Below are 114,294 nucleotides of genomic sequence, written 5' to 3'. Positions count from 1 at the left end.
ACAAGGATCGTTCCCAAGCAGAGCGTGGGAACGATCAGCTAGAGACCGCCAGTTGCCTGGAAGCTGACGCCGATCACCGTCAGCACAGACAACGGCAGCAACAGCGTATCGAGCAATGCGCTGGCCGGCAGGTCGACACCGGGATAGCTCGGTGCTTCGGCGCCAAACCGGTCCTTCGCGCAGCAACCGCCGTTCATCGCATACAAATCCAGACGCGTGCCCGAGTACACCACGGGCGCCCCGGGTTTGGCCGCATCGAGGGTGCGCGCCGTGGCGCAACCCGTCAGTTGCAACACCAGCACCATGATCAGCAGCTTATTCATCGCTGCTCAAATGGTGTTCCCCCCAGCGCGGCAGCATGTCTTGCGGGATGTTCAGCAGATTGAGAATCCTCGCCACCACAAAGTCGATCAAGTCATCGATGGTCTGTGGCTGATGATAGAAGCCTGGCGAGGCCGGCAAAATCGTCACCCCCATGTTCGACAACTTGAGCATGTGCTCCAGATGAATGCTCGAATACGGTGCCTCACGCGGCACCAGAATCAGCTGGCGGCGCTCCTTCAGCGTGACGTCGGCCGCCCGCTCGATCAAGTTGTTGCAGGCGCCGGTCGCAATCGCCGACAGCGTCCCGGTCGAGCACGGCACCACCACCATCGCCGCTGGCGCACCGGAGCCCGATGCCACCGGCGACATCCAGTCTTCCTTGCCGTACACCTTGATCTGCCCGGCGGCGGCGCCGGTGTATTCGGTCAGGAAAGCCTGCATCGTCTGCGGTTTGGCGGGCAGCGTGACGTCGGTTTCGGTGGCCATCACCAGTTGCGCAGCCTTGGAGATCAGGAAATGCACCTCGCGGTCTTCGCGGATCAGGCAGTCAAGCAGGCGTAAACCGTACTGGGCGCCCGAAGCACCCGTCATCGCCAGTGTGATGCGTTCCGGGCCGCTGTTCATTTGAGTGCCTCGGCGAGCTTGCCGTGCAGGCCGCCAAAGCCGCCGTTGCTCATGATGACCACGTGGGTGCCAGGTTGGGCCTGGGACTTCACGCGTTCGATGATGCCTTCCAACGAATCGCTGACTATCGACGGCACGGTGCACAACGCAGCGGTCGCGCCCAGGTCCCAGCCGAGGTTGGCCGGGGCGTACCAGATCACCTGATCGGCATCGACCACGCTTTCCGGTAAGCCGTCGCGGTGCGCGCCAAGCTTCATGGAATTGGAGCGCGGCTCAATGATCGCAATCAACGGCGCATCACCGATGCGCTTGCGCAGGCCGTCCAGGGTCGTGGCGATGGCAGTCGGGTGGTGAGCGAAGTCGTCGTAGATGGTGATACCGCGAACTTCGGCGACTTTTTCCATCCGGCGCTTCACGCTTTTGAAGGCGCTCAACGCAGCGATGCCCATCGACGGCACGACACCGACGTGGCGGGCCGCAGCCAAGGTGGCCAAGGCATTGGCGACGTTATGCTGGCCGGTCATGTCCCACTCGACCACGCCTTGGGCGACGCCTTCGAACATCACTTCAAACTTGGAACCGTCTTCGCTGAGCAGTTTGACCTGCCACTGACCGCCGGCGCCGGTGGTTTGCACCGGTGTCCAGCAGCCCATCTCGATGACGCGCTGCAAAGCGGGCTCGGTCGTCGGGTGGATCACCAGGCCTTCGCTCGGGATGGTCCGAACCAAATGGTGGAACTGGCGCTCGATGGCCGGCAGATCGGGGAAGATGTCGGCATGATCGTATTCGAGGTTGTTCAGGATCGCCGTACGTGGGCGGTAGTGAACAAATTTCGAGCGCTTGTCGAAAAACGCGCTGTCGTACTCGTCGGCTTCGATGACGAAGAACGGCGTATCGCCCAAGCGGGCCGACACCGAGAAATTCTGCGGCACGCCGCCAATCAGGAAGCCCGGGCTCATGCCCGCGTGCTCCAGGACCCAGGCGAGCATGCTGCTGGTGGTGGTTTTGCCGTGGGTGCCGGCGACGGCCAGGACCCAGCGACCTTGCAGCACGTGATCCGCCAGCCATTGCGGGCCGGAGACGTAAGGCAGGCCTTTGTTCAACACGTATTCCACGGCCGGGTTGCCGCGGGACATTGCGTTGCCGATCACCACCAGATCCGGTGCCGGATCGAGTTGAGCGGGATCGTAGCCTTGGGTCAACTCAATGCCCTGCGCTTCAAGCTGAGTGCTCATCGGCGGATAGACGTTGGCATCGGAGCCCGTCACGTGATGACCCAGCTCTTTGGCCAGAACCGCCATCGAACCCATGAAAGTGCCGCAGATACCAAGAATATGAATGTGCATTAGTCGACCTCGTAAAACATGGCCGCAGGTTAGCGTAGGGAGTGGGAAATCGCACCCTGTGTTTCGGTCTCACGCACGCCATCGTCGGAATGCCGCCCAGACCAAGCCCGCTCCCACAGGGTCCAACGGCGCTCGGAAAATGGTGCTCACACCGCAACTCTGTGGGAGCGGGCTTGCCCGCGATTGGCCGCAACGCGGTTTACCGGGCAATACCGTGTTTACGCAGCTTGCGATAGAGGGTGTTACGGCTGACGCCGAGCTGTTCAGCGGTATTCGTCATATGCCAGCGCGTCTGCTCCAGCGCATTGAGCAAGGCCAATCGCTCGGCATCGTCCAGCGGATGCTCTGACGGCTCTTCAACGGCCACAGCCGGCAATGGCCGAACCTGACGAATCATCGCCGGCAAATCCCCCAGCCCGATCCGTCCACCGTCACACAGCGCCGCCAAGGTGCGCAGCACATTGCGCAATTGCCGCACATTCCCCGGCCACGCGAAGCCCAGCAACGCCTGCCGCGCCGGCTCATCGATCACTACCGTTTCACCGCCCGCTTCTTCAGCCAGCAAAAAGTCGAGCAGTTGCGATTTATCACTGCGATCGCGCAACGCCGGCAACGCCACCTCCAGCCCATTGAGCCGGTAATACAAATCCTCGCGGAAACTGCCGTCCTGCACGCGCTCCAGCAAATTACGGTGCGTGGCGCTGATGATCCGCACATTGACCGGCTCCGGCTCACCACCGATCGGCACCACCTGGCGATCTTCCAGCACTCTCAATAGTCGGGTCTGCAATGCCAACGGCATGTCGCCGATTTCATCGAGGAACAAGGTCCCGCCATCGGCCTGCTGCAACTTGCCGCGCATGCCTTCCTTGCGCGCGCCGGTGAAGCTGCCGCCGCGATAGCCGAACAATTCGCTCTCGATCAAGCTCTCAGGGATGGCCGCACAATTGAGGGCGACGAAGGCTTTTTCAGCCCGTTGACTGGCCTGGTGCACGGCTTTGGCGAATGCCTCTTTGCCGGAACCGGTTTCACCGTTGATCAACAGCGGCACGTCCCGTTCGAACACGCGCAGGGACTTGCGGAAATCTTCCTGTAACGCGGTATCGCCAATACAAATGCCCGACAGGCGCGCCTGCTCGGCAATCACCGGACGTTGCACCACTGGCACTGGAATGCTGCGTGGCTGCCCACGCAACAGCGCAAACAGACTCCGCCCGTCCCGGGTGCGCAGCGGCCAACTGGCGCTGGCATTTACGCTCGCGCGGCCGAGCAATTCATCCAGCGCGCAATCGAAAAACGCCTCGACCGGCTGCCCCAACAATCCGCAGCGACCATGCCCCAGCAGGTTCAGGGCACTTTGATTGACGGCACTGATCCGCCCTTCCCCGTCAAACGCCAGCAGCCCTTCGCTGAACAGCCCGACGGACTCGGCCTGCAGGTGAAAACGCAACAGCCATTGATTGTCGAAGTAGCGCAGGAAATAGCAGCTCTCAATCATCTTCGCCGACAGATTGACCAGCGCCATGGTGTGAAACTGGCTCTGACGCGAAACCTCGTGACGCGCCGAAGACACATCGAGCACCGCCAGCAGTTCGCCATGCGGATCGAACACCGGGCTCGCCGAGCAGGTCAGACCGGTGTGGCGACCGCGAAAGTGTTCGTCCTGATGGATAGTCAGCGACTGACGCTCCACCAGGCAGGTGCCGATGCCGTTGGTGCCTTCGCAGGCTTCGCTCCAGTCAGCGCCGAGCCAGAGCCCGGCACGCTCGAAAATCTTGCGCTCGGCGGGCGCGGTGACGCAATTGAGGATCACGCCACGGGCGTCGGTCAGCAGCACCGCGTGACCGGCGCCGGAAAGTTGCTGATGCAGACTGGTCATTTCGTTGCCGGCGATGTGCAGCACTTGCTGCAAGCGCTCGCGGCTTTCCAATACGCGGCCGTGCTCCAGCACCGTCGGTGCCACGGTCAGGGCCGGGTCGAGGTGATAGTCCTCAAGACACCGCAGCCAGGAACGGGCAATCGACGGATCGCTGCCCGGACCGTGCAGGTGAGATTTGCCCTGAGTGACGGTCAGGACCTGCTGGGCATGGCGACTCAAATGGTTGTCGTGCATTTCTTATTATTCTCCCCGGGGTTCGGCGACCCGTGGTTGAGGTGATGCGAGCATCCTCCAGCCTAGCCGGCATTGCAATGGTGGCAAGACCGTGCGGTCACAGGTTGTGCCACAAGCGGTACAAAGTGTCACGGCGACTGTACCGGAAGCGTCACAACGGCGTTCCGCCCGTCCGACAAAAACGGCGCAAGGCCTTGATTTACCTGACCTGCAAGGCAGTGGCCCGACCTTTGCTCTACGCTTATAGCAAGCGCACATGCGCTCTCTCTTATAAGTACAAAAGCCAAGGAGAAATCACTATGCGTTACGCTCACCCCGGTACTGAAGGCGCTATCGTTTCGTTCAAGAGCAAGTACGGTAACTACATCGGCGGCGAGTTCGTCGCGCCTGTCAAAGGTCAGTACTTCACCAATACCTCGCCAGTGAATGGCCAACCGATTGCCGAATTTCCGCGCTCCACGGCCGAAGACATCGACAAAGCCCTGGACGCCGCCCACGCTGCAGCCGATGCCTGGGGCGCCACGTCCGCCCAGGCGCGCTCGCTGGTGCTGCTGAAAATCGCCGACCGCATCGAACAGAACCTGGAACTGCTGGCAATCACCGAATCCTGGGACAACGGCAAAGCCGTGCGTGAAACGCTCAATGCCGACATCCCGCTGGCCGCGGACCATTTCCGCTACTTCGCCGGCTGCATCCGTGCCCAGGAAGGCAGCGCCGCCGAGATCGACGGCAACACCGTGGCTTATCACATCCATGAACCGCTGGGCGTGGTCGGGCAGATCATCCCGTGGAACTTCCCGATCCTGATGGCTGCCTGGAAACTCGCCCCGGCCCTGGCCGCCGGTAACTGCGTAGTGCTCAAGCCTGCCGAGCAAACGCCACTGGGCATTACCGTGCTGATGGAGCTGATCGGCGACTTGCTGCCGCCAGGCGTGCTGAACGTCGTGCAAGGTTTCGGTAAAGAAGCCGGCGAAGCGCTCGCCACCAGCAAACGCATCGCCAAGATCGCCTTCACCGGCTCGACCCCGGTCGGCTCGCACATCATGAAATGCGCAGCTGAAAACATCATTCCGTCCACCGTGGAGCTGGGTGGCAAGTCGCCGAACATCTTCTTCGAAGACATCATGAAAGCCGAACCGTCTTTCATCGAGAAAGCCGCCGAAGGCTTGGTGCTGGCGTTCTTCAACCAAGGCGAAGTCTGCACCTGCCCATCCCGTGCACTGGTCCAAGAGTCGATCTACGACGACTTCATGAAAGTCGTGATGAAGAAAGTGCTGTCGATCAAACGTGGTGACCCGCTGGACACCGACACCATGGTCGGCGCCCAGGCATCCGAGCAGCAATTCGACAAAATCCTTTCGTACCTGGAAATCGCCAAGGGCGAAGGCGCCGAACTGCTGACTGGCGGCAAGGTGGAAAAACTCGAGGGCAACCTGGCGACCGGGTATTACATCCAGCCGACCCTGCTCAAGGGCACCAACAAAATGCGCGTGTTCCAGGAAGAAATCTTTGGCCCGGTGGTGAGCATCACCACCTTCAAGGACGAAGCCGAAGCCCTGGCCATCGCCAACGACACCGAGTTCGGCCTGGGTGCCGGCCTCTGGACCCGCGACATCAACCGCGCCTATCGCATGGGCCGCGCCATCAAGGCCGGTCGTGTGTGGACCAACTGCTACCACCTGTACCCGGCGCATGCCGCGTTCGGTGGCTACAAAAAGTCGGGCGTCGGGCGTGAAACCCACAAAATGATGCTCGATCACTATCAGCAGACCAAAAACCTGCTGGTGAGCTACGACATCAATCCGCTGGGCTTCTTCTAAAAACCGGGGGCGACACAGGGACTTCTGTGTCGCCCTTCAAATGGCTATCGCGAGCAGGCTCGCTCCCACAGGGATTTGTGGTTATTCCCAACATTTTGGTTCACCCCAAAACCCTGTGGGAGCGGGCTTGCCCGCGATGGCGTCCTTAACGACAACATAAAAACATTGCCCTGCCGCTCTGGCACGGGCCTTGCGTGCCCGCTCCACACCCAAACGTCGTACCTGAAAGTCCAAAAGATCAAACAATAAAAAATACAGCGAGGACTTATGACTTCTTCCACACAGCTCAAACCCACACTCGGCACCCTGCATTTATGGGGCATTGCCGTCGGCCTGGTGATTTCCGGCGAGTATTTCGGCTGGAGTTACGGCTGGGGCACCGCAGGCACCCTGGGCTTTCTCGTCACCGCCCTGATGGTGGCGACGATGTACACCTGCTTCATCTTCAGTTTTACCGAATTGACCACCGCCATTCCCCACGCTGGCGGGCCGTTTGCCTATAGCCGGCGGGCCTTTGGCGAGAAAGGCGGATTGATCGCCGGCATCGCCACCCTGATCGAGTTCGTCTTTGCGCCCCCGGCCATCGCGATGGCAATTGGCGCCTACCTCAATGTGCAATACCCGGAACTTGACCCCAAGATCGCCGCAGTGGGCGCGTATTTCGTGTTCATGGGCCTGAATATCCTCGGAGTCAGTATCGCGGCGACCTTCGAACTGGTGGTCACCGTGCTGGCCGTCGCTGAGTTGCTGGTATTCATGGGCGTCGTCGCACCGGGCTTCAGCTTCAGTAACTTCGTACTCAATGGCTGGTCGGGCTCTAACGAATTCACGATCGCGTCCATTCCCGGCATATTCGCCGCCATTCCGTTCGCAATCTGGTTTTTCCTCGCGATCGAAGGCGCGGCCATGGCAGCCGAAGAAGCCAAGGACCCGAAACGCACGATTCCCAAGGCCTATGTCAGCGGCATTCTGACCCTGGTGTTCCTGGCCATTGGCGTGATGGTGATGGCCGGCGGCGTCGGCGACTGGCGCCAACTGTCTAACATCAACGATCCGCTGCCGCAGGCGATGAAAGCTGTGGTCGGCAACAATTCGAGCTGGATGCACATGCTGGTCTGGATTGGCCTGTTTGGCCTGGTGGCAAGTTTCCACGGGATCATCCTTGGCTACTCGCGGCAGTTCTTTGCCCTGGCCCGGGCCGGTTACCTGCCCCCTTCGCTGGCCAAGCTTTCGCGCTTCCAGACACCACACCGTGCCATTTTGGCCGGCGGTGTGATTGGTATCGCGGCAATCTACAGCGACGGCCTGGTCAACCTGCAAGGCATGACCCTGACGGCGGCGATGATCACCATGTCGGTGTTCGGCGCCATCGTGATGTACATCATCAGCATGCTGAGCCTGTTCAAACTGCGTAAAACCGAGCCGAACCTGGAACGCAGCTTCCGCGCGCCGGGCTATCCGATTGTGCCGGGGATTGCGCTGTTTCTGGCGGTGGTGTGCCTGGTGGCGATGGCCTGGTTCAACACGTTGATCGGCTGTGTGTTCCTCGGCTTCATGGCGGCCGGATACTTGTATTTCCAATTGACCGCCAAGCAGCGTTTCGATGCCCCGGCAGATGCGATGCTCGAAAGCGTCTGAGTTGCACCGGCGCCGGGCCAAACTCCCGGCGCCTGCCATATAGAAGTGCATGCAGTTCCCTTGTGGGAGCGAGCCTGCTCGCGATTGCGCTGTTTCATTCAGCGCATGTGACGGATGCAAACCGCAATCGCGAGCAGGCTCACTCCCACAAGGGGATAGTGGTGAATTTGAGTTATTGATTGAATCAGGAGGACACCGTGGCCACATTTGCCCATTCTGTCGGCGCCCAGACCTATCGCTTCGCCAGCCTCAAGGACGTCATGGCCAAGGCCAGTCCGGCGCGTTCCGGGGACTTTCTGGCCGGCGTCGCGGCCCTCAACGATGGCGAGCGAGTGGCCGCGCAGATGGCCCTGGCCGACATTCCGCTGACGCACTTCCTGGAGGAAATGCTGGTTCCTTACGAGGCCGATGAAGTCACCCGACTGATCATCGACACCCACGACGCACAGGCTTTTTCAGCCGTCAGTCACCTCACCGTCGGCGGTTTTCGCGATTGGCTGCTGAGCGACGCCGCTGACGAACAGAGCCTGCGCGCCCTCGCCCCCGGCCTGACCCCGGAAATGGCCGCCGCCGTGTCGAAAATCATGCGCGTGCAGGATCTGGTGCTGGTGGCGCAGAAAATCCGCGTCGTCACAAAATTTCGCGGCACGATGGGCTTGCGTGGACGTTTATCCACCCGCCTGCAACCCAATCACCCCACCGACGAACCGGCCGGCATCGCAGCGAGCATTCTCGATGGCCTGCTGTACGGCAACGGCGACGCGATGATCGGCATCAACCCGGCCACCGACAGCATCGCCTCGATCTGCGCCATGCTGGAAATGCTCGACGCGATCATCCAGCGTTACGAAATTCCGACCCAGGCCTGCGTGCTGACCCACGTCACGACCTCCATCGAGGCGATCAATCGCGGCGTTCCGCTGGACCTGGTGTTCCAGTCGATCGCCGGCACTGAAGCGGCCAATGCCAGCTTCGGCATCAACCTGAATGTCCTGCAGGAAGGTTACGACGCCGGTCTGAGCCTGAATCGCGGAACGCTGGGCCGCAACCTGATGTATTTCGAGACTGGCCAGGGCAGTGCCCTGTCAGCCAACGCCCACCACGGCATGGATCAGCAGACCTGCGAAACCCGGGCCTACGCCGTGGCACGCCATTTCAAGCCGTTCCTGGTCAATACGGTTGTAGGATTCATTGGCCCGGAATACCTCTACAACGGCAAACAGATCATTCGCGCCGGCCTCGAAGACCACTTCTGCGGCAAACTGCTGGGCGTACCAATGGGCTGCGACATTTGCTACACCAACCACGCCGAAGCCGATCAGGACGACATGGACACCCTGCTGACCCTGTTGGGCGTGGCCGGGATCAACTTCATCATGGGCATCCCCGGCTCCGACGACATCATGCTCAACTACCAGACCACCTCGTTCCACGACGCCCTGTATGCCCGCCAGACGCTGGGGCTGAAACCGGCGCCGGAGTTCGAACAGTGGCTGGCGAAAATGGGCATCCTCACCCAGGCGGATGGCAAGATTCACTTCGGTGACAGGCTACCGCCGGCTTTCCGCCAAGCGATGGCGCAACTGGGATGAGTGTTGAAATGGATAAACCGCCTGTAGATGCAGAAAATCCGCTGCTGGAATTGCGTCGCCTGACACCGGCACGCATTGCTCTGGGCCGCACCGGCACCAGCATGCCAACCAGCGCGCAGCTGGATTTTCAGTACGCCCACGCCCAGGCTCGGGATGCCGTGCATTTGCCGTTCGATCATGCCGGGCTCAGCGCGCAATTGGCTGAATGCGGGCGCGACAGTCTGTTGCTGCACAGCGCCGCCGCCAACCGTGACAGTTACTTGCAGCGTCCCGATCTGGGGCGAAAGTTGAGTGATGAGTCGGCGCAGACCTTGCGCGATTACGCCTTGGCTCATCCTGGCGGCGTTGATCTGGCGATTGTCGTGGCCGATGGTCTGTCGGCGCTGGCGGTTCATCGTCATACACTGCCGTTCCTGACGCGAATGGAAGAACAGATCAAGGCGGAAGGCTGGTCGGTGTCGCCGGTCATGCTGGTCGCCCAGGGCCGGGTCGCCGTGGCCGACGAGATTGGCGAGCTGTTGGGCGCAAAAATGGTGGTCATCCTGATTGGCGAGCGTCCGGGCCTCAGTTCGCCGGACAGCCTGGGTTTGTATTTCACCTACGGTCCCAAGGTCGGGCTGACGGACGCCTACCGCAATTGCATCTCCAATGTTCGACTTGAGGGCCTGAGTTACGGCATGGCGGCACACCGTTTGCTGTACTTGATGCGTGAGGCTTGCCGGCGCCAACTGTCGGGCGTCAACTTGAAGGACGAAGCGCAGATTCACACGCTGGAGTCGGACGCAGGTGCGGACATGAAAGGTAACTTCCTGCTCAGCCCACCCGATGCCTGAACCGTTTCCGCATTGCGTTTGTGCTTTGATTTCAGGCAGGATCGATGCACGGCTGCCCGAGTGAAGAACCGTTCGCCGTCAGAGCACGTGATGACAGCCACTTGAAGACGAGACCTACCGATGCGGATTATTCAAGCGACCCTCGAACACCTGGACCTGCTGACCCCGTTGTTCGTCAAATATCGCGAGTTTTATGGCGCCCTGGCCTATCCAGACTCGTCCCGGGCGTTCCTTGAGAAACGCCTGCGACGCAAGGAATCGGTGATCTACCTGGCACTGGCCGATGACGACAGCAACAAACTGATGGGTTTTTGTCAGTTGTATCCGAGCTTTTCGTCCCTTTCGCTTAAACGCGTGTGGATCCTCAACGACATCTACGTCGCCGAAGAAGCCCGCCGCCAACTGGTGGCCGACAACCTCATCCGCACCGCGAAGAAAATGGCCAAGGAAACCAATGCCGTGCGCATGCGTGTTTCCACCAGCAGCAACAATGAAGTGGCGCAGAAAACCTACGAGTCCATCGGCTTCAAGGAAGACACCGAATTCAAGAACTACGTATTGCCGATCAGCGACGAACTTTAAGGTCGCTCCAATGTGGCGAAGGGCTTGCCCCCGCTCGCCACAGGGTTAGTGTGCAGCCTGTCGGACCACGGACATTCCCCGCTACAAACTCGACAGGTTTTTCACGAATCAAATCGTATAATGCCGCACTTTCCGGCTTGTACGAAAAACTACACTCGTCTGTAGGCTTTCGCGAAGTCATCCGCACAGGCCTGCAGAGTTGGGCCATCACGACAGGTGCCCTACATGGATTTCAACCCGATCGACCTTATTCTGCATCTCGATGTTTACCTCGACTTGCTGGTAAAAAACTACGGGTTATGGATCTACGCCATCCTGTTTCTGGTGATTTTCTGCGAAACCGGTCTGGTGGTGATGCCGTTCCTGCCGGGCGACTCCCTGTTGTTCATCGCCGGCGCTGTAGCCGCTGGCGGCGGCATGGACCCGGTATTGCTGGGCGGCCTGTTGATGCTGGCGGCGATCCTCGGCGACAGTACCAACTACATCGTTGGCCGAACGGCCGGCGAGAAGCTGTTCAGCAATCCAAACTCGAAAATCTTCCGCCGCGACTACCTGCAGCAAACCCACGATTTCTATGACAAGCACGGTGGCAAGACCGTCACCCTGGCGCGCTTCCTGCCGATCATCCGTACGTTTGCACCGTTCGTCGCCGGTGTCGGCAAAATGCCTTACCTGCGTTTCTTTTCCTTCAGCGTCCTCGGCACCGTTTTGTGGGTGGGCGGCCTGGTGACCCTCGGTTACTTCTTCGGCAACGTACCGTTCATCAAGAAAAACCTCTCGCTGCTGGTCGTGGGCATCATTGTGCTGTCGCTGCTTCCGATGATCATCGGCTTCATCCGCAGCCGTTACGGCAACGCCGCGTCCAAAGCGCAATAGCGCTGATCCACGATGTGGTCGCTTAGTGCCTGGCGTCGCCAGCGCACCTTGGCTAAACACCCGATTGCCGACGACCTGTGGCAACGGGTGCGTCACCATCTGAGTTTTCTCGACGGCATCAGCGCCGCCGAAGACCAGTGGCTGCGTGAAGCCTGCGTCTTGTTCCTGCAGGACAAACACCTGACCGCCTTGCAGGGCGTCGAACTCCACCAGGAACAGCGCCTGCTGCTTGCCGCTCAGGCGCAATTGCCGCTGCTGCACCTGGGCGATCTGAACTGGTATCAGGGCTTCCACGAAATCGTCCTCTACCCCGACGACTTCCTCAGCCCCCAGCGTCATCGTGACGCCAGCGGCGTTGAACACGAGTGGGACGGTGAACACAGCGGCGAAGCCTGGCAGCAAGGCCCAATCATCCTCGCCTGGCCCGGGGTGATGGCCAGTGGCGGCTGGGAAGGCTACAACCTGGTGATCCACGAACTCGCGCACAAGCTCGACATGCTCAACGGCGACGCCAACGGCCTGCCGCCATTGCACCCCGACATGCGCGTCAGCGACTGGGCCAAGGTCATGCAAAAAGCCTACGACGACCTCAATCGGCAACTTGACCGCAATCCGGATGCCGAAACGGCCATCGACCCCTATGCGGCGGAAAACCCCGCCGAGTTCTTCGCTGTGACCAGTGAATACTTCTTCAGCGCTCCGGATCTGCTGGACGAGGCTTATCCGCAGGTCTATGAGCAGTTGAAGCTGTTTTACCGCCAGGACCCATTGGCCCGTCTGCGGCAACTTCTGGCCGAAGACCCGGTCTATCAGGCACGCGACTAAGGTCTACACGACCTCTGATCCATAGCAACGGTGGCGGAATATGCCTATAATCGCCGCCACTTTTTGGTCAATCCGGCCAAGTGTTTTTGGTCAACTAACGGGGGCACCGCCCAATGAGCTACAGCAAGATTCCGGCTGGCAAAGACCTGCCGAACGACATCTACGTCGCGATCGAGATTCCGGCCAACCACGCGCCGATCAAATACGAAATCGACAAAGACAGCGATTGCCTGTTCGTTGACCGTTTCATGGCCACCCCGATGTTCTACCCGGCCAACTACGGTTACATCCCGAACACCCTGGCTGACGACGGTGATCCCCTCGACGTGCTGGTCGTGACCCCTTACCCGGTTGCTCCAGGTTCGGTGATCCGCGCTCGTCCAGTCGGCATCCTGAACATGACCGACGACGGCGGCGGCGATGCCAAAGTCATCGCAGTCCCACACGACAAGCTGTCCCAGCTGTACGTCGACGTGAAGGAATACACCGACCTGCCACCACTGCTGATCCAGCAGATCGAGCACTTCTTCGCGAACTACAAAGATCTCGAAAAAGGCAAATGGGTGAAGATCGAAGGCTGGGCAGGTGCAGATGCCGCTCGCGAAGCGATCACCAAGTCGGCTGCGGCCTATAAAGGCTGAGACGCCATTGGCCTCGCGCCACTGACGACTTGAAAAAAACCCCGGTTGATCCGGGGTTTTTTGTGGCCGCTCATAAAGCGCATTAAACAGCGTGTTTATCGTTCAGCTGTCGCAGTTTTTTCTGTTTAATTTGTTCCAAATACGTCTTACATCCGGTCGTAAATTTCCCGCCAAATTTGAACGGTTCGTTTATTCAAAGCCCCGCCCTGCGCCCGTAGACTCGTGTTTATGAAAAAGAACACTAGCGGCCCACGGTTCAAGGCGCTCCTCGAAAAAGCGAAGATCACAACGACAGGATTCGCTGCTTTTTTCGACACGGAAGCTCAAAACATCCACAACTGGTACACCCGCGGTGTGCCCGCCTACCGCATGGAAGAGGTCTCCAGATTACTCTCGGTCAACAGCGACTGGCTCAAAACCGGCGAAGGCCCACAGGACTCCAAACACCTGCGCCTGCTCGACGAGTCAGGCAACACCTTCGACGCCCAGGCGATTCGTGGCATCTACACGGTCATCGAACCCACTGACGTCGAATTACCCGTCTACAAGGAAACACCCATCCGCCCGGGGTCCAGCAAAACCCACGTCGTCGAAGACCCAGGCCAATTCATCCGCCTGCCAAAAAGCCACCTCGACACCCTGGAAATCAACCATACGGATGTATTTTGCGTCCAGATGGTCGGTAACGGCATGGGGGCAAGGATTGAGGATGGCTCCACCCTCGCCGTCGACCGGGGGCTGACCAAGGTGATCGACGGAGAGATTTACGCGCTCGAGCACGACGGAATGCTGCGAATCAAATACCTGCACCGGATGCCGGGCAATGCATTGCGGCTGCGCAGCTACAACAAAGCCGAGCATCCCGACGAGATCTTCAATGCCGAGCAGATTGATAAGCAGAACATCCGGGTATTGGGTTGGGTGTTCTGGTGGTCGACACTGAACAAGCGGCGGCCGGTGGTGCCGTTTCTGTGACCTCTACACCCTCACGGGCCTGCCCACACCCACAGGCATCACACGATCCTTGTGGGAGCGGGCTCGCCCGCGAAGGCGATGCAACATTCACCCTGATCATCCGGACGGGCCACCCGCCGCCCCCAAGCCACGACAGCTCTAATACGCACATCGCACTGGGAATTCCCCAAAAAAATCAGTATGCTGCGCCCCACATTTGCGCATCGACCCGCCCCGCGGCCCGATCGCACCGACAAGGCAGATGATTTTCTCGCCAAGTCCCACAGCCGGACGCAAGATCCGGGTGTACGTTTTGAAGGCTGGCGCGGTTTACCAAAAATGAACCAAGCCAGTCCCCGAGAAGCCGGCCACAAGCCGGCTTTTTAATGCCCGGAGGAAAGTAAATCCTGCAGCAAGCCTCACGGATAACTAAACCCCTTAACCAACGTCAACTCCCCCACCGCCCGCATCGGCACCAGAAAAGTCTCCATCTTCTCATTCGGCGTCCCCTCCTCCGTAATCACCGTCACCTGCGCCGTGGTCAGCGGCTGAACCGCCTCTTCCTGCCCTTCTTCATCACTGCGATACCCACCGCCGAAGTAGTTCACGTACACCAGATACTGCCCCTTGATCGGCGCCGGCATGGCGAAGATCTCCGGGCCGTACCCTGTCGTCACGTCGACATCCAGCGCTGCGCCGTTCGGAGCGACACGATCGCCGTACCAGATGTGCGCACCATCAGGCGTAATCAGGTGCAAATCCAGATCCGTGTTGTCGCTGTCCCAGGACAACAAAACCCGCAACTTGGCCGGGGTTGCGCCGCCGCTGGCGTTGAGAAACTGCGTGCGATGGCGCTGCTGGCCATCGGGGCTGCGGACTTCGACGCTGTTGCTGCCATTGGGAAACGAGAACGGGCGATCAAAGCGTCCGGCGGGGTCAATCTTCAGCGGCATGCTGACGCCGTTGACGATTAACCGGCCGGGTTCGCCGGACTTGGGCGTGGCTTTGATCTGGCCGGTGATGCGCGCGGTGTTGGCCTGCCCCACTGGCGTATTCACTGATGAAGCCGGGTAGTTGACGGTCTGACGGAAATTTTCACCTTCCCCCTCAACAGCGCCCGTACGCCAACCGCCGACAGGCGTATCAAGTTTTACCGCGCTATCGGAGGCGAACACCGTCGGCAATACGCAAAAAGAGCAAAGGAACAGGAAGACCTGTGGGTAACGGAGTTTCATGGCCTATTCCAGCAAGAGGTGGCGGGCAAGCCCTTCGATGTAGGTTTCATCCTGGCCGTTGGGGTGTGCTTCGAAGGCCAGGTGCAGGTATTCGTGGGTCAGGTCGAGGCGGTCTTGCAGCGTTAGCACGCCGCGCACGTAGATGCGCTGGCGTTCGCGGTCGACATAGGGGCGGCCGAAGGCCAGGCGGCAGACGGCGAAGGTGCTGACTTCGTTGTAGCCGACTTCGCTTTCCAGACGTTGGCGCCAGCCGCGACGTTGGGTTTGTAGCCAGTCCTGGGCGGCGGGGAGCGCTTCGCAGGAGGCGACGGGGTTGTCCCAGCGGCTGAGGCTGGCGCGCGGGTAGGCGTGCAGCAGGATCGCGTCGTAGCGTTGGCCGGCGTTGGCTTGTTCGACGGCTTGCTGCCAGGAGAGTTTGTCCGGGCCCGGTTGGTCGGAGTGGTAGGTGACGGTGCTGCCGGCGAGAACCAGGTCGCTGGTCCAGGCTGCGATGTAGCGTGACTCGGCAGTGGCTGGACGTGGGGCAACACGTTGTCGGCTGCTGCTGTCGTCGATGCTCAGGCAGTCGCCGTGGCGGGTGGCGTTTTGCAGCAGGTAGGTGCGGATGGCGATGGCCAGGGCTTTGGCGGCCTCGGCAGGTTCGGGCTTGGCTTCTCGTTGCAGAACACGGGCGACGTATTCTTCGCGGTCCAGACGGGCGATGAGCTTGTCCTTGAGCAAAAACAGTTCGCCGTCGCTGTGGATATCGAGTTGATTGCCGTTGGTGAATTCAACGCGGTAATCGCCTTGCAACGGCCCGGCAGCAACAACCCGATCCCCGGCCAGTACACGCCCGACCGGATAACGGGAAAATAGCCCGACCTCGACGCAGCGTCCTGCATCCGAGGGCCAATCCACCGGCAACACCGAAGCCAACGCCGCTCCGTAGTGACGCAGCACCATCTGGCTGGTTCCGCGCCCTCCAGCCCAGACGGGCGTGCCATCCACCGTCCAACCGGCAAACCCGCCCTGACGCGACGACGGATCCTGATCTCCCAACCAGCTCCAGGTTTTCACCCGCAACCGACCACCGAGTTCACCCACGACGTTGCCGTCAGCGGCGTTCAATACCACATCCAGCAACACCCGCCGCGCCTGATCCTGCGCGGGTATAACCGTCAGCGCTTTGAGCAATTCAGCCACCGGCACTCGTGTCGAAGGCTGCAGCGACGGCAAGTTCAGCAGCCACTCCGGCGCCTGTCGCGACTGCCAGTACGTGCGCCAGTCAGCGGCAGCGATGCCCAAGCGTGCCGGCTCGAAATACAACCCGCACGACTTCACCAACGCCTGATCGCGTTCAATCTTGCCGCCCGCGGAACAGCAATAAACCTCTTCCTTCGACTGGCCGCGACATTCATAGGGCGATTCATGCGCGCCGTTATCCACCAGCCAGCCGTACACAAACAACTTCCACACACTGCCCAACGGGGTCTGTAGATCAGCAGGCATTGGCTGGTGTGAGATCACCTGAGTGCGGCTCAACGAGATCAACTCGCCCTTGAAGCCCAGGCGCAGCGGCTCGTCCTGCGCTGTCGCTAGCGCAGGGATCAAACACAACAGCCACCAGACCAGGGGGCGGATCACATCAGTTGACCGTGATCTGGCCAAGCGCCGGTTGCTGTTCCTGGGCCTGATGCTGTGGCGCATAGACCTGCGTGAAACGCACCGGCGGCAGGTTGAACTGGCCTTTTTGCGAGAAGCGCACCAGATGACGCAGGCGCAATTCGCCACTCAACGCATCCACAGGAATCGCGTAAGCCATCTGCCCCGGCTCGAAGCGCGCCTTCTCCAGCGCCGTCGGTTCGGTGCCCGCCTTGCCCATCAACTTGATGCCCCAGGTGGTGCGCTCGACATCGGCGCCCGGTGGCAGCGGCACTTCGATCATGCCGTAACGCAGCGGTTTCGCGGCTTTGCTGGTGATGATCACTTCGTCCAGATAAAGGCTGTCGCTGGACAACGGTTTGCCACCTACCGCTTCAAGTTTGAAGTTGAAGGCTTCGTCGCCCGGCACCAGGCGCGACAGGCGACGGGTGATGGTCACCGCCATCGGGTCAACTGGCGGTTGTTTGGTCTGGAAGCTCAATGCCGCCCGCAGCGGACGCTCTTGCGCTCCCGCCAACGCTAGCACCGCAGGCACAGGCGTAGCACCCTGCCACGTCCAATACATCTCACCGGTAGCGCCGTACTGTTTCTTCCAGCCCTCGCCGGGGGCCAGTGCGATGGTCGGCGAAGCCTGTTCGATACCGCGTTGCAACCAGGTCAGCGCCAACGCACGTTCGAGTGTCGATTGCTGCGGCAGCAAACGTTGCAACAGCGCTTTCGCGTGAGCTTGATCAAAGGTTTGCAGCGACAGGTTCAGCGCCTCGGCAAACGGTTGAGAACTGACGGCCAGACGCTGCTGCGCATCAGGCAGTTGACGGTTGAAAGCATCAGGCAACGTCACCTTGGACTGACGCGCCAGAGAGGCCGTCAACGCACGCGCCGCCGCCAACCCCAGCGCCGAATCCGGATCGCTCATGACAATGCTGTCTTCGCCGTCCTCCATCAGGTTCGCCGCATTACCCTCGCCGGCTTTCGACAGGTCATCCATCAACCCGCTGAGCAACGTGTTGACCGGCAATTGCATCTGCTTGGCGAACGACAGAATCAGTGCACGCTGCAACAGCGGGGTATTTTTCGCCTGCTTGGCATACACCTCCAGCACCCGCTGCCAATGCTCCGGCGGCAGGCTCAACTCCAGCGCTTTGCTGGCGTGCCAGTCGGCGTAATAGGCGTACGCGGTGAGGAACGCATCCGGCTCACCGTCCATGCCCCACCAGGTGAAACTCGCCGACGGCCCGGCCATTTGCACCAGACGCAGACGACTGTTTTGCATGATCAGGCGCAAGCGATCACGGATCTGCGGGTTCGAGGACAAGACCGGATACGCGATGCTCAATGGGAGCAAACGGCTGGCCGTCTGCTCGACGCCGCCATACGGATAGCTCAGCAAATCATCGAGCGCCGAGCGGAACAGCGCTTGCGGACTGTCATCCAGGCGCAGGCGAATATCCGTAGCATCCGCCGGCAGCGTCAGCGGCGTATCACCGCTGGCCACGTCCAGGCTTTGGCTTTGCGTGACCTGCCAGCCTTCACCGGTCGCGGTCAGACGCACGGCCAGCGCATCGGCGGTTTTGCCGTCCTGCACCAGTTCAGCGGTCCACTCACCCGAGGCCAATACAAATGCTGGCAGTGGGATGTAGTTGATGCCGTTGTTCAGGGTCACCGGCACACGTTGATCGGCGCCGCCGTAATGGATGACCAGCTCGGCCTTGACCGGTTTTTCAGACTGGCTAAACGCGAACACACCCAGATCCGGCTTGTCGCCCGTGCGGAATTTGCTTGGTCCACTCCACTTCAGGTACAGCGGTTTTTCCGAGCGCACGAATTGCTTCTTCTGCCCGACCTGACCGTCATCGGCGATGGCTCGCGCAGTGATGCGCCAGCGGGTCAGCGAGTCCGGCATCTTGAAGGTGAAACGGGTTTTGCCATTGGCATCGGTCACCAATTCAGGCTGCCACGCGGCGGTGTCGACGTCTTCGCGACGCGGCCGCTCCAGCACTTTCACGCCACGCTCGCTGCGGTTGGCTTTGCCCGGCGCGCCCGGGCTACCCGGCAATGCGACGTCGTAGCTGATGAACGACAAACTGGCACTGGTGCGCACGTTGTTGCGGCGCGGGTGGTAGAAGAACTGGTCGATGGTCGGCGCCACTTCCGGTTGCAGCGCGTAGATCATTTCGTCGACGACACTGACCGTCAGGTGCGCCGGAATCGGCTTGCCGGCGAATTGCGTGGTCAGGTCAACCGACACCGTATCGCCCGGCTGATACGTCTCTTTATCGGTGGCGATGGCCACGTCGATCTGCGGCGCAATCACCTTGATGCCGGCGTTCTGGAAGCTGTATTGGCCACCCTTGGTGTACAGCACCGAGAACGTCAGGTTCGGCGCGAAGGTATTCTTCACCGGGATGCGCGCGCGATATTGGGTGTCGCTGAGCTTTTCCATCTTCAGCCAGTCGCCGCCCTTGGACAGCAACGCCGTGGCCTCGACCTTGTCCCGCTCCAGCGACAGCAATGCATCGCTGATCGGCTCAGGGAATGTAATCAACGCGAGGGCTTCGTCGCCGGCCTTGTACTCGGGTTTATCGAGGACGATTTCCACCGTGCCCGGCACGGCTTTGACGCCGTCGCCAGTAACCGAATGGCCGGTCGCACCAACCACGCGGCCATGGTCATCCTTCAACGTCAGGTTGTAGGTGCCCGGACGTTCGAAGGCCAACGTGAAGTTTTTATCGGCTGCGGCCAGTTTGCCTTCGCCGATGCTCTGGTCTTCCAGGCGCACCCAACCGTAACTGCTTGGTTTCACTGCTTTGCTTTGTTCGCTGCCGCCTTCATTCAAATAGCTGAACGTGACCTTGTCGCCCACCGCACTGAAACGTTGCGGCGTCCGCAGACTGAAACTCGCGGCACCACGGTCGATGAGGATTTCCTTGGTGGTCTTGACCCGATACGCCGCGCCATCGCTGGCAAAAACCGTGAGCATGTAGCGGCTTGGTTTTTCAGCGGCGGGTAGCTCAAGGGTCGCGTTGCCCTTGGCGTCGGTGGTCAGTTCGGTGCTGGTCAGCTCCACCGGGAATTGCACGAGGTATTGCAGTTCGTTGTCGACCATCGACAGTTGTTGAGCGCGCAGGCTCAAGCTCAACTTGGCGTTCGCCACCGGCTTGCCGTCCGGGTACAACAGCGCCAGGCTGCCTTTCACCGGCTCGCCGGTGCGGTAATCCTGCTTGGCCAGGTTCAAGGAAACTTCGAAGTGCGGCTTGATGTATTCGGCGACACGGAAGGCGCTGCTATAGGCCTGGTCCTTGTAGCTGAAACGCAGTTCGTAACCGCCGGCCACGGCGTTGTCCGGCAATTGGAAGCGACCTTGGGTGCCGGCCTTGGAATCGAGTTTCAGCGCCAGCGATTGCAAGGCTGTGCCGGTGGCATCGAGCACGGTCACGTTGACGTCGGCAGCCGTCGGCGCCACGGAATCCCGGGCGTTCTTGAACTCGCGACCGACGATTTTCAGCGACACCCAATCCCCCGGCCGATACAGCGGTCGATCCGTGAAGGCATAGAGTTTGGTGTCGTAGATTTCGCTGTCGTAATAGAAGTTTTCGGAGACAAACACCCCGCCCTCTTCGTCCTCGCCAATGACGAACGAACGCTCGGGGCTGACGTGTTTCAGACGCAGCAAACCATCGGCATCGGTAGCGCCGCTGCTCATCACGCCCAGGCCATCGGTCCACAGCACATTGACCTTGGGCACCGAACTGCCTTCGTGTTTGCGCGCGGCCCACACCAGCAGTTCATCACCGGCAATCTTGCTCACGGCCACGGTATTGGAAACGAACACCATCGTCGTCGCGCGGTACTTGCCGATCAGCGCTTCCACCAGATACAGGCCTGGTTTGAGGTTGCCCAACGGAATGTACACGTTGCCCGGTGCGACGCTGACGAACTCGCTGGACGAACCGGCCAGGTTCACGCCCTCAGGCGGCTGGATCGGCTTGGCTTGCCACAGCGGATAACGGAACTGGCTGACCACCGGCAGGCCCGGGATCAAGGCGAATTGCGGCTGCGCATCGTAAGGCGTTGGCGCGGCAATCGCGCTGCCCATCTTCAGTTCCGGCACTTCTTCGGTGACTTGTTTACGCGATTCGTAGGAGAACGCGCGCTGCATCACCCGGCGGGATTTGCGATACCAGTTGTCCCACAGGTACGCGAGGGTGTTCGACAGGCCCTCACCCTTGAACTGGCCGTCGCTGACCACGCGGTGCAGGTTCTTTTGACGCTTGAGGAAATCCAGCGGCTTGTCGATGCGATACACGCGAATATCCGCGCCACCGTAAGGCTCCATGCGGAAACGACGATAGTCACGGCCCGGCGCTTCGAGGCGCACCATCGCCTGTTCGTCGCTGGCGAAACTGCTGTCGGCCAGCAGGAAAAAGCTTTCACCGGCCACCGGCGTGTAGCCGCTGGGCTCGACGGTGTCTTCGGCGATGGCCGCCGAAAAAGGCAGAACCAATACCAACAGTAGAGGCAGAAAACGCAGCATGCGGGCACCGATCATTGGGAGAGAAAGTTCAGTCGATAGACGCCGATGAAGTTGGGGTTGGCTGCGTCGGGTATCCATCGGGTGTCCTTCCATGTCATGAGTTGCTGCAGGCTTGCGGATCGCATGCCGTTGTCAGTGGGGGTGGTGGTGCCGGTGTGATAGGCGATGTAGCGGCCCATCCAGATCATCAGGTGCTGGTCGTCGCCCTGATCGAAAAACATCAGGTCGCCGGGCCGTGCTTGCGCCACATCCCGGCCGATCAGATGACTGTTGAACTGAATCAATTTGATTGCGTTGACGTACGGCCCGACCTTGCCGCCACCCTGTTGCCATTGCTGGGCGAGGCCGCGCTGGGCTTCGCTCAACTGCAATTCGGGCGGCAGGTAGCGATTGGACAGGCCATTGCTGCGCAGCCATTTATCGTCATGGACTTTCAGCGCTTCGTTGGCGGCGAAACGCACAAGGCCGGCGCAGTCCTGCTGATACCAGCGCGGGCTTGGGCCTTGGGTCAATTGTTCCTGGGCGATGCGCACAAACCAGGCACGGAACACCTGGGATTGCTGCGGATCCAGCGCGGGGGCGTCACCGGCAAATGCACGACTGCCCAGCAACATCGCCAGCAGGCCGAGGCCTCGGATGAGTGCGGTCACAGGGCTTTCCATTCCAGCGGCAGCCATTGCCAGTGGCCGTCGGGTTCGCTGCCTTCGGGCAAGGTCAGGGCGTATTTGCCATAACCGCCGAGCTTGCGCAATTTCGGGATCAGGTAGGTTTGCGCGGCGTTGTAGAACACCGGTTCCATGTCCTGCGGCAAGCTGTCGAGGGTTTCCTGTTGCATCAACTGCGCCATGGAGTCCGGGCCAAAGTAGACCGGCATCAGCAAATCCTTGGGCACCACGTCGGCCATCGGCGGGAAGCGTTTGTCGAGGGTGCCGAGGGCTTTGTCCACCAGCTTGTCGTCGAGTGAGAACAGCAGCGTCGAACCGTGACGGGCCAGGCTCACGCGCATGAACGCCTTGCCGGTGATCGCGTCCGGTTGCTCGGCGTCCTTGGCCGCGTAAGGGCCGAAGTTGGAGCTGACCTGACGCTGCCATTGGTGAGTGGCGCCTTCCTGCTTCTCGACCACCGGGAAAGCGTGGTCTTGAACGTTGCCCTCGTAAGCGCCGACCATCGAGCTGAACAGGTTGCCCAGGTCGCCGTCGAGCTTGGCACTGTCATCACCATTCAGGCTGGCAACCAGCAACGGCGTGTACAACCGCGAATCGGCGTACCAGCACAGGCCGGCAGAACCGGCCATGTGCTTGGTCAGCGTCTGAGCCACGGTTTCGTCGGCACCGAGTTTCACCAGCAGCGGCTTCTGTTGTTCGGCGGCCAAAGGCAACGCGACGCAGGCGCTGGCGCCCATCGGCATGGCTTTCCAGATGGGTTTGAAATCGAAGTCCGGCTGCTTGTCCAGTTCATCCATGGCGAGGAAGCTGTGCCAGCCTTTGTCGTCCATGTCGAAACGCAGACCGGCGAAGTTCGGGATGAAGCGCTGATAACCCATGGCCAACACACTGGCGTTGACCGAAAGACGTTGTTTCACCTCAGGCGCGCGGGGTGGCAGGCCAAACGCTTCGGGGAACAGTTTGTCGCCGTTGAGCAACGCGGCGATGGCCTTGGTCGAGACGCTGCCCGATTCTTCGGATGCGCCGCTTTCGGGGTCGTAGAGTTTGGTCGGATTGGACAGCACCACCAGTTTGTCGCCGTGGGAAGCGAACACCAGCGCCTTGCTGGCGTTGTAGCTGAGTTGATAAAGCGCCACGTCGTCGGTCCCGACTTTCACATCAGCGATTTTGGACAGCTGCGAATCATCCAGCGCCACTTTGGCCAGCGGCTCCAGCACCTTGGCCAGTCCGCCGCGATCCATCACCAACAAAAAGTCTTTCAGACGACCATCCGCCCCACGCCACAGCGCTACGTCCGCCGGTTGATCGAAGAGCTGCTCGATCAGGCTGTCCTGCAATTTCAGGTCATGTTCGTAAATGATCCGCCGCAGACTGCCGATCAAGCCGAGGCGATCAGCGTGCGCTTCGTAATAGAAGACGAAATCTTCGGTCAGGGTTTCCTTGAGGAACGGCACCGCCAGCAAGTCCTTGGGCAACTGGCTCAAGGAGTGGGTTTCGAGCAGGCCGTCCGGACGACTCATGCCCAGCTTGTCGCTGGCCAGCTCGGCCGGTGGTGCCTTGGGCTTGTGCATGAACCAGCCCAATCCGCCTGCCACGCCAGCGACCAGGACCAGCCCGACCAGCACGGCCGGCCAGCGGCGGGAAGGTTTGGCGGCCGGTGCGGCAGCGGCAGGATTCACAGTGTTATCGCTCATGTTCACAAAGCCCATTTCATCCGTGGAGCGGGATGCTTAATAGTTGAAAGTCTTGACCAGCAACAGGTCACCGATAGCGCGCAGGGGCACGATGAAGGTCTCGCGTTTTTCGTCGACGGTGTTTTCGTTGAGCACCAGATTGATTTGCGAGGTGATGACCTCGTTCTGGTTGCTGGTCTCATCGAAGTTATAGCCTTCGCTGCCGAAGTTGCCCCAATAGTTCACGTAAACCAGATAGGTGCCATGCAGCGGCGCGGTCATGGTGAACATCTCCGGACCGGGGCCATCGACGCCGTCCGGGTCCAGACCGCCGCCATTGGTCAACGCCGTGTGGGCGAAAAACGCGTGCTGGCCGTCGGGGGTAATGATGTGCAGGTCGAGTTCGGCTTTCGGATCGTCCCACCCCAGCACCACGCGAATCCGTGCCGGGGTGCGCAGGTTGTTGGCTTCATAGAATTGAACGCGCTTGAGCGACTTGCCTTCGGCGCTGCGCACTTCGACGCTGTTGGAACCCGCGCCGAACGCATACGGCCGGGCGAAACGCCCTTCGTCGTCGGTGTAAAGATTCAGTGGATTGCCATTCACCGCCAGAGTGTGGGGCCCGCGTTGAGTGCCGATGGCCTTGAGCTGGCCTTCGATCATCGTGCGATTGCGCTGCACGCCCCGGTCGATGGGTGGTGTGGGATAGGCGACTTGAGGATTTTCACTGCGATCGAGCAGGCCGGAATAACGCCAGCCGCCCACCGGTTCCGACAGCTCGGCCGTCGGTTCGGCCCAGGCCGCGCTCGCGCAGACCAGCCCCATTACCAGCAAAAGAAATGAACGCATGTGACGCCTCCTGCCATGCATAACGAAACCTTGCGCCCGATCCTCGGCGCGTTACAGATGTAAAAACTGCGTTTCGTCAGAAAGACCCATGACTATTGGGTCGTAGAAGGCGCGAAGGTTAGCCATTTGGCGGTTTTTTAACAATCGGATACATCTTTATTTGTGGCGAGAATCACGGTGAAAGCGAGGCGTGAGCCGAATAGCGCAGTTATTCGGCTCACCAAATGAGCCGAATAGGATTATTATTCGGCTCATTCACCCTGGAGCACCCGGTTAATGGCACCTCACTGGATCTGGCAACAGCCCGATTGGCCGAATTTCAACTGGCACCCCGAGCGCCTGACGCAGCTGTTGCGCGAGTGCGTGCAAGCCCAAGGTCAGTTAATGGGCATGGCCTGTTCTGTGGACCGCTCACTCAGTGCACAGACAGAACTGGATGCGTTGTTGCAGAACATCGTGACGTCTTCGGCTATCGAGGGGGAACAACTGAACGTTGGCTCGGTGCGCTCTTCGCTGGCGCGGCGTCTGGGCCTGGAAGCAGTCGATGGCGGTCAAGTCAGCCAACGCAGCGAAGGGCTGGCGCAGTTGCTGCTCGATGCCACTCAGCACTTCGCCTCTCCCCTGACATTGGAGCGACTTCTGGCGTGGCATGAATGGCTGTTCCCGGATCAGGACACAAACTTTGCCACTCGCTCCATCCATGTCGGTGCGTTACGCGGCGATGAGCCGATGCAAGTGGTGTCCGGGCGTATCGACAGACCCACCATTCACTTTGAAGCACCACCGCGCAAAGGACTGGAGCAGCAATTGGACGCCTTCCTCAACTGGTTTGAAGCCAGCCAGAGTCAGGTCGGGCTCGATCCTTTGTTGCGGGCCGGCATCGCACACTTCTGGTTCGTCACCCTGCACCCCTTCGATGATGGTAATGGACGACTGACGCGCACCATCACCGATCTGGCACTGGCTCAGGGCGAGGCGCAAGCGATCCGTTTCTATGCGATGTCAGCGAGCATTCTGGAGGACCGTTCCGGCTACTACCGGGTACTTGAGGCCAGCCAGAAAGCCACTGTGGATATCACGGATTGGTTGGAGTGGTTCCTGCAAACCTTGTTACGCAGCCTGCACCAGGCCATGACCCGGATTGAATCAGTGCTGGGCAAGGCGCGTTTCTGGCAGGCCCACCGCGAGTCCGTTTTGACGGCGGAGCAAACCAAAGTACTGAATCGCTTGCTGGATGGCGGAGAGCGCGGTTTCGAGGAAGGCATCAGCGCTGCGCAGTATCAGGCGGTGGCAAAGGTGTCCAAGGCCACTGCCACTCGTCATCTGGCTGAATTGCTGGAGAAAGGCTATGTGAAGCGGCTTGCCGGTGGTGGGCGTAATACTCGATACCAGATCAGCTATCCCGAAAGCAGTGGCTGAAATGCCCCGCTCATTTGCCCATAACCCCCATGTCTGCTAGTGTCGCGCCGGTTTAACGTCAACCGGAAATAGCCGCCATGGCCCGCAAAAAAGCTGCACTGGATTTCGAACAATCTCTCGCTGACCTGCAAACGCTGGTGGAGCGTCTGGAGAACGGCGAATTGTCGCTGGAAGACTCGCTGACGGCTTTCGAGCAAGGCATCGGTCTGACCCGCGATTGCCAGGCGGCGCTGGCCCAGGCCGAGCAAAAGGTTCAAGTGCTGCTCGAGCGTGATGGCGAGTTGGCCGAGGAACCCTTCGACGCGGATCAGCCAGAATGATTGCAGCGTATTCGGCGACCAGCCAGGCCCGCGTCAACGCAGCACTGGAAACCCTGTTCAACCCGCCGAGCCCCGAGCTGGCGCGGCTGTACGAAGCCATGCGCTACAGCGTGATGAACGGCGGCAAACGCGTGCGTCCGCTGCTGGCCTATGCCGCCTGCGAGGCGCTGGGCGGCAAGGCTGAGCAAGCCAATGGCGCGGCGTGTGCAGTGGAGCTGATCCACGCCTATTCCCTGGTGCACGACGATTTGCCGGCGATGGACGACGACGATCTGCGCCGCGGCCAGCCGACTACGCACAAGAAATTCGATGAAGCCTGCGCGATTCTGGCCGGTGACGGCTTGCAGAGCCTGGCGTTCACCGCGCTGCTCGACCCGCGTCTGAGCGCTTCGGATGCTGCTCTCCCCTCCGATCACCTCCAACTGCAAATGGTCAGCGCCCTGGCGTTGGCAGCAGGCCCGGCGGGCATGGTCGGCGGTCAAGCCATCGACCTTGGTTCGGTCGGCCTGAAACTCGATCAGAAAGCCCTTGAGTACATGCATCGGCACAAGACCGGCGCGCTGATCGAGGTCAGCGTCAAGCTCGGCGCCCTGGCGAGCGGTCGTGCCGAGAAAGACGAACTGAAGTCCCTGCAGACTTATGCACAGGCCATCGGTCTGGCTTTTCAGGTACAGGACGACATTCTCGACGTCGAAAGCGATACCGAAACCCTCGGCAAGCGCCAGGGCGCCGACATTGCCCGCGACAAACCGACCTACCCGGCCTTGCTCGGCCTCGACGCGGCCAAGGCCTACGCACTGGAACTGCGCGATCAGGCCCTGCACGCACTGCGACCGTTTGACGCTGCCGCCGAGCCACTGCGCGACCTGGCCCGGTACATCGTCGAGCGTCGCAGCTGACGGCGTATCCGCCAAGTTAAAACCAACGCGTGGGCAGGGGGCGATGCATCAGGTAAACTGCCGCATCTTTTATACCTATAACGATTCGCCTGATGCCCACGACGTTTCATGAGATTCCCCGCAAGCGCCCGACCACGCCCCTGCTCGACCGTGCCAACACGCCGGACGGCCTGCGCCGGTTAGGCGAAGCCGAGCTGGAAACCCTGGCCGATGAGTTGCGCCTGGAATTGCTCTACACGGTCGGTCAGACCGGTGGGCATTTCGGTGCAGGCCTGGGCGTCATCGAACTGACCATTGCGTTGCATTACGTCTTCGACACCCCGGACGACCGGCTGGTGTGGGACGTGGGTCATCAGGCCTATCCGCACAAGATCCTCACTGGCCGTCGCGAGCGCATGAGCACCCTGCGCCAGAAGGACGGCGTCGCCGCCTTCCCGCGCCGCGCCGAGAGCGAGTACGACACCTTTGGCGTCGGCCATTCCAGCACCTCGATCAGTGCAGCGCTGGGCATGGCCATTGCCGCCCGCCTGCAGAACAGTGATCGCAAGGCCATCGCCGTGATCGGCGACGGCGCGTTGACTGCCGGCATGGCCTTCGAAGCGCTGAACCATGCGCCGGAAGTGAACGCCAACATGCTGGTGATCCTCAACGACAACGACATGTCGATCTCGCGCAATGTCGGCGGCTTGTCGAATTACCTGGCGAAGATTCTTTCCAGCCGCACCTACGCAAGCATGCGCGAGGGCAGTAAAAAGGTCCTCTCACGCCTGCCCGGCGCCTGGGAAATCGCACGTCGCACCGAAGAATACGCAAAAGGCATGCTGGTCCCCGGCACGCTGTTCGAAGAGCTGGGCTGGAACTACATTGGCCCGATCGATGGCCACGACCTGCCAACCCTGATCGCCACCCTGCGCAACATGCGCGATCTCAAAGGCCCGCAGTTCCTGCACGTGGTCACCAAGAAAGGCAAAGGTTTCGCCCCGGCGGAAGTCGACCCGATCGGTTACCACGCCATCACCAAGCTCGAACCTTTGGACGCTCCGGCGGCCGCACCGAAAAAAGCCAGCGGGCCGAAGTATTCCGGTGTGTTCGGCGAATGGCTGTGCGACATGGCCGCCGCCGACCCACGCCTGGTGGGCATCACACCGGCGATGAAGGAAGGCTCCGATCTGGTGGCCTTCAGCGAGCGTTTCCCGCAGCGCTACTTCGACGTGGCGATTGCCGAGCAGCACGCGGTGACCTTCGCCGCCGGCATGGCCTGTGAAGGCGCAAAACCGGTGGTGGCGATCTACTCGACGTTCCTGCAACGCGGTTACGACCAACTGATCCATGACGTCGCCGTGCAAAACCTCGACGTATTGTTCGCCATCGACCGCGCTGGTCTGGTGGGCGAAGACGGCCCGACACACGCCGGTAGCTTCGACCTGTCGTTCCTGCGCTGCATCCCCGGCATGCTGGTGATGACCCCGAGCGACGAAAACGAACTGCGCAAAATGCTCACCACCGGCCACCTGTTCAATGGCCCGGCGGCGGTGCGTTACCCACGTGGCTCCGGCCCGAATGCAACGATCGAGAAAAACCTTGAGCCGATCGAAATCGGCAAAGGCGTGGTTCGTCGCCAGGGCAGCAAAGTCGCCCTGCTGGTGTTTGGCGTGCAGTTGGCCGAAGCGCTGAAAGTCGCCGAGACACTGGATGCAACCGTGGTCGACATGCGGTTCGTCAAACCGCTGGACGAAGCACTGGTTCGCGAAATGGCCGCCAGCCATGAGCTGCTGGTCACCGTCGAAGAGAACGCGATCATGGGCGGCGCCGGTGGCGCGGTCAGCGAGTTCCTCGCACGGGAGAACATCCTCAAGTCGATATTGCATCTGGGTCTGCCGGACAGCTACGTCGAACACGCCAAGCCTGCACAAATGCTGGCTGAGTGCGGACTGGATGAGGCAGGGATCGAAGCGTCTATTCGTCAGCGCCTGGAACTGCTCAACATCTAATCCTTTAGCTACATGCGAAACCCTGTGGGAGCGGGCTTGCCCGCGATAGCGGAATGACAGTCGACTTATTCATTGACTGACACTCCGTCATCGCGGGCAAGCCCGCTCCCACATTGCTTTTCCATGCCTTTCAAAATTTGTGTTCGCTTTAAAGCGCCAACGGACTGCCCAATGAAACTCTCCCCCCTCGCCCTGACGCTGACGCTTCTGCCGGCCGGCCCACTGCTGGCCGACACCTTCGAACGCGATGAGGCCCTGAAGCTGCCGGACATTCTGATCAGCGCCAACCGTCAGGTCGAAGCGCGCAACGACAGCAGCGCCGCCAATACCGTGTTCACCCGCGAGGACATCGACCGCCTGCAACCGGTCAGCGTCACTGACTTGCTCAGTCGCGTGCCTGGCGTGCAAGTCGCGCAAACCGGCGGTCGCGGCAGTCTGCCGGGGATTTACATTCGCGGCACAAACTCGGCGCAAAGCCTGGTGTTGGTGGATGGCCAACGGATTGGCAACTCGACGTCTGGCGACAGCAACCTGCAACACATCAACATCGAACAGGTCGAGCGCGTGGAAGTGTTGCGCGGCTCGCGCTCGGTGATCTACGGCAGCGATGCGATTGGCGGGGTGATTCAGATTTTCACCCGCCGTGGCGGCGAACCGGGCTTGCAGCCACGGATGCACGTGGGATTCGGTAGCCATCAGACCTGGGAACGCAGCCTCGGCGTGTCTGGCGGCGATGAGAAAACCCGTTTCAACCTTGGCACCAGCCTTGATGAAAGCGCCGGGATCAATCGCACTCACGAGTCGTATCCCAGCGACGGCGATCACGACGAGTACCGCAATAAATCTATCAGCCTGAGCCTGAGCCACGCCCTTGCCGACGACATCGAAATCGGCGCCAACGTCCTCGATAACCGTGGCAAAAGCGAGTTCGACAACCCGTTCGGGCGCTTCGACACGAGCACCTTCGAATCGGTCCAGCAGCAGCCTTACAGCGATTTTGACATCAGCAGCATCAGCAGTTACGTCGATGCCCGGGTTAACGACCTCTGGAAAACCCGCATCGAATTCGGCCACAGCGAAAACCGCGAAAAGACTTTCGACAAGCTCAGCGACGAGCGCAGCGTGTTCAACACCTACCGTGATTCAGTGAACTGGCAGAACGATTTGACGCTCAACGAGCGCAACAGCCTGATCCTCGGCAGCGATTGGTACGAAGACCGGATCAACAGCAGCACACCCTTCGACGAGGACAGCCGCTGGAACCGCGCGGCGTTTATCCAGCATCGCTACCGGGCGGACAGCTTCTCCACGGAACTGGGGCTGCGCCGAGACGAGAACCAGCAGTTCGGTGGCCAGAACAGCTGGAGCGGCACTTTTACCCTGCCGCTGAACCCGGACAACGACGTGCTGTTGACCTACAGCGAAGGTTTTCGCGCGCCAACCTTCAACGACCTGTATTACCCGGATTTCAGTAACCCCGACCTCAAGCCCGAAACCTCGAAAAGCTATGAGCTGCAATGGCGCAGCCAGTTGACCGACAGCAGCCGACTGGAAACCTCGCTGTACCGGACAGACCTTGAAGACGCGATTATTTTCGGCAGCAACTCTCGCCCGCAGAACGTGGCTTCCGCGCGGATCAACGGTTTTGAAGCGGCGCTGAAACAAGAGCTGTTCGGCTGGCAAAGCAACCTTGGCGTGGCGATCATCGACCCACGGGATCGCGACAGCGGTCACACCCTGGCTCGTCGTGCGCGGCGGACGTTGAGCCTGGATCTGGATCGGCAGTTTGACCGGCTCGGGCTCGGCGCCAGTTGGCAGGCGGTGAGCAGCAGTTACGACGACAAGGACAATCAGCAAGCCCTGGGCGGGTATGCATTGCTCGGGTTGCGCAGTAGCTGGGAGCTCAATCGCGGGATCAAGCTTGAGTTGAAGGTCGATAACCTGCTGGACAAGGGTTACAGCCGGGCGCTGTACAGCCATGAGGGCAGTCAGTATGGGTATCGCGAGGAAGGTCGGGCGTGGATGTTCGGGGTGACCTGGACGCCCGAAATCTGATCTGAGATTTTTGGTGTTTGGGCGGGCCTCATCGCGAGCAGGCTCGCTCCCACACTGGATCTGTGAGCGACACCCCCCCTGTGGGAGCGAGCCTGCTCGCGATGAATGCGCCTCGGTCTCAGCGGTCCGGCGCGATCACCTGGCAGAGTTTGGCGGTCGCCTCGATCATCTGACCACTCGGCCGCTCAAGGCCCTTGTCCGCGACCAACAACAATTGCCCCTGCGCCACCGCCGCGACCTGAGGCCAGGCCTTCCACGCATTGAGCTGCGCCTGGTCGCTTGCCAGAATCACCTCGGGATTGCGCTGCAACACCGCCTCGACACTGACCTGCGGCGCAGGCAACGTCAGGTCCGCGAACACATTACGTGCGCCACACACGTCAAGCGCATCGCTGATGATCTGCTCACCGCCAACGGTGTACAGCGGCCGGTCCCACACCTGATAAAACACCCGTAACGGCTCATCCCGACGATAGCGCTGGCGCAGGGTAGCCAGTCGCTGACGCAACGCTGTGGCCAATGAAACGCCACGCCCAGGCCGGCCGAGCTGCGCAGCAATTGCTTCAATCTGCGTGGTCAGCTGGCCGAGGTTGTGCGGTTCGGCGACGTAGGTGGAAATGTTCAGTCGCTTGAGCTGGTCACGCTGGGCCGGACCTACACTGCCCGGCCATAGCAGCAATAAATCGGGCTTGAGGCTGAGCAACCGTTCCATGTCCAACTGGCCGTAGCGGCCAACGGATGGAAGACCGTCGAGTTCGGCAGGACGCTCACCGGCATCCAGCACGCCGACCAGTAGGTCCGCCGAGTTCAACTCGACAACGATTTCAGAAAGTGACGGCGCGAGGCTGACAACCCGCAAGGCCGCGAACGCCGAGCCGCTGACGGCCAGCAGCATCACCGCCAGCCAGACACGAACCATCAGCCGAGTTGACGCGGGATACGGTAGAGGTAGAACAGCACCGTGGTCGACAGCGCAAGCAGAACCAATGGCACCGCTTCAAGGCCGACAAACACCGCCAGCGCGCCGATCCAGGCCGGCAGTGCTGCCGCCAGGAACGCGATGCGGCGCTTGGCCGCCAGGGCGATCCAGGCTGCGGGTTCTTCAGGGGTGTCGAGGGCTTTCTGGGTGGCGATCAGCGCGTGCTTGTAGCCACCGAAAAACTTCAGGCTGACAAACATCGAGGCCACGCCAGCAATGAACAACGGCATCGCCAGCACCGGCAGAATCGCCTCGCTTTGACCGAATACGCCATTGATCACGAACAGCGGCAGCAAGGCCAGGGCCAAATACTGCCACCAGTTGAAAGACAGCCGCCGCCGAACCTGACCGCGCGTCACGCCCGGTCTGCCTCGCCCTGATGCTCGTTGCCCATCATGTGGTCGAGCTTGCTGGCCTTGGTGGCCAGATAGAGTTTGTTGTGCGGATTATGGCCGGTGTGCAGCGGCACGCGCTCGGCGACCACGATACCCATGTCGGTCAGGGCTTTGACCTTGCGTGGGTTGTTGGTCATCAGGCGCAGGGATTTCACGCCCAAGTGCTCCAGCATTGGCAGGCACATGGCGTAATCGCGCTGGTCGGCGGCAAAGCCCAGACGCTCGTTGGCTTCAACGGTGTCGGCGCCGCCGTCCTGCAATTCATAGGCACGGATCTTGTTCAACAGGCCAATGCCCCGGCCTTCCTGACGCAGGTAAAGCAGCACGCCGCGCCCTTCGCGGGCGATGGCCTGCAACGCGGCCTCAAGTTGCGAGCCGCAGTCGCAACGCTGGCTGAACAAGGCATCGCCCGTCAGGCATTCGGAGTGCAACCGGCCGAGTACCGGGGCACCATCGTCGAACTCACCCAGGCTCAACACAACGTGCTCGCGCCCGTTTTCTTCATCGAGAAAGCCGTGCATGGTGAATTGCGCAAAAGGCGTTGGCAGCTTGGAAGCGGCGACAAAAACGACAGGCACCGGTGTGCTCCTGATCAATAAGTACTGGAGATTCGCAGACGCGGCATTGTAACAGCACGCTCCCGTGGACGCTTAGGCTGAATTATGGGGCATAACGATCAAAAAGTTCGATCCCAGGCCCACCAAAGCCTCCTTGTGGGAGCGAGCTTGCTCGCGATGGCGTGTGTCTGTCTGCATATTTGTATCTGACAGACCGCCATCGCGAGCAAGCTCGCTCCCACAGGGGTTCAGCATCAACCAATAGATCCGTGTTCAGTTCGAATCGAATGGATACGGCTGTTTCCAGCGTTCGAAGATCGGTTTCAGCCGACCGCTTTTCACCAGCAGCTCCATGCGCTCGTCGAACAGTGCCATCAACGTGCGAGCCTTTGGCGTATCCGCGAAACACAGGTACAGCGGCAAATCTGCGATGTGTGTGCGACTAAACTGCGCCCGATCCTTGGCGCTCTTGAGGATAAAGTCGACCTCGGCGAGTGCGTCGATGTAGTAGTCGGCTCGATTGTGGATCAGCATCGACAGAATGCCGGTGCGCCGAATGACTTCGTTATAGCGACTCACGTTGGGCAGGTAATCCTGGAAGCTGTAGCCACGGACCCAGGCCAGCCGATAGTTGCCCAGCGTTTCCGGGGTCGGCGCCGGATTGCTCGCCAGCCCCAAGGCATAGATGTGGTCGGTATCGAAACTCCAGCGCGGATAGAGCAGATCGTGAGTCTCATCACGATAGGAACCGACACAGGCGTCTACTTCACCCCGCTGTGCCAGGCCGATGGCGCGGATGTAGGGTTCTGTGCGGATATCCAGTTTGACGCCGGCCGGCTCGAACACCTCCCGCAGCACGTCCCAACCCAGGCCATGACCGTCAGCGGCGGTGTAGTCTTCCCAGTCTTCGCTGGCCAGATGAATCACCGACGGTGTCGTCGCGGCATCGCCCGCGCTGGCAAGCGAGCAAAACGTGGTGAAAACCATCATAGCCAACCAGCGCAGAGCCATCCTTAGTCCCCTGTTTCGCCTGTCAGGCGAAAATCCATACCAACCCCTGCATCGCCAGCCACGCAAATACGCCTGCCAATACATCGTCGAGCATGATCCCGACGCCACCGTGCACATGCCGGTCGATCCAGCGAATCGGCCAGGGCTTGAGAATGTCGAAGAAGCGGAACATCAGGAATCCCGCCAGTAACCAGTACCAACCGTCCGGCACCAGCCACAGGGTGATCCACATCCCGACCATTTCGTCCCAGACGATGCCTTCGTGGTCGTGTACCCGCAAATCGTCGGCAACCTTGCCGCACAGCCAGAAGCCGAACAGCATGGTGACGCCCAGCATCAGCCAGTAGCCCCAATCGGGCAGCATCTGCCATAACGGGATAAAGGGTAGCGCAACTAACGACCCCCAGGTGCCCGGTGCTTTTGGCAAGGTGCCCGAGCCGAAGCCGAACGCCAGGAAGTGCCAGGGATTGCGCCAGACCGACGGCGGTACGAATTCCGCCGGGACCTGTTTGGGATGATCTGTCACGGTGTCTCCCGAAAATGTTGATAGCCGCGGGTTTGCGGGGTGATGTCTTGTCCATCGGCATCCAGCAGCACGACGCCCTGCCCAGCTACAACACGCCCGACCACATGGATCGGCCAGCCGTCGACCAGCAACGCGGGTAACTCGACGGACGGCAGGGTGAAGGCCAGCACGTAATCGTCACCACCACTCAAGGCTGCGCTTTCGGCACCCGATTGGCCAAGGAAAGCCACCAAAGCGTTGGACAGCGGCAATCGGTCCCGTTCAACCTGAATGCCGACTCTCGACGCCAGGGCGATATGCCCGCAGTCAGCCAGCAGACCGTCGGAGATATCCAGCGCGGAGGTGGCTTTGCCACGTAGCGCCTGACCTAGAGCCAGTTGCGGTTGCGGTGACCAGTAATGGCGCAGCAGGGGGTCGGCGATGGCCACATCGGCGGTTCGCTGCCCGAGTACCAGCGGCAAGGCGCCAGCGCCATTTCCCAACTCGCCGCCCACACAGAGCAAATCGCCTGGCTGCGCCCCGCTGCGAGTCAACGCCTGACCTGTCGGCACGCGCCCAAACACCGTCATCGTCAGGCTCAACGGTCCGCGGGTGGTATCACCGCCCACCAATGCCACACCGCAGCCCTGCGCCATGACGGTCAAACCAAGGGCGTAGGCCTGCAGCCAATCGGCGGTCACCGTCGGCAAGGTCAGGGCAAGGGTAAAGGCAATCGGGGTGGCGCCCATGGCGGCCAGATCGCTGACCGCGACGGCCAGCGAGCGCTGACCTAGCAGAAACGGATCGCAGGGATCTGCGAAATGCACGCCGGCAACCAGCGTGTCGGTGGAAATGGCCAACTGCTCCCCGGGAGGAACCGTCAGCAAGGCGCAGTCATCGCCGATCCCGAGAGCAACGCCCTCGCCGCCCTGCGCACAAGGCGCGGCGGCGAAGAAATTGCGGATCAGCTCAAACTCACCCATAGCGATAACAAGCGCCGATTAGCGCTTGAACGCCTTCACTTCAGCTTCACGCAGACGCGGGGCCAGCTTGTCGAGCACGCCGTTGACGAACTTGTGGCCGTCGGTGGAACCGAAGACCTTGGCCAGTTCGATACCTTCGTTGATCACAACGCGGTATGGCACGTCGACACGCTTGAGCAGTTCCCAGGTCGACAGACGCAGAACCGCCAGTTCAACCGGGTCCAGCTCTTCGATGGTCAAATCCAGGCAAGGCTTGAGCGCGGTGTCGATCTCGGTCTTGAACTGCGGAACCCCGTGCAGGATTTCGCGGAAGTAGGCACCGTCGACATCGCTGAAATCGTTATCGACCCGAAACTGCGCTTCGATCTCGTTCAGCGACTGCTTGGCCATGTGCCATTGATACAGCGCCTGAGTCGCGAGCTGACGGGCTTCGCGACGCTTGACGCTTTTCGATGGCTTGCCGGCATCCGCAGGCTTTGGATCGCGCGGGTTGAAACGATCGCTTTCGTCGCTAATCACTTGGCCTCCAACTGCGCCAGCAGGCTGACCATTTCCAGAGCGGACAGGGCAGCTTCAGCACCTTTGTTACCGGCCTTGGTGCCGGAACGTTCGATGGCTTGTTCGATGGAATCAACGGTCAGGACGCCGAAAGCGACCGGAACGCCGAACTCCATGGACACCTGGGCCAGGCCCTTGGTGCATTCGCCCGCCACGTATTCGAAGTGCGGAGTACCGCCACGAATGACCGCGCCCAAGGCGATGATTGCCGCGTATTCACCCTTTTGAGCGACTTTCTGCGCAACCAGGGGAATTTCGAAGGCGCCAGGCGCACGGATGATGGTGATGTCGCTTTCGCTCACGCCATGGCGAACCAGGGCATCAACTGCACCGCTGACCAGGCTTTCAACGACGAAGCTGTTGAAACGGCCCACTACCAAAGCGTAGCGGCCTTTAGGGGCGATGAAGGTACCTTCGATGGTCTTCAGGGTCATTCGTTAGATCTCTTAAAGAGCCGGGACGCGTTTTCTACGCATCCCTCAGTGATATTTGAACCGCGAATACAGGGCCGGGAACAACCGGTCATTATTCGGAGGGCACGTATTCTACAACTTCCAGATCAAAACCGGATATCGCATTAAATTTCATTGGCGCGCTCATCAACCGCATTTTGCGTACGCCCAGGTCCCGAAGGATCTGCGAACCGGCACCGACAATGCTGTAGGTGGTCGGTTTTTTCACTGCGCTTTGATCCGCGGTTTCGCGGATATGCGCCAGCAACACGTCGCCATCGAGCGGGTGACCCAGCAACAACACCACACCGCTGCCAGCCTCGGCCACCGCAGCCATCGCGGCGCGCAGGCTCCAGCGCCCCGGTTGCTTGACCATCAACAGGTCGCGCAGCGGGTCCATGTTATGCACCCGAACCAGGGTCGGTTCATCAGCGCACACGGTGCCCAGGGTCAGGGCCATGTGTACGTCGCCTTCCACGGAATCACGATAGGTCACCAGGTTGAACTGGCCCAGTTCGCTGTCCAAAGGCTGCTCGGCAATCCGCTGAACGGTACGTTCGTGGATCATCCGGTAGTGAATCAGGTCGGCGATGGTGCCGATCTTGATGTTGTGTTCAGCCGCGAAGGCTTCGAGTTCGGTGCGGCGGGACATGGTGCCGTCGTCGTTCATCACTTCGCAGATCACGCCGCTCGGCTCGAAACCGGCCATGCGCGCAAGATCGCAAGCCGCTTCGGTGTGACCGGCGCGAGCGAGTGTGCCGCCGGCCTGGGCCATCAGCGGAAAAATGTGGCCTGGGCTGACGATGTCTTCAGCCTTGGCGTCTTTCGCGGCAGCCGCTTGCACGGTGCGCGCACGGTCGGCAGCGGAGATGCCGGTGGTCACGCCTTCGGCCGCTTCGATGGAGACGGTGAACTTGGTGCCGAAACCGGAACCGTTGCGTGGCGCCATCAGGGGCAGCTTGAGCAGTTCGCAGCGCTCACGGCTCATCGGCATGCAGATCAGGCCACGGGCGTGCTTGGCCATGAAGTTGATGTGTTCGGCCTTGCAGCACTCGGCGGCCATGATCAGGTCGCCTTCGTTCTCGCGATCTTCGTCATCCATGAGGATGACCATCTTGCCTTGGCGGATGTCTTCAACCAGTTCTTCGATGCTATTGAGCGCCACAAGGCACCCCCTTGGGTCAGGATTTGAGGTAGCCGTTCTCGGCCAGAAAGCTTTCGGTAATGTTTCCGGATTTTGTAGGCTCTGCAGCCTTGTCGCCCAACAACAGGCGCTCCAGATAACGTGCCAGCAAGTCAACTTCAAGGTTCACCCGGCGACCTGGCTGGTACGAGGCCATGATGGTTTCGCTCAGGGTGTGGGGAATGATGGTCAGCAGGAACTCGGCGCCATCGACCGCGTTCACGGTCAGGCTGGTGCCGTCGACGGTGATCGAGCCTTTATGGGCGATGTACTTGGCCAGTTCCTTGGGCGCGCGGATGCGGAACTCCACGGCGCGTGCGTTCTCGGTGCGGGCAACCACTTCGCCCACGCCGTCGACGTGACCGCTGACCAGATGTCCGCCGAGGCGAGTGGTCGGGGTCAGGGCTTTTTCCAGGTTCACCGGGCTGCCGCTCTTCAGGTCATTCATTGCCGTGCAGTCGAGGGTTTCGCGGCTCACGTCCGCCGCAAAGCCGTTGCCTGGCAATTCGACGGCAGTCAGGCACACACCATTGACCGCGATGCTGTCGCCCAGTTTGACGTCGCTCAAGTCGAGCTTGCCGGTTTCTACATGTACCCGCACATCTCCGCCTTTTGGGGTCAATGCACGAATACTGCCGATGGATTCGATGATGCCGGTAAACATGGAGTCCTCCTCGAGAACAGGGCCGACGCGTGACGCAGGCCGGGAATTATACGCTCGCCGCTGGCACAGGAATGGCGATGACTCGCCAATCATCGCCAACCGCGCGGATTTCGGTAATTTTCAGTTCGGGTGCGTCTTTCATTTGCGCCAGCGGCCAGTCGAGCAGCGGCCGTGCCGATGAGCCGAGGAACTTGCCGGCGATGAAAATCTGGAACTCATCCACCAGACCTTGCTGGGCAAAAGCCCCTGCCAGGCGCGGGCCGGCCTCGACCAACACTTCGTTGACGTCGCGATGGGCCAGCTCAACCAGCAACTTGCGCAGGTCGACCAAACCATCCTCGCCCGTCACGATCAGGCATTCCGGGCCGTTGGCGTATTGTTCTTCGACCGCCATGCAGGTCGCGACCAGGGCCGGGCCGGCCTTGAAGAACGGCGCGTCCAGCGGCACTCGCAAACGGCCATCGATCAACACCCGCAATGGCGGGCGGCTCATGGCGAGTGCGGTCTGCTCGGCGTCCAGCCCCAGTTCATCGGCGCGTACGGTCAACCGGGCATTATCTGCCAGCACCGTGTCAGCGCCGGTCAGTACCACACTGGCTTGCGCGCGCAGGCGTTGAACCGCCGAACGTGCAGCCGGGCCGGTGATCCATTGGCTTTCGCCACTTTCCATCGCCGTGCGACCGTCCAGGCTCATGGCCAACTTCACTCGCACGAACGGCAAGCCGTGTTCCATGCGTTTGAGGAAGCCTTCGTTGAGCTTGCGTGCCTCACCTTCCAGCACGCCACTTTCAATGGCGATACCGGCCTGGGCCAAACGCTGCATGCCGCGACCGGCGACTGCAGGATTAGGGTCCTGCATCCCGGCCACCACCCGCGCGACACCGGCGTTCACCAGCGCATCGGCGCAGGGCGGCGTGCGGCCGTGGTGGCTGCATGGTTCGAGGGTCACGTAAGCCGTAGCGCCTCGGGCCTTGTCACCGGCGGCGCGCAAGGCGTGGACTTCGGCATGCGGTTCGCCGGCGCGTACATGCCAGCCTTCGCCGACGATTTGGCCGTCACGCACGATCACGCAGCCGACCCGAGGGTTGGGGTGCGTCGTGTAATGACCTTTGCGTGCCAATTCCAGGGCGCGGGCCATGTAATGGGCGTCGAGGATGGCTTGTTCGGGGGAGGTGGTCATTCTTTCACCGGCTCACGGGCCAGGCGATCGATCTCTTCACGGAACTCATTGAGGTCCTGGAAGCGGCGATACACGGAGGCGAAACGAATGTAGGCGACTTCGTCGAGCTTCTGCAGCTCGGCCATCACCAGCTCACCGACCACGAGGGATTTGACCTCGCGCTCACCGGTGGCGCGCAGCTTGTGTTTGATGTGCACCAGCGACGATTCGAGGCGTTCGACACTCACCGGGCGCTTCTCGAGCGCTCGCTGCATGCCGGCACGAAGTTTTTCTTCGTCGAACGGCTGGCGGCTGCCGTCGGTTTTTATCAGGCGCGGCAACACCAGTTCAGCCGTCTCGAACGTCGTGAAACGCTCGCCGCAGGCCAGGCATTCACGCCGGCGGCGCACCTGTTCGCCCTCGGCGACCAGACGCGAGTCGATGACCTTGGTGTCGTTGGCACCGCAGAAGGGACAGTGCATGGTGGCAGGCAACAAAAAAAGGGAGGGCCATGGTAGCGCATCCCCGTGGCAAGACAAGCCATAGGCTTTGCGGTATACAGACGGGTTATAGAGCTTGATCCATGGATTTCACCTCGCTGGAGCCGCAAATGTCCCTAAGACCGCTCGTTATGCTCAGTCTTTTCAGCCTGCTGGTGGCCTGCAGCAGCGATGCGCCCAAGCCCCAGCCGCCAACGCCGGGGCCTGCCCCGCAGGCGGCGCAGAAGAAAGCCCAAGAGTCCGCCAACCTCGGTCCACTGCCCGCCTATCAGCGCGAATTGAGTGGCACCCTGTTAGGCGTGCCGGCCGGTGCCGAAGTCGAATTGGCGTTGCTGGTGATCGATGACAAGGCCCGTCCGCAACAATTGCTCGCCAGCTCCAGCCTGATCGGCACCAATCAAGTGTTGCCGTTTCACCTGCGTTTCAACCCGGACTCGTTTCCGGTGGGTGCCCGCGTTGAACTGCGCGGCCGCGCCAGCCAGTCCGGCCAGCTGATTTTGCATCTGCCGTCGCAGATCATTACCCAGCCAACGACGCAAACACTGGGCCAGCTGCAATTCGTCAAAGCGCCATGATTGCACCGTTCGACCTGCAACAGGCGTTGGGGCAATTGCTCGGTGATGCGCAGCTTGTGCCTGTCGCCTTGCCGGACTGCGAGCTGAAACTCTGGCTGATCGACGGCGACAACATGGACCGCGCTTTCAGCCCGGAAGAAACCCGGCGAATTCTGCACGAACCACCGTACTGGAGTTTCTGCTGGGCCAGCGGCCTGGCGGTTGCCCGTTATCTCGCCGAATTTCCGGAGTGGGTCAAAGGCAAACGCGTGCTGGATTTCGGCGCCGGCTCCGGGGTCGCGGGGATTGCTGCAGTCAAGGCTGGCGCACTGGAAGTGGTGGCCTGTGACCTGGACCCGCTGGCGCTCGCGGCGTGTCGGGCGAATGCTGAACTCAATGATGTACAGCTCAATTACTCGACGGATTTTTTCGCCGAGGCGGATCGCTTCGATCTGATTCTGGTGGCCGATGTGCTCTATGACCGGGCGAACCTGCCGTTGCTCGATGAGTTTTTGAGCCGTGGCCAGCAGGCGCTAGTGGCGGATTCGCGGGTGAGGGATTTTCGTCATCCGCTGTATCAACGCATCGAGATGCTGGAGGCGATGACCCTGCCGGACCTGGCCGAGCCTGAAGAGTTTCGCTATGTAAGCCTCTACCACGCGCGGCGCTAGCTAAAAGCTTCGCCAGCAGGCTGGCTCCCACACGGGATCTACTTCTCTCCCGAAACCCCTGTGGGAGCGAGCTTGCTCGCGATAGCGGCTCAAGATTCACCCGATGACTGATTGCCAACCCGCTTCCGGCCGCCCACCACCAAGCCGTATAGTGGCCTTATTCACGCTTCCAAGAGATCCCCCATGAGTCAGGAAACGCCGTATATCTTCGACGCCACGACTGCCGATTTCGACCAGTCGGTGATCGAGAACTCCTTCCACAAACCGGTGCTGGTGGATTTCTGGGCCGAATGGTGTGCGCCCTGCAAAGTGCTGATGCCAATGCTGCAGACCATCGCCGAGAGCTATCAGGGCGAGTTGCTGCTGGCCAAGGTCAATTGCGACCTAGAACAGGACATCGTCGCCCGTTTCGGCATTCGCAGCCTGCCAACCGTGGTGCTGTTCAAGGACGGTCAACCGGTGGATGGCTTTGCCGGCGCGCAACCGGAATCGGCGGTGCGGGCAATGCTCGAGCCTCATGTTCAGATGCCACCACCGGCAGCGACCGACCCCATCGAGCAGGCTCAGGCCTTGTTCGACGACAGCCGCTTCGCCGACGCCGAAGCCGTGCTCAAAGTGCTGCTGGGCGAAGACAACACCAACGCTCGTGCACTGATTCTCTATGCCCGCTGCCTGACTGAACGTGGCGAGTTGGGCGAAGCACAAACCGTGCTGGATGCGGTGAAAAGCGATGAGCACAAAGCGGCGCTGGCCGGCGCCAAGGCGCAGATCCAGTTCCTCGGCCAGGCCAAGGACTTGCCGGATGCGGCCGACCTGAAAGCGCGCCTGGCGAAAAATCCGCTGGACGATGAGGCGGTGTATCAACTGGCGATCCAGCAGTTGGCCCGCCAGCAATACGACGCGGCGCTGGATGCGTTGCTCAAACTGTTCATCCGCAATCGCAGCTACAGCGAAGGCCTGCCGCACAAGACCTTGCTGCAGGTGTTCGAACTGCTGGGCAACGATCACCCGTTGGTGACCACCTACCGCCGCAAACTGTTTGCCGCGCTTTATTAAGCCTCGTTGATCCAGCTGTAGAGCGGCGTATCGCCGCCGCTCGTCACCTTCACATCGGCGCAGTGACGCAGGCGCACCAACAGGCGTTTGCCCGAGGCTGCGCTGCCGGTCAGCCCTTCCAGTTGATCAAGCAAGTCCGGCCCGCTCAATTGCCCGGCCTTGCGCAGCAGGTCTTTGGCAATCTGCCACAGCGCATCATCCTGATTCACCGGCTTGGCCGACGCCGCAACGGCCTCAGGCTGGGTCACTTGCAGCTGCGCGCCGAGTCGCGCCCAGTCGCTGTCATCCATCTCCAGCGTCAAATCCACCGGCCAGTCGCCGATGCTTCCGCGAATTCGCAACATGAGTCTGCTCCCGCACATTTCTGACGTGCATGCTCCCATGTGACTTGCGCAACGCCAAGCAGACGGTCAAACTCGCCGCACTTACGTTATAAGATTACATAACAAATTATTCATTTTGCTTTCCGGAGACCCGTCATGCGCCGTCTGCTTCTCGCTTTGCCGTTTGCCCTGCTGCCGCTGGCCGTAGCCCATGCTGCGGATGAACACGACCATGAGCATGGCAGTCTCGGTGCACACGAACATGGCGTCGGTCGCCTGAACGCGGCGCTGGATGGCCAGACTCTGGAACTGGAGCTGGAAAGCCCGGCGATGAACCTGGTGGGCTTCGAACACGCCGCCACCACCGATGCCGATAAAGCCAAGGTCGCCGCCGTCCGTGCGCAGCTGGAAAAACCGCTGGCGCTGTTCAACCTGCCCAAAGCCGCCGGCTGCACAGTGGCGACCCAGGAACTGGAAAGCCCGCTGTTCGGTGACAAACCAGAGGCCGATCACGATGAAGACGCCAAGGACGAACACCACCACGACCACAGCGAAATCCACGCGCACTATCAATTCACCTGCGCGGCCCCGGGTGCTTTGAAAAACCTGGATCTGGCGAATATTTTCAACACGTTCCCGGCGACCCAGAAGATTCAGGTACAACTGATCAGCCCGAGCGGCCAGCAAGGGGTTGAAGTGACCGCCAAGGCTGCTGCCCTCAAATTCTAAATCCACCGCAAATCCAATGTGGGAGCGGGCTTGCTCGCGAAGGGGCCGTCACATTCAACGGAGACGTTGACTGACATGACGCTTTCGCGAGCAAGCCCGCTCCCACAAGGTTCACCACCAACCTGACCGGTTTCACATGACCCAAGCACTCATCGAACTGTCCGACCTGGGCTTCAGTTGGCCCGGTCACCCGCCGCTGCTGGATATCCCGGCGTTTCGCCTGGAGCCCGGTGAAACCCTGTTCCTCAAAGGCCCCAGCGGCAGTGGTAAAACCACCCTGCTCGGCCTGCTCGGCGGTGTGCAGAAGCCCGATCGCGGCAGCATCCGCCTGCTGGGCCAGGAACTGACCGAACTCGGTGCTGGCGCACGTGACCGTTTTCGCGTCGATCACACCGGCTACATTTTCCAGCAGTTCAACTTGCTGCCGTTTCTCTCGGTACGCGAAAACGTCGAGCTGCCTTGCCACTTCTCCAGACTGCGCGCCGAACGGGCGAAACAGCGTCACGGCAGTGTCGATCAGGCCGCAGCCACCCTGCTCGCCCATTTGGGCCTGAAGGATGAAAGCCTGCTCAGCCGCCGCGCCGATTCGCTGTCCATCGGCCAACAGCAACGGGTCGCCGCTGCTCGCGCATTGATCGGTCAGCCCGAACTGGTGATTGCCGACGAACCGACCTCAGCCCTTGATTACGACGCGCGCGAAAACTTTATTCGCCTGCTGTTCGCCGAGTGCCGCGAAGCCGGATCGAGCCTGTTGTTTGTCAGCCATGACCAGAGCCTCGCGCCACTGTTCGATCGTCATTTGTCGCTGGCCGATCTCAATCGCGCCGCCACCCCGTCCGAGGTTTGAGATGTATTTGTTTCGTCTAGCCCTGGCCAGCCTGGCTAACCGCCGTTTCACCGCGATTCTTACCGCGTTCGCCATCGCCCTGTCGGTCTGCCTGTTGTTGGCCGTGGAGCGGGTGCGCACCGAAGCCAAGGCCAGTTTCGCCAGCACCATCAGCGGCACTGACTTGATTGTCGGTGCGCGGTCCGGTTCGGTGAACCTGTTGCTGTACTCGGTGTTTCGCATTGGTAACGCCACCAACAACATTCGTTGGGACAGTTTCGAGCACTTCGCCAACGACCCGAAAGTGAAATGGGCGATCCCGATGTCCCTCGGTGATTCCCATCGCGGTTATCGCGTGATGGGCACCACCGAGGCGTACTTCGAGCATTACCAGTACGGCCATCAACAGCACCTGGAACTGGCCGATGGCCGCGCCTTCGCCACCGATCCGTTCGAGGTGGTGCTCGGCGCCGAAGTGGCTGATGCGTTGCACTACAAGCTCGGCGACAAACTGGTGCTGTCACACGGTGTGGCAGCGATCAGCCTGGTCAAGCACGACGACAAGCCATTCACCGTGGTCGGCATTCTCAAACGCACCGGCACCCCGGTGGATCGCACGCTGCACATCAGCCTCGGTGGCATGGAAGCCATTCACATCGACTGGCACAACGGTGTGCCCGCGCGCGGCAACGGTCGGATCAGCGCCGATCAGGCGCGCAACATGGACCTGACGCCACAAGCGATCACCGCGTTCATGCTCGGCCTCAACAACAAGATTTCCACCTTCGCCGTGCAGCGTGAAATCAACGAGTTTCGCGGCGAACCAATGCTGGCGATCCTGCCGGGCGTGGCGCTGCAAGAACTCTGGAGTCTGATGAGCACGGCGGAAAAAGCCTTGTTCGTGGTCTCGCTGTTTGTGGTGCTGACCGGGCTGATCGGCATGCTCACGGCAATTCTCACCAGCCTCAATGAACGTCGCCGCGAGATGGCGATTCTGCGTTCGGTGGGCGCGCGGCCGTGGCACATCGCGACCTTGCTGGTGCTGGAAGCGTTCGCTCTGGCACTGTCGGGAGTGATTGCCGGCGTGGCGCTGCTGTACGTATGCATCGCCGCGGCGCAGGGGTATGTGCAAGCCAATTATGGTTTGTATTTGCCGCTGGCCTGGCCCAGCGAATATGAATGGACGCTGCTCGGTGGCATCCTGATCGCCGCACTGCTGATGGGCAGCGTGCCGGCTTGGCGCGCGTATCGCCAATCTCTGGCCGATGGCCTGTCGATCCGACTATGAGGACGTTAACGATGCCCCGCGCCCTGCTTGCGCTGTTGATGCTGGTTGCCCTGCCGCTATGGGCAGCCGAGCCGAAAGAACTGACTTGGTCGGAAATGATTCCACCGGACGCCATGCCGGAAGTGCCGAACATGACGCCGCTGCACGACCTGTCGCAGATGGGCAATGCGCTGGCCGCTGAATCGGCGCCTGCCGCCAAACAAGACATGCCCAACGCGCCAGTGGTGAAGAGTCTTGATGGTCAGAACATTCGCTTGCCGGGCTACATCGTGCCGCTGGAAGTGAGTGAAGAAGGTCGCACCACGGAGTTCCTGCTCGTGCCGTATTTCGGTGCCTGCATCCATGTGCCGCCACCGCCGTCGAATCAGATCGTGCATGTGAAAAGCGCCGTCGGCGTGAAGCTCGATGAGCTGTATCAGCCGTACTGGATCGAGGGTGCGTTGCAGGTGAAAGCCTCGACCAGCGAGTTGGCCGATGCGGGGTATCAGATGGAGGCTGACAAGATTTTTGTGTATGAGCTGCCGGAGTGAATCCGGTCGTGATGTGGTGTTTGATAGATAGCCTTCGCGAGCAAGCCCGCTCCCACAGGGATTAGGCGATCCCTTGCTCGCGAAGAGGCAATCCGCCGCACCCTAAAAAAAGGGCCATCACTGTTTCATTGAGCTGCATCAAAAGACCGGATCAGACGCCTCCGTACCATTGGACATCGAATATTTTTAACGTCCTTTGGAGCCCTCCATGCACAAGTCCAAGCTCTGCGCGTCGCTACTTGCCCTCGCGCTCGCAGCCCCGCTCGCCTACGCCCACGAAGCGGGCGACATCATCGTTCGTGCCGGTGCAATCACCGTCAACCCCAAAGCCGACAGCTCCAGCGTCAAGGTCGACCAAGGCCCGCTGGCCGGCACCAATCTGGGTGGCAAGGCCACCATGAACAGCGACACGCAACTGGGCTTGAACTTCGCTTACATGATTGACAGCCACTGGGGGGTCGAGCTGCTGGCGGCCTCGCCATTCGAGCATGACGTGAAGCTCAAAGGCACTGCCCTGGGCGCAGCCAACGGCAAACTCGGCACCCTCAAACACCTGCCGCCCACCTTGAGCGTGGTGTACTACCCGCTGGCTGCGAAGTCCCCGTTCCAGCCGTATGTCGGTGCAGGTATCAACTACACCTGGATCTACGACGAACACGTCAGCAGCGAAGCCCAGGCCAACGGCTTCAGCAATTTCAAGGCGGATAACTCTTGGGGCATGGCGTTTCAGGTCGGTGCTGACTACATGATCACCGACAACATCATGCTCAACGCCCAGGTGCGCTACATCGACATCGACACCACGGCGACCGTGGAAAACAACGCCGTGGCACCGGGCACTCGGGCCAAGGTCGATGTGGATGTCGACCCGTTCATCTACATGGTCGGCCTGGGTTACAAATTCTAAGGCACCTTCGTGATCGTTCCCACGCTCCGCGTGGGAATGCAGCCGGAGACGCTCTGTGTCTCAAGAGCGGACGCGGAGCGTCCATTGAGGCATTCCCACGCAGAGCGTAAGAACGATCGTCAGCGCCCCAACAACCGCGCCAGCCCGACACTCATCGGTGTCTGCTGCGGGTAGGTAAAGCGCTCGAGTAAACGCTGGTTGTTCGCGCGAGAATGGCGGATATCGCCGGAGCGCGCCGGACCGTACGTCACCGGCGGCAATTCACCAACCACCGCCTCCAGCGCTTCAAGCATCTGCTTGAGCGAGGTCGCCTGGTTCCAGCCGACATTGACCGCCCCGACTTCGACCTGCGGTTTCTCGATGCCTTGCACCAGCAGGTCGACCAGATCCTCGACGTACACAAAATCGCGCGTCTGTTCACCATCGCCGAACACGGTGATCGGTAGGCCTTTCTGCGCACGCTCGCTGAAAATACTGATCACGCCGGAATACGGCGAAGACGGGTCCTGGCGTGGACCGAAAATATTGAAGAAGCGGAAAATCACCGGCTCAAGGCCATGCTGACGGCGGTAGAAATCGAAGTAATGCTCGCCGGCCAATTTGTCCGAAGCGTAAGGCGTCAGAGGCGCTTTGGGTGTGTCCTCATCGATTGACTGACCTTCGCCATTATTGCCGTAGACCGCCGCACTGGACGCGTACAACACCCGTTTGACCCCGGTCTGGCGCATCGCTTCGCAGACATTCAGCGTGCCGATGAAATTGCTTTGGTGCGTCTTCACCGGATCATCCACCGAAGCCTGCACCGACGCCACCGCAGCCAGGTGCACCACCGCGCTGCAACCGACCATGGCCTGAGCCACCAGCGCCGCATTGGCGACATCCCCCACGATCAGCTCGACCTTCGGATTGTCCAGCGGCAGGTTGCTGCGTTTGCCCGTGGACAGGTCATCGAGAATACGCACCGAATGTCCCTTGGCAAGCAAGGCATCGGTCAAGTGCGAGCCAATGAATCCGGCGCCGCCGGTGATCAGAACAGGGTCGTCAGCCATGGCGATAAAACCTATCCAGTAAGCCCGGAAGCGCTGCGCGCCAGGCGCGAGGCTTGATCCCGAACGTGTGCAGAATTTTCTTGCAGGCCAGCACCGCGTGTTGCGGCTCTTCGGCGGCATCCGGGCGCGCGGCGTGAGCCTGGGCGGTTGGCGCTTCGATGGCCAGCGGGTGCAGGCCGCGCGCTTCGGTCAGGATGGCCTGTCCCAATGCCAGTGGCGTCGTCGCCTCATGTCCAGCGTAATGATAGGTGCCCCACAGCGGCGCCGCGCAATCGAGTTGCTTGAGCACTGAAATGATCACCCGCGCCGCGTCGTCGACCGGTGTCGGGTTACCCCGGCGGTCATCGGCCATGAGCAACTCTTCAGGCAATTCCGCCCGAGCGAGGAATCGGCCGAGGGTGCCTTCGGGACTGTCATCGAGCAACCAGCCGAATCGCAGCAGCACGTGCTGCGGGCAAGTGGCGCGCACGCTTTGTTCGATCCGCCACAGCGCTTGCCCTCGCAGTCCCAAGGGAACCGGTTCGTCTTTTTCGCTGTAAGCGGTCGCCCGGGAGCCGTCGAACACGCGATAGCTCGAAGGTTGCAGCAGCACGATGTTGTGGTGCTGGCACAGTTCGGCCAAGCGCTCGATCGCCCGCTCCTGCCCGGCAAGACGCTGTTCGCTGACTGTCTCCGCCTGGAACCAGTCGAAATAGTAGGCGAGGTTGATCAGCGCGTCTGGACGGGTGTCGTCGAGCAGCTGCGTCAGGCTCGCGGCGTCCCAGCCGTCTTGCGGTGGGCGGGGGGCGAGGAAACCGATGTCTTCCTCTGCACCGAGGCGAATCAGCGCCTGCCCAAGGGCATTTCCGCCGCCCAGTAACATAAGGCGCATTCGCATAGAGTCAGCAGGCCCAGTCTGATTGGAACAAATGGTTTATCGACACCACCCGCAGGCAATGCCATCGATAGTTACCGGAATCGTTGCATTTTGCGGGTTTAGTGCGCAACCGTCATCCGTAAAGTGTAGATCCCGGGGATTTGTGCTGCTGCCAATGACCTCATCGCGGGCAAGCCCGCTCCCACAGGGAATTGGTGTACACCGCAGAACCTTGTGGGAGCGGGCTTGCCCGCGATGAGGCCCTAACGGCCAGCGAAGATCTTGAGCGGTACTTGCATCTTCGCCAACTCACCCGCATAAATCAGACATGAACCTGCCCATCCCCGCAGACAGCGCCCTGAACGGCTTTCACCCCGCCGTCAGCGCCTGGTTCAGCAAAACCTTCCCGACGGCCACCGCCGCCCAGGCCCGGGCGTGGCCGATCATTCGCCAGCACCGCTCAACGCTGATCGCCGCGCCCACCGGCTCCGGCAAAACCCTCACCGCGTTTCTCGCCGTTATCGATGATCTGGTTCACCGTGGCCTGGAGAGCGAAGACGGGCTGCCGAATGAAACCCTCGTGGTCTACGTCTCGCCGCTCAAAGCCCTGTCCAACGACATTCAGATCAACCTGCAAACCCCGCTGGCGGGGATCACCGAGCAATTGCGGGTCATGGGCTTGCCCGAACTGCAGATCAACACCGCCGTGCGCACCGGCGACACACCGCAAAAAGACCGCTCGGCGATGCGCAAAACCGCGCCGCACATTCTGGTGACCACCCCCGAATCCCTTTACGTGCTGCTCGGCTCCGACTCCGGCCGCAAAATGCTCGGCACCACGCGCACGGTGATCGTCGATGAGATCCACGCCATTGCCGCCAGCAAACGCGGCAGCCATCTGGCCCTGAGCCTCGAACGCTTGCAGGCCTTGTGTGCAGAACCGTTGATGCGCATCGGCTTGTCAGCCACGCAAAAACCCATCGAAGCGGTCTCGCGCTTTCTCGTTGGCCGTGATCGCGAGTGCGAAATCATCGACATCGGCCATGCCCGTCCACGGGACCTGGGCATCGAAGTGCCGCCCGTGCCCCTGTCGGCGGTGATGGCCAATGATGTCTGGGAACGGGTGTACGACCGGCTCGCCGCCCTGGCCCGGGAGCACCGCACCACCCTGATTTTCGTCAACACCCGGCGCCTGGCCGAACGCCTGAGCCGGCACTTGAGCGAGCGCCTGGGCAAAGACGCCGTCGCTGCGCACCACGGCAGCCTGGCCAAGGAATTTCGCCTGGACGCCGAGCAACGGCTCAAGCGCGGCGACTTGCAAGTGCTGATCGCCACGGCATCGCTGGAATTGGGGATCGACATTGGCGACGTCGACCTGGTGTGCCAGATCGCTTCGCCGCGCTCGATCTCCGGGTTTCTGCAACGGGTTGGCCGCTCCGGGCACCAGGTCGGTGGCACGCCCAAGGGCCGGTTGTTTGCCATCACCCGCGATGACTTGATCGAATGCGCCGCCCTGCTCGACTGCGTGCGCCGTGGCGAACTCGACACCTTGCAGATCCCCAAGGCACCGCTGGATGTCCTGGCCCAGCAGATCATCGCCGAGGTCAGTTGCCAGGAATGGCAGGAGCAGGCCTTGCTGGAGATGTTCCGCAAGGCTTCGCCCTACGCCGAACTCGACGAAAAACATTACCAGGCGCTGCTGCAGATGCTCGCCGAGGGCTACAACGGTCGCCAGGGTTTGCGCAGCGCTTATCTGCATCGCGATGCCCTGACCCGAACCCTGCGCGGTCGCCGGGGTGCCAAACTGACGGCTGTCACCAGCGGCGGGACCATTCCGGATAACGCCGATTACAGTGTGCTGCTGGAGCCTCAAGGCCTGAACATCGGCAGCGTCAACGAAGACTTTGCCGTGGAAAGCATCGCCGGAGATGTCTTCCAGCTGGGCAATACCTCGTATCGAATCCTGCGCGTCGAAACCGGCAAGGTTCGGGTCGAGGATGCTCAGGGCCAGCCGCCGACCATTCCGTTCTGGCTCGGTGAAGCGCCGGGGCGCAGCGCGGAACTGTCGTTTGCCGTGGCGCGCCTGCAAGCGCAACTCGATGAATTGCTCGGCACCACGCCCGGTGATTTGCAGCCCGCCATCGACTGGCTGACCGACACCCTCGGCCTGAACCTCGCCAGCGCCGAACAACTGGTCGATTACCTGGCCCGTGCGCGCCTGACCCTGGGCGCGCTGCCGTCACAAGACACGCTGCTGATGGAGCGGTTTTTCGACGAGACCGGCGGCACGCAACTGATCATCCACACGCCGTTTGGCAGTCGCATCAACCGCGCCTGGGGTCTGGCCCTGCGCAAGCGTTTTTGCCGCACCTTCAATTTCGAACTACAAGCCGCCGCCAGCGAAGACGCCATCGTGCTGTCGCTGTCCACCAGCCACAGTTTCGAACTCAATGATGTCTGGCGCTACCTGCACAGCAACACCGCCGAACACCTGCTGATTCAAGCGGTGCTCGATGCGCCGCTGTTCGGCGTGCGCTGGCGCTGGAATGCCGGTGTCGCGCTGGCATTGCCGCGCTATACCGGCGGGCGCAAAGTCGCGCCGCAGATCCAGCGCATGAAGAGTGAAGACCTGATCGCCAGCGTGTTCCCCGATCAGATTGCCTGTGTGGAAAACCTCGCCGGCGAACGTGAAATCCCCGAGCATCCACTGATCGAACAAACCCTCGACGATTGCCTGCACGAGGCTATGGACAGCGAAGGCTGGCTCGCATTATTACGACGCATGGAACGTGGCGAGGTGCGGTTGATCAGCCGCGATTTGCCGGCGCCCTCGCCACTGGCGGCAGAAATCCTCAGCGCCCGTCCCTACACCTTTCTCGACGATGCGCCGCTGGAAGAACGCCGCACTCAAGCGGTGCTCAACCGGCGCTGGACCGACCCGCAGTCCACTGACGACCTCGGTGCGCTGGATGGCGAAGCGATCCAGGCCGTACGCGACGAAGCCTGGCCAACGCCCACCAGCGTCGATGAAATGCATGAAGCGTTGATGAGCCTGGCGTGCATTACCGAGACCGAGGCGCAGGCCAATGCGCATTGGCTCGATTGGCTGAACGCACTTGCGAACAGTGGGCGCGCCAGCCGTTTGCAGATCGACGCCGGGCAATCTCTTTGGCTGGCACTGGAGCGACTGACTTGCCTGCGGGCGATTTATCCACAGGCCGATTTGCTGCCACCGATTGAGGCGTTGCCGGGGTTCGATGAAGCCTGGGAGCCGGATGAAGCGGTGCTGGAAATGATCCGCGCGCGGCTCAGCGCCTTTGGCCCACTGCCGCTCGAAGCGATTGCCGAACCGTTGGGACTGCCCACGTCGCAAGTCACCCAAGCGCTCGCGCGCCTGGAGCGCGAAGGTTATGTATTGCGCGGCCAATTCACACAGGGAGCCGCTGGGGAAGAATGGTGCGAACGGCATTTGCTGGCGCGGATTCATCGCTACACGGTCAAGCGTCTGCGGCGGGAAATCGAGCCGGTGGCGTTGCAGGACTTCATGCGATTTCTGTTCGACTGGCAGCACCTGTCCACCGCCACCCAAGGCCAGGGCAACGCGGTATTGCCCGCCATCGTTGCTCAGTTCGAAGGTTACCCCGCCGCCGCGTCTGCCTGGGACAGCGACATCCTGCCGACGCGGATCAAAGGTTATTCGGCGAGTTGGCTGGATGACCTGTGCCGCAGCGGCAAACTGGTCTGGACGCGCCTGACCGCGCGCAATAAGTCCGCCAGCACGGCGCTGCGCAGCACGCCGATTGTGTTGCTGCCACGCAGCCAGGTCGGGCTCTGGAGCAGCCTGACCGAGCAGACGCCGATCAGCGAACTCTCGGCCAAGACACAAAAAGTCCATGAGGCGCTGAGCCAACATGGCGCGCTGTTTTTCGATGAGCTGATTCACGAGGCGCACCTGCTGCGCGCGGAGCTGGAAATTGCCTTGCAGGAACTGGTCGGCGCCGGGCTGGTGAATGCCGACAGTTTCGCCGGCCTGCGTGCGCTGATTACCCCGGCCAGCAAACGGCAGAATCGCAGCAGCCGACGCGGACGCGGGGCGTTTGTCGGCGGGATGGACGACGCCGGGCGCTGGGCCTTGTTGCGTCGCGGGCCGATGGCGTCGGTTGTGGATAACAAACGTGCGGCGGCGACGCCGAACGACACGCTGGAACATATCGCCATGACCTTGCTGCGCCGCTACGGCGTAGTGTTCTGGCGTTTGCTTGAGCGTGAAGCGGACTGGCTGCCGAGCTGGCGGGAGTTGCTGCGCACGTTCCATCGGCTGGAGGCTCGCGGCGAGATTCGGGGTGGGCGCTTCGTCAGTGGCTTGGCCGGAGAACAGTTTGCGTTGCCAGAGGCCATTCCCCTGCTGCGTGAAGTGCGGCGACGGCCGCTGGACGGGAGTTTGATCGCGGTGTGCGGGGTTGATCCACTGAACCTTGCCGGGACGCTTTTACCCGGCGTGAAAGTGCCGGCGTTGGCGAGTAATCGGTTGGTGTATCGCGACGGGTTGCCGGCGGCTGCGGAGATTGCCGGCAAGCAGGTGTTCTGGCTGGAGCTGGATCAGCAATCGACTGCCGAGCTTCACAACAAGCTGATCCGGCATTGAGGTTTTCTTCGCCGGCCCCATCGCGAGCAGGCTCGCTCCCACATTGAATTTGTGTAACGCCGCAGATCCCCTGTGAGAGCGGGCTTGCCCGCGATGAGGCCAGCAGCAACAACTCAAAATCACTGGCTACGCGGCTGATCCGGCAACAACACCGGCGAATTCTCCGCAACAGGCCCGCCCTCTTCTTCCATCACCCGATGTGGCATCAAAACCTGCTGTGGATAAGTCTGCGCGAAATGCACCCACGGGCTGTTATCCACAAGCTTTTTCAAACGCTGGTTAAACGCCCGGCTCACTGCATATTGCCCGCCCGACACCGTGCGGAACTGCGCGGTCAGCACTACGCCGTTGAGGTCCATCTTGTCGACGCCGAAGACATCAAGCGGCCCTTGCAGGTTGTACTTGAGAAAGGCGTCATCACGGATCGAATCCCCTGCCTCGCGGATCAACTCGATGGCCTTGTCGACATCAGTGTCATAGGTGAACTGCACCGAGAAAAACGCATACGCAAATTGCCGCGATTGGTTGGTCACGGCCTTGATCTGGCCGAACGGCACCGAGTGCACAAAGCCCTTGCCGTCACGCAAGCGCAAGGTGCGAATGGTCAGGCCTTCGACCGTGCCTGCGTGACCAGAGTCGAGCACGACCCAGTCGCCAATCGACAAGGTGTCTTCGATGATGATGAACAGCCCGGTGATCACGTCCTGCACCAATTGCTGCGAGCCGAAACCGATGGCCAGGCCGACGACCCCGGCACCGGCCAGCAGCGGCGCAACGTTGATCCCAAGGTTGGCCATGGTGGTGATCGCGCAGATCACCACCAGGATGATTTTGATCGCATTGCGCAGCAGCGGCAGGATGGTTTTGACTCGCGTACTGGGCTGCGTCGTGCGTTTGTTGACTGGCGGTTTCAGCGCTTCCTGAATCGCCGTATCGAGCACCACCCACAGCAACCAGGTCACAAGAAAGATCAACCCCATGCTGCTCAATGAATCACTGATCGCCCGGCCCACCGAGTTTTGCTCGGCGAATTTGAACAGCGACACGCCCCAGATCCGCCCGAGGATTTCGATGAAGGCCACGGCCATGACGATCCGCAGCAAGGCGTGCAGCAAACTGAGGAAACGTTCCTTGTAAGCGCTGCTGTGCTGGATCGCTTCGATCTGACGCGACTTGAACATGTGCTGGAAAATCGTGCTGAGAAACACCGTGGCGATCAGCAAGATGGTGGTGAACAGCGCACAGCGCAGGGCCTTCTGATTGTCATCGCCAACGCCGATCAGGTTGATCGCCGAGACCATGACCATCAGCAGGATCGGCCAGTACCAGAGCCCGGAAAAAATCCGCAGGGACTCTTGCAGCGAAGGCTGTTTGAGGCGTTGGGCCAACGGCCGGTTGCGGATCAGATGCGCCACCGGGCGCCTTAGACGAATCACCAAGAGTCCGAAGATGATCGAGACAAAAAAACCGCTGAGCACGGCAGCGCTGCTGGTGATGTTGCCGCCCAGTTGACGGGCGATTTGCGGGCTGGTCAACGCATCGCTGAGCGCCGCGAGGAAGCCGATCAGGAACAACGGTTTTGGGCAGTAATTGCGGATAATCCGCACCGCTGTGCGTTTGTGGCCGGTGTTGAACATGACGATCACACACAGCAACACCGAGGTCGAAAAAATACCGCTGCTGGTGGCGTAGGCAAAACACAACGCCAGCGCCCGGCCCACCGAGGCGGGCAGGAAATGGCTGACGTAGAGGGTCAACGGCAGGCAGATCACGGCCGGTAGCGTGTAAGGCGTCACATAATTGAGCAGGTCCTGGCTGCGTTGGCGGGTACGCAACCAGCGGCCCTGGTTCAGGCGCTTGGCCAGGATCCCACCGAGTACGGTAAGCAAGGCAAAGCTGCCGAGCCATACCCCGGACAACATCAGGAAGTCGCCGATCACGCTCCACCCTGAGCGACTTGAGGGGCGATTGACCAGTTTGTCGACTTCATCGGCGGCTCGATCAGCCCGCAGGCGCCAGGCGTCGATGAGGTTTTCGTTGAGATCGAGCTTTTCCTGGACATCGTCGATGCTGGAACTGATAGCTCCGAGCAGACCGCCCTGGACCAACGGTTCAGGCGTTGCCGGTTCCTCGGCAACCGCAGCGGGAACACCCGGCAGCGTGACGGCTTCCAGCTCGTTGCTGCCAAGGAACAGCAACGCCCCCAGTAGTATCGCGGTCTTGAACTTGAGCAAAACGGGGAGCTCCTTCGAAAGGGTCTGTAAGGAACTGATCGGGAAATGCCGGGCAAGTTCGGTTTTGCCCGCGAGATAACAGTCAGCATGCTCCCCAGCCTGATCGTTCCCACGCTCCGCGTGGGAATGCAGCCAGGGACGCTCTGCGTCCCAAGAGCGGACGCAGAGCGTCCGGTGAGGCATTCCCACGCGGAGCGTGGGAACGATCATTACCGGCAGGACAATCTTTGCGCACAAGGCAAATATCAAATGCCCGCCCCTGTATTTTTCCGCACAACCCAAACCCCGACACTGCGCTCCATCAATCAAACCCACCGGAGTTGCAGTCATGCCCATTGCCTTGCTCGCGCTGACCCTCAGCGCCTTCGCCATCGGGACGACCGAGTTCGTCATCGTTGGCCTGTTACCCACCATTGGCGCCGACCTCGGCGTCAGCCTGCCGTCCGCCGGCCTGCTGGTCAGCCTTTACGCCCTTGGCGTTGCAGTCGGCGCCCCGGTGCTGACCGCCCTCACCGGCAAAGTCCCGCGCAAATTGCTGCTGTTGTCGCTGATGGTGTTGTTCACCCTCGGCAACCTGCTGGCGTGGAAAGCGCCGAGCTACGAATCGCTGATCATTGCGCGGATCGTCACCGGCCTGGCCCACGGGGTGTTTTTCTCGATTGGCTCGACCATCGCCACCAGCCTGGTGCCGAAGGAAAAAGCCGCCAGCGCGATTGCCATCATGTTCACCGGTCTGACGGTGGCGCTGGTCACCGGCGTGCCACTGGGGACCTTCATCGGGCAGCATTTCGGCTGGCGTGAAACCTTCCTCGCCGTGTCCGCGCTGGGTGTGATCGCCTTTATCGGCAGCCTGCTCTACGTGCCGAAAAATATCGCCCACAGCAAACCGGCTTCGCTGTTGCAGCAATTGCAGGTGCTCAAGCAACCGCGCCTGCTGCTGGTGTACGCCATGACCGCGATCGGTTACGGCGGCTCGTTCATTGCCTTCACGTTCCTGGCGCCGATTCTTCAGGACATTTCGGGTTTCAGCGCCAGCACCGTCAGCCTGGTGTTGCTGGTCTACGGCGTGTCAGTGGCGGTGGGGAATATCTGGGGCGGCAAACTGGCGGACAAACGCGGTCCGATCAGCGCGCTGAAAATCATCTTCGCCTTGCTGGCGGCTGTGTTGTTCGTGCTGACCTTCACCGCTGGCAATCCCTGGCTGGCGCTGGCCACGGTGCTGGTCTGGGGCGCGGTCGCCTTCGGTAACGTGCCGGGGCTGCAAGTGTATGTGGTGCGCCAGGCCGAGCATCACACCCCGCACGCGGTCGACGTGGCGTCGGGGCTGAACATCGCCGCGTTCAACCTCGGCATTGCCGGTGGTGCGTGGGGCGGTGGTCTGATCGTTGCTCACATGGGCCTGATTCACACGGCGTGGATTGGTGGTCTGGTGGTGTTGGTGGCGCTGGCGTTGACAGCCTGGAGTGGTCGCCTGGATCGTCTCGGTCCGGTGTATGCCGAGCCGGTTGAAGGTTCAACCCGCGTCGTCGTCAGCCACTAACCCCTTGTGGGAGCGGGCTTGCCCGCGAATGCGGTCTATCAGCCGACATCAATGCTGAATGACAAACCGCTTTCGCGGGCAAGCCCGCTCCCACAGTTGATTGTGGTGTTCGGCAAAGTACAAGCCATCCGTAAACCCGTCGAAACTTTCTCGACTGCCCCGAAGTCATCAAAAGACAGCGGGGCGGCCCAAAGACCATTAGACGGAGGCGACATGGCGGCGATTCATATCGGTATTTCAGGCTGGCGCTACACACCTTGGCGAGGAGGTTTCTACCCAAAGGGACTGACCCAGAAACGTGAATTGCAATTTGCGTCACGGGCGGTCAACAGCATTGAAATCAATGGATCGTTTTACGCCCTGCAACGGCCAGAACGCTACGCCCAGTGGTACGCCGAAACCCCGGCCGATTTCGTCTTCAGTGTCAAAGCGCCACGCTTCATTACCCACATCAAACGTCTGCGCGACATTCATAAGCCACTGGCGAATTTCTTTGCTTCCGGGATCCTGGAACTCAAGGAAAAACTCGGCCCGATCCTCTGGCAGTTCCCCCCCAATTTCAAATTCGACGCCGAACTGTTCGAAAGCTTTTTGAAGCAATTGCCCCAGGACACGCAACAGGCTGCCGCCCTCGCCCGCCAACACGATTCGCACTTGCACGGTCACGCCAGCACGAAGACTTACAAGAAAAAGCCGTTGCGCCACGCCGTCGAAATCAGGAACGAGACCTTTGTCGATCCGGCGTTCGTGCACCTGCTCAAGCGCTACAACGTTGCCTTGGTCATCGCCGACACCGCCGGTAAATGGCCGTACCGCGAAGACCTCACCAGTGATTTCGTTTACTTGCGCCTGCACGGGGCCGAGGAGCTCTACGCCAGCGGTTACACCCCCGAGGCGCTGGAGCGCTGGGGTGAGCGGATCGATGCCTGGAACCACGGCCAGCAACCGAAAGATCCGCAGCTGATCGCGCCAAAGCAAAAACCCAAGGCGCGCAAGTCACGCGAAGTGTTCTGTTATTTCGACAACGACATCAAAGTCCGCGCGCCCTTCGATGCGCGGCGCTTGCTTGAGCATTTCCACCTCGATAAAGGCCTCGCCACCGCCCCCGGTGAACCGGTTGCCGAAGGAGTGCTGCCATGAACATTTCCGAGCCGCTAGGCCATGCCGATGATCAGCCGGAAATCCTCACCGCCGTGCGGCGATTTACCGTGCTGACGGTCAACACGCACAAGGGATTCACTGCGCTCAACCGGCGTTTCATCCTGCCCGAATTGCGCGAAGCGGTGCGCAGCGTCTCAGCCGATGTGGTGTTTTTGCAGGAAGTGCATGGCACTCACGAGCATCATCCGCAGCGCTATAGCAACTGGCCGACAATGCCTCAGTACGAATTCCTCGCCGACACGTTGTGGCCGCAGTTTGCCTATGGCCGCAACGCGGTCTACCCGGAGGGCGATCACGGTAATGCGCTGCTGTCGAAATTCCAGATCGTGCGTCACGACAACCTCGACGTGTCCATCAGCGGCCATGAGAACCGTGGCCTCCTGCATTGTGTGTTGCGCCTGCCGGGCGACGGGGCTGAGGTGCATGCGATTTGCGTCCACCTGGGACTGCGCGAAACCCACCGAACGGCACAACTCAAATTGCTGGCGCAACGCCTCGAAGAGCTTGCGGCCGATGCGCCGGTGATCGTAGCCGGTGACTTCAACGATTGGCGTCAGCAGGCCGATGCGCTGCTCAAACCCTGTGGGCTGCGAGAAGTTTTCGCCGAGCACCACGGCAAACCGGCGCGCAGTTTTCCGGCGCGGCTGCCAGCGTTACGTCTGGACCGCATCTATGTGCGCAACCTCAAGGCCAGCCGCCCGCAAGTCCTGACAGCGCGCCCCTGGTCACACCTTTCCGACCACGCACCGCTATCGGTGGAGATCGAGTTATGAGCAGCGCGCCAATAGAGCCAGCCACCATTGAACACGTACCCAGCACCCCGCCGGTGCGTGAGCCCGGCGTGGTTGACGTTGAATACGGCTGGCAGGGCAACAATCGGGTGCAACTGCTGGAGAACGGCGAAGCGTATTTCCCCCGGGTGTTCGAGGCCATGCGCCAGGCCAAGAGCGAAATCCTCCTGGAAACCTTCATTGTGTTCGAGGACAAGGTCGGCAAAGAGCTGCAGGACGTGTTGATCGACGCAGCTCAACGCGGGGTGCGGGTCACTGCCAGTCTCGACGGCTTCGGCTCTGGCGAATTGAGCACCGAATATCTGGCGGCGTTGAGCCAGGCCGGTGTGCACCTGCAAATATTCGATCCGGCGCCCAAACGCCTGGGCATTCGCACTAACTGGTTCCGCCGCCTGCACCGCAAGATTGTGGTGGTGGACGGCACGATTGCGTTCATCGGCGGGATCAACTTTTCCGCCGACCACCTGGCCGACTTCGGCCCCGAGGCGAAGCAGGATTACTCCGTTGAAGTGCAAGGCCCGGCGGTGACCGATATTCATCATTTCGCCCTGATGCAGAGTGGCCGCCCGGGGCGCGCCAAATACTGGTGGCAGCGGCGCCGTCAACGACGCTCGGAACTGGCGTTCAGCGAGCACGACGGCCAGGTCAGGCTGGTGTACCGCGACAATGGTGACCATCGGACCGACATCGAAGAGGTTTATCGCCTGGCGTTACGTAGCGCCCAGCGCCGCGTGGTGATCGCCAACGCCTACTTCTTTCCGGGTTATCGCCTGCTGCGCGAAATCCGCAACACCGCGCGCCGTGGTGTTGATGTGCGGCTGATCCTGCAAGGCCAGCCGGACATGTTGGTGGCCAAAATAGCGGCGCGCATGACCTACGACTATCTGCTCAAATCCGGAGTGCAGATTCACGAATATTGCGAGCGCCCCCTGCACGGCAAGGTCGCGCTGGTCGACGAAGACTGGAGCACGGTTGGCTCCAGCAACCTCGACCCGTTGAGCCTGTCGATGAACCTTGAGGCCAACGTGTTGATCCGCGATCGCGCCTTCAACCGCGAACTGTTCGAACGCCTCGACACCCTCAGCAATCACCACTGCAAAGCCATGTCGCCGGACAAGGCGCCGCGTGGACGGGTCTGGCACATGACCGTCGGCTTCCTGGTGTTCCACTTTTTGCGCCACTTCCCTGCGTGGGCCGGTTGGCTGCCAGCACATAAGCCGCGCTTGAAGCGTTTTACCCATTCAGGGAGCGACCACCATGAGCCGCGCTGAAGCCTCCTCGACCGGCCACGCCACCGCGCCAACGAAATCACGCTTGAGCCGCTGGAAAAAGCCGCTGACGATGCTGTTTTTCCTGGCGCTGATTGTGCTGTTCACGATGCTCGCCCAGCGCATCGAATGGAACGAAGTATTCGACGCCCTGGCCGATTTCAAGGTGCGCACACTGATCATCGCGTCCGGCCTGACGCTGGTGAGTTTTCTGGTCTACGCCTGCTTCGACCTGATCGGCCGCACCTACATCCGCCAGGACCTGACCTGGAAGCAGATCCTGCCGGTGGGCATTATCAGCTACGCCTTCAACCTCAACCTGAGCGCGTGGGTCGGCGGCATTGCCATGCGCTATCGGCTGTATTCGCGGCTTGGCGTGAGCAAGGGCAACATCGCGAAAATCCTCGGGTTGAGTCTGGCGACGAACTGGTTCGGCTACATGCTGATTGCCGGCGCGGTGTTCAGCAGTGGGCTGGTCCGCATGCCTCCTGGCTGGAAGCTGAGCAGCGACGCGTTGCAGGGTGTGGGCGTGTTGTTGCTGCTGGTGAGCGCGGGGTATCTGGCGGCGTGCCGGTTTTCCAAACGTCGGGAATGGGCGATACGCGGGGTGGAAATCAACCTGCCGTCGCTGCGCATGGCGGTGCTGCAACTGGCACTCGGGGCGCTGAACTGGTCGTTGATGGCTGCGGTGATTTTCACGCTGCTGCCGAGCAAGCTCGATTATCCGCTGGTGCTGGGGGTTTTGTTGATCAGCGCCATTGCCGGGGTGATCACGCACATTCCTGCCGGGCTCGGGGTGCTGGAGGCGGTGTTTGTGGCGTTGCTGCAACATGAGGCTTCGCGGGGAAGTCTGGTGGCGGGATTGCTGGCGTATCGGGCGATTTATTTTATTTTGCCGCTGCTGATTACGCTGGTGATGTACCTGATTGTGGAAGCCAAGGCGAAGTCGTTGCGGATCTCGAAAAAACCCTCTTGAGCTTTGCATTGAAGCGCATGCCGCTATCGCGAGCAGGCTCGCTCCCACAGGTGATCGCTGCCTGAATGTGGGAGCGGGCTTGCCCGCGATGGCGTCAGCATCAACACTGCAAATCTCAGCTGGATTGAATAATGCTCAACCGCTCACCCACCACCATCTCGGTAATCCAGTCCACCAGGATCGAGGTGTATGCCTGCTGCGAAACCGGTTCGCTCAAGGCGTGATCCGCGCCATCGATGATCCGGTGGGTCAGCGAATGCGTCTGCTGACACGCAGCGCGGTAGCTCATGATGGTCGCGTGAGGCACATAGTCGTCCGTCTCTGATTCGACCAGCAGCACATCCCCGGTGAATTGCGAGCAGGCGTGCAGCGCACGGTTGCTGTCGGCACGCACCAGCGTGTTGCGGTAATCGCGCAAATCAGCCTTGTCCAGATCACGTTTGGGCGTGTGCCAGTGATCGTCGCGATACAGGGCCGGCACCCGCAGCGCTAGCCAGCGCACCGGTCGCAACGAGGTCAGGATCGATGCCAGATAACCGCCATAACTGGTGCCGACCACCGCGATGGCGGACGTGTCGAGCGCCGGATGGGCGAGTAGGCGATCGTAGGCCGCCAACAGGTCTCGCAGGTTGTCTTCACGCGTCACCCGGGACAGCGCAATGCCGGTGCCGCCGGTGTGACCGCGCAGGTCGAATGTCAGGCATACGCAACCCAGGCCGGCGATGCCTTTGGCCCGCTCAAGGTCGCGCTCCTGACTGCCGCCCCAACCGTGGACGAACAACACACCGGGCACTTTCGATTTGGGGCTCAGAAACGTCCCGCTCATCTGTTCATCGTCGATGTCGATCTGAATGGTTTCACTTCTAGCCGTCATAGGATTTGACCGTCACGTACTTGAGAAGAAAGTCAGTGGTTTGCGCCGGGCCGCGGTACACCTCGATGGCGTCCGCCGGCAGCGGTTGATCGATGTAGGTTTCCACCGAAGAGACGTGGATCGCACGCATCCCCGGGTCGTTGATGAAGCTCTGCAGCGCGGCCACTTCGGCGCTGCTGGCACCGCCCATGCGCCAGGATTGTTCCAGCACGCCGCTGCGTTGTATGCCGGCATTGTCCTGGCCTTGGGCAATGTCGTAATTGCGTCGCGAGGCAAAGAAACCGGGATAGGCTTCATTCGCGGCGCGGTCAAAAACTTGGGCCTGGTGGATTGCCAGTTGCACATCGTCCGGCAGAGGCAGCGCCAGCAGATCGTCGTAATCGCCTTGCACCACCAGCAGGTTGGAACCTCCATAAACCTGCTCGCCCTGACCGTCTTCGGTCAAGTATTGATCACCGCAGTAAGTCAGCACTTTGTCGCCGATAAAACTCTGGCCGACGCTGTGGGTGACCACATTGTCGAGGTCCTGCTCAAGCACCACACCCTGGCTGAACAGCGCTTCGGCATCGGGACGAGCCAGCACGGCATCGAACTGATCGAGACTTTTGATTACTTCCTGGCCACGTCCGGCGCAGGCATGAACCGGTTTGATGCGGATGGGGCCGCTGTCGAGCAAGTGCTCCGCCGCCGGGCGCGCATCGTCGAGGGCGAACACGCTGAGGCCATCGAGCACCACGCTGCGTACGCGTTCGCAAAACAGCGATGACCAGCCTTGCGGGGCGTGGGCCTTGTTGTTGAGCAAGCCGTGGCTGATGGCTTTGGTGCAGATGAAATCATGGTCGACATAACCGCCCCACAAATCCTCCGGCCCCATGACGCCCAGTTGCCGGGCGACAGCAACGCCCACCAGCGTCTGGGTTGGCAACAGGTAAAGGTCTCGGCCTTTATGACGTTCGGGATCGTAGCTGCCGCCGTACTTGAGCCCCAGGATCTGCGCCAGCCAGCGGGCCAGCGCGCGATTGGTCTCGACCTCATGCCGGGGCGCTTCAGGGCGGATCGAATGGGCGACCACCAGTTTTTTGCGGTTTGTTGGGGTCATGCATCCCCCTTCAATCTGCGTTTGATGAATGTAGTTTGAGGGGTGCAGGGATCAGGCCATGGGGGGGCTGAGAGAGACGGTTTTAAAATCAGTCAGTTGCGAAAAGAGTGATAGCGCAAGGCCTGCTTTATTCTGCACGACAAAGGATCTGACTCCTGCATTTTGCACGACCAAGGCTAACCACAATCCCGGTGGGAGCGAGCTTGCTCGCGATGAGGCCAGCACACGCAACATGGATACCGCCTGACACGCCGCCATCGCGAGCAGGCTCACTCCCACATTAGATTTGGGGTGTTGCGCCTACCGGATTGCGGCAGTCGGCGTAACCCCAAACCGCGCCCGGTAATCACTTGGCGCCAGCCCGGTAATTTTCTTGAAGGTCGCGCGAAACGCACTGGGGTCCTGATACCCCACCGTCCAGGCAATGTGATCGATGGTGCCGTTGGTGAACTCAAGCATTTCCCGGGCCTTGCCCACCCGCAGGTGCTGGCAGTATTCGGTCGGTTTGAGCCCGGTCGCCGAACGAAAACGCCGAAGGAAGGTGCGCTCTTCCAGCCCCGCCCGCTCCGCCATCGCCGTCAGCGAAACATCGGTGGCCCCGGTGCTTTGCAGCCAATGCTGAACCTTGAGAATCGAGGCATCGCCATGGCTCAGGATTGGTGAAAAATTGCTGCCGCATTCACTGGCGCTGTCGCTGTGTTCCACCACCAGGAAACGCGCAGTGCCGGTGGCGATGCTCGGGCCGAGCAGTCGGTCAACCAGGCGCAAACCCAACTCGGACCAGGCCATCAGCCCGGCGGTGGTGATCAGGTCGCCATCGTCGACAATGGGTGTGTCGGCCTTGAGCTTGATCGCCGGGTAACGCTCGGCGAAAGACTTGGCCGAGGTCCAATGAGTGGTCGCACTGCGGCCATCGAGCAAGCCACTTTCGGCCAACAGGATCGAGCCTACGCACACCCCGCCCAAGGTTGCGCCGCCAGCATGTTGCTGACGAAGCCAGTGAATCAGCGCCTGCGATGCCAAGCCTTTGGAAAATCCGCCAATCGACGGCGGAATCAACACCGCCACCAAGGCGTTGTCGGGCCCCGGATGGCTGTCGTAAACACGCGCGGGCGGCTGATCGCCCTCGACCTGCCAATGGCTGACCCGCAGCAACGGCAACTGCGCCGTCTGATGCTCGGCGGCAATCCGGTTCGCGACCCCGAACAAGTCTGTCAGCCCATGCACCGCCGCCATCTGCGCTCCGGGGTACATCAACACGCCCAGTTCGACGATTGCCCTTTGTGCATCCATTGTCAGTTTTACCCCTTCTATTGTCGGTGCGGCCAATCCCCGGACGGCCTGCCAGCCCCAATACTCCATTCCACACCAACCTACACGCCGAGGAAACAGTCATGGCCAAGCAAGCACTCATCCTAGTCGATATCCAAAACGACTACTTCCCCCAGGGCAAGTGGCCGCTGGTCGGAGCCGACACCGCAGCGGACAACGCCGTCCGGTTGCTCAAGGCCTTTCGCGAAGCCGGTGATTCGGTGGTGTACATCCGCCACGAATTCACCTCCAGCGAGGCGCCATTTTTTACCCCGGGCTCCGAAGGCGCGAAGTTGCATCCCAAGATTCTCAACCGCGCCGATGAGCCGGTGGTGCTCAAGCACTTCGTCAACGCGTTCCGCGAAACCGAGCTCAAATCGATCCTCGACGAGCAAGGCATCAAGGAACTGGTGATCGTTGGCAGCATGAGCCACATGTGCGTCGACGGCATTACCCGCGCCGCTGCCGATTTCGGCTACAGCGTCACTGTGATCCATGACGCCTGCGCCTCGCGCGACCTCGAATTCAACGGCATCACCGTGCCAGCCGCCCAGGTTCACGCCGCGTTCATGTCGGCCCTGGGTTTCGCCTACGCCAGCGTGATCTCCACTGACGAATTCCTGGCGGCCAGCCACTAACGCCTCAACTGATTGATCGAATTGCGAAATGGACCCGCCGCGCTTGAGCGCTGCGGGTCTTTTGTTTGCCCGGAAAAAAAGTGAGACAAAAAATCTCACGCGTGAGCTATTGAGAGCGTCGGAATTTGCCTGTAGTGTTTCTCACGCGTGAGATTTTCACAACGGAGTCACCAGTATGAAAAGTCGCTCTCCATCAGGTCCGCCTGCCGTGCCTGTAACCGATTCAGCGAGCCAGAAGGAAGAGCGCTCGAAACCGTCCGCGAAAAAACCATCGAGCTTTTATATGAAGCAGATGCGAGCGGGCCTGGCTGGCGCCGGTTATGTGAAACACGAGACTTGGGTGCTTCCCGAAAACCGAAGCCTGCTCAAGCAGATGGAGAAACAGCTACGCCAACCGATTCTGGCTGGCTCATTCATGTCGGAGAATTACATGAGCGCAGGTACTAACTGGAACATCGATCGTCTGTTCAGCGCCCTTCAGGCACTGGACGAAGTGGTTTCTAAGGACATCACGCTTTCTCTGATTCAAGGCTCCGAGTCCAGCATCAAGCTGGAAATGAACGATTTCGGTGGCCTGCCGATTTACATCGCGGTGGTGGGCGAGCAGATCATCGTCGACACGGTTCTGGTAGACGTCGAGTCGATCAAGGATGTGCCGGCTTTCAACGATGCCGTACTGCGCAGCCGCGAACTGTTCCCGCTGTCCTCGATCGGTATCGAGTCGATGCCGAACGGCCAGATCGTCTACAACATGTTCGGCGCGCTGAGCTCCGATTCCAGCCTGACCAACGTCGTGACCGAGGTCAAAACCCTGGTCGACAATGTGCAACGCGCCAGCGAAGCCTTTGAACGTTTCTTCCATTAATTTTTCAGGAATAGGGATTATCCAATGACTCAGTCCATCTGGAGCAAATTGTTCACCGCGCTGCGCGGCGGTGCCAATGAAGTCGGCGAATCGATCGTCGACCAACAGGCCCTGCGTATCCTCGATCAGGAAATTCGTGATGCTGACAGCGCCCTGGCCAACGCCAAGCGTGAGCTGGTCACCATCATGGCCAAGCACAAACTGTCGGCTGATCGCGTGAGCGAATACAACGCCAAGATCAAGGACCTGGAATCCAAGGCCCTGGCCGCCATCCAGGCCAACCGTGAAGACCTGGCAATGGAAGTGGCCGAAGCCATTTCGACCCTGACCAACGAGCTGGACGTCGAGCAAAAGCAGGCCACCGAGTTCGGTGGTTACGCGGACAACATGCGCAAAGACATCACCAAGGCCGAAAACCGCATCAAAAGCCTGCGCCAGCAAGTGGACATGGCCAAGGCGCGTGAAAGCGTACAAAAGGCCCAGGTCAGCGCGTCCATCGCCAGTGGCGGCGCCAACGGCAAGCTGGAAACGGCCGTCGGTACACTGAACCGTCTGCAAGCCAAGCAGCAGCAACGTGCCGCTGAACTGCAAGCTCAGGACGAACTGGCGGATGCGTCGACCGGTACTGACCTGGAGCGCAAATTGCGCGAAGCCGGCATCACACCGGATTCGGGCAGCGCCAATGCGATCCTGGAACGCCTGAAGCAGAAGTCGGCCGAGTAACTTTGCCGGACGCATAACCTGTGGGAGCGAGCTTGCTCGCGATTGCGGTTTGCCAGTCGACATTAATGCTGACAGACACATCGCCATCGCGAGCAAGCTCGCTCCCACATGGATCGGTGCTGATTCATTGCCCTTCTTTTTACGTCGAGGTCAAGGATGGATGCCCTGAAGGGTTTCAAGACAATCGCCGGCGTGGCAGTTTTCATGGTCGCGCTGCAGGTGCTCAACGCCGTAACCGACTACAGCCTTTTGTCATTTGGCCTGGTCCCGAGAACGCTCTTCGGGCTGCCCGGCATCCTCACCTCGCCTTTTCTCCACGCCTCATTTGCGCACCTGAGCGCCAACCTGATCCCGTTTTTGATTCTGGGCACGCTGGTCATTATCGAAGGGCTCAACCGGTTTATGGCGGTCAGCGCCATCATCATTGTGCTGGGCGGCTCGCTGGTCTGGCTGTTCGGTTTCAAAGGCGTACACATCGGCGCCAGCGGCTGGGTGTTCGGGCTGTGGGCATACCTTCTGGCACGTGCCTGGTTCCAGAGAAGCTGGGGCAATCTGATTACAGCCAGTGTCGTGGCGCTGCTCTATGGCGGTTTGATTTTTGGCTTCCTGCCTCGTCAGGGTGTTTCCTTCGAAGGTCACCTCTTTGGTGCGTTCGCCGGATATATTGCGGCCAAGGTACTTTTTTCTGCGCCGCGCAGCAGGTTTAATGCCGCCCGGTAACCGCTATCAGGCTTTCATATGCCGAGGCGATTACGTCGCCAGGAATAAGCCCCCACGGAGTCAGGGACGAAATGTCGATTTACCTTTTAATGCGCCTGTACGCCTCGTCCCTCTTCCACCGATTCGGCTGGGCAGGCCCGTTGCAACCCTCGTCAGACGATCTGACCCTGACCACCGTGCTGGCGGTCAATCAATTAAGCCCGGTCGGGCAAGTCCTCGCCCACTTCAATGACAGTGAAATCGCCTCCACTCGCCTCAAGGAAATCTCCAATGGGATGGTTTAAACAATTGATGGGGCTTGAGGCCCCGAACGCGAATACCGATTCGAAATGGACGGCCAGCGAAACCGCATCACCCGCCACCGGTCCGTTGGGACTGGCCTTGGGCAAGGGCGTGATGTTCGACACGTCCCTGAGATTGTTGCTCGACGGCAACACCACGGTGACCATCCCGGGCTCCCAGCAGATCTGGAGCAACGGCACCATTGACCTCGGGCAGTCGACCTGGCTGTCGCGCTATTACATGAACGACGAAGACTACTGGCTGCAGGTGCATACCACCGGAGACATCGCCGGGCAGGTCGAGTCGGTGATCCTGTTCAATTACCTCAGCTACATCACCATCAGCAGTGAAGCGGAACTGCGTCGGCTGGCCGGTCCGCAAAGCCTGATCGGGCTGCCGACCTACACCCACAACGGCGTGGAATACACCCGCGAATGGGGCACCGAGAATGGCCAGACAGAATTGGTGGCGTTAAGCGAACAGCTGAAAAATCCGGACGAGTCCTACAGCATCGAGCACCGTTCGATGCTGTACGCCCGCGAAACCGGCCTGACCGATCGCCGGGAATTCCTGCTGTTTTCCGTTGAAGAAGACGCTGAAGGCACCATCAGCTTGAGCACGTCCTTGGGCGTCTCGCTGTACACAACCGACCTGAACACGTTCTAAAAAGGAACAAGTCCATGCTAGAAGCGCTCTCCATCTCCCTGAACAAAGCCGCCGTGCTCGGATTTGTTTCCTACCTGCTCGGCGCCGCGGTGTTGTTCGCCCTGTTCCAGTTCATCTACACCCGCATCACTCCGCACAAGGAATTCGAGCTGATCCGTTCGGGCAACGTGGCCGCCGCAATCGCCTTGGGCGGTGCAATCATCGGCTTCGCCATTCCGGCCAGCAACGTGATTGCCTACTCGATCAGCATTCTGGACTTCGCTGTCTGGGCGGTGATTGCAGCCCTCGTTCAATTGCTGGCATTCCTGGTGACCAGCCTGGTGCTCAAAGGCACCTCTGAACGCATCAGGAAAGGTGAAATCGCGGCCGGCATCTACGTCGCAGCAGTGGCCATCAGCGTCGGCATGCTTAACGCCGCCTGCATGACCCCTACCCAGAACTGATTGCGCAACGGAGATCCCGATGAAACGAAGCAAGTACGTTCAGCTCTCGCTGGCCGCATCGGTCGCCATGGCGATATCCGGTTGCGGGCCGACGGAAAAAACCTACGCAGTGCAGAAGAAGTACAACTTCCAGTCCGTGCAGCAGTGCGCCGATGAAAAATTGCCGGTGGATGTCTGCTCTGACGCCTACATGACCGCCATGGCCGAGCATCGCCGTATTGCGCCGGTGTACGACAACCAGGCCGATTGTGATGCCGACTTTGTCGCCGACTGGTGCCAACAGGATTCCGCTGGCAAGTTCATCCCCAAGCTGGGTGGTTTCGAACTGACCGCCGACGGCCAGGTCACGCAATCCCAGGTCGACGCCGCCAAGGCTCAATTACCCGCCTCGGAAACGGCGAACACAGGTGGCTCGGGTTTCTCCACCAGCAGCCTGCTGACCGGCCTGCTGATCGGCAACATGCTGAGCAGCAACCGCAACAGCTACTACTCCGAGCCGGTGTACCGTTATCGCGATGATCGCGGTAATTACGGTTCTTCAACGCTCAACCAGCGGATTTCCAAAGGCTCGACGTTTACCAAGTCCAACCAGGCCAGGTACGGCAGCAGCAACTACGCCGACTCGGTCCGTTCTTCCACCAGCAAGCCGGTTTCCGTTGCCTCGTCCACCTCACGTGGCGGCTTTGGCAGCAAGGCCAGCGCACGCAGCGGCTGGGGCGGCGGCGGTTCAAGCAGTTAAGGAAACCGGACCATGAAGAAAATCCTCTGCGCAGAGCGTCATGACTGGAAACAAACGGCCGAGCGTCTCGGCTTTCTGTTCCATACCATCGACGACGAACCCTATTGGGACGAGCGCGCGTATTACCAATTCACGCTCAAGCAGATCGAAAACGATCTCGAAGACCCGACCACCGAGATCCATGAAATGTGCATGGACCTGGTGGCCCGCGTAGTGCAAAGCGAGGAGCTGCTGGAGCGCCTGAGCATTCCCGCGCCGTTCTTCGAACTGATTCGCACCTCTTGGCTCGAAGGCCACCCGCACCTGTACGGGCGCATGGATTTTTCCTACAACGGCAACGGCCCCGCAAAGTTGCTGGAACTCAACTACGACACGCCGACCAGCCTGTATGAGGCCGCAGCGTTTCAATGGGGCTGGCTGGAGCAATGCATCGAGCGCGGTTTGCTGCCCAAGCATGCCGACCAGTTCAACAGTATCGACACCAAACTGCATCAGGCTCTCGCTCAACTACAGCTCAAACAGCCTTTCTATTTCGCCTCGATGAAAGACTCGGTCGAAGACAAAGGCACCACCGATTACTTGCGCCTGATCGCGGAAAAGGTGGGCATCGAATCCCGCCACATCGACATCGAAGACATCGGCCTGACCAGTGACGGTCGTTTCGTCGACCTCGAAGATCGCTGGATCCCGCATCTGTTCAAGCTGCATGCCTGGGAGTTCATCTTCCACGAGCCCTTCGGCGCAGCCATCGCCCAGAGCGACACGCAGTTTTTCGAGCCGGCCTGGAAATCCATCATTTCCAACAAAGGCATCCTGCCGCTGCTGTGGGAATTCAACAAAGGTCACCCGAACCTGCTGGCAGCGCATCTGGATACCGAGCCGAACAAAGCGGTGCCCAAGGGCTGGGTGCGCAAGCCGTTCTTCTCTCGGGAAGGTGCCAACATCGAACTGCAAACTGCCGAAGGTCTGATCGTAAAAGCGGACGGCCCCTACACCGACGCGCCGTTTATCCTTCAGGAGTTTGCTCCGCTGCCGCAGTTTGGTGACAGCTTTACGTTGATCGGTTCCTGGGTGATCGGGGATCAGGCGGCCGGCATCGGCGTGCGCGAGGACAACAGTTTGATTACCAAGGATTCAAGCCGGTTCTTGCCGCATCTGATACTCGACTGACCCACACAGCGCCCACTAAAAAGACCAGGAACGGACAGATAGTCAGACGCCCACAAGACTTATGGCTGAAATGCCGGATAATGGCGGCCATTCGTTTAGCCGTTATTCTGGTAATCCCCCATGGAAATCAAGGTCAACTTTCTCGACAACCTTCGACTTGAAGCCAAGTTCGACGACTTCACGGTGGTGGCCGACCAACCTATCCGCTACAAGGGCGATGGCTCGGCACCAGGCCCGTTCGACTATTTCCTGGCCTCGTCGGCGCTGTGTGCGGCGTATTTTGTGAAGTTGTACTGCAGCACGCGCAACATCCCCACGGACAACATCCGCCTGTCGCAGAACAATATTGTTGACCCGGAAAACCGCTACAACCAGATTTTCAAGATCCAGGTCGAGTTGCCGGCGGACATCTCCGACAAGGACCGCCAGGGCATTCTGCGCTCCATCGACCGTTGCACCGTGAAGAAAGTGGTGCAGGCCGGGCCTGAGTTTGTGATCGAAGAAGTGGAAAACCTCGACGCCGATGCCCAGGCGTTGCTGATGCCCGCTTCTAACTCGACTTCCGAGGCGGGCACTTACATTGCCGGCAAGGATCTGCCGCTGGAGCAAACCATCGCCAACATGTCGGCCATTCTGGCGGACCTGGGCATGAAGATCGAAATCGCTTCGTGGCGCAATATCGTGCCCAACGTATGGTCGCTGCATATCCGCGATGCGCACTCGCCGATGTGCTTTACCAACGGCAAGGGTGCAACCAAGGAAGGCGCGTTGGCGTCGGCGTTGGGCGAGTTTATCGAGCGACTCAACTGCAACTTCTTCTACAACGACCAGTTCTGGGGTGAGGACATCGCCAATGCCGCGTTTGTGCACTACCCGGACGAACGCTGGTTCAAGCCTGGCCGTAAAGACGCACTGCCGACCGAAATCCTCGATGAGCACTGCCTGAAGATTTACAACCGCGACGGCGAGCTGCGTGGTTCCCATCTGATCGATACCAACTCGGGCAATGAAGAGCGCGGCATCTGCTCGCTGCCGTTCGTGCGTCAGTCGGACGGCGAAGTGGTGTATTTCCCGTCCAACCTGATTGAAAACCTTTTCCTGAGCAACGGCATGAGCGCCGGCAATACCTTGGCCGAAGCCCAGGTGCAGTGCCTGTCGGAAATCTTCGAGCGCGCGGTAAAACGCGAAATCATCGAAGGTGAATTCGCCCTGCCGGATGTGCCGGCCAGCGTGTTGGCCAAGTACCCTGGGATACTGGCCGGCATTCAGGCGCTGGAAGAGCAAGGGTTCCCGGTGTTGGTCAAGGATGCGTCCCTGGGGGGTGAATTCCCGGTGATGTGCGTCACGCTGATGAATCCGCGTACCGGCGGTGTGTTCGCCTCGTTCGGCGCGCACCCGAGCCTGGAAGTGGCATTGGAACGCAGCCTGACCGAGCTACTCCAGGGCCGCAGTTTTGAAGGTCTCAACGACTTGCCGCAGCCAACATTTGAAGGGCATGCGGTGACCGAGCCGAATAACTTCGTCGAGCACTTTATCGACTCCAGCGGTGTGGTGTCGTGGCGCTTCTTCAGCTCGAAGTCCGATTACGAATTCGTGGAGTGGGATTTCTCCGGCCAGGGTGAAAACTCGAATGCCGAGGAAGCCGCGACCTTGTTCGGCATTCTCAAAGGCATGGGCAAAGAAGCGTACATGGCCGTCTACGAGCATATCGGCGCCACGGCGTGCCGAATCCTGGTACCGGACTATTCGGAAATCTATCCCGCGGACGATCTGATCTGGGATAACACCAACAAAGCGCTGTTCTTCCGCGCCGACATCCTGAACCTGCATCGCCTGGACGAAGAAGAGCTGCAGGCGCTGGCTGAGCGCCTGGTGGAAAGTGAGCTGGACGACTACACCGACATCACCTCCTTGATCGGCATCGAATTTGACGACAATACCGCTTGGGGTCAGCTGACGATCCTGGAGTTGAAGCTGCTGATTTATCTCGCCTTGCAGCAATTCGAAGAGGCGAAAGAGGCGGTAGAACAGTTCCTGCAGTACAACGACAACACCGTTGAGCGCGGCTTGTTCTATCAGGCGATCAATGCCGTGCTGGAGATGAAGCTGGACGAAGACCTGGAACTGGAAGACTACGAAGCCAACTTCCGCCGGATGTTTGGCAACGAACGGATGGATGCCGCAATCGGATCGGTAGACGGCACCGTACGGTTCCACGGCTTGACGCCGACCAGCATGAAACTGGAGGGGCTCGACAGGCACTTGCGCTTGATCGAGAGCTACAAAAAACTGCATACCGCGCGGACCAACGTGACGACGCTATCCCGTTAATAGCGCCCACAAAAAAAGCGAAGCCAGATGGCTTCGCTTTTTTTTACTGACTGGATCGCAGCTTTTTAGAACGGGATATCGTCATCAAAGCTGTCGAAATCCGGAGCCGGTTGCGGCGCTGCCTGCTGTGGAGGCGGAGCCTGACGCGACTGTTGCGGTGCCGACTGCTGCGGACGTGGAGCCTGCTGGCGTGGGGCCGGAGCGGATTGCTGGTAGTTATTGCCCCCGCCTTGTTGGTCGCCCTGTTGTGGACGGCCGCCCAGCAGCTGCATGGTGCCTTGCATGTCGACCACGATTTCAGTGGTGTAACGCTTGATACCGTCTTTTTCCCACTCACGGGTCTGCAGCTTGCCTTCGATGTACACCTGCGAACCTTTACGCAGGTATTCGCCGGCGATCTCGGCCACTTTGCCGAACATCGACACACGGTGCCATTCGGTCTTCTCGACCTTCTGACCGGTTTGCTTGTCGGTCCACTGTTCGCTGGTCGCCAGACTCAGGTTGGTCACGGCGTTACCGTTAGGCAAGTAGCGAACTTCGGGATCCTGGCCGCAAGTGCCGACCAATATGACTTTGTTAACCCCACGGGCCATAACGTTCTCCTAGGCTACGCACGCTGCCTCGGCCGGGTTGTTCACCAGGCGCTCAAGGGTCGTGCGATCCAATAGTTCTGTGTCCAATTTGATGTAAATCGCCGCTTCATCAGCAACGATCACCGCATCTGTTACCCCTACGACGGCCTTCAGGCGCTCAACCAGACCCGCTTCGCGGATCGCCTCGGGCGACAACGGCAAGCGCAGGCTCGTGACATAAGGTGGTTCGCGCATGGTAACAGCAAAGGCCAGCCAGAGGGCAGCCAGGCCGGCGCATCCAAGGAATACAACCGACAAACCGCCATGCTGGAACAACCAGCCGCCGAGGATCCCGCCCAGCGCCGAACCGAGGAACTGGCTGGTGGAATAAACCCCCATCGCCGTGCCTTTGCCGCCTGCTGGTGAAACCTTGCTGATCAGCGATGGCAACGAAGCTTCCAGCAGATTGAACGCGGTGAAGAACACCACCGTACCAATCACCAGAGCTCGCAGGCTGTCACCGAACTGCCAGAAGAATAGCTCAGTGAGCATCAGCGTCAGCACTGCGCCCAATAAAACTCGTTTCATTTTGCGTTTCTTCTCGCCGTAGATAATGAACGGGATCATGGCGAAGAAAGAGATCAACAGCGCGGTAAGGTAGACCCACCAGTGCTGCTCTTTAGGCAGCCCGGCTTTTTCGACCAGCGCCAGGGGCAGTGCAACGAAGCTCGACATCAACATCGCGTGCAACACAAAAATGCCCAGGTCCAGGCGCAACAGGTCCGGATGCTTGAGCGTCGGGATCAGCGCCTGGCGCGCGACGCCGGACTCGCGGTGCTGCAACGGCCCGGTGGAACGCGGCACCATGAACATCACGATCACGATGCCGAACAGGGCCATGCCGCCCGTGGCGAGGAACAAGCCGGACAAGCCGAACGCACGGGTCAGCAACGGTCCTACAACCATGGCGACAGCGAACGACAGACCAATCGTCATGCCGATCATGGCCATGGCTTTGGTCCGATGCTGTTCCCGGGTCAGGTCTGACAGCAGCGCCATCACGGCGGCGGAAATCGCCCCGGCACCTTGCAGGATTCGTCCGGCGATCACGCCCCAGATCGAATCGGCATTGGCTGCCAGCACGCTGCCCAAGGCAAAGACGATCAATCCCAGGTAAATCACTGGACGTCGCCCGATGCGATCGGAAATAAAGCCGAAAGGAATCTGGAAAATCGCCTGGGTCAGGCCGTAAGCGCCAATCGCCAGCCCGATGAGGGCCGGGGTCGCGCCTGCCAGATCCATCCCATAGGTCGCCAGTACCGGCAACACCATGAACATGCCAAGCATACGGAAGGCGAACACCAGGGCCAGACCGCTTGCTGCGCGGGTCTCACTGCCACTCATGCGTTCGCTGTGGGGATCGTGCATGGAAAAACCTCATGTGAACCGGCGGCGATTCTACCAGTCCCATCGATTGACAGGGTATATCGCGACGCTTTGACGCGCTCTGCTGACAGACTCTTCATCTAAGACATCAACCCGCTCGTTTGATAGTGTGCATCCATCCAGTATTTGGCCGTATACTCCTACGTTTTCGACGCCCGCCAAGCGAGGCCACTTTGGACAAGATCCTGATTCGTGGGGCCCGAACCCACAACCTGAAGAACATCGACCTGACCCTGCCACGGGACAAACTGATCGTCATCACCGGCCTGTCCGGATCCGGCAAATCGTCCCTGGCGTTCGACACGCTGTACGCCGAAGGCCAACGCCGCTACGTCGAATCGCTGTCGGCCTATGCCCGGCAGTTTTTGTCGATGATGGAAAAACCTGACGTCGACACCATCGAAGGTTTGTCGCCAGCCATTTCCATCGAACAGAAATCGACCTCGCACAACCCGCGTTCGACGGTCGGCACCATCACCGAAATCTACGACTACCTGCGCCTGCTTTACGCTCGCGTGGGTATTCCGCGTTGCCCGGACCACGACATTCCACTGGAAGCGCAGACCGTCAGCCAGATGGTCGACCTGGTCCTCGCGCAACCGGAGGGCAGCAAGCTCATGCTGCTGGCCCCGGTGATTCGCGAGCGCAAAGGCGAACACCTGTCGGTCTTCGAAGAACTGCGCGCCCAGGGTTTTGTGCGCGCGCGAGTCAACGGACGGCTTTGCGAACTCGACGAACTGCCCAAGCTCGATAAACAGAAGAAGCACTCGATCGATGTCGTGGTCGACCGCTTCAAGGTTCGCGCCGATCTGCAACAGCGTCTGGCCGAGTCGTTCGAGACCGCCTTGAAGCTGGCGGATGGCATCGCTCTGGTTGCACCAATGGACGACGAGCCCGGCGAAGAGATCATCTTCTCCGCACGCTTCGCCTGCCCGATCTGCGGTCATGCCATCAGCGAGCTGGAACCCAAGCTGTTCTCCTTCAACAACCCGGCCGGCGCCTGCCCGACATGCGATGGCCTGGGCGTGAAGCAGTTCTTCGACATCAAGCGACTGGTGAATGGCGAGTTGACGCTGGCCGAAGGGGCGATTCGCGGCTGGGACAGGCGTAACGTCTATTACTTCCAGATGCTTGGCTCGCTAGCCTCGCACTACAAGTTCAGCCTGGAAGTGCCGTTCAACGACCTGTCGGCCGATCAGCAGAAATTCATACTGCACGGCAGCGGTTCGCAGAACGTCGACTTCAAATACCTGAACGACCGTGGCGATATCGTCAAACGCTCGCACCCGTTCGAAGGCATCGTGCCGAACCTGGAACGCCGCTACCGCGAAACCGAGTCGGCATCGGTGCGTGAAGAGCTGGCCAAGTTCCTCAGCACCCAGCCTTGCCCGGATTGCCGCGGGACTCGCCTGCGTCGCGAAGCGCGACACGTGTGGGTGGGTGAGAAGACGCTTCCAGCGGTTACGAATCTGCCGATTGGCGACGCCTGTGAATACTTTGGCGTGCTCAAACTCACGGGCCGTCGTGGTGAGATTGCCGACAAGATTCTCAAGGAAATCCGCGAGCGCCTGCAGTTTCTGGTCAACGTCGGCCTGGACTATCTGTCCCTGGATCGCAGCGCGGACACGTTGTCTGGCGGTGAGGCTCAGCGGATTCGCCTCGCCAGCCAGATTGGCGCCGGTCTGGTGGGCGTCCTGTACATCCTCGACGAACCGTCCATCGGTCTGCACCAACGAGACAATGATCGATTGCTGGGAACGCTCAAGCACCTGCGCGACATCGGCAACACGGTGATTGTGGTCGAGCACGATGAAGATGCCATTCGCCTGGCGGACTATGTCGTGGATATTGGTCCGGGCGCGGGCGTCCACGGTGGACACATCGTCGCCGAAGGAACGCCGGCCGAGGTCATGGCTCACCCCGACTCGTTGACTGGCAAGTATCTGTCGGGTCGAGTAAAGATCGCCGTTCCGGCCAAGCGCACACCGCGTAACAAAAAGCTGTCGCTGTCCCTCAAGGGCGCGCGCGGCAACAACTTGCGCAATGTCGACCTGGATATTCCGATCGGACTGTTGACCTGTGTGACCGGCGTGTCCGGTTCGGGCAAGTCGACACTGATCAACAACACGCTGTTTCCCTTGAGCGCTACTGCACTCAACGGCGCAACCACGCTTGAGGCCGCCGCTCACGACAGCATCAAGGGCCTGGAGCATCTGGATAAGGTGGTCGACATCGACCAGAGCCCGATCGGGCGCACGCCGCGCTCCAACCCGGCGACCTATACCGGACTGTTCACGCCGATCCGCGAACTGTTCGCCGGTGTTCCGGAGTCCCGTTCACGCGGTTATGGCCCGGGACGCTTCTCCTTCAACGTGAAGGGCGGACGTTGCGAAGCGTGTCAGGGAGACGGTCTGATCAAGGTCGAGATGCACTTCCTGCCGGACATCTATGTCCCGTGCGATGTCTGCAAGAGCAAGCGCTACAACCGCGAAACCCTTGAGATCAAGTACAAAGGCAAGAGCATCCACGAAACCCTCGAGATGACGATCGAGGAAGCACGTGTGTTCTTCGATGCGGTTCCGGCGCTGGCGCGTAAGCTTCAGACGTTGATGGACGTGGGCCTGTCGTACATCAAGCTGGGACAATCGGCGACCACGTTGTCAGGCGGTGAAGCCCAGCGGGTGAAGCTGTCTCGGGAACTGTCCAAGCGTGATACCGGCAAGACGCTGTACATCCTCGACGAGCCAACCACTGGCCTGCACTTCGCGGATATCCAGCAACTGCTCGACGTGTTGCATCGTCTGCGCGACCACGGCAACACGGTGGTGGTGATCGAGCATAACCTCGATGTCATCAAGACTGCCGACTGGCTGGTCGACCTAGGGCCGGAAGGCGGCTCCAAGGGCGGACAGATCATTGCTGTCGGTACACCGGAAGAAGTGTCCGAGATGAAGCAGTCGCATACCGGCTTCTACCTCAAGCCACTGCTGGCTCGCGACAAAGCCTGAGTCCAGCCCATGAAAAAGCCCCTGTCACTTCATCAGTGACAGGGGCTTTTTTGTATCCGGTGCAATCAGGTGTGGGATTGCAGGTAGTTCTCAAGACCGATCAGCTTGATCAAACCCAACTGCTTCTCAAGCCAGTAGGTGTGATCTTCTTCGGTATCGTTCAGCTGTATACGCAGCATTTCACGGCTAACGTAGTCTTTGTGCTGCTCGCAGAGCTCGATGCCTTTGCACAGTGCAGCGCGGACCTTGTATTCCAGTCGCAAGTCGGCGGCAAGCATATCCGGCACGGTGGTGCCGACATCCAGGTCATCCGGACGCATGCGCGGCGTGCCCTCAAGCATCAGGATACGGCGCATCAGGGCATCGGCATGTCCTGCTTCTTCTTCCATCTCGTGGTTGATTCGTTCGTAGAGCTTGGTGAATCCCCAGTCCTCATACATCCGCGAGTGAACGAAATATTGATCACGCGCGGCCAGTTCGCCGGTCAGCAACGTGTTGAGGTAATCGATTACGTCTGGGTGGCCTTGCATCGCCCTACATCTCCCTGCTTGAAAGTCTGTAGTTTGAACCACCACGACTGTTTGGTCACTTCGTTTGCGCGATAAAAGCGAAGATATTCTGAGAAAAGTGGTTTAAATAGCGCCAAAACCGCCCTAATGAGGGCGGTTCTGCTTCTCGTTTAGACTTCGTTAAGCTGTACGCCCAACGCCTTCGCGATTGCTTCTCCATACGCCGGATCTGCGCTGTAGAAGTGCTGCAGCTGACGATCGACTACGTCATCCGAAACCCCGGCCATGGCACCGGCAATGTTCCTGACCAACAGGGCCTTCTGCTCATCGCTCATGAGTCGGAACAGCGCGCCGGCATGGCTGTAGTAGTCGGTGTCTTCGCGATGATCATATCGATCAGCAGCACCGCTGAGCGCGAGAGGAGGCTCGGCATAGCGAGGGGCCTGTTTTGGCGACTCGACGTAACTGTTCGGCTCATAGTTCGGCGCTGCACCGCCATTGCTGCCAAACGCCATCGAACCATCGCGTTGGTAGCTGTTCACCGGGCTACGAGGCGCATTCACCGGCAGTTGTTGATGATTGGTGCCAATACGGTAGCGGTGAGCATCGGCATAAGCGAACACGCGCCCCTGGAGCATACGATCGGGAGACAGACCGACACCCGGGACCATGTTGCTCGGACCGAACGCCGCCTGCTCCACTTCAGCAAAGTAGTTCAGCGGATTACGATTGAGCTCGAGTTCACCCACTTCGATCAGCGGAAATTCTTTCTGCGACCAGGTTTTGGTCACGTCGAAAGGATTCTCGTAGTGAGCCGCGGCCTGCGCCTCAGACATGATCTGGATGCACACTCGCCATTTCGGGAAGTCACCACGCTCAATCGCCTCGAACAGGTCACGCTGTGCGTAATCCGGATCGGTACCGGCCAGGCGTGCAGCCTCTGCTGGCGCGAGATTCTTGATGCCTTGCTTGGTTTTGTAGTGCCATTTCACCCAATGCCGTTCGCCTTTGGCGCTGATCAGGCTGTAGGTGTGGCTGCCAAAACCGTGCATGTGGCGATATCCGTCTGGAATGCCCCGGTCCGAAAACAAGATGGTGACCTGGTGCAGCGCCTCAGGCGAATGCGACCAGAAGTCCCACATCATCTGCGCGCTTTTCAGATTGCTTTGCGGCAAACGCTTTTGGGTGTGGATAAAATCCGGGAATTTGAGCGGATCGCGGATAAAAAATACAGGCGTGTTGTTGCCAACAATGTCCCAGTTGCCTTCTTCGGTATAAAACTTCAAAGCAAAGCCGCGTGGATCGCGCTCGGTGTCGGCCGAACCGCGCTCGCCGCCGACGGTAGAGAAGCGCAAGAATGTCGGCGTTTGCTTACCGATGGATTCAAACAGTTTGGCGCTGGTGTACTCGGTGATATCCCGAGTCACGGTGAACGTACCGTAGGCGCCCGAGCCTTTGGCGTGTACACGACGCTCAGGGATGTTTTCACGGTTGAAGTGGGCAAGCTTCTCGATCAGGTGGAAGTCGTCGAGTAGCAGCGGGCCACGAGGGCCGGCGGAGCGGGAATTCTGGTTGTCGGCGACAGGAGCGCCACTGGCGGTGGTAAGCGTTTTATTTTGGCTCATGCGATCTCTTCCTCTGTCAGTCTTGAACTGCCGGCTAATCGGCTGAGAGGGAGTATTGATCATGAACGTTACAGCCACAAATTCATTAACTTGCGACCATCGATAGATAATTACTAATTACATTCAGGAGTGCATGCCGATCGCGATGCTTTTCGATCAGGCACAAAAAACCGGGCACTAGGCCCGGTTCTTCGTTTCAGACTGACGTCTTACTCAGCGGATACAGCTTCACCGCCGGTAGCACGATCAACCAACTCGACGTACGCCATAGGCGCGTTGTCGCCAGTGCGGAAACCGCACTTGAGGATGCGCAGGTAGCCACCCTCACGGGTAGCGTAACGCTTGCCCAGGTCGTTGAAGAGCTTACCAACGATAGCTTTCGAACGAGTACGGTCGAAAGCCAGACGGCGGTTAGCCAGGCTGTCTGTCTTGGCCAAAGTGATCAGCGGCTCAGCAACGCGACGCAGTTCTTTAGCTTTCGGCAGTGTAGTTTTGATCAGCTCGTGCTCGAACAGCGACACTGCCATGTTTTGAAACATGGCCTTGCGGTGCGAGCTAGTGCGGCTCAGGTGACGACCACTTTTACGATGACGCATGGTTCATTCCTTACCAAACACGACGTTCGGTGATTACGACGATCAGGCAGTCGCCTTGTCGTCCTTCTTAAGACTTGCAGGCGGCCAGTTGTCGAGGCGCATGCCGAGGGACAGACCGCGGGAGGCCAGAACGTCCTTGATTTCAGTCAAGGATTTCTTGCCAAGGTTCGGAGTCTTCAACAGCTCTACTTCGGTACGCTGAATCAGGTCACCGATGTAGTAGATGTTTTCCGCCTTAAGGCAGTTAGCCGAACGTACAGTCAGTTCCAGATCGTCAACCGGGCGAAGCAGGATCGGATCGATCTCGTCTTCCTGCTCAACAACCACTGGCTCACTATCACCTTTGAGGTCGACGAACGCAGCCAACTGCTGTTGCAGAATGGTTGCAGCGCGGCGGATAGCCTCTTCAGGATCCAGGGTACCGTTGGTTTCCAGATCAATAACCAGCTTGTCCAGGTTAGTACGCTGCTCGACACGGGCGTTTTCCACCACGTATGCGATACGGCGAACCGGGCTGAACGAAGAGTCAAGCTGCAAGCGACCGATGCTGCGGCTTTCGTCTTCATCGCTCTGACGCGAGTCTGCCGGTTCATAACCACGACCACGAGCTACGGTGAGCTTCATGTTCAGGGCGCCGTTAGACGCCAGGTTAGCGATTACGTGATCGGGGTTAACGATCTCGACATCATGATCCAGCTGAATATCGGCAGCGGTAACCACCCCCGAACCCTTCTTCGACAAGGTCAGCGTAACTTCGTCACGACCGTGCAGCTTGATAGCCAGACCTTTAAGGTTCAACAGGATTTCAATTACGTCTTCCTGTACGCCTTCGATGGCGCTGTACTCATGGAGTACACCGTCAATCTCGGCCTCGACTACTGCACAGCCGGGCATTGAGGACAACAGGATGCGGCGCAGCGCGTTGCCCAGGGTGTGGCCGAAACCACGCTCGAGAGGCTCGAGAGTGATCTTGGCGCGGGTTGGACTGACAACCTGCACATCAATGTGGCGGGGTGTCAGGAACTCATTTACCGAAATCTGCATGGATGCACCTATTTTCTAGCCCTTACTTGGAGTAGAGCTCGACAATCAGGCTTTCGTTGATGTCGGCGGACAGATCACTGCGAGCAGGAACGTTCTTGAAAACGCCCGACTTCTTCTCAGTGTCTACTTCTACCCATTCTACGCGGCCACGTTGGGCACACAGATCGAGAGCTTGGACAATGCGAAGTTGGTTCTTTGCTTTCTCGCGAATCGCGACCACGTCACCAGCACGAACCTGGTACGACGGCACGTTTACGGTCTGACCGTTAACGCTGACGGATTTGTGCGATACCAGCTGACGGGATTCGGCACGAGTAGAGCCAAAACCCATACGGTATACAACGTTGTCCAGACGGCATTCGAGCAGTTGCAGCAGGTTTTCACCGGTTGCACCTTTCTTGCCAGCAGCTTCTTTGTAGTAGCCGCTGAATTGACGCTCGAGAACGCCGTAGATACGACGGACCTTCTGCTTTTCACGCAGTTGGGTGCCGTAATCGGACTGGCGACCGCGGCGTTGGCCGTGGATACCAGGTGCTGCTTCGATGTTGCACTTCGATTCGATCGCGCGCACGCCGCTCTTCAGAAAGAGATCGGTGCCTTCGCGACGAGCGAGTTTGCATTTTGGACCAATGTAACGAGCCATTCTTTACAATCTCCTGGATTACACGCGGCGCTTCTTCGGCGGACGGCACCCGTTGTGCGGGATTGGCGTCACGTCGGTGATGCTGGCGATCTTGTAGCCACAGCCGTTCAAAGCGCGGACTGCAGATTCACGACCTGGGCCTGGACCTTTGACGTTAACGTCGAGGTTTTTCAGACCGTATTCCAGCGCAGCTTGACCAGCACGTTCAGCAGCTACTTGAGCAGCAAACGGAGTGGACTTGCGGGAACCGCGGAAACCCGAACCACCGGAGGTAGCCCAGGAAAGAGCGTTGCCTTGACGGTCGGTGATGGTCACGATTGTGTTGTTAAAAGACGCGTGGATGTGGGCGATGCCATCAACCACTGTCTTTTTGACTTTTTTACGAGGACGAGCAGCAGGTTTAGCCATGATTAATTTCCTGTCGATTCGCTGGGGCGATTACTTGCGGATCGGCTTACGCGGACCTTTACGGGTACGCGCGTTAGTCTTGGTACGCTGACCGCGCACTGGAAGACCACGACGATGACGCAGACCGCGATAGCAACCGAGGTCCATCAAACGCTTGATTTTCATGTTGATTTCGCGACGCAGGTCACCTTCAGTGGTGAACTTCGCCACTTCGCCACGCAGCTGTTCAATCTGCTCGTCGCTCAGATCTTTGATCTTTGCGGCTGGGTTTACCCCAGTCACTGCACAGATCTTCTGTGCAGTAGTGCGACCAACACCATAGATGTAGGTCAGCGAGATAACAGTATGCTTGTTATCTGGAATGTTAACGCCTGCAATACGGGCCATTCAGTGGGACTCCAATTGACAGCTACCTACGCCCCGGAAGCCAAGAAATAGGGCGCGAGATAATATCGCTGTAATAACAAATAATCAACCCGGTAGCGCACTAGCTACCGGGCTTGAAGCACAATCACACTCAGCCTTGGCGCTGTTTGTGACGCGGTTCCGCGCTGCAAATTACTCGAACAACACCTTCGCGGCGAATAATCTTGCAGTTACGGCACAGCTTTTTCACCGATGCACGAACTTTCATCACCAACTCCTCGAACCTTATGGGTACTCAGCGCAACATGCCGCTGCCGTAACCCTTCAGGTTGGCTTTCTTCATCAGGGATTCGTACTGGTGCGAAACGAGGTGCGATTGTACTTGGGACATGAAGTCCATCACAACCACGACGACGATCAGCAACGAGGTCCCGCCAAGGTAGAACGGTACGTTTGCCGCAACCACCAGGAACTGGGGCAACAGACACACGGCCGTCATGTAAAGAGCACCGAACATGGTCAAGCGAGTCAGAACGCCATCAATGTAGCGCGCAGACTGCTCACCTGGACGGATGCCCGGAATAAAGGCACCGGACTTCTTCAGGTTTTCCGCTACGTCTTTCGGATTGAACATCAACGCCGTATAGAAGAAGCAGAAGAAAATAATCCCTGCACTAAACAGCAGAATATTCAACGGCTGACCAGGAGCGATCGACTGCGAGATGTCCTGCAACCAGCCCATACCTTCAGACTGACCGAACCAGGCACCCAACGAAGCCGGAAACAGCAAAATGCTGCTCGCGAAAATGGCCGGAATAACACCGGCCATGTTCACCTTCAGCGGCAAGTGGCTAGTCTGCGCAGCGAAAACCTTGCGGCCCTGCTGACGCTTGGCGTAGTGAACAGCAATACGACGCTGACCACGCTCAATGAACACCACGAAACCGATAATCGCTACTGCCAGCAAACCGATGGCAACCAGGGCGAAGATGTTGATATCACCCTGACGTGCAGACTCGAAAGACTGCCCGATCGCTCTCGGAAGACCGGCGACGATACCCGAAAAAATCAACATCGAGATACCGTTGCCAACACCACGCTCAGTAATCTGCTCACCCAGCCACATCATGAACATCGCACCAGCCACAAAAGTGGATACCGCGACGAAATGGAAGCCAAAGTCACCAGTGAACGCAACGCCCTGCCCTGCCAAGCCAATGGACATGCCAATTGCCTGGACGAGAGCGAGGACGACAGTGCCGTAGCGGGTGTACTGGCTGATCTTGCGACGGCCAGCTTCACCTTCCTTCTTCAACTGCTCCAGCTGCGGGCTGACGGCGGTCATCAGTTGCATGATGATCGATGCCGAAATGTACGGCATGATCCCCAGCGCAAAGATACTCATCCGTTCCAGCGCGCCGCCGGAAAACATGTTGAACAAGCTAAGAATGGTCCCCTCATTCTGTCGAAACAGGTCCGCGAGTCGGTCCGGGTTGATACCTGGAACCGGGATGTGTGCGCCTATTCGGTAGACGATAATCGCCAGGAACAGAAAACGCAGACGAGCCCAGAGTTCAGACATACCGCCTTTGCCGAGCGCAGAGAGAGCACCTTGCTTAGCCATTTATTCCTCGAACTTGCCGCCAGCTGCTTCGATAGCCGCACGCGCACCTTTGGTGGCGCCGATTCCCTTTCCGATGGTGACAGCGCGAGTAACTTCGCCGGACAGCATGATTTTCACACGCTGTACGTTGACGTTGATCACGTTGGCATCTTTCAGGGACTGCACGGTGACGATGTCGCCTTCCACTTTAGCCAGCTCGGACAAACGCACTTCTGCGCGATCCATGGCTTTCAGGGAAACGAAACCGAACTTCGGCAGGCGACGATGCAGCGGCTGTTGACCGCCTTCAAAGCCTGGAGCAATGGTGCCACCGGAGCGGGAGGACTGACCTTTGTGGCCACGGCCACCGGTCTTGCCCAAACCACTACCGATACCACGGCCCGGACGATGCTTTTCGCGACGGGAACCCGGCGCTGGACTCAGATCATTGAGTTTCATCGATTAACCCTCGACACGCAGCATGTAGTAAGCCTTGTTGATCATCCCGCGATTCTCGGGAGTATCAAGTACTTCTACAGTGTGACCGATGCGACGCAGACCCAGACCCTTAACGCACAGTTTGTGGTTAGGGATGCGGCCGGTCATGCTTTTGATCAGCGTAACTTTAACGGTAGCCATGATCAGAAGATCTCCTTGACGCTTTTGCCACGCTTGGCGGCAATGGATTCAGGAGACTGCATAGCCTTCAAACCTTTGAAAGTGGCGTGAACCACGTTTACCGGGTTAGTCGAGCCGTAGCACTTGGCCAGAACGTTCTGAACGCCAGCAACTTCGAGGACAGCACGCATAGCGCCGCCAGCGATGATACCGGTACCTTCAGAAGCAGGCTGCATGTACACCTTCGAAGCGCCGTGACCGGACTTCATTGCGTACTGCAGAGTGGTGCCGTTCAGATCAACTTGGATCATGTTGCGACGAGCAGCTTCCATTGCCTTCTGGATCGCGGCAGGCACTTCACGTGACTTGCCACGGCCGAAGCCAACACGCCCTTTACCATCACCAACCACGGTCAACGCGGTGAAAGTGAAGATACGGCCGCCTTTTACGGTTTTGGCTACGCGGTTAACTTGAACCAGCTTCTCGATGTAGCCTTCGTCGCGCTTTTGGTCGTTATTTGACATAACTTAGAACTCCAGCCCAGCTTCACGAGCAGCATCAGCCAGCGCCTTGACGCGGCCGTGGTACTTGAAGCCAGAGCGGTCGAAAGCCACCTGCGAGACGCCAGCGGCTTTAGCACGCGTAGCGACCAGCTGGCCAACCTTAGTGGCCGCGTCGATGTTGCCAGTGGCGCCATCACGCAGTTCTTTATCCAAAGTCGAGGCAGATGCCAGGACTTTGTTGCCGTCGGCCGAAATGACCTGGGCGTAGATGTGCTGCGACGAGCGGAACACGCAGAGACGCACGACTTCGAGTTCGTGCATTTTCAGGCGTGCTTTGCGAGCGCGACGCAGTCGAGTAACTTTTTTGTCGGTCATTTGCTATGCCCTACTTCTTCTTGGCTTCTTTACGACGGACGACTTCGTCCGCGTAGCGCACACCTTTGCCTTTGTACGGCTCTGGTGGACGGAAGTCGCGGATCTCGGCGGCCACTTGACCTACCAGCTGCTTATCGATACCCCGAATCAGGATGTCGGTTTGGCTAGGAGTCTCAGCGGTGATGCCTTCCGGCAGTTCATAATCCACTGGGTGCGAGAAGCCAAGAGCTAGGTTCAGCACTGTGCCTTTTGCTTGCGCTTTATAACCAACACCGACCAGCTGGAGCTTACGCTCGAAGCCTTGGCTTACGCCTTGGACCATGTTGTTTACCAACGCACGAGTGGTACCAGCCATTGCGCGAGTTTGTTGATCGCCATTGCGAGCAGCGAAACGCAGCTCACCAGCTTCTTCAACGATCTCAACGGACGAATGGATGTTCAGTTCGAGAGTGCCCTTGGCACCCTTCACCGAAAGCTGTTGGCCTGCGAATTTTACTTCGACACCGGCTGGCAGCTTAACGGGGTTCTTAGCGACGCGTGACATGCTTATCCCCCCTTAGAACACAGTGCAAAGAACTTCGCCGCCGACACCGGCAGCGCGCGCAGCACGATCCGTCATCACACCTTTGTTGGTGGAGACGATAGACACACCGAGACCGCCACGAACTTTTGGCAGATCATCGACGGACTTGTACTGACGCAGGCCTGGACGGCTAACGCGCTTCACTTCCTCGATGACCGGACGGCCTTCGAAGTACTTCAGCTCGATGGACAGCAGTGGTTTGATTTCGCTGCTGATCTGATAACCCGCAATGTAACCTTCGTCCTTCAGGACTTTGGCAACAGCTACCTTCAACGTAGAAGATGGCATGCTTACGACGGACTTTTCAGCCATCTGGGCATTACGGATTCGAGTTAGCATGTCCGCTAACGGGTCCTGCATACTCATGGGCTAGACGCTCCTAATACAAAAAAATTAGCCTTGCGGCTACTACTTGTCGCCGAGCTCATCCATGCGAAAAAAGCACGGGCTCAGGCGAGCCGGGTATTCTAGACACACCCCACAAATGAATCAAGCCCCAATAGGGGCTTGATTCAAGTTCAAGGTCACCGATGGTCAGGATCTTGCGATCCCGACCATCGAGACTTCGATATTGCTTACCAGCTGGCTTTAACCAGACCAGGTACGTCACCACGCATTGCAGCTTCACGCAGTTTGTTACGGCCAAGGCCGAACTTGCGGTAAACGCCGTGTGGACGACCGGTCAGGCGGCAGCGGTTACGCATGCGCGAAGCGCTTGCGTCACGTGGCTGCTTCTGCAGAGCTACTGTAGCTTCCCAACGTGCTTCTGGACTTGCGTTCAGATCAACGATGATAGCTTTCAGTGCTGCACGCTTCTTGGCGTACTTGGCAACCGTGAGCTGACGCTTCAGCTCGCGGTTTTTCATGCTCATCTTGGCCATTTTCCTACTCCAATCAGTTGCGGAACGGGAATTTGAAAGCACGCAGTAGCGCGCGACCTTCATCATCGTTCTTGGCAGTGGTGGTCAGGGTAATGTCCAGACCGCGGAGAGCATCGATCTTGTCGTAGTCGATTTCCGGGAAGATGATCTGCTCTTTAACGCCCATGCTGTAGTTACCACGACCATCAAAGGACTTGGCATTCAGGCCGCGGAAGTCGCGAACCCGAGGCAGGGAGATCGACAGCAGACGATCCAGGAATTCATACATACGTTCACGACGCAGAGTCACTTTGACGCCGATCGGCCAACCTTCACGGACTTTAAAGCCAGCGATGGATTTCCGAGCGTAAGTCACAACGACTTTCTGGCCGGTGATCTTTTCCAGGTCAGCAACAGCGTGCTCGATGACTTTTTTGTCGCCGACAGCTTCGCCCAGACCCATGTTCAGGGTGATTTTGGTAACGCGTGGAACTTCCATCACGTTCGAGAGCTTAAGTTCTTCCTTAAGCTTCGGTGCGATTTCCTTCCAGTAAATCTCTTTTAGTCGTGCCATGGTCTTCTACCTAGCAGTGTTCAAGCATCAACCGCTTTTTGGGTCGACTTGAAGACACGAATTTTCTTGCCGTCTTCTACTTTGAAACCAACGCGGTCAGCCTTGTTGGTTTCGCCGTTGAAAATGGCGACGTTAGAAGCGTCCAGTGGAGCTTCTTTTTCGACGATACCGCCTTGTACGCCCGACATCGGGTTAGGCTTGGTATGACGCTTAACCAGGTTCAGACCACCAATAACCAGACGGTTATTAGCGAGAACCTTAAGCACCTTACCGCGCTTACCTTTGTCTTTGCCGGCGATCACGATGATCTCGTCGTCACGACGAATCTTTTGCATGTCGGATCTCCTTACAGCACTTCTGGGGCGAGCGAGACGATCTTCATGAACTTCTCAGTACGAAGTTCACGGGTCACTGGCCCAAAGATACGGGTGCCGATCGGCTCTTGCTTGTTGTTCAGAAGAACAGCAGCGTTGCCATCAAAGCGGATAATGGAGCCATCAGCACGACGTACGCCGTGACGAGTGCGGACTACAACAGCAGTCATCACTTGGCCTTTTTTCACTTTACCGCGAGGAATTGCTTCCTTCACGGTAACTTTGATGATGTCACCGATACCAGCGTAACGACGATGGGAGCCACCCAGCACCTTGATGCACATAACGCGGCGAGCGCCGCTGTTATCGGCCACATCGAGCATGGATTGAGTCTGAATCATATAATTTCTCCGACCCCTAGTCCTTAGACTTCCACAGCGCGTTCGAGAACATCAACCAATGCCCAAGACTTGGTCTTGGCCAGCGGACGAGTTTCACGAATAGTGACTTTGTCGCCGATGTGGCACTGATTGGTTTCGTCGTGCGCGTGCAGCTTAGTCGAACGCTTAACGTATTTACCGTAGATCGGGTGCTTAACGCGACGCTCAATCAGAACGGTGATGGTCTTGTCCATTTTGTCGCTGACAACACGGCCAGTCAGCGTACGGACGGTTTTTTCGGCTTCAGCCATGATTACTTACCTGCCTGCTGTTTGAGCACAGTCTTCACGCGAGCGATGTCACGCTTAACTTGCCGGAGCAGGTGAGACTGCCCCAACTGGCCAGTTGCTTTCTGCATGCGCAGATTGAACTGGTCGCGCAGCAGGCCGAGCAGTTGCTCGTTAAGCTGCGGCGCGTCTTTTTCACGAAGTTCGTTCGCTTTCATCACATCACCGTCCGTTTAACGAAGGCAGTGGCGAGCGGCAGCTTTGCAGCAGCCAGGGCAAAAGCCTCACGCGCCAGCTCTTCAGTAACGCCCTCGATTTCATACAGGACTTTGCCTGGCTGAATCTGGGCAACCCAGTACTCCACACTACCCTTACCTTTACCCATCCGAACTTCGAGTGGCTTTTTGGAAATAGGCTTGTCCGGGAATACACGGATCCAGATCTTGCCGCCACGTTTAACGTGACGGGTCAGAGCACGACGCGCTGACTCGATCTGACGAGCGGTGAGACGACCACGAGCTACAGACTTCAGCGCGAACTCGCCGAAGCTGACTTTGCTACCGCGCTGAGCCAGACCACGGTTGTGGCCTGTCATCTGCTTGCGGAACTTCGTACGCTTTGGTTGCAACATTTGGCGTACCCCTTACTTAGCAGCTTTTTTACGAGGCGCTGGTGCTTGTGGTTTCAGTTCTTCTTGGCGACCACCAATTACTTCGCCTTTGAAGATCCAAACCTTTACACCGATCACACCGTAAGTGGTGTGAGCTTCGTAGTTGGCATAGTCGATGTCGGCACGCAGGGTGTGCAGTGGCACACGACCTTCGCGATACCATTCAGTACGTGCGATTTCAGCACCGCCGAGACGACCGCTCACTTGGATTTTGATGCCTTTGGCACCAATGCGCATGGCGTTCTGTACAGCGCGCTTCATAGCGCGACGGAACATTACGCGGCGCTCCAGCTGCTGAGCTACGCTCTGCGCAACCAACATACCGTCGAGCTCCGGCTTGCGGATTTCTTCGATATTGATGTGCACAGGCACACCCATTTGCTTGGTCAGGTCCTGACGCAGTTTCTCAACATCTTCACCTTTCTTCCCGATAACGATACCTGGACGAGCGGTGTGGATGGTGATACGTGCAGTTTGAGCCGGACGATGGATATCGATACGGCTTACGGACGCGCTTTTTAGTTTGTCTTGGAGATACTCACGCACCTTCAGATCAGCGAACAAATAGTCCGCATAAGTCCGACCGTCTGCGTACCAGACGGAGGTGTGCTCCTTGACGATTCCCAGGCGAATGCCAATGGGATGTACTTTCTGACCCATCTCTTCGACTCCGTTACTTGTCAGCAACCTTGACAGTGATATGGCAAGACCGCTTGACGATGCGATCAGCACGGCCTTTGGCACGTGGCATGATTCGCTTCAGCGAACGCCCTTCGTTGACGAAAACGGTGCTGACTTTAAGGTCATCAACGTCTGCGCCTTCGTTATGCTCGGCGTTGGCTACGGCCGACTCCAGCACTTTCTTCATGATCTCGGCGGCTTTCTTACTGCTGAAAGCCAACAGGTTGAGCGCTTCGCCCACCTTCTTCCCGCGGATCTGGTCGGCGACCAAGCGGGCTTTCTGGGCGGAGATTCGAGCGCCCGACAACTTAGCGGCTACTTCCATCGTTCCTTACCCCTTAACGCTTGGCTTTCTTGTCTGCCACGTGCCCACGATATGTGCGGGTACCGGCAAACTCGCCTAGTTTGTGGCCGACCATGTCTTCGTTCACGAGAACTGGAACATGTTGACGACCGTTATGCACAGCAATGGTCAAACCGACCATTTGTGGCAGGATCATGGAACGGCGCGACCAGGTCTTAACTGGTTTGCGATCGTTCTTTTCCGCCGCCACTTCGATCTTCTTCAGTAGGTGAAGATCAATAAAAGGACCTTTTTTCAGAGAACGTGGCACTGTCGTATCCCTCTATTTACTTGCGACGACGGACGATCATTTTGTCGGTACGCTTATTACCACGAGTCTTCGCGCCCTTAGTCGGGAAGCCCCATGGCGATACCGGATGACGACCACCAGAGGTACGACCTTCACCACCACCATGTGGGTGGTCAACCGGGTTCATGGCAACACCACGAACGGTTGGGCGAACGCCACGCCAGCGTTTGGCACCAGCTTTACCCAGCGAACGCAGGCTGTGCTCGGAGTTCGAGACTTCACCCAAGGTCGCGCGGCATTCAGCCAGCACTTTACGCATCTCACCAGAACGCAGACGCAGGGTCACGTAGACACCTTCACGAGCGATCAGCTGAGCCGAAGCACCAGCGGAACGAGCGATTTGCGCGCCTTTACCTGGCTTCAATTCGATGCCGTGTACGGTGCTACCAACTGGAATGTTACGCAGTTGCAGAGCGTTGCCCGGCTTGATCGGTGCCAAAGCACCTGCAATCAGCTGGTCACCAGCACTCACGCCTTTAGGCGCGATGATGTAGCGACGCTCGCCATCTGCGTACAGCAGCAGAGCGATGTGAGCAGTACGGTTTGGATCGTATTCAATACGCTCGACAGTGGCAGAGATGCCATCTTTGTCGTTGCGACGGAAATCGACCAGACGATAATGCTGCTTATGGCCACCACCGATGTGACGAGTGGTAATACGACCATTGTTGTTACGACCACCAGTCTTCGATTTTTTCTCGAGCAGCGGTGCGTGAGGAGCGCCTTTATGCAGCTCCTGGTTGACCACCTTGACCACAAAACGGCGGCCAGGGGAAGTCGGTTTGCATTTAACGATTGCCATGATGCACCCCTTCCTTACTCAGCACTGCTGCTGAAATCGAGATCTTGGCCTGGCTGAAGGGAGATAACTGCCTTCTTCCAGTCATTACGCTTGCCCAGACCGCGAGCAGTGCGCTTGCTCTTACCCAGAACATTCAGGGTAGTAACACGCTCTACTTTCACGCTGAACAGGCTTTCGACGGCCTTCTTGATTTCCAGCTTGGTTGCGTCAGTTGCAACCTTGAAAACGAACTGGCCTTTCTTGTCAGCCAGAACCGTAGCCTTCTCGGAAACGTGCGGGCCAAGCAGAACTTTAAATACGCGTTCCTGGTTCATCCCAGCAGCTCCTCGAATTTCTTCACGGCCGACACGGTGATCAACACCTTGTCGTATGCGATCAGACTAACTGGATCGGAACCTTGCACGTCACGTACATCAACGTGTGGCAGGTTGCGAGCAGCCAGGTACAGGTTCTGATCAACTACTTCAGACACGATCAAGACGTCAGTCAGGCCCATGCCGGTCAGTTTGCTCAGCAGATCTTTGGTCTTCGGTGCATCAACAGCGAAGTCCTGAACCACAACCAGACGATCAGTACGCACCAGCTCAGCAAGGATGGAACGCATTGCTGCGCGATACATCTTCTTGTTCAGCTTCTGGGTGTGATCCTGAGGACGAGCTGCGAAAGTGGTACCGCCGCCACGCCAGATTGGGCTACGGATAGTACCGGCACGAGCACGGCCAGTACCTTTCTGACGCCATGGGCGCTTACCGCCACCACGAACGTCGGAACGGGTCTTTTGCTGCTTGCTACCTTGACGGCCGCCGGCCATGTAGGCCACGACTGCTTGGTGAACCAGCGTCTCGTTGAATTCGCCGCCAAATGTCAGTTCGGAAACTTCGATCGCTTGAGCGTCATTTACATTTAATTGCATGTCAGCTTCCCCTTAACCGCGAGCCTTGGCTGCTGGACGTACAACCAAGTTGCCGCCAGTAGCGCCAGGAACAGCACCCTTGACCAACAACAGATTGCGTTCAGCGTCCACGCGCACTACTTCCAGGGACTGCACGGTCACGCGCTCAGCGCCCATATGACCGGACATTTTTTTGCCCTTGAATACACGACCAGGAGTCTGGCACTGGCCGATAGAGCCTGGAACGCGGTGGGACACGGAGTTACCGTGGGTATTATCTTGCCCGCGGAAGTTCCAACGCTTGATCGTACCCTGGAAGCCTTTACCTTTGGACTGACCGGTTACATCAACCAGTTGACCAGCGGCGAAGATTTCAGCGTTGATCAGATCGCCGGCCTGGTACTCGCCTTCTTCAAGACGGAATTCCATTACGGTACGACCAGCGGCAACGTTCGCTTTAGCGAAGTGGCCAGCCTGAGCAGCTGTAACACGCGAAGCACGACGCTCGCCTACAGTGACTTGCACTGCACGATAGCCATCGGTCTCTTCAGTTTTGAACTGGGTGACGCGATTCGGCTCGATCTCAATGACCGTGACCGGAATGGAGACACCTTCTTCGGTGAAAATACGGGTCATACCGCATTTACGACCGACTACACCAATAGTCATGTTGTAAACCTCATGAGTGTACGGGGCTTTCACCCGCTATGGCCGCCCATTTCAGAGCGTTACACGACTAAGACCGAGTCTTAGCCGAGGCTGATCTGCACTTCCACACCGGCCGCAAGATCAAGCTTCATAAGAGCATCAACGGTTTTATCCGTTGGCTGGACGATGTCCAGAACGCGCTTATGAGTACGGATCTCGTACTGGTCACGCGCGTCTTTGTTGACGTGCGGGGAGACCAGAACGGTGAACCGCTCTTTACGGGTAGGCAGTGGAATTGGACCACGCACTTGAGCACCAGTACGTTTCGCGGTTTCCACGATTTCCTGGGTGGATTGGTCGATCAGGCGATGGTCAAAAGCCTTCAACCTGATACGGATTTGCTGATTTTGCATTGGATTTCAGACTCCGGCTGCTATTCCCACCGAGCGCAATACGCCCGTTAAAAGGAGGCGCAATTCTATAGACGCCCCATATAGGTGTCAACCCAATAAAAAAGCCCCCGCTAAGCGGGGGCTCTTTCAAATCATCAAAGCTTACTCAAAAAGAGCTTACTCGATGATTTTGGCTACGACGCCAGCGCCGACGGTACGACCGCCTTCACGAATAGCGAAACGCAGGCCATCTTCCATCGCGATGGTTTTGATCAGAGTGACAGTCATCTGGATGTTGTCACCTGGCATTACCATTTCAACGCCTTCTGGCAGCTCGCAGTTACCAGTCACGTCAGTAGTACGGAAGTAGAACTGTGGACGGTAGCCTTTGAAGAACGGAGTGTGACGACCGCCTTCTTCCTTGCTCAGAACGTAAACTTCTGCGGTGAACTTGGTGTGCGGCTTAACCGAACCCGGCTTAACCAGAACCTGACCACGCTCAACGTCGTCACGCTTGGTACCACGCAGCAGAACGCCGCAGTTCTCGCCAGCACGACCTTCGTCGAGCAGCTTACGGAACATTTCAACACCGGTGCAGGTGGTGACGGTAGTGTCACGCAGACCAACGATTTCCAGTGGATCCTGAACGCGAACGATACCGCGCTCGATACGACCAGTCACAACAGTACCGCGACCGGAGATCGAGAATACGTCTTCGATTGGCATCAGGAACGGCTTGTCAGTCAGACGAACTGGTTCTGGGATGTAGCTGTCCAGAGTTTCAACCAGTTTACGAACGGCAGTGGTGCCCATTTCGTTGTCGTCTTTGCCTTCCAGAGCCATACGAGCAGAACCGATGATGATCGGAGTGTCGTCACCTGGGAAGTCGTAAGTGCTCAGCAGGTCGCGCACTTCCATCTCAACCAGTTCCAGCAGCTCAGCGTCGTCTACCAGGTCAGCCTTGTTCAGGAAAACCACGATGTACGGAACGCCTACCTGACGGGACAGCAGGATGTGCTCACGGGTTTGTGGCATCGGACCATCAGCGGCCGAGCAAACCAGGATAGCGCCGTCCATCTGGGCAGCACCAGTGATCATGTTCTTCACATAGTCAGCGTGACCTGGGCAGTCAACGTGAGCGTAGTGACGGATCTTCGAGTTGTACTCGACGTGCGCAGTGTTGATGGTGATACCACGAGCTTTTTCTTCTGGCGCGCTGTCGATTTTATCGAAATCAACGATGGCCGAACCGAATACTTCGGAGCAGACGCGAGTCAGAGCTGCAGTCAGAGTGGTTTTACCGTGGTCGACGTGACCGATGGTGCCAACGTTGACGTGCGGAAGGGAACGATCAAATTTTTCTTTAGCCACGACAATTAACTCCTAGCCTAAAGGGGCTGAATCAGCCTTGTTTTTTGGTAACGGTTTCGACGATGTGCGACGGAGCCGTATTGTATTTTTTGAATTCCATAGAGTAGCTTGCGCGACCTTGGGACATGGAACGAACGTCGGTCGCATAACCGAACATCTCGCCCAACGGAACCTCGGCACGAATTACTTTACCGGAAACCGTATCTTCCATACCCAGGATCATGCCGCGACGACGGTTAAGGTCGCCCATCACGTCACCCATATAGTCTTCAGGTGTAACAACCTCTACCGCCATGATCGGCTCGAGCAACTCACCACCGCCCTTCTGGGCCAGTTGCTTGGTCGCCATGGAAGCAGCCACCTTAAACGCCATCTCGTTCGAGTCGACGTCGTGGTAAGAACCATCAAACACGGTAGCCTTCAGGCCGATCAGCGGATAGCCGGCAACAACGCCGTTCTTCATCTGCTCTTCGATACCCTTTTGGATAGCCGGGATGTATTCCTTAGGAACCACACCACCCACTACTTCGTTCAGGAATTGCAGACCTTCCTGACCTTCGTCAGCAGGAGCAAAACGAATCCAGCAATGACCGAACTGGCCACGACCGCCGGACTGACGAACGAACTTGCCTTCGATTTCGCAACTCTTCGTGATGCGCTCACGGTACGAAACCTGAGGCTTACCGATGTTGGCTTCGACGTTGAACTCACGGCGCATCCGGTCAACCAGGATGTCCAGGTGCAACTCGCCCATGCCGGAGATGATCGTTTGACCAGTCTCTTCATCAGTCTTGACGCGGAAAGATGGATCTTCCTGAGCAAGCTTGCCCAGAGCGATACCCATTTTTTCCTGGTCGTCCTTGGTCTTAGGCTCTACGGCAACCGAAATAACCGGCTCCGGGAAGTCCATGCGAACCAGGATGATTGGCTTGTCAGCGTTGCACAAAGTCTCACCAGTGGTGACGTCCTTCATGCCAATCAAGGCCGCGATGTCACCAGCGCGCACTTCCTTGATTTCTTCACGGGCGTTTGCGTGCATTTGCACCATACGACCCACACGCTCTTTCTTGCCTTTAACCGAGTTGATCACGCCGTCGCCGGAGGCCAACACGCCCGAGTAAACTCGAACAAAGGTCAAGGTACCCACGAATGGGTCGGTAGCGATCTTGAACGCCAGAGCCGAGAACGGCTCGCTGTCGTCTGCGTGACGCTCCATTTCCTTGGTCTCGTCATCCGGGTCAGTACCCTTGATGGCAGGAATGTCGGTAGGAGCAGGCAGGTAGTCGATAACGGCGTCGAGAACCAGGGGAACACCCTTGTTCTTGAAGGAAGAACCGCAAACAGCCAGAACGATCTCACCAGCGATAGTACGCTGACGCAGAGCGGCCTTGATTTCCGCGTTGGTGAGTTCTTCACCTTCGAGGTACTTGTTCATCAGCTCTTCGCTGGCTTCGGCCGCAGCTTCAATCATGTTGCCGCGCCATTCGTTAGCCAATTCCTGCAGTTCAGCAGGGATAGGCTTGCGAACTGGAACCATACCTTTGTCAGAGTCATTCCAGTAAACAGCTTCCATAGCCATCAGATCGATCTGACCCTGGAAGTTGTCTTCGGAACCGATAGCCAACTGGATTGGCACCGGAGTGTGACCCAGACGCTGCTTGATCTGACCGATCACGCGCAGGAAGTTCGCACCAGCACGGTCCATCTTGTTTACGTAAACAAGACGTGGAACGCCGTACTTGTTGGCCTGACGCCATACGGTTTCCGACTGAGGCTCAACACCCGAGGTACCGCAGAACACAACGACCGCGCCGTCGAGAACACGCAGGGAACGCTCAACTTCAATAGTGAAGTCAACGTGGCCCGGGGTGTCGATGACGTTGAAGCGGTATTGGTCCTTGTGCTGCTTCTCGGAACCCTGCCAGAAGGCGGTGATAGCAGCAGAAGTAATGGTAATACCACGCTCCTGCTCCTGCACCATCCAGTCTGTGGTCGCGGCGCCGTCATGCACCTCGCCCATTTTGTGACTTTTGCCGGTGTAAAAAAGGACGCGCTCGGTGGTGGTGGTTTTACCAGCATCCACGTGAGCAACGATACCGATGTTACGGTAGCGATTAATCGGTGTTGTACGAGCCATAAAGCCCTCGCAAAATTAGTGACGCTAAAATTAGAAGCGGTAGTGCGAGAAAGCCTTGTTGGCTTCAGCCATACGGTGCACGTCTTCACGCTTCTTAACTGCAGCACCCTTACCTTCGGCAGCGTCCAACAGTTCGCCAGCCAAACGCAGAGCCATAGACTTCTCGCCGCGCTTACGGGCGAAGTCTACCAACCAGCGCATTGCCAGAGCGTTACGACGGGACGGACGAACTTCAACCGGAACCTGGTAAGTAGCACCGCCTACACGGCGCGACTTTACTTCGACCAGCGGAGCGATGGCGTCGAGAGCTTTCTCGAAGATTTCCAGGGGGTCGCTGTTCTTGCGTTCTTTAACCTTTTCCAGCGCGCCATAAACGATACGCTCGGCAACGGCTTTCTTGCCGCTTTCCATCACGTGGTTCATGAACTTGGCCAGGATTTGGCTTCCGTATTTTGGATCGTCAAGCACTTCGCGCTTGGCTGCTACGCGTCTTCTTGGCATGGATAAGCCCTCAAACGGTCTTCAGGTTCGCTCGGAATCGGTGCCCTTTCGGGACGCCTCCGACCTTACTCTTATCGACTCAGAAAAATAGAAAATCAGTTTTTACAAAAAGCCGCTACTACTTAGGCTTCTTGGTACCGTACTTCGAACGACCCTGGTTACGACCTTTAACACCGGAAGTATCCAACGAACCGCGAACGGTGTGGTAACGAACACCTGGCAAGTCTTTTACACGACCGCCGCGGATCAGTACCACGCTGTGCTCTTGCAGGTTGTGGCCTTCACCGCCGATGTACGAGGAAACCTCGAAACCGTTGGTCAGACGCACACGGCATACTTTACGCAGTGCCGAGTTAGGTTTTTTCGGCGTGGTGGTATACACACGGGTGCATACGCCACGACGTTGCGGGCAGTTCTGCAGCGCAGGCACGTCGGATTTCTCGACGATACGCTTACGCGGCTGACGTACCAGCTGGTTGATAGTTGCCATCTACTAGCTCCACTGTTGTCTTGCGACGCTATTGTCTTGCAAGAAAAGCAAAATGGCAGGAACGAATTCCCGCCAAATTTAGGGGTACAAGAGTCTAAAGAGGATCTTGCCCCCAGTCAAGGCAAGGCCCCGAACTCCCCACTCATCCAACCTCGACAAATTGTCGCGATTCGATGAACGGGATGATCAGGGCCTCACACTCATTTACCGCAGAACTCAGTTACCGCTCGAGTTCAGCGCTTCGGTCAGTGCAGCTTCCACTTCACTGGCGCTTACGCGCAACGGTTTGTCAGCATCACGGCGACGCTTGCGCTCACTGTGATAAGCCAGACCGGTACCTGCCGGGATCAAACGACCCACGACCACGTTTTCTTTCAGGCCGCGCAGGTAATCGCGCTTGCCGGTTACCGCCGCTTCGGTCAGTACACGAGTGGTTTCCTGGAAGGAAGCCGCCGAGATGAACGATTCGGTGGACAACGACGCCTTGGTGATACCCAGCAACACACGAGTGAACTTGGAAACGAATTTCTCGTCGCCAGCCAGACGCTCGTTCTCTACCAGAACGTGAGTCAATTCCATCTGGTCGCCCTTGATGAAACTGGAATCGCCGGATTCAGCGATTTCAACTTTACGCAGCATCTGACGCAAGATGGTCTCGATGTGCTTATCGTTGATCTTCACGCCTTGCAGACGATAAACGTCCTGGATCTCGTTCACGATGTACTTGGCCAGCGCACTTACACCCAGCAGACGCAGGATGTCGTGTGGATCGCTCGGGCCGTCGGAGATAACTTCGCCGCGGTTTACCTGTTCGCCTTCGAAGACGTTCAGGTGACGCCACTTCGGAATCAGCTCTTCGTACGGATCGCTACCGTCGTTCGGGGTGATAACCAGACGGCGCTTGCCTTTGGTCTCTTTACCGAACGCGATTGTGCCGCTGACTTCAGCCAGAATCGAGGCTTCTTTCGGACGACGAGCTTCGAACAAGTCGGCAACACGCGGCAGACCACCGGTGATGTCACGGGTCTTCGAAGTCTCTTGCGGAATACGAGCGATAACATCACCGATCGCGATTTTCGCACCGTCCGCCACACCGACAAGGGCGTTGGCAGGCAGGAAGTACTGAGCAATTACGTCAGTACCCGGCAGCAAGAGATCCTTGCCGTTGTCATCAACCATCTTCACAGCAGGACGGATATCTTTACCGGCAGCTGGACGGTCTTTGGCGTCGAGTACTTCAATGTTGGTCATACCGGTCAATTCGTCAGTCTGACGTTTGATCGTGATGCCTTCTTCCATGCCCACGTAGGTCACGGTACCTTTCATTTCGGTAACGATTGGGTGAGTGTGCGGATCCCACTTGGCCACGATTGCGCCAGCGTCGACCTTGTCACCTTCTTTAACCGAAATCACAGCACCGTACGGCAGCTTGTAACGCTCACGCTCACGACCGAAGTCATCAGCGATTGCCAGCTCACCAGAACGAGACACCGCAACCAGGCAACCATCCACTCGCTCAACGTGCTTCAGGTTATGCAGACGGACGGTACCGCCGTTCTTCACCTGAACGCTGTCGGCTGCGGAAGTCCGGCTTGCCGCACCACCGATGTGGAACGTACGCATGGTCAGCTGGGTACCCGGCTCACCGATGGACTGGGCAGCGATAACGCCGACCGCTTCACCGATGTTCACCTGGTGACCACGAGCCAAGTCACGGCCGTAGCACTTGGCGCAAATGCCGTAGCGGGTTTCGCAGCTGATCGGCGAACGCACGATCACTTCATCGATGCTGTTCAGCTCGATGAACTCGACCCACTTCTCGTCTACCAGAGTACCGGCAGGAACGATGATTTCTTCGGTACCTGGCTTGAACACGTCACGGGCAATGACACGACCCAATACGCGCTCACCCAGCGGCTCAACAACGTCACCGCCTTCAATGTGCGGAGTCATTACCAGGCCATGCTCGGTGCCGCAATCGATCTCGGTCACAACCAGATCCTGCGCCACGTCTACCAGACGACGAGTCAGGTAACCGGAGTTCGCAGTTTTCAACGCGGTATCCGCCAAACCTTTACGAGCACCGTGAGTGGAGATGAAGTACTGAAGTACGCTCAAACCTTCACGGAAGTTCGCAGTAATCGGCGTTTCGATGATGGAACCGTCCGGCTTGGCCATCAGGCCACGCATACCGGCGAGCTGACGGATCTGCGCAGCAGAACCCCGTGCGCCCGAGTCGGCCATCATGTACATCGAGTTGAAGGACTCTTGGTCGACTTCGACGCCATGACGGTCGATGACTTTCTCTTTCGAGAGGTTGGCCATCATCGCCTTGGAAACTTCGTCGTTCGCCTTGGACCAAAGGTCGATCACTTTGTTGTACTTCTCGCCCTGGGTTACCAGGCCGGAGGCGTACTGACTTTCGATCTCTTTCACTTCATCGGTAGCAGCACCGATGATGCGGGCTTTTTCATCCGGGATAACGAAGTCGTTAACACCGATGGAAACGCCGGAAATGGTCGAGTAGGCAAAACCGGTGTACATCAACTGGTCAGCGAAGATCACGGTCTCTTTCAAACCAACCACGCGGTAGCACTGGTTGATCAGCTTGGAGATCGCCTTTTTCTTCATCGGCTGGTTGACGACGTCGTACGACAGGCCAGGTGGAACAACCTGGAACAACAGCGCACGGCCGACAGTGGTGTCGACGATACGGGTGTTCTTGACGCTGCCGCCATCACGATCGTTGACAGTTTCGTTGATCCGCACTTTAACCTTGGCGTGCAGTGCGGCTTCGCCGGCACGGAACACACGGTCAACTTCTTGCAGATCCGCGAATACACGACCTTCGCCTTTGGCGTTGATCGCTTCACGAGTCATATAATACAGACCCAATACAACGTCCTGCGACGGAACGATGATTGGCTCACCGTTGGCTGGCGACAGAATGTTGTTGGTCGACATCATCAACGCACGCGCTTCCAACTGGGCTTCCAGTGTCAGCGGTACGTGCACGGCCATTTGGTCGCCGTCGAAGTCGGCGTTGTACGCAGCACAGACCAGAGGGTGCAGCTGGATAGCCTTACCTTCGATCAGTACCGGTTCAAACGCCTGGATACCCAGACGGTGAAGGGTCGGTGCACGGTTGAGGAGAACCGGGTGTTCACGGATCACTTCAGCGAGAACGTCCCAAACCTCTGGCAGTTCGCGCTCAACCATTTTCTTGGCAGCTTTGATGGTGGTCGCGAGACCGCGCATTTCCAGCTTGCCGAAAATGAACGGCTTGAACAGCTCGAGAGCCATCTTCTTCGGCAGACCGCACTGGTGCAGACGCAGGGTCGGACCTACGGTAATTACCGAACGACCGGAGTAGTCAACACGCTTACCGAGCAAGTTCTGACGGAAACGACCTTGCTTACCCTTGATCATGTCAGCCAGGGATTTCAGAGGACGCTTGTTGGAACCAGTGATAGCGCGGCCACGACGACCGTTGTCGAGCAGTGCATCGACGGCTTCCTGCAACATACGCTTTTCGTTGCGCACGATGATGTCCGGAGCGGACAGATCAAGCAGGCGCTTCAAGCGGTTGTTACGGTTGATCACTCGACGATACAGATCGTTGAGGTCGGAAGTCGCGAAGCGACCGCCATCCAGCGGGACCAGTGGACGCAGATCTGGCGGCAGAACCGGCAGAACGGTCAGCACCATCCATTCTGGAAGGTTGCCGGAACCCTGGAAGGCTTCCATCAACTTCAGACGCTTGGACAGCTTCTTGATTTTGGTTTCGGAGTTGGTTTGCGGAATTTCTTCACGCAGACGGCCAATCTCGTGTTCCAGGTCGATAGCGTGCAGCAGTTCGCGAACAGCTTCGGCACCCATGCGGGCATCGAAATCGTCGCCGAACTCTTCCAGCGCTTCGAAGTACTGCTCGTCATTGAGCAGCTGACCTTTCTCAAGGGTGGTCATGCCTGGATCGATAACGACATAGCTCTCGAAGTAGAGAACGCGTTCGATATCACGCAGGGTCATGTCCATCAGCAAGCCGATACGGGACGGCAGCGATTTCAGGAACCAGATGTGGGCAACCGGCGAGGCCAGCTCGATGTGCGCCATGCGCTCACGACGAACTTTAGCCAGCGCGACTTCAACGCCGCACTTCTCGCAGATGACACCACGGTGCTTCAAGCGCTTGTACTTACCGCACAGGCACTCGTAATCCTTTACCGGGCCAAAGATCTTGGCGCAGAACAGGCCGTCACGTTCTGGTTTGAACGTACGGTAGTTAATGGTTTCCGGCTTTTTAACTTCACCGAACGACCACGAACGGATCATCTCAGGCGATGCCAATCCAATACGGATGGCGTCGAACTCTTCGACTTGACCCTGGTTTTTCAGCAAATTCAGTAGGTCTTTCAAGGCCTTTCCTCCTGGCGGAGCAGAGAGCGGGCAATCCTGCCCCGCTCTCGATTCGCGTCACGTGTTATTCGGTTTCCAGATCGATATCGATGCCGAGGGAACGAATTTCCTTGATCAACACGTTGAAGGACTCGGGCATGCCCGGCTCCATACGGTGATCGCCATCCACGATGTTTTTGTACATCTTGGTACGGCCGTTCACATCGTCCGACTTCACTGTGAGCATTTCTTGCAGAGTGTAAGCAGCACCGTATGCTTCCAGTGCCCAGACCTCCATCTCCCCGAAACGCTGACCACCGAACTGTGCCTTACCACCCAGCGGCTGCTGGGTAACCAGGCTGTACGAACCGGTAGAACGAGCGTGCATCTTGTCGTCTACCAAGTGGTTCAGCTTCAGCATGTACATGTAGCCAACAGTTACCGGGCGCTCGAACTTGTTGCCGGTACGACCGTCAGTCAGCTGCATCTGGCCGCTTTCCGGCAGGTCTGCCAGTTTCAGCATGGCCTTGATTTCGCTTTCCTTCGCACCGTCGAACACTGGAGTGGCCATTGGAACGCCGCCACGCAGGTTCTTCGCCAGATCCAGGATTTCCTGGTCGGAGAAGCTATCCAGATCTTCGTTACGACCGCCGATCTGGTTGTAGATCTCGTCGAGGAATTTACGAAGCTCAGCCACTTTGCGCTGCTCTTCGATCATCCGGTTGATCTTCTCGCCCAGACCTTTAGCCGCGAGGCCGAGGTGGGTTTCAAGGATCTGACCAACGTTCATACGCGAAGGTACGCCCAACGGGTTGAGGACGACGTCGACCGGGGTGCCATTGGCATCGTGCGGCATGTCTTCAACCGGCATGATCACGGAGACCACACCTTTGTTACCGTGACGACCGGCCATCTTGTCGCCCGGCTGGATGCGGCGACGGATTGCCAGGTAAACCTTGACGATTTTCAGCACGCCTGGAGCCAGGTCATCGCCCTGCTGCAGTTTGCGCTTCTTGTCTTCGAACTTGTCGTCCAGCAGACGGCGGCGATCAACGATGTAGGCCTGGGCCTTCTCAAGCTGCTCGTTCAGAGCATCTTCAGCCATGCGCAGTTTGAACCACTGACCATGCTCAAGACCGTCGAGAACTTCGTCGGTGATGTCCTGACCTTTCTTCAGACCGGCGCCGCCTTCGGCTTTGTGGCCGACCAGAGCGGAACGCAGACGTTCGAAAGTTGCGCCTTCAACGATACGGAACTCTTCGTTCAGGTCCTTGCGGATCTCGTCGAGTTGAGTCTTCTCGATCGACAGTGCACGAGCATCACGCTCAACGCCGTCGCGGGTGAAGACCTGTACGTCGATGACGGTACCCTTGGTGCCGGTAGGCACACGCAGGGAGGTGTCTTTAACGTCGCTGGCTTTTTCACCGAAGATGGCACGCAGCAGTTTTTCTTCCGGAGTCAGCTGGGTCTCGCCTTTCGGAGTGACCTTACCTACCAGAATGTCACCTGCGCCTACTTCAGCACCTACATAAACGATACCGGCTTCGTCCAGCTTGTTCAGTGCAGCTTCACCCACGTTCGGGATGTCTGCAGTGATTTCCTCTGGCCCAAGCTTGGTGTCACGCGCCACACAGGTCAGTTCCTGGATGTGGATCGTGGTGAAGCGATCTTCCTGAACCACACGCTCGGACAGGCAGATGGAGTCTTCGAAGTTGAAGCCGTTCCATGCCATGAACGCGATGCGCATGTTCTGACCCAGAGCCAGTTCACCCATATCGGTGGACGGACCGTCAGCCATGATGTCGCTGCGCTGAACCCGATCACCTTTACGCACCAGCGGACGCTGGTTGATGCAAGTGTTCTGGTTGGAGCGGGTGTACTTGGTCAGGTTGTAGATGTCGACACCAGCTTCGCCGGTTTCAACTTCGTCATCTGCAACACGAACCACGATACGGCTAGCGTCGACGGAATCGATAACGCCACCACGACGAGCCACGACGCAAACGCCGGAGTCACGGGCTACGTTACGCTCCATGCCGGTACCGACCAGCGGCTTGTCAGCGCGCAGGGTTGGTACAGCTTGACGCTGCATGTTCGAACCCATCAACGCACGGTTGGCGTCATCGTGCTCGAGGAACGGGATCAGCGACGCTGCAACCGAAACTACCTGCTTGGGCGATACGTCCATCAAGGTGACGTCTTCCGGCGCCTTGACGGTGAACTCGTTCAAGTGACGAACAGCTACCAGTTCGTCGATCAGGACTTTCTTGTCGTTCATCGTGGCCGAAGCCTGAGCGATCACGTGATCAGCTTCTTCGATAGCGGACAGGAATACGATCTCGTCGGTGACCAGAGCGTCTTTCACCACGCGGTACGGGCTCTCGAGGAAACCGTACTGGTTGGTGCGCGCATAGGCAGCCAGGGAGTTGATCAGACCGATGTTCGGACCTTCCGGCGTTTCAATCGGGCATACACGACCGTAGTGAGTCGGGTGTACGTCACGAACTTCAAAGCCGGCACGTTCACGAGTCAAACCGCCAGGGCCGAGTGCAGACACACGACGCTTGTGGGTGATCTCGGACAGCGGGTTGTTCTGGTCCATGAACTGGGAAAGCTGGCTGGAACCGAAGAACTCTTTCACCGCCGCAGCCACTGGCTTGGCGTTGATCAGGTCTTGCGGCATCAGGCCTTCGCTTTCGGCCATCGACAGACGCTCTTTGACCGCACGCTCAACACGCACCAGGCCAACGCGGAACTGGTTCTCGGCCATTTCGCCTACGCAGCGAACACGACGGTTACCCAAGTGGTCGATGTCATCGACGATGCCTTTGCCGTTACGGATGTCGACCAGAGTCTTCAGAACCGCGACGATGTCTTCTTTGCACAACACGCCCGAACCTTCGATCTCGGTACGACCGATACGACGGTTGAACTTCATCCGGCCGACCGCAGACAGGTCATAGCGCTCAGGGCTGAAGAACAGGTTGTTGAACAGAGTCTCGGCAGCGTCTTTGGTTGGCGGCTCGCCTGGACGCATCATGCGATAGATCTCGACCAGCGCTTCCAATTGGTTGCTGGTGGAGTCGATCTTCAGGGTGTCGGAGACGAACGGACCGCAGTCGATATCGTTGGTGTACAGAGTTTCGATGCGAACAACCTGGGCCTTGGCGATTTTGGCCAGGATCTCGGTGTTCAGCTCGGTGTTGCACTCTGCCAGGATTTCGCCGGTTGCCGGATGCACGATGGCCTTGGCGGTAGTGCGACCCAGGACGTAGTCCAGAGGCACTTCCAGGGTCTTGAGACCGGCTTTTTCGATCTGGTTGATGTGGCGCGCAGTAATACGGCGACCAGCCTCAACGATGACCTTGCCTTTCTCGTCCTGAATATCAAGTACAGCGATTTCACCACGCAGACGCGAAGCAATCAGTTCCAGACTGAGGGTTTCGCCGCTCAGGTGGAAAACGTTGGTGGTGTAGAACGCGTCGAGCACTTCTTCAGTGGTATAGCCGAGCGCGCGCAGCAGTACCGATGCAGGCAGCTTGCGACGACGGTCGATACGCACGAATACGCAGTCTTTCGGGTCGAACTCGAAGTCCAGCCACGAACCGCGGTAAGGAATGATGCGCGCGGAGTACAGCAGTTTGCCGGAGCTGTGCGTCTTGCCACGGTCGTGGTCGAAGAACACGCCCGGGGAACGGTGCAGCTGGGAAACGATTACACGCTCGGTACCGTTGATTACGAAGGTACCGTTCTCAGTCATCAGGGGGATTTCACCCATGTAGACTTCTTGCTCTTTAATGTCCTTGATCGCTTTGTTCGACGATTCTTTGTCGAAAATGATCAGGCGCACTTTTACCCGCAAAGGTACGGCGTAAGTTACACCGCGCAATACGCATTCTTTGACATCAAATGCCGGCTCGCCCAGGCGATAACCGACGTACTCCAGCGCAGCATTGCCGGAGTAGCTGATGATCGGGAAAACGGATTTGAAGGCCGCATGCAGGCCCACGTCGCGGAACTGATCTTTAGTCGCTCCCGCTTGCAAGAATTCACGATACGAATCCAGCTGGATGGCCAGGAGGTACGGCACATCCATGACGTCCGGCAACTTGCTAAAGTCCTTGCGGATACGTTTTTTCTCAGTATATGAGTAAGCCATCAGCGTTCCCCAGCTTGGTCACCTGCTTGTTTGGCCCCTCCCGACGGGAGCAGCCAGAAAATCGTGCAAACCCCATGGTTTGCGCCACCGCATCGGGTGGTTACAGCTCGCTATCAGCACCGACCCAGTCGGTTGCCAATAACGGAAAAAGGCCGGTGGCAAGAGCCACCAGCCATCAGCCTTTCGCTTAACGCTCGGGCTGGAGGAGCAAAGTCGATGCTTACTTCAGCTCGACTTTAGCGCCTGCTTCTTCCAGAGTAGCTTTGGCTTTGTCACCGGCATCTTTCGAAACGGCTTCCAGAACCATGGCAGGAGCGCCGTCAACTACAGCCTTGGCTTCTTTCAGGCCCAGACCGGTCAGTTCACGTACTGCCTTGATCACGTTAACTTTCTTCTCGCCAGCTTCCAGCAGCATGACGTTGAATTCGGTTTGCTCTTCAACAACGGCAGCAGCAGCAGCTGGACCAGCCGATGCAGCAGCAGCGGAAACGCCGAATTTTTCTTCGAAAGCTTTGATCAGCTCAACAACCTGCAGAACCGACATTTCAGCTACGGCGTTGAGGATATCTTCTTGGGAGATAGACATTACTGTATTTCCTGAATTGGGGGACGGCCTACGCGGCCATCGAAATAAACAAAAATACGCGAAAGGAGTTGCTCAGCCTTAGGCTGCAGCAGCTTCTTTTTGCTCGCGAACTGCAGCCAGAGTACGAGCCAACTTGCTGGTAGCGCCTTGAATCACGCTCATCAGCTGAGAAATAGCTTCGTCACGGGTCGGCAGTGTTGCCAGTACGTCGATTTGGTTAGCTGCGAGGAACTTGCCCTCGAACGCAGCTGCCTTGATCTCGAACTTATCCTGACTCTTGGCGAATTCCTTGAACAAACGGGCAGCAGCGCCTGGATGATCTTTGGAGAACGCGATCAGAGTCGGGCCGGTGAACACGTCGTTGAGGACACTGTATTCAGTGTCCGCAACAGCGCGCTTGAGCAGGGTGTTACGTACAACACGTACGTATACGCCAGCTTCACGAGCCTCTTTACGGAGTCCGGTCATTGCGCCTACTGTCACACCGCGGGCATCAGCCACAACAGCGGACAGGGCAACTTTGGCAGCCTCGTTGACTTCAGCGACGATGGCCTTCTTGTCTTCGAGATTAATTGCCACGGGTTTAACTCCTGCTTGTTACCGTTTCATCTGGCCGGAGCCGGATGTCGTTTTGGTGTCTGATTCGGTAAGGAACCGGGAGCACCATCTGCGTAGGCTTGAGGTTTAAGACTTGCGTCGCCTACGGTCTTGGATAGCCCCCGCCAGGCAGGGACCCCAATCTTTCAACTGGCGCAATTGCTTGCGCCAATCTGTGTCTTAAGCGTCGAGCGAACCTTGGTCGATGACCAGGCCTGGACCCATGGTGGTGCTCAGGGTAACGCGCTTGACGTAAATACCTTTCGAGGAAGCTGGCTTGATACGCTTCAGATCAGCGATCAGGGCTTCAACGTTTTCCTTCAGCTTGACGGCATCAAAGCCGACTTTGCCAACGGAGGTGTGAATGATGCCGTTTTTGTCGGTGCGATAACGAACCTGACCAGCCTTGGCGTTTTTAACCGCGGTAGCTACGTCTGGCGTTACGGTGCCGACTTTAGGGTTAGGCATCAGGCCGCGAGGACCGAGGATCTGACCCAACTGACCCACAACGCGCATTGCATCCGGGGATGCGATAACTACGTCATAGTTCAGGTCGCCGCCTTTCATTTCGGCAGCCAGGTCGTCCATACCTACACGGTCAGCGCCGGCAGCCAGAGCGGCCTCAGCAGCTGGACCTTGGGTGAACACAGCAACGCGAACAGTCTTGCCAGTGCCGTGTGGCAGCACAGTAGCGCTACGAACGACCTGGTCGGATTTACGCGGGTCAACACCCAGGTTCACAGCAACGTCGAACGACTCGCTGAACTTGACAGTCGACAGCTCAGCCAGCAGAGCAGCAGCATCTACAAAGTTGTAGGACTTGCCTGCTTCGATTTTGCCGGCGATAGCCTTTTGACGCTTGGTCAACTTAGCCATTACACACCCTCCACGTTAAGGCCCATGCTACGAGCAGAACCGGCGATAGTACGCACGGCTGCATCCATATCAGCTGCAGTCAGATCCGCGTTTTTGGTTTTCGCGATTTCTTCCAGCTGAGCACGAGTCACGGTGCCAACCTTAACGGTGTTCGGACGAGCGGAACCGCTAGTCAGACCAGCAGCCTTCTTCAGCAGAACCGAAGCAGGCGTGGACTTGGTTTCGAAAGTGAAGCTACGGTCGCTATAAACAGTGATGATCACTGGAGTCGGCAGACCTGGTTCAATACCCTGAGTACGGGCGTTGAAAGCCTTGCAGAATTCCATGATGTTCACGCCGTGCTGACCCAAAGCAGGACCAACAGGTGGGCTTGGGTTAGCCTGAGCGGCCTTCACTTGCAGCTTGATGTAAGCGGTAATTTTCTTGGCCATGAGGCACTCCAATTACGGGTTCGAACGCCTCGAAAGGCTCCCCGGTTACTTGCGCGTTTATCCCAGTGACGACAAAACCCCACAGCCTAGGGCTGCGGGGTTGGGATGCTTGCTCAGCTAGACCTTTTCGACCTGACTGAACTCTAACTCTACCGGAGTAGAGCGACCGAAAATGAGCACTGCCACTTGGATCCGGCTCTTTTCGTAGTTAACCTCTTCAACCGTGCCGGTAAAATCGGCAAACGGTCCGTCATTGACGCGTACCGACTCACCCGGCTCGAACAATGTCTTCGGCTTCGGCTTGTCGCTACCATCAGCAACGCGACGCAAAATCGCTTCTGCTTCTTTATCAGTGATCGGTGCAGGCTTATCAGCGGTACCGCCGATAAAACCCATCACCCGAGGGGTGTCCTTGACCAAGTGCCAAGTACCCTCATTCATGTCCATCTGAACCAGCACGTAACCTGGGAAGAACTTGCGCTCGCTTTTGCGTTTCTGGCCATTACGCATTTCAACCACTTCTTCAGTGGGAACCAGAATTTCGCCAAAGCCATCTTCCATGCCAGCCAGCTTTACGCGCTCTACCAACGAGCGCATTACATGCTTCTCGTAACCGGAGTAAGCATGCACAACGTACCAACGCTTAGCCACGGGACACCCTTAGCCGACAATCAAGGAAACAAGCCAGCCGAGCAGGGAATCAAGCCCCCACAACAGCAACGCCATAACCAGAACGACAGCCACAACAATCAGCGTGGTCTGCGTGGTTTCTTGGCGAGTTGGCCATACGACTTTACGAATTTCGGTGCGAGCTTCCTTAACCAGTACAAAGAAAGACTTGCCCTTGACTGTCTGCAGGCCTACAAAGGCAGCTACAGCAGCAATGGCGAGCAATGCAAGTACGCGATACAGGATAGGCGAAGCAGAGTAATACTGATTACCAACAACGCCAACAACCACCAAAGCGACTACCACAAGCCACTTGAGCAGATCGAAGCGAGAGCCTTGAACTTCAGCTTTAGGAGTCATCTATGAAGATCCTGTGAAAAGAAAGCCAGACACACCAAGTGAATCTGGCAGGTCAGGAGGGAATCGAACCCCCAACCTACGGTTTTGGAGACCGTCGCTCTGCCAATTGAGCTACTGACCTAAAACAAAATCAGGCCGACCATTATGCCGGCCCGAAAAAGACATTACAACAATTTACTCAGCAGCTTTGACTTCAGCACCAAAACCACCCGCTCGATCGCCCTGAAAAAAAACAACAAGACGCGACCGCAACCATTAAAACAAAGGCAGATATTTTCATATCTGCCTTGTTATATGGAGCTCTTGAGCGGATTTGAACCGCTGACCTCACCCTTACCAAGGGTGTGCTCTACCAACTGAGCTACAAGAGCGTAACACTGTGCAAAACCTGCAAACTTGGAGCGGGTAGCGGGAATCGAACCCGCATCATCAGCTTGGAAGGCTGAGGTTCTACCACTAAACTATACCCGCGAGGCTTGCAGCTCTCGCTAAAAATGGTGGAGGGGGAAGGATTCGAACCTTCGAAGTCGTAGACGTCAGATTTACAGTCTGATCCCTTTGGCCGCTCGGGAACCCCTCCTAAGCGAGCCGGCATTCTATATCATGCCAGCCTTCTGTCAAGCATTTTCTCATTAAAAACCTGAGGTTAGCTGCGTTGACCTCGCTTCACACTGCTTACCGTTAAAGGTCTTCACTGCGAAGCGGGCGCCATTCTATGCAAACTATTCAGCGGGTGCAACCCCCTCGCAGGGCATTATTTTATGTTTTAACTCATTGAATTCTTTGGAAAGGTTTTGTAGCTGCGAGTCTTCCAGAAAACGCCGGCTTTCAGGGGCTATCCGCACCCAATAACCGACAGAGTCCGCGGAGTCTTTCGGCAAGGACTGAAACTTCACATCCATACCAGCCAAACGCTTCTCTGCAATCTGAGCGGTTTCCTGGCGTGCAAAACCTCCCAAATAGAGACAGCTGCCGTCTATAACCACTGATTTAGCCTTCTCACGCGTCGTATCATTCGCCTCGCTCAACAATCGAATGTCTTGCTGTGCTCCTCTGTACAAGCTCAAAGGCGTCACGTCCTTCGCGCGCAACGGAGCCTCTTGTTGATGCCAGATGTAATAGAAGACATTTAGTACGAGCAGCAGCAAAAACAACCAACGCATAGAAACCTCAGGACAAGGGACACGCCATAGCCAATCCTACAAACACCAGATCCGGAACCACCTTGGCCTCAGGCACAATCTCGGAGACCAGCCCCGCATCTCCACCCGTGAGAAACACAGAATAATTCTCACCCCAATAACGACTTGCCAACTCCAACTGAGTCAGGACAAACCCTCTCAGCATCAATGAGCATCCCCTCTCGACCGCCTCGACGGTCGTACGACCAGGAACGAGACTTTCCAGCGCTCGCTCGGCGGCAAGATCACCATAGCGAATCCGCCGCGTGTGTGTGCGGAGCTGGTTGCGCATCAATGGCATCCCCGGACAGATAAATCCTCCGAGATGCCCGCCATCCCCAGCGATGAAGTCAGCAGTAACAGCCGTGCCAAAATCGAGTACTAGACATGGCCCCGAGGCCAAATGGAAGCCACCAAGCATTGCAAGCCAGCGATCCAGCCCCAGTCGCTCGAAATCCTCATAACCGTTGCGCACCCCTGCCATCTCTCTAGCCGGCGCGGCGCACATTACGGAAACACCGAAAGCGCCCTCCAGCAGAGATATCAAGGCTTCGGTTTCTTCTGCAGTTCTCACGCTGACCAGTCGGCAATGGGCGAGAGAAAGCCCCTCAAGTCCCTTCAGGCCTTCGAGCAATGCAAGATCGGAGTCGACAATACCTTCGCCAATCACCTGCCTGGCATCTGCACCGAGCACACGCCACTTAATAAAACTGTTACCGCAGTCAAGCTCAAGAATCATCACGCAACCTCAGACTGAGCTCACCACCACTAAAGACTTTTTCCATACCGTCCACCTTCAGACGCAAGGCACCCCGACTGTCGATACCCAGCACCTCACCATCTATCCGGTTCACGCCGGCAATTAATGACACCGCCCGGCCCTGCCAAATATGACCCTGCTCCCACTCAGCATGTATGGCTGAAAAACCGCCCTGCTGATGGCGAGCTAAATATGCCCGGAGCATCACCCCCAACTCCGCAACCAGGTGATTGCGATCGAACACCTTGCCCGTTTCAAGCCGCATGGATGTCCATTGCTGATCAACCTCATCGGTCATCTGCATATTCACATTAATTCCAACACCTAACACCACATGACACACGTCAGCAGGATCACCCACCAACTCGAGCAATACTCCGGCGATTTTTTTCTGACCAACCAAAACATCGTTAGGCCATTTCAGACCTGCACCCGAAACGCCAAGCGCCCTCAGGGTCTGCATCACAGCAAGCCCGACAACAAGGCTCAAACCTTCCAGCTGCCGCATTCCACCCTCAATGCGCAATACCAGGCTGTAGTAGATGTTTTCCGCGAAAGGACTTGCCCACTTGCGCCCACGCCTACCCCGCCCTGCAGTCTGCCTCTCGGCAAGCACTAAAAATGGTGCAGCCTGACCACGCTCAACAGCACGCAACGCCTCAGCATTGGTGGAGTCAACTGAATCGAGGATGAGTACGGGCCAATCACATTCGGCCGCGTGGGCTTTTATATCGGCCGAATCGAGCAATGTCAGTGGCGCAGCCAACTGATACCCGCGACCACGCACCTTATGGATAGATAATCCAAGCTCAGCCTCGAGATGCTGAAGCTGCTTCCAGACAGCACTACGACTAACACCCAAGGCGACGCCGAGGTCCTGACCCGAATGGAATCGGCCATCTTTAAGAAGCTTTAACAACGTCAGCATGCAAGTCTCGCCTCAGAATGAGGCCCGCATGATAGCCATGCCCTGAGCCGTTGCATAGAAACCCTGGCGGACAGATTTTCTGCGGACAAAACAAAACCCCTACCTGCATACGCAGATAGGGGTTTCGGAATTTAATCTTGA

The 114,294-nt window shown here is 58.7% G+C and carries 115 protein-coding genes and 4 tRNA genes; 39 read left to right on the top strand and 80 right to left on the bottom strand.

The features are described from left to right. Nucleotides 1-38: 38 nt before the first annotated feature. From QRN31_RS13175 to QRN31_RS13160, 4 genes are all read right to left on the bottom strand, one after another. Nucleotides 39-323 (bottom strand): YceK/YidQ family lipoprotein, encoded by a 285-nt coding sequence (locus QRN31_RS13175; protein WP_285432450.1) that lies wholly within the window; start codon nt 321-323, stop codon nt 39-41. Further along, entirely contained in the window at nt 316-948 is a 633-nt protein-coding gene (gene ubiX / locus QRN31_RS13170) for a flavin prenyltransferase UbiX (RefSeq protein WP_222588615.1), read from the bottom strand. Before ubiX ends, QRN31_RS13175 begins: the two co-directional genes overlap by 8 nt. Next, nucleotides 945-2,294: a UDP-N-acetylmuramate:L-alanyl-gamma-D-glutamyl-meso-diaminopimelate ligase gene (mpl, locus tag QRN31_RS13165; protein WP_259156132.1), complete on the bottom strand. Its 1,350-nt coding sequence runs from the start codon at nt 2,292-2,294 to the stop codon at nt 945-947. Before mpl ends, ubiX begins: the two co-directional genes overlap by 4 nt. A 199-nt stretch (nt 2,295-2,493) precedes the next feature. Beyond that, on the bottom strand, nt 2,494-4,407 hold the full coding sequence (locus QRN31_RS13160; protein ID WP_285432448.1) for a sigma-54-dependent Fis family transcriptional regulator: 1,914 nt from the start codon (nt 4,405-4,407) through the stop codon (nt 2,494-2,496). A gap of 299 nt (nt 4,408-4,706) precedes the next feature. Here QRN31_RS13160 and exaC point away from each other — a divergent pair, with 299 nt between their 5' ends. The 9 genes from exaC to QRN31_RS13115 all read left to right on the top strand — a co-directional run bounded on the left by exaC (nt 4,707) and on the right by QRN31_RS13115 (nt 14,189). Next, nucleotides 4,707-6,227 (top strand): acetaldehyde dehydrogenase ExaC, encoded by a 1,521-nt coding sequence (gene exaC, locus QRN31_RS13155; RefSeq protein WP_285432446.1) that lies wholly within the window; start codon nt 4,707-4,709, stop codon nt 6,225-6,227. Nucleotides 6,228-6,494: 267 nt separating this feature from the next. Continuing rightward, a complete protein-coding gene (gene eat / locus QRN31_RS13150; protein ID WP_285432445.1) occupies nt 6,495-7,865 on the top strand; it encodes an ethanolamine permease in 1,371 nt (456 codons plus the stop codon). A 197-nt stretch (nt 7,866-8,062) separates the two neighbouring features. Next, a complete protein-coding gene (locus QRN31_RS13145; RefSeq protein WP_285432443.1) occupies nt 8,063-9,457 on the top strand; it encodes an ethanolamine ammonia-lyase subunit EutB in 1,395 nt (464 codons plus the stop codon). A gap of 8 nt (nt 9,458-9,465) precedes the next feature. Beyond that, nucleotides 9,466-10,290 (top strand): ethanolamine ammonia-lyase subunit EutC, encoded by an 825-nt coding sequence (eutC, locus tag QRN31_RS13140; RefSeq protein WP_285432441.1) that lies wholly within the window; start codon nt 9,466-9,468, stop codon nt 10,288-10,290. Nucleotides 10,291-10,410: 120 nt separating this feature from the next. Further along, a complete protein-coding gene (locus QRN31_RS13135; protein WP_222588622.1) occupies nt 10,411-10,872 on the top strand; it encodes a GNAT family N-acetyltransferase in 462 nt (153 codons plus the stop codon). A gap of 225 nt (nt 10,873-11,097) precedes the next feature. After that, nucleotides 11,098-11,748, top strand: coding sequence for a DedA family protein (locus QRN31_RS13130; RefSeq protein ID WP_285432440.1), 651 nt, complete (start codon nt 11,098-11,100; stop codon nt 11,746-11,748). 12 nt (nt 11,749-11,760) lie between these two features. After that, on the top strand, nt 11,761-12,573 hold the full coding sequence (locus QRN31_RS13125; RefSeq protein WP_285432438.1) for a M90 family metallopeptidase: 813 nt from the start codon (nt 11,761-11,763) through the stop codon (nt 12,571-12,573). 113 nt (nt 12,574-12,686) lie between these two features. Further along, on the top strand, nt 12,687-13,214 hold the full coding sequence (gene ppa, locus QRN31_RS13120) for an inorganic diphosphatase (protein WP_027924322.1): 528 nt from the start codon (nt 12,687-12,689) through the stop codon (nt 13,212-13,214). Between the two features lie 228 nt (nt 13,215-13,442). Then, nucleotides 13,443-14,189: a S24 family peptidase gene (locus tag QRN31_RS13115; protein WP_285432437.1), complete on the top strand. Its 747-nt coding sequence runs from the start codon at nt 13,443-13,445 to the stop codon at nt 14,187-14,189. Nucleotides 14,190-14,587: 398 nt separating this feature from the next. Here the strand turns inward: QRN31_RS13115 and QRN31_RS13110 are convergent, their stop codons facing one another. The 6 genes from QRN31_RS13110 to QRN31_RS13085 are packed head-to-tail and all read right to left on the bottom strand — an operon-like array spanning nt 14,588 to nt 24,765. Further along, nucleotides 14,588-15,403, bottom strand: coding sequence for a YfaP family protein (locus QRN31_RS13110; protein ID WP_222588627.1), 816 nt, complete (start codon nt 15,401-15,403; stop codon nt 14,588-14,590). Between the two features lie 3 nt (nt 15,404-15,406). Beyond that, the gene (locus QRN31_RS13105) at nt 15,407-17,026 is read right to left on the bottom strand and encodes a DUF2300 domain-containing protein (RefSeq protein ID WP_285432435.1); all 1,620 of its coding nucleotides are present in this window, start codon (nt 17,024-17,026) and stop codon (nt 15,407-15,409) included. Nucleotide 17,027: 1 nt separating this feature from the next. Further along, entirely contained in the window at nt 17,028-21,593 is a 4,566-nt protein-coding gene (locus QRN31_RS13100) for an alpha-2-macroglobulin family protein (protein WP_285432433.1), read from the bottom strand. Continuing rightward, entirely contained in the window at nt 21,590-22,240 is a 651-nt protein-coding gene (locus tag QRN31_RS13095) for a DUF1175 domain-containing protein (RefSeq protein ID WP_502942478.1), read from the bottom strand. Before QRN31_RS13095 ends, QRN31_RS13100 begins: the two co-directional genes overlap by 4 nt. Next, nucleotides 22,225-23,937, bottom strand: a complete 1,713-nt coding sequence (locus tag QRN31_RS13090) for a DUF2138 domain-containing protein (protein WP_285432432.1) — start codon at nt 23,935-23,937, stop codon at nt 22,225-22,227. Before QRN31_RS13090 ends, QRN31_RS13095 begins: the two co-directional genes overlap by 16 nt. Before the next feature lie 36 nt (nt 23,938-23,973). Then, a complete protein-coding gene (locus QRN31_RS13085; RefSeq protein WP_285432430.1) occupies nt 23,974-24,765 on the bottom strand; it encodes a YfaP family protein in 792 nt (263 codons plus the stop codon). A gap of 276 nt (nt 24,766-25,041) precedes the next feature. Between QRN31_RS13085 and QRN31_RS13080 the strand changes: the two genes are divergently transcribed. From QRN31_RS13080 to QRN31_RS13060, 5 genes are all read left to right on the top strand, one after another. Continuing rightward, a complete protein-coding gene (locus QRN31_RS13080; protein ID WP_285432429.1) occupies nt 25,042-26,184 on the top strand; it encodes a Fic family protein in 1,143 nt (380 codons plus the stop codon). A gap of 77 nt (nt 26,185-26,261) precedes the next feature. After that, nucleotides 26,262-26,504 (top strand): exodeoxyribonuclease VII small subunit, encoded by a 243-nt coding sequence (locus QRN31_RS13075; RefSeq protein WP_007894317.1) that lies wholly within the window; start codon nt 26,262-26,264, stop codon nt 26,502-26,504. Continuing rightward, nucleotides 26,501-27,403, top strand: coding sequence for a polyprenyl synthetase family protein (locus QRN31_RS13070; protein WP_285432428.1), 903 nt, complete (start codon nt 26,501-26,503; stop codon nt 27,401-27,403). Before QRN31_RS13075 ends, QRN31_RS13070 begins: the two co-directional genes overlap by 4 nt. A 92-nt stretch (nt 27,404-27,495) precedes the next feature. Continuing rightward, on the top strand, nt 27,496-29,394 hold the full coding sequence (gene dxs / locus QRN31_RS13065) for a 1-deoxy-D-xylulose-5-phosphate synthase (RefSeq protein ID WP_285432426.1): 1,899 nt from the start codon (nt 27,496-27,498) through the stop codon (nt 29,392-29,394). Between the two features lie 171 nt (nt 29,395-29,565). Beyond that, a complete protein-coding gene (locus QRN31_RS13060) occupies nt 29,566-31,449 on the top strand; it encodes a TonB-dependent receptor domain-containing protein (protein WP_285432425.1) in 1,884 nt (627 codons plus the stop codon). Nucleotides 31,450-31,567: 118 nt separating this feature from the next. Here QRN31_RS13060 and QRN31_RS13055 read toward each other — a convergent pair whose 3' ends face one another. The 12 genes from QRN31_RS13055 to nrdR form a co-directional block, all read right to left on the bottom strand. After that, nucleotides 31,568-32,368 (bottom strand): cobalamin-binding protein, encoded by an 801-nt coding sequence (locus QRN31_RS13055; RefSeq protein ID WP_285432423.1) that lies wholly within the window; start codon nt 32,366-32,368, stop codon nt 31,568-31,570. Further along, on the bottom strand, nt 32,368-32,787 hold the full coding sequence (locus tag QRN31_RS13050) for an MFS transporter (protein ID WP_285432422.1): 420 nt from the start codon (nt 32,785-32,787) through the stop codon (nt 32,368-32,370). Before QRN31_RS13050 ends, QRN31_RS13055 begins: the two co-directional genes overlap by 1 nt. After that, nucleotides 32,784-33,401 carry a GTP cyclohydrolase II gene (ribA, locus tag QRN31_RS13045; protein ID WP_045057501.1) on the bottom strand — a complete coding sequence of 206 codons (618 nt, stop codon included), beginning with the start codon at nt 33,399-33,401 and terminating at the stop codon, nt 32,784-32,786. The genes QRN31_RS13050 and ribA overlap by 4 nt, the downstream gene beginning before the upstream one ends. A gap of 252 nt (nt 33,402-33,653) precedes the next feature. Beyond that, nucleotides 33,654-34,391 (bottom strand): substrate-binding periplasmic protein, encoded by a 738-nt coding sequence (locus QRN31_RS13040; protein ID WP_285432420.1) that lies wholly within the window; start codon nt 34,389-34,391, stop codon nt 33,654-33,656. A gap of 22 nt (nt 34,392-34,413) precedes the next feature. Next, nucleotides 34,414-34,917, bottom strand: a complete 504-nt coding sequence (locus QRN31_RS13035; protein ID WP_285432418.1) for a phosphatidylglycerophosphatase A family protein — start codon at nt 34,915-34,917, stop codon at nt 34,414-34,416. Beyond that, the gene (thiL, locus tag QRN31_RS13030) at nt 34,914-35,879 is read right to left on the bottom strand and encodes a thiamine-phosphate kinase (RefSeq protein ID WP_285432416.1); all 966 of its coding nucleotides are present in this window, start codon (nt 35,877-35,879) and stop codon (nt 34,914-34,916) included. Before thiL ends, QRN31_RS13035 begins: the two co-directional genes overlap by 4 nt. Before the next feature lie 18 nt (nt 35,880-35,897). Beyond that, on the bottom strand, nt 35,898-36,398 hold the full coding sequence (nusB, locus tag QRN31_RS13025) for a transcription antitermination factor NusB (protein ID WP_103403407.1): 501 nt from the start codon (nt 36,396-36,398) through the stop codon (nt 35,898-35,900). Next, a complete protein-coding gene (ribH, locus tag QRN31_RS13020) occupies nt 36,395-36,871 on the bottom strand; it encodes a 6,7-dimethyl-8-ribityllumazine synthase (protein ID WP_003185938.1) in 477 nt (158 codons plus the stop codon). Before ribH ends, nusB begins: the two co-directional genes overlap by 4 nt. A gap of 91 nt (nt 36,872-36,962) precedes the next feature. Then, the gene (gene ribBA / locus QRN31_RS13015; RefSeq protein WP_285432412.1) at nt 36,963-38,054 is read right to left on the bottom strand and encodes a bifunctional 3,4-dihydroxy-2-butanone-4-phosphate synthase/GTP cyclohydrolase II; all 1,092 of its coding nucleotides are present in this window, start codon (nt 38,052-38,054) and stop codon (nt 36,963-36,965) included. A gap of 16 nt (nt 38,055-38,070) precedes the next feature. Continuing rightward, nucleotides 38,071-38,736: a riboflavin synthase gene (locus QRN31_RS13010; RefSeq protein ID WP_285432411.1), complete on the bottom strand. Its 666-nt coding sequence runs from the start codon at nt 38,734-38,736 to the stop codon at nt 38,071-38,073. A gap of 46 nt (nt 38,737-38,782) precedes the next feature. Next, nucleotides 38,783-39,916: a bifunctional diaminohydroxyphosphoribosylaminopyrimidine deaminase/5-amino-6-(5-phosphoribosylamino)uracil reductase RibD gene (ribD, locus tag QRN31_RS13005; RefSeq protein WP_285432410.1), complete on the bottom strand. Its 1,134-nt coding sequence runs from the start codon at nt 39,914-39,916 to the stop codon at nt 38,783-38,785. Next, nucleotides 39,913-40,377 carry a transcriptional regulator NrdR gene (gene nrdR / locus QRN31_RS13000; protein WP_003228656.1) on the bottom strand — a complete coding sequence of 155 codons (465 nt, stop codon included), beginning with the start codon at nt 40,375-40,377 and terminating at the stop codon, nt 39,913-39,915. Before nrdR ends, ribD begins: the two co-directional genes overlap by 4 nt. Nucleotides 40,378-40,505: 128 nt before the next feature. Here nrdR and QRN31_RS12995 point away from each other — a divergent pair, with 128 nt between their 5' ends. From QRN31_RS12995 to trxA, 3 genes are all read left to right on the top strand, one after another. Beyond that, nucleotides 40,506-40,970, top strand: a complete 465-nt coding sequence (locus QRN31_RS12995) for a hypothetical protein (RefSeq protein WP_285432408.1) — start codon at nt 40,506-40,508, stop codon at nt 40,968-40,970. Continuing rightward, nucleotides 40,967-41,620: a class I SAM-dependent methyltransferase gene (locus tag QRN31_RS12990; RefSeq protein WP_285432406.1), complete on the top strand. Its 654-nt coding sequence runs from the start codon at nt 40,967-40,969 to the stop codon at nt 41,618-41,620. The genes QRN31_RS12995 and QRN31_RS12990 overlap by 4 nt, the downstream gene beginning before the upstream one ends. A 183-nt stretch (nt 41,621-41,803) precedes the next feature. Further along, nucleotides 41,804-42,676 (top strand): thioredoxin, encoded by an 873-nt coding sequence (gene trxA / locus QRN31_RS12985; RefSeq protein ID WP_285432405.1) that lies wholly within the window; start codon nt 41,804-41,806, stop codon nt 42,674-42,676. Here trxA and QRN31_RS12980 read toward each other — a convergent pair. Then, complete coding sequence (locus QRN31_RS12980; protein ID WP_285432404.1) at nt 42,673-43,020, bottom strand: hypothetical protein; 348 nt, start codon at nt 43,018-43,020, stop codon at nt 42,673-42,675. The two genes, trxA and QRN31_RS12980, sit on opposite strands and share 4 nt — an antisense overlap. 135 nt (nt 43,021-43,155) lie before the next feature. Here QRN31_RS12980 and QRN31_RS12975 point away from each other — a divergent pair, with 135 nt between their 5' ends. The 5 genes from QRN31_RS12975 (at nt 43,156) to QRN31_RS12955 (ending at nt 47,279) form a co-directional block, all read left to right on the top strand. Continuing rightward, the gene (locus QRN31_RS12975) at nt 43,156-43,728 is read left to right on the top strand and encodes a DUF2796 domain-containing protein (protein WP_285432403.1); all 573 of its coding nucleotides are present in this window, start codon (nt 43,156-43,158) and stop codon (nt 43,726-43,728) included. A gap of 136 nt (nt 43,729-43,864) precedes the next feature. Beyond that, a complete protein-coding gene (locus tag QRN31_RS12970; RefSeq protein ID WP_259156179.1) occupies nt 43,865-44,575 on the top strand; it encodes an ABC transporter ATP-binding protein in 711 nt (236 codons plus the stop codon). A 1-nt stretch (nt 44,576) separates the two neighbouring features. Continuing rightward, nucleotides 44,577-45,842, top strand: coding sequence for an ABC transporter permease (locus QRN31_RS12965; RefSeq protein WP_208671250.1), 1,266 nt, complete (start codon nt 44,577-44,579; stop codon nt 45,840-45,842). A gap of 11 nt (nt 45,843-45,853) precedes the next feature. Continuing rightward, nucleotides 45,854-46,372 carry a DUF3299 domain-containing protein gene (locus QRN31_RS12960; RefSeq protein ID WP_090179313.1) on the top strand — a complete coding sequence of 173 codons (519 nt, stop codon included), beginning with the start codon at nt 45,854-45,856 and terminating at the stop codon, nt 46,370-46,372. 208 nt (nt 46,373-46,580) lie between these two features. Further along, entirely contained in the window at nt 46,581-47,279 is a 699-nt protein-coding gene (locus QRN31_RS12955) for an OmpW/AlkL family protein (protein ID WP_285432400.1), read from the top strand. Between the two features lie 119 nt (nt 47,280-47,398). On the opposite strand, the gene pgnE is transcribed toward QRN31_RS12955, so the two are convergent. Together pgnE and QRN31_RS12945 are read right to left on the bottom strand one after the other, a co-directional pair. After that, the gene (gene pgnE / locus QRN31_RS12950) at nt 47,399-48,328 is read right to left on the bottom strand and encodes a UDP-N-acetylglucosamine epimerase PgnE (protein ID WP_285432398.1); all 930 of its coding nucleotides are present in this window, start codon (nt 48,326-48,328) and stop codon (nt 47,399-47,401) included. After that, nucleotides 48,321-49,205: a sugar nucleotide-binding protein gene (locus tag QRN31_RS12945; RefSeq protein WP_285432396.1), complete on the bottom strand. Its 885-nt coding sequence runs from the start codon at nt 49,203-49,205 to the stop codon at nt 48,321-48,323. The genes pgnE and QRN31_RS12945 overlap by 8 nt, the downstream gene beginning before the upstream one ends. A gap of 307 nt (nt 49,206-49,512) precedes the next feature. Between QRN31_RS12945 and QRN31_RS12940 the strand changes: the two genes are divergently transcribed. Beyond that, entirely contained in the window at nt 49,513-53,829 is a 4,317-nt protein-coding gene (locus QRN31_RS12940) for a DEAD/DEAH box helicase (RefSeq protein WP_285432395.1), read from the top strand. Nucleotides 53,830-53,948: 119 nt separating this feature from the next. On the opposite strand, the gene QRN31_RS12935 is transcribed toward QRN31_RS12940, so the two are convergent. Next, the gene (locus QRN31_RS12935) at nt 53,949-56,063 is read right to left on the bottom strand and encodes a mechanosensitive ion channel family protein (protein WP_285432393.1); all 2,115 of its coding nucleotides are present in this window, start codon (nt 56,061-56,063) and stop codon (nt 53,949-53,951) included. Nucleotides 56,064-56,391: 328 nt separating this feature from the next. Between QRN31_RS12935 and QRN31_RS12930 the strand changes: the two genes are divergently transcribed. The 5 genes from QRN31_RS12930 (at nt 56,392) to QRN31_RS12910 (ending at nt 61,799) form a co-directional block, all read left to right on the top strand. Beyond that, entirely contained in the window at nt 56,392-57,603 is a 1,212-nt protein-coding gene (locus QRN31_RS12930; RefSeq protein WP_285432391.1) for an MFS transporter, read from the top strand. A gap of 213 nt (nt 57,604-57,816) precedes the next feature. After that, a complete protein-coding gene (locus QRN31_RS12925) occupies nt 57,817-58,743 on the top strand; it encodes a DUF72 domain-containing protein (RefSeq protein ID WP_285432389.1) in 927 nt (308 codons plus the stop codon). Continuing rightward, the gene (locus QRN31_RS12920; protein ID WP_285432388.1) at nt 58,740-59,537 is read left to right on the top strand and encodes an endonuclease/exonuclease/phosphatase family protein; all 798 of its coding nucleotides are present in this window, start codon (nt 58,740-58,742) and stop codon (nt 59,535-59,537) included. Before QRN31_RS12925 ends, QRN31_RS12920 begins: the two co-directional genes overlap by 4 nt. Beyond that, complete coding sequence (gene clsB, locus QRN31_RS12915) at nt 59,534-60,826, top strand: cardiolipin synthase ClsB (RefSeq protein WP_285432387.1); 1,293 nt, start codon at nt 59,534-59,536, stop codon at nt 60,824-60,826. The genes QRN31_RS12920 and clsB overlap by 4 nt, the downstream gene beginning before the upstream one ends. Further along, on the top strand, nt 60,813-61,799 hold the full coding sequence (locus tag QRN31_RS12910) for a lysylphosphatidylglycerol synthase domain-containing protein (RefSeq protein WP_285432386.1): 987 nt from the start codon (nt 60,813-60,815) through the stop codon (nt 61,797-61,799). The genes clsB and QRN31_RS12910 overlap by 14 nt, the downstream gene beginning before the upstream one ends. Nucleotides 61,800-61,914: 115 nt before the next feature. Here QRN31_RS12910 and QRN31_RS12905 read toward each other — a convergent pair whose 3' ends face one another. The 3 genes from QRN31_RS12905 to QRN31_RS12895 all read right to left on the bottom strand — a co-directional run bounded on the left by QRN31_RS12905 (nt 61,915) and on the right by QRN31_RS12895 (nt 65,065). Further along, nucleotides 61,915-62,673, bottom strand: a complete 759-nt coding sequence (locus QRN31_RS12905; protein WP_259156187.1) for an alpha/beta hydrolase family protein — start codon at nt 62,671-62,673, stop codon at nt 61,915-61,917. Continuing rightward, nucleotides 62,663-63,772, bottom strand: a complete 1,110-nt coding sequence (locus QRN31_RS12900) for a DUF3182 family protein (protein ID WP_285432385.1) — start codon at nt 63,770-63,772, stop codon at nt 62,663-62,665. Before QRN31_RS12900 ends, QRN31_RS12905 begins: the two co-directional genes overlap by 11 nt. A gap of 300 nt (nt 63,773-64,072) precedes the next feature. Next, nucleotides 64,073-65,065: a GlxA family transcriptional regulator gene (locus QRN31_RS12895; protein ID WP_285432384.1), complete on the bottom strand. Its 993-nt coding sequence runs from the start codon at nt 65,063-65,065 to the stop codon at nt 64,073-64,075. 101 nt (nt 65,066-65,166) lie between these two features. Between QRN31_RS12895 and QRN31_RS12890 the strand changes: the two genes are divergently transcribed. The 10 genes from QRN31_RS12890 to QRN31_RS12845 all read left to right on the top strand — a co-directional run bounded on the left by QRN31_RS12890 (nt 65,167) and on the right by QRN31_RS12845 (nt 73,660). Further along, complete coding sequence (locus tag QRN31_RS12890) at nt 65,167-65,721, top strand: cysteine hydrolase family protein (RefSeq protein ID WP_285432383.1); 555 nt, start codon at nt 65,167-65,169, stop codon at nt 65,719-65,721. 283 nt (nt 65,722-66,004) lie between these two features. Beyond that, on the top strand, nt 66,005-66,586 hold the full coding sequence (locus tag QRN31_RS12885) for a YjfI family protein (protein WP_285432382.1): 582 nt from the start codon (nt 66,005-66,007) through the stop codon (nt 66,584-66,586). Nucleotides 66,587-66,610: 24 nt separating this feature from the next. Beyond that, the gene (locus QRN31_RS12880; RefSeq protein ID WP_208671235.1) at nt 66,611-67,309 is read left to right on the top strand and encodes a PspA/IM30 family protein; all 699 of its coding nucleotides are present in this window, start codon (nt 66,611-66,613) and stop codon (nt 67,307-67,309) included. 156 nt (nt 67,310-67,465) lie between these two features. Further along, nucleotides 67,466-68,029, top strand: a complete 564-nt coding sequence (locus QRN31_RS12875; protein WP_285432379.1) for a rhomboid family intramembrane serine protease — start codon at nt 67,466-67,468, stop codon at nt 68,027-68,029. Nucleotides 68,030-68,100: 71 nt separating this feature from the next. After that, entirely contained in the window at nt 68,101-68,313 is a 213-nt protein-coding gene (locus tag QRN31_RS31565) for a hypothetical protein (RefSeq protein ID WP_414922573.1), read from the top strand. Beyond that, nucleotides 68,300-68,977 (top strand): DUF2491 family protein, encoded by a 678-nt coding sequence (locus tag QRN31_RS12865; RefSeq protein ID WP_285432377.1) that lies wholly within the window; start codon nt 68,300-68,302, stop codon nt 68,975-68,977. The genes QRN31_RS31565 and QRN31_RS12865 overlap by 14 nt, the downstream gene beginning before the upstream one ends. A gap of 14 nt (nt 68,978-68,991) precedes the next feature. Next, entirely contained in the window at nt 68,992-69,420 is a 429-nt protein-coding gene (locus QRN31_RS12860; protein WP_285432375.1) for a DUF350 domain-containing protein, read from the top strand. 19 nt (nt 69,421-69,439) lie between these two features. Then, complete coding sequence (locus QRN31_RS12855; protein WP_285432373.1) at nt 69,440-70,159, top strand: DUF1190 domain-containing protein; 720 nt, start codon at nt 69,440-69,442, stop codon at nt 70,157-70,159. Between the two features lie 12 nt (nt 70,160-70,171). Then, nucleotides 70,172-71,329 carry a glutathionylspermidine synthase family protein gene (locus QRN31_RS12850; protein WP_285432371.1) on the top strand — a complete coding sequence of 386 codons (1,158 nt, stop codon included), beginning with the start codon at nt 70,172-70,174 and terminating at the stop codon, nt 71,327-71,329. Nucleotides 71,330-71,449: 120 nt separating this feature from the next. Next, entirely contained in the window at nt 71,450-73,660 is a 2,211-nt protein-coding gene (locus QRN31_RS12845; protein ID WP_285432369.1) for an OsmC domain/YcaO domain-containing protein, read from the top strand. Nucleotides 73,661-73,725: 65 nt separating this feature from the next. On the opposite strand, the gene QRN31_RS12840 is transcribed toward QRN31_RS12845, so the two are convergent. Together QRN31_RS12840 and QRN31_RS12835 are read right to left on the bottom strand one after the other, a co-directional pair. Then, complete coding sequence (locus tag QRN31_RS12840; protein WP_010467282.1) at nt 73,726-74,253, bottom strand: single-stranded DNA-binding protein; 528 nt, start codon at nt 74,251-74,253, stop codon at nt 73,726-73,728. Nucleotides 74,254-74,262: 9 nt separating this feature from the next. Further along, nucleotides 74,263-75,660 (bottom strand): MFS transporter, encoded by a 1,398-nt coding sequence (locus QRN31_RS12835; protein ID WP_046053254.1) that lies wholly within the window; start codon nt 75,658-75,660, stop codon nt 74,263-74,265. A 191-nt stretch (nt 75,661-75,851) separates the two neighbouring features. Between QRN31_RS12835 and uvrA the strand changes: the two genes are divergently transcribed. Beyond that, the gene (uvrA, locus tag QRN31_RS12830) at nt 75,852-78,686 is read left to right on the top strand and encodes an excinuclease ABC subunit UvrA (RefSeq protein WP_285432368.1); all 2,835 of its coding nucleotides are present in this window, start codon (nt 75,852-75,854) and stop codon (nt 78,684-78,686) included. Nucleotides 78,687-78,751: 65 nt separating this feature from the next. On the opposite strand, the gene bfr is transcribed toward uvrA, so the two are convergent. The 49 genes from bfr to birA all read right to left on the bottom strand — a co-directional run bounded on the left by bfr (nt 78,752) and on the right by birA (nt 114,153). Beyond that, nucleotides 78,752-79,216 (bottom strand): bacterioferritin, encoded by a 465-nt coding sequence (gene bfr / locus QRN31_RS12825; RefSeq protein ID WP_008030905.1) that lies wholly within the window; start codon nt 79,214-79,216, stop codon nt 78,752-78,754. 149 nt (nt 79,217-79,365) lie between these two features. Beyond that, nucleotides 79,366-80,820: a catalase gene (locus tag QRN31_RS12820; protein ID WP_285432367.1), complete on the bottom strand. Its 1,455-nt coding sequence runs from the start codon at nt 80,818-80,820 to the stop codon at nt 79,366-79,368. Between the two features lie 209 nt (nt 80,821-81,029). Then, a complete protein-coding gene (rplQ, locus tag QRN31_RS12815) occupies nt 81,030-81,416 on the bottom strand; it encodes a 50S ribosomal protein L17 (RefSeq protein WP_007943777.1) in 387 nt (128 codons plus the stop codon). A 42-nt stretch (nt 81,417-81,458) separates the two neighbouring features. Next, nucleotides 81,459-82,460, bottom strand: coding sequence for a DNA-directed RNA polymerase subunit alpha (locus tag QRN31_RS12810; RefSeq protein WP_003186012.1), 1,002 nt, complete (start codon nt 82,458-82,460; stop codon nt 81,459-81,461). Between the two features lie 22 nt (nt 82,461-82,482). Beyond that, nucleotides 82,483-83,103, bottom strand: a complete 621-nt coding sequence (gene rpsD, locus QRN31_RS12805; RefSeq protein WP_003210056.1) for a 30S ribosomal protein S4 — start codon at nt 83,101-83,103, stop codon at nt 82,483-82,485. 18 nt (nt 83,104-83,121) lie between these two features. Next, nucleotides 83,122-83,511 carry a 30S ribosomal protein S11 gene (gene rpsK, locus QRN31_RS12800; protein ID WP_002555466.1) on the bottom strand — a complete coding sequence of 130 codons (390 nt, stop codon included), beginning with the start codon at nt 83,509-83,511 and terminating at the stop codon, nt 83,122-83,124. Nucleotides 83,512-83,541: 30 nt separating this feature from the next. Next, complete coding sequence (gene rpsM / locus QRN31_RS12795; RefSeq protein ID WP_003186020.1) at nt 83,542-83,898, bottom strand: 30S ribosomal protein S13; 357 nt, start codon at nt 83,896-83,898, stop codon at nt 83,542-83,544. Nucleotides 83,899-84,028: 130 nt separating this feature from the next. Then, nucleotides 84,029-84,145 (bottom strand): 50S ribosomal protein L36, encoded by a 117-nt coding sequence (rpmJ, locus tag QRN31_RS12790; protein WP_002555468.1) that lies wholly within the window; start codon nt 84,143-84,145, stop codon nt 84,029-84,031. Nucleotides 84,146-84,172: 27 nt separating this feature from the next. Beyond that, nucleotides 84,173-85,501, bottom strand: coding sequence for a preprotein translocase subunit SecY (secY, locus tag QRN31_RS12785; RefSeq protein ID WP_003228718.1), 1,329 nt, complete (start codon nt 85,499-85,501; stop codon nt 84,173-84,175). Continuing rightward, nucleotides 85,502-85,939 (bottom strand): 50S ribosomal protein L15, encoded by a 438-nt coding sequence (gene rplO / locus QRN31_RS12780; RefSeq protein WP_007896782.1) that lies wholly within the window; start codon nt 85,937-85,939, stop codon nt 85,502-85,504. 3 nt (nt 85,940-85,942) lie between these two features. Beyond that, nucleotides 85,943-86,119 (bottom strand): 50S ribosomal protein L30, encoded by a 177-nt coding sequence (gene rpmD / locus QRN31_RS12775; protein WP_003186033.1) that lies wholly within the window; start codon nt 86,117-86,119, stop codon nt 85,943-85,945. A gap of 2 nt (nt 86,120-86,121) precedes the next feature. After that, nucleotides 86,122-86,622: a 30S ribosomal protein S5 gene (gene rpsE, locus QRN31_RS12770; RefSeq protein WP_007943782.1), complete on the bottom strand. Its 501-nt coding sequence runs from the start codon at nt 86,620-86,622 to the stop codon at nt 86,122-86,124. A 3-nt stretch (nt 86,623-86,625) separates the two neighbouring features. Next, nucleotides 86,626-86,976: a 50S ribosomal protein L18 gene (gene rplR / locus QRN31_RS12765; protein ID WP_003186037.1), complete on the bottom strand. Its 351-nt coding sequence runs from the start codon at nt 86,974-86,976 to the stop codon at nt 86,626-86,628. Nucleotides 86,977-86,986: 10 nt separating this feature from the next. Continuing rightward, nucleotides 86,987-87,520, bottom strand: coding sequence for a 50S ribosomal protein L6 (gene rplF, locus QRN31_RS12760; protein ID WP_007896774.1), 534 nt, complete (start codon nt 87,518-87,520; stop codon nt 86,987-86,989). Between the two features lie 12 nt (nt 87,521-87,532). Then, nucleotides 87,533-87,925: a 30S ribosomal protein S8 gene (rpsH, locus tag QRN31_RS12755; RefSeq protein ID WP_003186040.1), complete on the bottom strand. Its 393-nt coding sequence runs from the start codon at nt 87,923-87,925 to the stop codon at nt 87,533-87,535. A 209-nt stretch (nt 87,926-88,134) separates the two neighbouring features. Next, nucleotides 88,135-88,440, bottom strand: a complete 306-nt coding sequence (gene rpsN / locus QRN31_RS12750) for a 30S ribosomal protein S14 (protein WP_003176414.1) — start codon at nt 88,438-88,440, stop codon at nt 88,135-88,137. Between the two features lie 13 nt (nt 88,441-88,453). After that, a complete protein-coding gene (rplE, locus tag QRN31_RS12745) occupies nt 88,454-88,993 on the bottom strand; it encodes a 50S ribosomal protein L5 (RefSeq protein ID WP_003176415.1) in 540 nt (179 codons plus the stop codon). 20 nt (nt 88,994-89,013) lie between these two features. Further along, a complete protein-coding gene (gene rplX, locus QRN31_RS12740) occupies nt 89,014-89,328 on the bottom strand; it encodes a 50S ribosomal protein L24 (RefSeq protein ID WP_003176416.1) in 315 nt (104 codons plus the stop codon). An 11-nt stretch (nt 89,329-89,339) separates the two neighbouring features. Beyond that, nucleotides 89,340-89,708, bottom strand: a complete 369-nt coding sequence (rplN, locus tag QRN31_RS12735; RefSeq protein WP_002555479.1) for a 50S ribosomal protein L14 — start codon at nt 89,706-89,708, stop codon at nt 89,340-89,342. A gap of 23 nt (nt 89,709-89,731) precedes the next feature. Continuing rightward, on the bottom strand, nt 89,732-89,998 hold the full coding sequence (gene rpsQ / locus QRN31_RS12730; protein WP_003176419.1) for a 30S ribosomal protein S17: 267 nt from the start codon (nt 89,996-89,998) through the stop codon (nt 89,732-89,734). A 2-nt stretch (nt 89,999-90,000) separates the two neighbouring features. Further along, nucleotides 90,001-90,192, bottom strand: coding sequence for a 50S ribosomal protein L29 (gene rpmC / locus QRN31_RS12725; protein ID WP_008030901.1), 192 nt, complete (start codon nt 90,190-90,192; stop codon nt 90,001-90,003). Then, nucleotides 90,192-90,605, bottom strand: a complete 414-nt coding sequence (gene rplP, locus QRN31_RS12720; RefSeq protein ID WP_008145497.1) for a 50S ribosomal protein L16 — start codon at nt 90,603-90,605, stop codon at nt 90,192-90,194. The genes rpmC and rplP overlap by 1 nt, the downstream gene beginning before the upstream one ends. Before the next feature lie 12 nt (nt 90,606-90,617). Then, nucleotides 90,618-91,304 (bottom strand): 30S ribosomal protein S3, encoded by a 687-nt coding sequence (rpsC, locus tag QRN31_RS12715; protein WP_003176422.1) that lies wholly within the window; start codon nt 91,302-91,304, stop codon nt 90,618-90,620. 13 nt (nt 91,305-91,317) lie between these two features. Beyond that, nucleotides 91,318-91,650, bottom strand: a complete 333-nt coding sequence (rplV, locus tag QRN31_RS12710; protein ID WP_003103908.1) for a 50S ribosomal protein L22 — start codon at nt 91,648-91,650, stop codon at nt 91,318-91,320. Nucleotides 91,651-91,663: 13 nt separating this feature from the next. Continuing rightward, the gene (gene rpsS, locus QRN31_RS12705; RefSeq protein WP_002555486.1) at nt 91,664-91,939 is read right to left on the bottom strand and encodes a 30S ribosomal protein S19; all 276 of its coding nucleotides are present in this window, start codon (nt 91,937-91,939) and stop codon (nt 91,664-91,666) included. Nucleotides 91,940-91,955: 16 nt separating this feature from the next. Further along, entirely contained in the window at nt 91,956-92,780 is an 825-nt protein-coding gene (gene rplB, locus QRN31_RS12700; RefSeq protein WP_003176423.1) for a 50S ribosomal protein L2, read from the bottom strand. A 14-nt stretch (nt 92,781-92,794) separates the two neighbouring features. Further along, the gene (rplW, locus tag QRN31_RS12695; protein ID WP_002555488.1) at nt 92,795-93,094 is read right to left on the bottom strand and encodes a 50S ribosomal protein L23; all 300 of its coding nucleotides are present in this window, start codon (nt 93,092-93,094) and stop codon (nt 92,795-92,797) included. Continuing rightward, on the bottom strand, nt 93,091-93,693 hold the full coding sequence (gene rplD / locus QRN31_RS12690; RefSeq protein ID WP_095630591.1) for a 50S ribosomal protein L4: 603 nt from the start codon (nt 93,691-93,693) through the stop codon (nt 93,091-93,093). The genes rplW and rplD overlap by 4 nt, the downstream gene beginning before the upstream one ends. A gap of 12 nt (nt 93,694-93,705) precedes the next feature. Further along, nucleotides 93,706-94,341 (bottom strand): 50S ribosomal protein L3, encoded by a 636-nt coding sequence (rplC, locus tag QRN31_RS12685; protein ID WP_003186059.1) that lies wholly within the window; start codon nt 94,339-94,341, stop codon nt 93,706-93,708. A gap of 80 nt (nt 94,342-94,421) precedes the next feature. After that, nucleotides 94,422-94,733: a 30S ribosomal protein S10 gene (gene rpsJ, locus QRN31_RS12680; protein ID WP_003186070.1), complete on the bottom strand. Its 312-nt coding sequence runs from the start codon at nt 94,731-94,733 to the stop codon at nt 94,422-94,424. A 156-nt stretch (nt 94,734-94,889) separates the two neighbouring features. Then, on the bottom strand, nt 94,890-96,083 hold the full coding sequence (gene tuf / locus QRN31_RS12675; RefSeq protein WP_027924378.1) for an elongation factor Tu: 1,194 nt from the start codon (nt 96,081-96,083) through the stop codon (nt 94,890-94,892). Nucleotides 96,084-96,114: 31 nt separating this feature from the next. Then, complete coding sequence (fusA, locus tag QRN31_RS12670) at nt 96,115-98,220, bottom strand: elongation factor G (RefSeq protein WP_090179220.1); 2,106 nt, start codon at nt 98,218-98,220, stop codon at nt 96,115-96,117. A gap of 30 nt (nt 98,221-98,250) precedes the next feature. Next, nucleotides 98,251-98,721, bottom strand: coding sequence for a 30S ribosomal protein S7 (gene rpsG / locus QRN31_RS12665; RefSeq protein WP_002555493.1), 471 nt, complete (start codon nt 98,719-98,721; stop codon nt 98,251-98,253). Between the two features lie 118 nt (nt 98,722-98,839). Then, on the bottom strand, nt 98,840-99,211 hold the full coding sequence (rpsL, locus tag QRN31_RS12660; protein ID WP_002555494.1) for a 30S ribosomal protein S12: 372 nt from the start codon (nt 99,209-99,211) through the stop codon (nt 98,840-98,842). 216 nt (nt 99,212-99,427) lie between these two features. Further along, nucleotides 99,428-103,627 (bottom strand): DNA-directed RNA polymerase subunit beta', encoded by a 4,200-nt coding sequence (gene rpoC / locus QRN31_RS12655; RefSeq protein ID WP_007896632.1) that lies wholly within the window; start codon nt 103,625-103,627, stop codon nt 99,428-99,430. Between the two features lie 64 nt (nt 103,628-103,691). After that, on the bottom strand, nt 103,692-107,765 hold the full coding sequence (gene rpoB, locus QRN31_RS12650; protein ID WP_010467260.1) for a DNA-directed RNA polymerase subunit beta: 4,074 nt from the start codon (nt 107,763-107,765) through the stop codon (nt 103,692-103,694). A 220-nt stretch (nt 107,766-107,985) separates the two neighbouring features. Then, on the bottom strand, nt 107,986-108,351 hold the full coding sequence (rplL, locus tag QRN31_RS12645) for a 50S ribosomal protein L7/L12 (protein ID WP_007946140.1): 366 nt from the start codon (nt 108,349-108,351) through the stop codon (nt 107,986-107,988). A gap of 78 nt (nt 108,352-108,429) precedes the next feature. After that, on the bottom strand, nt 108,430-108,930 hold the full coding sequence (gene rplJ, locus QRN31_RS12640) for a 50S ribosomal protein L10 (RefSeq protein WP_060541898.1): 501 nt from the start codon (nt 108,928-108,930) through the stop codon (nt 108,430-108,432). 198 nt (nt 108,931-109,128) lie between these two features. Further along, on the bottom strand, nt 109,129-109,824 hold the full coding sequence (gene rplA, locus QRN31_RS12635; protein ID WP_007896626.1) for a 50S ribosomal protein L1: 696 nt from the start codon (nt 109,822-109,824) through the stop codon (nt 109,129-109,131). Then, nucleotides 109,824-110,255 (bottom strand): 50S ribosomal protein L11, encoded by a 432-nt coding sequence (gene rplK / locus QRN31_RS12630; protein ID WP_003210097.1) that lies wholly within the window; start codon nt 110,253-110,255, stop codon nt 109,824-109,826. Before rplK ends, rplA begins: the two co-directional genes overlap by 1 nt. A gap of 117 nt (nt 110,256-110,372) precedes the next feature. Next, nucleotides 110,373-110,906: a transcription termination/antitermination protein NusG gene (gene nusG, locus QRN31_RS12625; RefSeq protein ID WP_007896622.1), complete on the bottom strand. Its 534-nt coding sequence runs from the start codon at nt 110,904-110,906 to the stop codon at nt 110,373-110,375. A 9-nt stretch (nt 110,907-110,915) separates the two neighbouring features. Then, nucleotides 110,916-111,284 (bottom strand): preprotein translocase subunit SecE, encoded by a 369-nt coding sequence (gene secE, locus QRN31_RS12620; RefSeq protein ID WP_090179217.1) that lies wholly within the window; start codon nt 111,282-111,284, stop codon nt 110,916-110,918. 45 nt (nt 111,285-111,329) lie between these two features. Next, nucleotides 111,330-111,405, bottom strand: a tRNA-Trp gene (locus QRN31_RS12615). A 174-nt stretch (nt 111,406-111,579) separates the two neighbouring features. After that, nucleotides 111,580-111,655 (bottom strand) — tRNA-Thr (locus QRN31_RS12610). 26 nt (nt 111,656-111,681) lie between these two features. After that, nucleotides 111,682-111,755: transfer RNA gene (locus QRN31_RS12605), tRNA-Gly, on the bottom strand. A gap of 24 nt (nt 111,756-111,779) precedes the next feature. After that, nucleotides 111,780-111,864: transfer RNA gene (locus tag QRN31_RS12600), tRNA-Tyr, on the bottom strand. Nucleotides 111,865-112,006: 142 nt separating this feature from the next. Beyond that, complete coding sequence (locus tag QRN31_RS12595; RefSeq protein WP_285432354.1) at nt 112,007-112,447, bottom strand: hypothetical protein; 441 nt, start codon at nt 112,445-112,447, stop codon at nt 112,007-112,009. A 7-nt stretch (nt 112,448-112,454) separates the two neighbouring features. Continuing rightward, nucleotides 112,455-113,204 carry a pantothenate kinase gene (locus QRN31_RS12590; RefSeq protein ID WP_285432352.1) on the bottom strand — a complete coding sequence of 250 codons (750 nt, stop codon included), beginning with the start codon at nt 113,202-113,204 and terminating at the stop codon, nt 112,455-112,457. Continuing rightward, nucleotides 113,194-114,153, bottom strand: a complete 960-nt coding sequence (gene birA, locus QRN31_RS12585; protein ID WP_285432351.1) for a bifunctional biotin--[acetyl-CoA-carboxylase] ligase/biotin operon repressor BirA — start codon at nt 114,151-114,153, stop codon at nt 113,194-113,196. Before birA ends, QRN31_RS12590 begins: the two co-directional genes overlap by 11 nt. Nucleotides 114,154-114,294: the final 141 nt, after the last annotated feature.

The sequence above is a fragment of the Pseudomonas sp. fls2-241-R2A-110 genome (assembly GCF_030209165.1).
Classification (GTDB): Bacteria; Pseudomonadota; Gammaproteobacteria; order Pseudomonadales; family Pseudomonadaceae; genus Aquipseudomonas.
The sequence above is the reverse complement of the archived record's forward strand: the minus strand, read 5'-3'. Positions and strand labels throughout refer to the sequence as shown.

Bases quoted from the DNA above. Each gene is read 5' to 3' on its own strand.
- QRN31_RS12920 (WP_285432388.1), top strand. From the start codon at position 58,740: ATGAACATTTCCGAGCCGCTAGGCCATGCCGATGATCAGCCGGAAATC.
- QRN31_RS12590 (WP_285432352.1), bottom strand. From the start codon at position 113,204: ATGATTCTTGAGCTTGACTGCGGTAACAGTTTTATTAAGTGGCGTGTG.
- rplR (WP_003186037.1), bottom strand. From the start codon at position 86,976: ATGACCGACAAAAAAGTTACTCGACTGCGTCGCGCTCGCAAAGCACGC.
- QRN31_RS12970 (WP_259156179.1), top strand. From the start codon at position 43,865: ATGACCCAAGCACTCATCGAACTGTCCGACCTGGGCTTCAGTTGGCCC.
- secE (WP_090179217.1), bottom strand. From the start codon at position 111,284: ATGACTCCTAAAGCTGAAGTTCAAGGCTCTCGCTTCGATCTGCTCAAG.
- rplW (WP_002555488.1), bottom strand. From the start codon at position 93,094: ATGAACCAGGAACGCGTATTTAAAGTTCTGCTTGGCCCGCACGTTTCC.
- QRN31_RS12930 (WP_285432391.1), top strand. From the start codon at position 56,392: ATGCCCATTGCCTTGCTCGCGCTGACCCTCAGCGCCTTCGCCATCGGG.
- QRN31_RS12965 (WP_208671250.1), top strand. From the start codon at position 44,577: ATGTATTTGTTTCGTCTAGCCCTGGCCAGCCTGGCTAACCGCCGTTTC.
- rplK (WP_003210097.1), bottom strand. From the start codon at position 110,255: ATGGCCAAGAAAATTACCGCTTACATCAAGCTGCAAGTGAAGGCCGCT.
- rplP (WP_008145497.1), bottom strand. From the start codon at position 90,605: ATGTTGCAACCAAAGCGTACGAAGTTCCGCAAGCAGATGACAGGCCAC.
- QRN31_RS12995 (WP_285432408.1), top strand. From the start codon at position 40,506: ATGTCCCTAAGACCGCTCGTTATGCTCAGTCTTTTCAGCCTGCTGGTG.
- rpmC (WP_008030901.1), bottom strand. From the start codon at position 90,192: ATGAAAGCGAACGAACTTCGTGAAAAAGACGCGCCGCAGCTTAACGAG.
- QRN31_RS12845 (WP_285432369.1), top strand. From the start codon at position 71,450: ATGGAAATCAAGGTCAACTTTCTCGACAACCTTCGACTTGAAGCCAAG.
- QRN31_RS12910 (WP_285432386.1), top strand. From the start codon at position 60,813: ATGAGCCGCGCTGAAGCCTCCTCGACCGGCCACGCCACCGCGCCAACG.
- QRN31_RS13175 (WP_285432450.1), bottom strand. From the start codon at position 323: ATGAATAAGCTGCTGATCATGGTGCTGGTGTTGCAACTGACGGGTTGC.
- QRN31_RS13075 (WP_007894317.1), top strand. From the start codon at position 26,262: ATGGCCCGCAAAAAAGCTGCACTGGATTTCGAACAATCTCTCGCTGAC.
- secY (WP_003228718.1), bottom strand. From the start codon at position 85,501: ATGGCTAAGCAAGGTGCTCTCTCTGCGCTCGGCAAAGGCGGTATGTCT.
- dxs (WP_285432426.1), top strand. From the start codon at position 27,496: ATGCCCACGACGTTTCATGAGATTCCCCGCAAGCGCCCGACCACGCCC.
- rpsE (WP_007943782.1), bottom strand. From the start codon at position 86,622: ATGTCAAATAACGACCAAAAGCGCGACGAAGGCTACATCGAGAAGCTG.
- rpmJ (WP_002555468.1), bottom strand. From the start codon at position 84,145: ATGAAAGTTCGTGCATCGGTGAAAAAGCTGTGCCGTAACTGCAAGATT.
- QRN31_RS13115 (WP_285432437.1), top strand. From the start codon at position 13,443: ATGAAAAAGAACACTAGCGGCCCACGGTTCAAGGCGCTCCTCGAAAAA.
- QRN31_RS13095 (WP_502942478.1), bottom strand. From the start codon at position 22,240: ATGGAAAGCCCTGTGACCGCACTCATCCGAGGCCTCGGCCTGCTGGCG.
- QRN31_RS12860 (WP_285432375.1), top strand. From the start codon at position 68,992: ATGCTAGAAGCGCTCTCCATCTCCCTGAACAAAGCCGCCGTGCTCGGA.
- QRN31_RS13085 (WP_285432430.1), bottom strand. From the start codon at position 24,765: ATGCGTTCATTTCTTTTGCTGGTAATGGGGCTGGTCTGCGCGAGCGCG.
- QRN31_RS12850 (WP_285432371.1), top strand. From the start codon at position 70,172: ATGAAGAAAATCCTCTGCGCAGAGCGTCATGACTGGAAACAAACGGCC.
- QRN31_RS12925 (WP_285432389.1), top strand. From the start codon at position 57,817: ATGGCGGCGATTCATATCGGTATTTCAGGCTGGCGCTACACACCTTGG.
- QRN31_RS31565 (WP_414922573.1), top strand. From the start codon at position 68,101: ATGTCGATTTACCTTTTAATGCGCCTGTACGCCTCGTCCCTCTTCCAC.
- QRN31_RS12835 (WP_046053254.1), bottom strand. From the start codon at position 75,660: ATGCACGATCCCCACAGCGAACGCATGAGTGGCAGTGAGACCCGCGCA.
- rpsQ (WP_003176419.1), bottom strand. From the start codon at position 89,998: ATGGCTGAAGCCGAAAAAACCGTCCGTACGCTGACTGGCCGTGTTGTC.
- rplX (WP_003176416.1), bottom strand. From the start codon at position 89,328: ATGCAAAAGATTCGTCGTGACGACGAGATCATCGTGATCGCCGGCAAA.
- ppa (WP_027924322.1), top strand. From the start codon at position 12,687: ATGAGCTACAGCAAGATTCCGGCTGGCAAAGACCTGCCGAACGACATC.
- exaC (WP_285432446.1), top strand. From the start codon at position 4,707: ATGCGTTACGCTCACCCCGGTACTGAAGGCGCTATCGTTTCGTTCAAG.
- QRN31_RS13060 (WP_285432425.1), top strand. From the start codon at position 29,566: ATGAAACTCTCCCCCCTCGCCCTGACGCTGACGCTTCTGCCGGCCGGC.
- QRN31_RS13010 (WP_285432411.1), bottom strand. From the start codon at position 38,736: ATGTTTACCGGCATCATCGAATCCATCGGCAGTATTCGTGCATTGACC.
- rpsD (WP_003210056.1), bottom strand. From the start codon at position 83,103: ATGGCTCGTTACATTGGTCCAAAATGCAAACTCGCTCGTCGCGAAGGC.
- birA (WP_285432351.1), bottom strand. From the start codon at position 114,153: ATGCTGACGTTGTTAAAGCTTCTTAAAGATGGCCGATTCCATTCGGGT.
- QRN31_RS13125 (WP_285432438.1), top strand. From the start codon at position 11,761: ATGTGGTCGCTTAGTGCCTGGCGTCGCCAGCGCACCTTGGCTAAACAC.
- fusA (WP_090179220.1), bottom strand. From the start codon at position 98,220: ATGGCTCGTACAACACCGATTAATCGCTACCGTAACATCGGTATCGTT.
- QRN31_RS12855 (WP_285432373.1), top strand. From the start codon at position 69,440: ATGAAACGAAGCAAGTACGTTCAGCTCTCGCTGGCCGCATCGGTCGCC.
- rplC (WP_003186059.1), bottom strand. From the start codon at position 94,341: ATGACTATTGGTGTAGTCGGTCGTAAATGCGGTATGACCCGTATTTTC.
- rplV (WP_003103908.1), bottom strand. From the start codon at position 91,650: ATGGAAGTAGCCGCTAAGTTGTCGGGCGCTCGAATCTCCGCCCAGAAA.
- thiL (WP_285432416.1), bottom strand. From the start codon at position 35,879: ATGGGTGAGTTTGAGCTGATCCGCAATTTCTTCGCCGCCGCGCCTTGT.
- QRN31_RS13080 (WP_285432429.1), top strand. From the start codon at position 25,042: ATGGCACCTCACTGGATCTGGCAACAGCCCGATTGGCCGAATTTCAAC.
- QRN31_RS12945 (WP_285432396.1), bottom strand. From the start codon at position 49,205: ATGCGAATGCGCCTTATGTTACTGGGCGGCGGAAATGCCCTTGGGCAG.
- pgnE (WP_285432398.1), bottom strand. From the start codon at position 48,328: ATGGCTGACGACCCTGTTCTGATCACCGGCGGCGCCGGATTCATTGGC.
- bfr (WP_008030905.1), bottom strand. From the start codon at position 79,216: ATGCAAGGCCACCCAGACGTAATCGATTACCTCAACACGTTGCTGACC.
- rplB (WP_003176423.1), bottom strand. From the start codon at position 92,780: ATGGCAATCGTTAAATGCAAACCGACTTCCCCTGGCCGCCGTTTTGTG.
- QRN31_RS12595 (WP_285432354.1), bottom strand. From the start codon at position 112,447: ATGCGTTGGTTGTTTTTGCTGCTGCTCGTACTAAATGTCTTCTATTAC.
- rpsK (WP_002555466.1), bottom strand. From the start codon at position 83,511: ATGGCTAAACCTGCTGCTCGTCCTCGTAAAAAAGTCAAAAAGACAGTG.
- rplO (WP_007896782.1), bottom strand. From the start codon at position 85,939: ATGAAACTCAATGATCTGAGTCCAGCGCCGGGTTCCCGTCGCGAAAAG.
- QRN31_RS13090 (WP_285432432.1), bottom strand. From the start codon at position 23,937: ATGAGCGATAACACTGTGAATCCTGCCGCTGCCGCACCGGCCGCCAAA.
- QRN31_RS13135 (WP_222588622.1), top strand. From the start codon at position 10,411: ATGCGGATTATTCAAGCGACCCTCGAACACCTGGACCTGCTGACCCCG.
- ribD (WP_285432410.1), bottom strand. From the start codon at position 39,916: ATGACCACCTCCCCCGAACAAGCCATCCTCGACGCCCATTACATGGCC.
- QRN31_RS12880 (WP_208671235.1), top strand. From the start codon at position 66,611: ATGACTCAGTCCATCTGGAGCAAATTGTTCACCGCGCTGCGCGGCGGT.
- trxA (WP_285432405.1), top strand. From the start codon at position 41,804: ATGAGTCAGGAAACGCCGTATATCTTCGACGCCACGACTGCCGATTTC.
- QRN31_RS12980 (WP_285432404.1), bottom strand. From the start codon at position 43,020: ATGTTGCGAATTCGCGGAAGCATCGGCGACTGGCCGGTGGATTTGACG.
- QRN31_RS13040 (WP_285432420.1), bottom strand. From the start codon at position 34,391: ATGGCTCTGCGCTGGTTGGCTATGATGGTTTTCACCACGTTTTGCTCG.
- rpsL (WP_002555494.1), bottom strand. From the start codon at position 99,211: ATGGCAACTATCAACCAGCTGGTACGTCAGCCGCGTAAGCGTATCGTC.
- QRN31_RS12810 (WP_003186012.1), bottom strand. From the start codon at position 82,460: ATGCAGATTTCGGTAAATGAGTTCCTGACACCCCGCCACATTGATGTG.
- eutC (WP_285432441.1), top strand. From the start codon at position 9,466: ATGGATAAACCGCCTGTAGATGCAGAAAATCCGCTGCTGGAATTGCGT.
- ubiX (WP_222588615.1), bottom strand. From the start codon at position 948: ATGAACAGCGGCCCGGAACGCATCACACTGGCGATGACGGGTGCTTCG.
- mpl (WP_259156132.1), bottom strand. From the start codon at position 2,294: ATGCACATTCATATTCTTGGTATCTGCGGCACTTTCATGGGTTCGATG.
- rpmD (WP_003186033.1), bottom strand. From the start codon at position 86,119: ATGGCTACCGTTAAAGTTACGCTGATCAAAAGCATGACCGGCCGCATC.
- QRN31_RS13110 (WP_222588627.1), bottom strand. From the start codon at position 15,403: ATGAAACTCCGTTACCCACAGGTCTTCCTGTTCCTTTGCTCTTTTTGC.
- QRN31_RS12820 (WP_285432367.1), bottom strand. From the start codon at position 80,820: ATGAGCCAAAATAAAACGCTTACCACCGCCAGTGGCGCTCCTGTCGCC.
- rplF (WP_007896774.1), bottom strand. From the start codon at position 87,520: ATGTCACGCGTCGCTAAGAACCCCGTTAAGCTGCCAGCCGGTGTCGAA.
- QRN31_RS12900 (WP_285432385.1), bottom strand. From the start codon at position 63,772: ATGACCCCAACAAACCGCAAAAAACTGGTGGTCGCCCATTCGATCCGC.
- QRN31_RS12990 (WP_285432406.1), top strand. From the start codon at position 40,967: ATGATTGCACCGTTCGACCTGCAACAGGCGTTGGGGCAATTGCTCGGT.
- rplD (WP_095630591.1), bottom strand. From the start codon at position 93,693: ATGCAATTAAATGTAAATGACGCTCAAGCGATCGAAGTTTCCGAACTG.
- rpsJ (WP_003186070.1), bottom strand. From the start codon at position 94,733: ATGCAAAATCAGCAAATCCGTATCAGGTTGAAGGCTTTTGACCATCGC.
- QRN31_RS12840 (WP_010467282.1), bottom strand. From the start codon at position 74,253: ATGGCCCGTGGGGTTAACAAAGTCATATTGGTCGGCACTTGCGGCCAG.
- QRN31_RS12960 (WP_090179313.1), top strand. From the start codon at position 45,854: ATGCCCCGCGCCCTGCTTGCGCTGTTGATGCTGGTTGCCCTGCCGCTA.
- eat (WP_285432445.1), top strand. From the start codon at position 6,495: ATGACTTCTTCCACACAGCTCAAACCCACACTCGGCACCCTGCATTTA.
- QRN31_RS12895 (WP_285432384.1), bottom strand. From the start codon at position 65,065: ATGGATGCACAAAGGGCAATCGTCGAACTGGGCGTGTTGATGTACCCC.
- nrdR (WP_003228656.1), bottom strand. From the start codon at position 40,377: ATGCACTGTCCCTTCTGCGGTGCCAACGACACCAAGGTCATCGACTCG.
- rpsM (WP_003186020.1), bottom strand. From the start codon at position 83,898: ATGGCCCGTATTGCAGGCGTTAACATTCCAGATAACAAGCATACTGTT.
- QRN31_RS12865 (WP_285432377.1), top strand. From the start codon at position 68,300: ATGGGATGGTTTAAACAATTGATGGGGCTTGAGGCCCCGAACGCGAAT.
- QRN31_RS12905 (WP_259156187.1), bottom strand. From the start codon at position 62,673: ATGACGGCTAGAAGTGAAACCATTCAGATCGACATCGACGATGAACAG.
- clsB (WP_285432387.1), top strand. From the start codon at position 59,534: ATGAGCAGCGCGCCAATAGAGCCAGCCACCATTGAACACGTACCCAGC.
- rplQ (WP_007943777.1), bottom strand. From the start codon at position 81,416: ATGCGTCATCGTAAAAGTGGTCGTCACCTGAGCCGCACTAGCTCGCAC.
- rpoB (WP_010467260.1), bottom strand. From the start codon at position 107,765: ATGGCTTACTCATATACTGAGAAAAAACGTATCCGCAAGGACTTTAGC.
- rpsH (WP_003186040.1), bottom strand. From the start codon at position 87,925: ATGAGTATGCAGGACCCGTTAGCGGACATGCTAACTCGAATCCGTAAT.
- rplE (WP_003176415.1), bottom strand. From the start codon at position 88,993: ATGGCACGACTAAAAGAGATTTACTGGAAGGAAATCGCACCGAAGCTT.
- QRN31_RS13130 (WP_285432440.1), top strand. From the start codon at position 11,098: ATGGATTTCAACCCGATCGACCTTATTCTGCATCTCGATGTTTACCTC.
- rplN (WP_002555479.1), bottom strand. From the start codon at position 89,708: ATGATTCAGACTCAATCCATGCTCGATGTGGCCGATAACAGCGGCGCT.
- rpsG (WP_002555493.1), bottom strand. From the start codon at position 98,721: ATGCCAAGAAGACGCGTAGCAGCCAAGCGCGAAGTGCTTGACGATCCA.
- QRN31_RS12955 (WP_285432400.1), top strand. From the start codon at position 46,581: ATGCACAAGTCCAAGCTCTGCGCGTCGCTACTTGCCCTCGCGCTCGCA.
- QRN31_RS12940 (WP_285432395.1), top strand. From the start codon at position 49,513: ATGAACCTGCCCATCCCCGCAGACAGCGCCCTGAACGGCTTTCACCCC.
- QRN31_RS13055 (WP_285432423.1), bottom strand. From the start codon at position 32,368: ATGGTTCGTGTCTGGCTGGCGGTGATGCTGCTGGCCGTCAGCGGCTCG.
- QRN31_RS13160 (WP_285432448.1), bottom strand. From the start codon at position 4,407: ATGCACGACAACCATTTGAGTCGCCATGCCCAGCAGGTCCTGACCGTC.
- rplL (WP_007946140.1), bottom strand. From the start codon at position 108,351: ATGTCTATCTCCCAAGAAGATATCCTCAACGCCGTAGCTGAAATGTCG.
- ribH (WP_003185938.1), bottom strand. From the start codon at position 36,871: ATGACCCTGAAGACCATCGAAGGTACCTTCATCGCCCCTAAAGGCCGC.
- rpsN (WP_003176414.1), bottom strand. From the start codon at position 88,440: ATGGCCAAGATGAGCATGAAAAACCGCGAGCTGAAGCGTCAGCTCACG.
- rplA (WP_007896626.1), bottom strand. From the start codon at position 109,824: ATGGCTAAGTTGACCAAGCGTCAAAAGGCTATCGCCGGCAAAATCGAA.
- QRN31_RS13100 (WP_285432433.1), bottom strand. From the start codon at position 21,593: ATGATCGGTGCCCGCATGCTGCGTTTTCTGCCTCTACTGTTGGTATTG.
- QRN31_RS12885 (WP_285432382.1), top strand. From the start codon at position 66,005: ATGAAGCAGATGCGAGCGGGCCTGGCTGGCGCCGGTTATGTGAAACAC.
- QRN31_RS12875 (WP_285432379.1), top strand. From the start codon at position 67,466: ATGGATGCCCTGAAGGGTTTCAAGACAATCGCCGGCGTGGCAGTTTTC.
- QRN31_RS13070 (WP_285432428.1), top strand. From the start codon at position 26,501: ATGATTGCAGCGTATTCGGCGACCAGCCAGGCCCGCGTCAACGCAGCA.
- QRN31_RS12975 (WP_285432403.1), top strand. From the start codon at position 43,156: ATGCGCCGTCTGCTTCTCGCTTTGCCGTTTGCCCTGCTGCCGCTGGCC.
- QRN31_RS12890 (WP_285432383.1), top strand. From the start codon at position 65,167: ATGGCCAAGCAAGCACTCATCCTAGTCGATATCCAAAACGACTACTTC.
- rpsC (WP_003176422.1), bottom strand. From the start codon at position 91,304: ATGGGTCAGAAAGTACATCCCATTGGCATTCGCCTGGGAATCGTCAAG.